Raw genomic sequence first — 113,725 nt, forward strand, 5'->3', positions numbered from 1 at the left:
CCACCGCACTACGACCACTACGGCCGAGCGCCGCCGCCAATACGCCCGCTCCGGTAGGGCCGGTCGACGGCACGACGGATGCCGGAGACACACCCACCGACGACAGCCCGGCCGCCACAGCAGAACCCACCTCCGCCGACTCCCCGACTACCACCGCACTACGACCACTACGGCCGAGCGCCGCCGCCAATACGCCCGCTCCGGTAGGGCCGGTCGACGGCACGACGGGTGCCGGAGACACACCCTCCGACGGCTGCGCGGCCATCGGCCGAGCCGTGGACGCGAGCGCGTTCCCGGCCATCGTCGGCGCCTCCAACCCGGTAGGGCCGGCGGGCGGCGCGGCCGGTGCCGGGGATTCGCCCACCGGCGGTCGCCCGGCCACCACAGCAGGACCCGCCTCCGCCGATGCGCCCAGCCCACTAAGAAAGGGGGCTGACGCCGATGCGCCCAACCCTGGCGGGTCTACCAGCAGCACGGGCGATGCCGGGCATGCGCCGGCCGGTGGTTGCGGCGTGGACGCGAGTGTATGGGCAGCCGTCGACGGCGGAATTCCGGCAGGCGCCGACGACTGACCCGCTTCCGCCGAATCCCCGGCCGCCACCAATGCCCCCAGCCCGACAAGGCCGGTCAGCGGCACGGCCGGTGCCGGTGACACACCCGCCGACGGCGCGTTCCCGGCCATCGTCGGCGCCTCCAACCCGGTAGGGCCGGCGGGCGGCGCGGCCGGTGCCGGGGATTCGCCCACCGGCGGTCGCCCGGTCGCCGCAGCGGGACCCGCCGTCGATGCGCCCAGCCCGGTGGGGCCGGCGGGCGGCGCGGCCGGTGCCGGATACGCAGCCGTCAGCGGCTGAGGCGTGGACGCGGGTGCGGTTCCGGCCGCCGGAGTATGACCCGTCCCCGTCGAAGTCCCAGCCCCCGGCGGGTGTACGGCGGTCGGGGGAGGAGGTAGTGGGAGGGGGACGCCGGCTGTGGGGGGCGTTGCGTGGGGGTGGTGTGGGGGTGGTGTCGTCCTGGAGAGCAGGTGCGCCGCCGATGTGCCCGGGCCTGTGGGGCCGGGGAGTGGACGGGGCGGCGGCGGTGTCGGCGGTGGCGGGCCCGTCGGCAGCAGGGTCCGGACCAGGCCCGCCATGTCGTGGGGCGCGGCGGGTGCCGTGACCCGGGAGGTCAACGACACCGCCGTCAGCTCCCGTTCGTGCGGGCGATCTCGACGTTCTCCAGGACACCGAGGGCGTCCGGCACCAGGACGGCCGCCGAGTAGTAGGTGCTGACCAGGTAGGAGATGATCGCCTGCTCGTTGATGCCCATGAAGCGGACGTTCAGGCCGGGCTCGACCTCGTCCGGGATGCCGGTCTGGTAGAGGCCGATGACACCCTGGTCGTCCTCGCCGGTACGCATGGCGATGATCGACGTCGTACCCTGCTCGCTGATCGGGATCTTGCTGCAGGGCAGCAGCGGCACCCCGCGCCACGCGGGCAGGTGGTTGCCGTTCAGTTCGATGCCGCCGAAGTAGATGCCCCGCTTGTTGCACTGGCGGCCGAACGCGGCGATCGCCTTGGGGTGGGCGAGGAAACAGCGGGTCTTGCGCCGCATGCTCAGCAGCTCGTCCATGTCGTCCGGCGCCGGCGGGCCCGAGAAGGTGGAGATCCGCTGGTCGAAGTCGGCGTTGTTGAGCAGGCCGAACTCCTCGTTGTTGATCAGCTCGTGCTCCTGCCGCTCGCGCAGCGCCTCGATGGTCAGCCGCAACTGCTGCTGCGTCTGGTTCATCGGCTCGTTGAAGAGGTCGGCGACCCGGCTGTGCACCCGCAGCACGGTCTGCGCCACACTCAACTCGTACTCACGCGGGGTGAGTTCGTAGTCGGCGAAGGTCTGCGGCAGGGTCTCCTCGCCCACGTGCCCGGAGGAGAGCGCGATCTCCGCCTCGCCCGACTTGCTCAGCTTGCGGTGCCCGTTGGAGCTGATCTGCTGCACATGCCTGCGCAGCGCCTCGTGCCGGTCGGCGACCGCCTTGTACGCGGTCATGGGCAGCGCGAGAACCGTGGTGGCGGTCAGCGCGCGGGCCGTGAAGTCCCACTTCTTGGCCTGCCCGGACATCACCCGGCCGCCGAAGGTGTCCCCGTCCGCCAGCAGTCCGATCACGGCTTCGTCGCCGTACGGCCCCTCGCCGATCTTCTCCACCTTGCCATGCGCGATCAGGTACACCTGGTCGGCCTTGCGGCCCTCCTGCACGATGATCTGGCCCGGAGCGAACTCCTTCTGCACGAACTTGTCGGCCAGCGCACCGAGCACGTCGGCGTCCGTGAAGCCGCGCAGCAGCGGCAGTTCGCCCAGTTCGGCGGGGATCACCTGGACCTTCGAGCCGGTCTTCACGAAGGTCACCCGGCCGTCGCCCACGGTGAACGACAGGCGGCGGTTGACCCGGTACGTCGCGCCGGGCACGTTCACCCAGGGCAGCATGCGGCTCGCCCAGCGGGAGGTGATGCCCTGCATCTGGGGTTCGGACTTGGTGGTGGTGGCGAGATTGCGCGCCGCCGCGGTGCTGAGGCTCTGCTGCTCGCGCTGCTGCTGCTCGGACTCCGGGCCCGCCGCCGGTGCGGTCACTGTGGTGTCGAGGGGCATGGCTCTACCTCGTCTTCCATGACACGTAAGGGGCGCGACGACCTGCTGTCATCACGCTGCGTACACAGAAGTAGCAGAGTCGCTAACGTTGAGTGATCAAGCCGGAGGGCGCGCGAGAGCAATCGACGCACTCGACGTGCGCCCCTCGCGCGCCCCTTGCGGACATAACCCCTGGTCGAACGTTTCCGCAGGTCAACGCTGGATGACTGTTCACCGGCGAGAATCGGTACGGGCCATCGCCTACTCACAGTGACCGGCGTGGCGCGCACCCGCCTACGTGTTCGGACACTCCTTCCACGCCAGGTGGTAGATCGTACTGATGTCCCCGTCCGTCGAGTCCATCGTCATGAAGCTGACCTTGCCGGGCGAGCTGGTGCCCGCGTTCACCCGCAGCTCGGTGTTGATGTTGAAGTTGCGCAGCACCCCGCAGGGCGCCCAGACCAGCTGGGCCCAGTCGGTGCTGTCGGTGGCCTGCCAGTCGTCGTTGTAGGCGCCGGTGAAGGGGTGGGTCTTGGGGACGGTCTGCGAGGAGCCTTGGAAGTAGTACGAGGCCTTCTGGGTCGCGCTCGCGCCGGGCTGCAGGGACAAGAAGCCCCGGTAGTCGGCGCTGGCTATCGCGTAGGTGAAGCCCTGGGGGACGTGCACCACCAGGTTGAGCTGGCAGTTCTTGCGGAAGGCCGTCGGGTCGGAGTTGCCGCCCACCTGGGCCAGGTAGCTGCTGTAGGTCACCGTGAAGGCGGTGTTGTCCGGCGAGACGGCCACCGCGGCCGTGCCCGCGGGACAGCCGGAGCCGTTCACCGTCGCCACGTCGATGACGATCTTGTCCGGGGGCGGGTTGTCGATCGGGCCGCCCGCGACTGCGTGGGCGGGTAGCGCGGTGGTGAGCAGCGCCGCCACGGCACCGCTCAGGAGGAATCCACCAGCCATGGTTTCTCCCGTGGTCGAGTGTGGGGGGTCTGTGTGGAGCCTGTGAAGCGCTCCGCATCGTAGGAAGCCCCGCTCACCGCCGGGAGGTTCAACTCCGGCCATTCACAACCGGCCGTTCACACCGGGCCGCTACGGGTTCTCCCAGGCGGCCGGCTCCGCCGCCAGGGCCCGTACCGGCTCGGGCAGCGCGTCCGCCGCGAGGTCGGCGAGGGTGACACCCTCCAGGATCCGGCGGACGTTCGCACGCAGCGCGATCCACAGGGGCAGCAGGGGCTGTGCGGTGCCGGTGTAGGCGAGGGCCGTCGGGCGTTCCCCGCGGACCGATACGATCGGGCCGTCCACCGCGCGGATCACGTCCGCGACCGTGACACCGGCCGCGTCCCGCGCCAGCCGGTAACCGCCGCCTCCGCCGCGCCGGCTGTCGACGATCCCGCCGCGCCTGAGGTCGCCCAGGATCCCTTCCAGGAACTTGTGCGGGATGCCCTGGGCGGCGGCGATTTCCTCCGCCTTCACCGGGCCGTTACCCTGCCGTACGGCCAGTTCCAGTACTGCCCGTACCGCGTAATCCGCCCGTGCCGAGATCCTCATGGGTCCATTGTGGGGCGTCGCCGCATGGAGAATGGCCTTCGCCCGCGCCCCGTAAGATCGCCCGGGAGGATCCACCTTGGCGCTCAGCAGACGTACTTTCAGTGCCCTGGCCGGCTCGACCGCGCTCGGGCTCGCCCTGGGCGGCAGCGGCGGCCCCGGGGCGCCCTCGGCCTACGCGGCGCGCAGTGTGCCGACCGGCCCGGCACCCGCCCCGCCGAGCGCCGACGGCGAGCGGCACACCATCGGCTACGACCGGTACTCGCTACTCGTCGACGGCAGACGGCTGGTCGTCTGGTCCGGCGAGATGCACCCCTTCCGGCTGCCGAGCCCGTCTCTGTGGCGGGACGTGCTGCAGAAGATGCGGGCCCACGGCTACAACGCCGTGAGCATCTACGTGGCCTGGAACTACCACTCCCCCGCGCCCGGCCACTACGACTTCACCGGCGTCCGCGACCTCGACCTGTTCCTGCGGATGGCCGCCGAGACGGGCCTGTACGTCATCCTGCGGCCCGGCCCGTACATCAACGCCGAGGTGGACGGCGGCGGCTTCCCCGGCTGGCTGACGGCGACGGAGGGCAGGGCCCGGACCGACGACCCGACCTACCTGGGGCACGTCGACGAGTGGCTGACCCAGGTGAACCGGATCGCCCGCCGGCACCTGTTCACCCAGGGCAACGGCACGATCCTGCTGTACCAGATCGAGAACGAGTACGACGCCCACGCCGGCGACGCCACCGGCCGTGCCTATATGTCCCACCTGTACCGGAAGGTCCGGGCCGACGGCATCGACGTCCCGCTGTTCCACAACGACAAGGGGCGCAACGGGTACTGGGTGCCGGGCTCGTTCGGCACCGGCGGCGAGACGGGCGGCTGGCTGTACGGGTTCGACGGCTATCCGTCGCCGTCCCAGACCCCGCCGGACTGGGGGACGTTCGGGCCCGGCGGGGCCAGGGGCGGGGCCAGCGCCTCGCCGTCCACGCCCGGGTTCGTGCCCGAGTTCGGCGGCGGCTGGTTCGACCCGTGGGGCGGGGCCTGGTTCGACGGCAAGGGGTACGCCGAGTCCCGGCGCACGAGGGACGCCGCGTACGAGCGCCGCTTCTACCTCACCAACCTCGCCAACGGCCTGACCCTGCACAACGTCTACATGACCTTCGGCGGGACCTCCTGGGGCTGGCTGCCCGCGCCGGTCGTCTACACGTCGTACGACTACGGCGCCGCCATCGACGAGGCCCGGAACGTCACCGACAAGATCGCCCCGATGCACCAGCTCGGGCATCTGCTCCAGCGCGTGCCCGACTTCGCCAAGCTGGACCGGGCGGCGGACGTGCACGCCGAGGGCCTGAAGGTCTACCACCTGACCAACCCGGACACCGGCGCGCATGTCTACGTCGCCCGCAACGACGGCACGGACACGGTCACCACCGATGTGCCGACCGACGCCGGCCGGGTGCGGATCTCCCTGCCCGGCAAGGACGCCAGGCTGCTCGCGACCGGGCTGAAGCTGGGCAAGCGGACGCTGAAGTACGCCACCGCCGAGCCGGTGCTGTGGCTGACGGCGGGCCGGCAGGACATCGCGCTGTTCTCCGGGCGCCGCGGGGAGATGGCCGAGCTGGTGCTGGAGTGCAAGGCCGAGCCGGACGTCATGCGTCTCGACCCGGAGGCCGCCTGGGTCGTCGACAACGACGAACTGCATGTGAACGTTCCCCTCGGCCAGGACGGGCTGACCCGTGTGCTGGTGCAGAAGGGCGAGACCGAGACCCCGCTGCTGCTGCTCTTCGCCGACGACGCCACCGTCGTACGCCTCTTCCCGTACGACACCCCGTCCGGGACCCTGCTGGTGTACGGCCCGGCGCTGCTGCGGCACGTCGAACTGCGCGGTTCCGAGGTCCACCTGACGGGTGACGTCACCGGGGCGACGAGCATCGAGGTGTGGGGGCCGCGCGGGATCGACACCCTGGTGTGGAACGGGCGCACGGTGCCCACCCGGGTCACGATGTCCGGCAGCCTGATGACCAACGGCCTGCTGCCGGCCGTCCCCGAGGTGAGGCTGCCCGAGCTGGGCGACTGGCGGATGCGCAGGGAGAACCCGGAGGCCGGTCCCGGCTTCGACGACTCGCGCTGGAGGGTCGCGGACAAGAAGACGTCGTTCAGCACCACACCGGTCCCCGACGGCGGGCCGGTGCTGTCCGCCGACGACTACGGCTTCCACTACGGGGACGTCTGGTACCGGGGCACCTTCTCCGACTCCACCGGCCTGGAGGAGATCTCGCTCGCCTACAGCACCGGCACCCAGGGCCTGCTGATGGCCTGGCTGGACGGGGAACCGCTGGGCACCCACCGGATGCCGGTACCGGACAAGAACACCGCCCGGCAAGGGAGTTGGACGGCGACGGCCGCCCTCCCGGTGCGCGAGGCGCTGCGCTCGCCGGGCCGGCATGTGCTGTCCGTACTCGTGCGGCGCATGCAGCACGACCAGGACGGCAAGGGGCTCGACACGCACAAGGCGGCCCGCGGGCTGACGGCGGCCACCTTCAAGGGCGCCTCGCCCAAGGTGCGCTGGCGGATCCAGGGCGCGGCGGCTCCCGACCCCGTGCGCGGTCCGATGAACAACGGCGGCCTGTACGGCGAGCGGGAGGGCTGGCACCTGCCGGACTTCCGGGACCGCGACTGGGACAGGGCGACGTTCCCGCGGGCGGCCCGGTACCAGGGCGTGACCTGGTACCGGACCACCTTCCGGCTGTCGGTCCCGGCCGACGTCGACGCGTCGATCGGCCTGACCCTTCGGGACGACCCGTACCGCGCCTACCGCGCCCAGATCTTCCTCAACGGCTGGAACCTGGGCCAGTACATCAACAACGTCGGCCCCCAGCACACCTTCGTCCTGCCGAACGGCATCCTGCGCACCCGGGGCACCAACACCCTCGCGCTGGCGGTCCTCTCGGAGTTCACCACGCTGTCGGGGCCGGGGCAGGTGGGCCTGACGCTGCTCGGCAGGACGAGCGGCGGACTGCCGGTCACGCCCGTCTGATCACGCGAGCCTGATCACGTTCCAGGACAGCGGTTCCAGTACGGCGCTGAGGGTGCCGTCCGCCAGGACGGTGCCCTCGACCGGGTGCGGGGTGACCCGCTCGGGATCGTCGAGGGTGTTGCGGGCACCGGGGTCGGCGTCGGCGAGCGCGCTGTGCTCGGTGACGGCCGTCAACTCCATGCCGCCGAGGGCGACTTCGAGGGGCAGGGCGTCCGTGCGGCTGCGGTTGACGGCGAACACCGTGACCGCGCCGTCGGCAGCGCGGACCGCCGTGGCGTGCAGCAGGTCCGTCTCGCCGTACTTCTTCGTCTCGTACGTCGGCGAGTCCACCCGCACGTCGAGCACCTCGCCCCGGCCGTACTTCGACGCCTGCGCGAACGGGAAGAACGTCGTCTGCCGCCAGGCCGGGCCGCCCGGCTCGGTCATGATCGGGGCGATCACATTGACCAGCTGGGCGAGGCAGGCGACGGTGACGCGGTCGGCGTGCCGGAGCAGGGCGATGAGGAGCGAACCGAGGACGACGGCGTCCGTGACGCTGTAGTTGTCCTCCAGCAGACGCGGGGCCTCCGGCCAGTCGCTCTGGTCCAGGGTCTTCGCGTGCTCCTCCCAGCGGGAGAGGTACCAGACGTTCCACTCGTCGAAGGAGAGGTTGATCCTCTTCCTGGACTTGAGCCGGGCGCCGACGTGGTCGGCCGTCGCGACCACGTTCTCGATGAAGGACTCCATGTCGACGGCCGAGGCGAGGAAGGAGTCCACGTCGCCGTCGGTGGGCTCGTAGTAGGCGTGCAGGGAGATGTAGTCGACCAGGTCGTACGCCTCCCGCAGGACGGTCGCCTCCCATGCGGCGAAGGTGGGCATGGCCTGGCTGGAGGAACCGCAGGCGACCAGTTCGACGGCGGGGTCGATCTGGCGCATGGCGCGGGCCGTCTCGGCTGCGACACGGCCGTACTCCTCGGCCGTCTTGTGCCCGGTCTGCCAGGGGCCGTCCATCTCGTTGCCCAGGCACCAGAGCCTGATGCCAAAGGGTTCCTTGTCGCCGTGTGCCGCGCGGAGGTCGGAGAGGGTGGTGCCGGAGGGGTGGTTGGCGTACTCCTGGAGTGCGAGGGCTTCGGCTACGCCGCGGGTGCCGAGGTTCACCGCCATCATCGGCTCGGCTTCGGGACCGAGCTTCTTCAGGAACGCGATGTACTCCGACAGTCCGAAACGATTGGTCTCGGTGGAGTGCCAGGCGAGGTCCAGGCGGCGGGGGCGGTCTGCCACGGGGCCGACCGAGTCTTCCCACCTGTAGCCGGAGACGAAGTTGCCGCCGGGGTAGCGGACGGCGGTGACGCCGAGTTCGCGTACGAGGTCGAGGACGTCCGCACGCAGACCCTGGGCATCTGCTGTGGGGTGGTCCGGCTCGTAGATGCCTGTGTAGACGCAGCGGCCCAGGTGTTCCACGAAGGAGCCGAAGAGGCGGGGGTTCACTTCACCGATGGTGAACGCGGGATCCAGGGTGAAGCGGGCGGTGCTCTTGCTCATGAGGTCCTTCCGAGTGTTCGGAATACCGAATGGCGCTCGTAGCTGCGAACGGGACCGTAGATTTGAAGCGCTTCCGCGTCAATGGGTAGGACACAAGCTCATAGGGTGGTTCTCTCTTTGACGACCGCCGCCGGATCTCATGACGGGCACACGTCCAACGCGTAGGCTCGGACCGGCAGAAGGGGGAGGCGATGGGCATCACGGGCGCGCGCGAGCGGGCGGCATGGCTGGCCGCACGGCTACGGCGCTCCCGTCCGGGCTCGGCGATGCGCTCGCTGGCCGGCGACCTCGGCGCGGCCGTCCGCGCCCGCCCCGAAGCCCCCGACGGCGTACGGGAGTTGTGCGGGGCGCTGTGCGAGGAGATGAGCGCACTGCGCGGCGGGCGGCCGGTTCGCCTGCGCTTCGAGCGCTTCCCGGACGAGATCGAGGTCACCGGGCTGTGGCTGGAGTTCGCCGACTTCGACCTGGTGATCGTGGAGGAGCGGGCCGAGGCCGTACAGCAACTGGTGATCCTGGGCCACGAGTTGTGGCATCTGCACGCCGGGCACCGGCACCCCCACCTGGCCGGAGACGCGGCGGCCCGCGCACTCGCCGACGCGCCCGGCTGGCGGGGCATGCCCCTCACCGTGGCCGCCCGCAACGGCTCCCGGGAGGCCGACGAGGCCGAAGCGGACGACTTCGGACACCGCCTGGCCGCCCTGTTCCGCCCCCACCTCACCGCCTCCGGTACGGGCGCCCCCCTCGGCCCGGTGCAGCGGACCCTGAGCCCGGTGCAAAGGACCCTCGGCTATCGAGGCCGCGAACAGTCGAGCGAGCCGAAGGATCGTGGCGGTGGCGGGAGGGCATGGGGTCCCGCCCGCGACGGGGGCAGCTCCCGCGCGAGCGAACCCGAGCGAGGGGAAGCGGCCCGGCGCGGGGAAACAGCCGAGCGCGGGAAAGCGGCCCGGCGCGAGGAGGAAGCCGAGCGCGGGGCTCCGCGGAGGCGCGAGGTGCCGAGCGCGATCGGGCCCTCGGGGTCCCCGGCCGGTACACCGGAGGCGAGCCGCGCGTCCGGAGGAAGAGGAGCCGCGCGGTGATCCTGGCGTTCGACTCCTCGGGATTCCTCGGTGAGCTGTCCGTCTCCTTCTGGATCCCCACCGCCGTCCTGGCCGCCGCCCTGGCGATCAAGCTGCCCAGCATCATCAAGATGTGGCGGGACCCGATGCTGCGTGCCGTCGGCGGTCTGCTGCTGTTCGCCTGCGCGGTGTTCGTCTTCGCGGCCCCGCGCACCATCGCCTGGACCAACCGGGTCACCGGCGTGCCGAACATCTCGGCGCCCTGGGTGTACTCCCTGATCACCGCGCTCTGCGCGTCCTGGCTGCTGCTCATCATCGCCTGGCGCAACGGCCGCTCCGACCGCTCGGCCCAGACCCGCCGGGTGACCCGCTGGGTCGTCTCGATCTACGCGGGTGTGGTGGTCGCCCTGTGGGTGCTGTTCGCGCTCGCGGACGTGCCGGTGGAGCGGCCGCGGGACCTGGACACGTACTACGCCAACACCCCCTTCATGCGCGAGGAGATCCTGCTCTACCTCGTCGCGCACACCGTGGCCTGCTCGATCACCGCCCGGCTGATCTGGAACTGGATCCGCACCGACGGCCTCGACGCCTGGCTGCGCTGGGGACTGCGGCTGCTGGCCGTCGGCTATGCCACCAACCTGTGCTTCGACGCGGCCAAGCTCACCGCCGTCGTGGCCCGGTGGACCGGCCACGACCTGGACTGGCTCAGCACCAACATGGCCCCGGCGGGCGCGTGCGTCTCCGCCACCCTGGTCGCGGTGGGCTTCATCCTCCCGCACGTCGGCCAGTACCTGCACGAGCGCTGGCACGTCCGGTTGCGGCACCGCGGCCTGGTCCCCCTCTACCAGCTGATGCGCACCGTCACCGGCGAGCGCGAGCCCTTCGCCCCGCACGCCCCCGCCGAACTGCGTCTGATCCGCCGCGAGACCTTCATCCGCGACGCCCTGCTGCAACTGTCCCGGCACCTGGACGAGGACCTGCGCGCGCGTTCGTACGAGGCCGCCCTCACCCTCGGCTACGCACCGGGCCGGGCCAGGGCCCTCGCCGCCGCCCTGACCCTGCTGGACGCGGCCGGCGGCGAGCGGCCGCTGCGCGCCGACGGCACCGGCTCCCCGTCCGGCCCCGACACGGCGTACCTGCTCCAGGAGATCCAGGCCGTGTCCCAAGCCCTCCGCCACCCCGACGACATCCTGGCGGTACGTGCCCACGCGGCCGCCCCGGCAGAGAGCGTGCCCGCGCATGACTGACCGCCCCTCCCCCGCCAGACCGATAGGGCCTGGAACCGCCGTCGTGCTGGGGGGATCCCACACCGGCATGCTCGCGGCGCGTGCGCTCGCCGGGTCCGCCGACCGCGTGGTGATCGTCGAACGCGACACCCTGCCCGAGGGCCCCGCACCCCGCAAGGGGCTGCCGCAGGCCCGGCACGCCCACATGCTGTGGTCGGGCGGGGTACGGGCCATGGAGGAGCTGCTGCCCGGGATCACCGACGCGCTCAGCGCCGCCGGGGGGCGCCGGCATCCGGTCACCACGGGCGTGGTCGCGCTCTCCCCGCAGGGCTGGTTCCGGCGCTGGCCCGAGTCCCACCACGTGATCCTGGCCGGCCGGGATCTGCTGGACGCCACGATCCGCGCACACGTCCTCGCCGACGAGCGGATCGACCTCGTCGACGGCGCCGAGGCCCTCGGCCTCACCGGCACCGACGCCGCCGTCACCGGCGTACGGATCCGGACCCGGGACGGCACCGAACGCACCCTGCCGGCCGACCTCGTGGTCGACGCCACCGGGCGCGGGTCCCGGGCCACGCAGTGGCTGGCGGACCTCGGGCTGCCCGCGCCGGAGTGCCGGGAGATCGACCCGGGCCTGGTCTATGCCAGCCGGCTCTTCCTCGCCCCCGAGACGGCCCGCGACGGCTTCCCGGTGGTCAACGTGCAGCTCGATCCGCGCGGTGCGGGCCCGGGCCGCTCGGGCTTCCTGCTGCCCATCGAGAACGGCCGCTGGATCGTCACGCTCGCCGGCACGCGCGGCGGCGAACCCTCCGCAGCGAACGGGGACTTCGTCCCCTTCGCCCGTGAGAAGCTGCGGCATCCGCTGCTGGGTGAACTGCTGGAGCGCGCCGAGCCGCTGTCCGACGTGTCGGTCACCCGCTCCACGCTCAACCGCCGGCACTTCTTCGAGCGGATGCCGGTGTGGCCCGAGAACTTCACGGTCCTCGGCGACGCGCTCGCCGTGTTCAACCCGGTCTACGGCCACGGTCTGGCGGCCGCGGCACAGAGCGCGGTGCGGCTCCGCGAGGTGATACGCCGGCACGGCTGGGGCACGCCCGGGCTGGCCCGCCGCGTGCAGCGGGCGGTCGCCCGCCCGGTGCGGGCGGCGTGGGACCTGGCGCTGGGCCAGGACGTGTTCTACCCCGGCGCGACGGAAGCCGGTCCCACTCTTCGGGACCGGCTCCTGTCCGCCTACGTCGACCGTCTGATGTACACCGCGACGGGGAACGGGCGTATCGCGCGCCGGGTGACCGACGTGACGTCACTGGAGCGGGGGGCGGAGGTCCTGCTGACGCCCGGTGTGCTGCTCGCGGCGGTGGTGGGGCCGCTCCAACCCCCTTTGCCGGGGCCTCCGTTGACCGCGGAGGAACGGAAGGCGGCGGGGGTTCTTTAGGCCGTCGCCCGCCGCACCCGCATGCGCGCCGTAGCTGCGGGCAGTCGTGCCGCTGGGGCGGCACGGGTGGGCGCAGCGGCACCCCGCAAGCGCGGGCAAGCGAGAGCCCTCCCCAGGTCAGCCCTGGAACGCCGGTTGAGGCAAACCCGTCCCCGCGCCCGGGATCACCAGCACCGAGCCCGAGAGGGGATGCGGGGAGGACAGACCCGTGCGGGCAGTCGTCACGTACAGGTCGCTCAAGCCGGCGCCGCCGAACGCGCAGGCCGTCGTCCGCGGCGTGGGCAAGCCGATCACACGGTCGAGCGAGCCGCCCGGCGTATAGCGGCGCACCGCTGCCCCGTCCCACAGCGCCACCCACACGCACCCGTCCGCGTCGATGGTCAGCCCGTCCGGAAAGCCCGCGCCCTCCTCGATCTCCACGAACGGCCGGCGCCCATGGACCCGCTCGCCGTCGTAGTCGAAGACGTCCACCCGACGGGTCGGTGAGTCGACGTAGTACATGAGGGCCCCGTCCGGGCTCCAGCCCGTCCCGTTGCTGACCGTGGCGTCGGACAGGACCGTCTCCACCCCGCCGTCACCGGTCAGCCGGGTCAGCGTGCCGCCGCCCGGTGCCTCGTCGTACCGCATGGTGCCCGCCCACAACGAGCCGTCGGGCGCGACCGCGGCGTCGTTCGCGCGGCGGCCCGTGACCGGCTCGTGGTGCAGCCAGCGGAACGTGTCGTCGGGGTCCAACAGGCCCACGCCGTCCCGGAGGTTGAGGACCAGGCCGCCGCCCGCGCGGGGCTTGACCGCGCCCACGTGCTGCTCGGTCGTGCGCACCGTACGCCGGCCCGTCGCCGGGTCGTAGGTGTGGACGCGCATGCCCAGGATGTCGAGCCAGATCAGCCGGCCCGCCGCCGGGTCCCAGGTCGGGCCCTCGCCCAGCTCCGCCTCCGCCCGTACGGCGACCTCGTACCCGCCGCTCACGCCGCGCCCCGGTGGCCGAGACGCTCGGACAGCTCCGCCGCGCCCTTCACCGCCAGCTGCTCCAGCTCGGCCCGGCGCTCGTCGCTCCAGCGGATCATGGGGACCGAGATGGACAGGGCCGCGACCACCTGGCCGGTGCGGTCGCGCACGGGGGCGGCCACACAGCTCACGTCCGGGTTGGACTCGCGGCTCTCCACCGCGATGCCCCGCTGCCGGATCTGAGCGAGGGCCTCGCGCAGCGCGGCGGGGTCGGTGATGCTGTTGGGGGTCATCGCGGTCAGCTCGGCGTCGTCCGGAATCCGCGCCGCCAGCTCCTGCTCGGGCAGCGAGGCCAGCAGCATCTTGCCGACCGAGGTGCAGTGGGCCGGCAGGCGGCGGCCGGCGGCCGACACCATGCGCACCGCGTGCGTGGAGTCGACCTTGGCGATGTAGATGACGTCGGTGCCCTCGAGGATCGCCACGTGGACGGTCTCGTCGCAGGTCTCGGCGACCGAGCGGGCCACCTGCTGGCCCTCGGCGGCGAGGTCGAGCTGCTCGGCGTAGCGGCTGCCGAGCTGGTACGGGCGTACGCCGAGCCGGTAGCGTCCGGGCTGTCCGGGCACCGGCACGATGTACGAGCGTGCGGCGAGCGTGGTGACCAGCTCGTGCACGGTGGTGCGCGGCAGCTGGAGCTTGCGCACGATGTCGGGGGCGGAGAGCGTCCCGTCCCCGTCGAGGAACAGCTCAAGAATGTCGAGAGCCCGGGTCACGGCAGGCACGAGGCGTCCCACGTCCGGCCCCCTCCCTTGGGTCTAAGCGCCTATGTTCGAGATTTCAACAGGCGATCGGCATGGCGAACACAGGCTAGTCATGGGAGACCTGCCCCGGCAATGGCCGGGAAGCAGACGGTGCACCATGGGGGCATGGATCTCGACTTCCAGCTGGTCCTGCTGCGCCGCATGGCCGACCACAACCCGGATCTGGTCGAGGACGCCCGCCGGCAGCTGGGCGTCTCGATCGCGGACATGCGGGAGACGAACAAGCGCTGGCAGGCCATGGTCCGCTCGCCGAGGTCCAGGTCGGCCGCCGCCCGCTACCGCTCCGTCCTCGGCGCCCCCGAGTCCGTCCTCCCGCGCCGCCTCGGCGACGTCGACTGCGAGGCCCGGCGCTGGGCCCTGCCCCTCTGGCCCGACCTGCGCTTCGAGGTGCTGGTCGGGCCGGACGGGGCGGTGTGGAACGAGTGGCTGGTACGGGCGCCGGGCGCCCCGGCACCGCGCCTGCAGACCCTGGACGACCTCGTCCCCTGGTCCTGCACGGTGGACGAGGCCGCCCGCGCCTTCCCCCCGGCCCGCCCCCTGGAGGGCACGGCACCGACCCGCTGGGGCCTGGCCTTCACCGCGCCCGGCCCGGACGGCGTACGGCACGAAGTGGTCGCCGAGTTCACCTGGGGGCTGCTGCAGCGGACGGCCGTACTCGCCTAGGCCCTGTCGTTTGGATCAGGCCGGCTGTAGGTCACGGCGCCTTCCAACCGACCCGAGCGGGGTCTGGTGCGTGCAGCTGCAAGGCGGAGGAGGGCGCCAACGCGATGGGGGTCCCCCCGCGCGAGCGAAGCCGAGCGTGGGGGAGAAGCCGAGCGTGGGGGAGTCGGCAACCGACGACAACGCCGCAGATGTGCGTGCCAGACCCCGCGACGCCGGGATGATCCAAACGACAGGGCCTAGGTCACGCGTCGAAGGCGGTTGCCCGGGTCCGCTTCTCCCAGGCCGTGACGTCCTCGCGGACCTGGTCGAGGTGGGCCAGGACGGCGCTCACCCCGTCGTTGCCGAGGGGCAGCCGCAGCGGGGTGTCCTCCGCGTCCAGCGCGGCCAGGATCAGGGCCGCCGCCTTGGCCGGGTCGCCGGGCTGGCTGCCGTGGCCGCCGGCGACGGCACCCCGGGTCTCGCCGACCTTGGCGTACACCCCGGTGTCGGAGCTGACCCCGGCGCGGTCGGCCTCGAACAGCGACGTCCGGAACGCACCCGGCTCGACGATCAGCACCTTGACGCCGTACTCCCGCACCTCGTCCGCGAGCGCCTCGGACAGCCCCTCCAGGGCGAACTTCGTCGCGCTGTACGCCCCGAAGCCCGCGAAGGACATCTGGCCGCCCATGCTGCTCAGCTGCACGATCGCGCCCGAGCGCCGCTCACGCAGCTGCGGCAGCACCGCCCTGACGAGCGCCGCCGGGCCGAAGAAGTGCAGGTCGAACAGGGCGCGCAGCTCGTCGTCGGTGGTCTCCTCGACGGCGCCGACATGCGTGCGGCCGGCGTTGTTGACCAGCACGTCGATCCGCCCGTGCCGGGCCACCACGTCCCGTACGGCGGGCTCGATCGCCGCCAGGTCGGTCACGTCCAGCCGCAGCGCCTCCACCTGGTCGGGATGGGCGGCCACCAGGTCGTCCAGCGCCTCGGGCCGCCGGACCGCGCCGACCACCACATCACCGGCGGCGACGGCCGCCTCGGTGATCGCCCGCCCGAACCCGCTGCTCGCCCCGGTCACCAGCCACACCTTGTTCATCACAACTCCCCGCGTGTCTCGATCGATCTGACACGAACCACCTTGCGACCGGATGCCGTTGCCCGTCCAAGACCCTCGGTGATAACCAACGGCTATGGCCATCGACGTCCACGCCCGCGATCTGCGCTACTTCGTCGCGGTCGCCGAGGAACTGCACTTCACCCGCGCCGCCGAGGGCCTGTACGTCTCACAGCCCGCACTGAGCAAGCAAATCAGGGCACTGGAGCGGCAGTTGGGGGCGGAACTGTTCCGGCGTGATCAGCACGGGGTGGCGCTGACGGCGGCGGGCGAGGCGCTGCTGCCGCGCGCACGCACCGTGCTGGCCGCCTGGGAGGCGGGCGCGGCGGCCGTGGAGGCGGCCAAGGCGGCCCAGCGCAGCACGCTGGTGGTGGGCATGAGCACCAGTCCGGGCCGGGGCGGCCTGCTGCCCGCGATCCGCTCCCGCTTCACCGCCGCACACCCCGAGACGACGGTCCGGCTGCGCCAGATGAGCTGGGACGACCCGACGGCGGGCCTGGCGGACGGCACCGTCGATGTCGCCTTCGTCTGGCTGCCGCTGCCCGACGAGGAGCGCTACGCCTGGACGGTGGTCGCCGAGGAGCCCCGGCTCCTGGCCCTCCCCGACTCGCATCCCCTCGCCGCCCGCGCCGAGATCGACTTCGCGGACCTGCTGGACGAGCCGTTCCTGGCCCTGCCCGAGAGCGCGGGCCCACTGCGCGACCACTGGCTCGCCCTGGACGCCCGCGCCGGCCGCCCGCCCCGTATCGGCGCGGAGATCTCCGGAGCCGAGGAGACATACGAGGCCCTGGTCGCGGGCCTCGGAATCTGCCTGGTCGCCGAGGGCAACGCCCCCCTGATCACCCTGGGCGGCGTCACCACCCGCCGGGTCCGGGGCATCGGCCCGAGCCGCTACGCACTGGCGTGGCGAAGGGGGGACGGGCAACGGCCGCTGGTGCGGGCGTATGCGGAGGCATGCCGCAGCCGCTGAACAGCAGAATGCGGCACCCCCCTTAGGCGTTACTCGACAGCCGCCAGAATCTCCTCGGTCACCCGCTCCAGCGACCCCGGATGCAGCCACAGAAACAGGTTCGGCTCCACCAGTTCCAGCTCCATCAGCCGAGGCTCGCCATCCTCACCGTCCACAAGGTCCACGCGGCCGTACAGCAACCCGGACGCACCGGGAACGGCACCCAACGCCTTCTCCGCAACCGCCAGTTCGGCAGAAGTCGGCTCCCACCGCTCCAGACCCGGATGCGCCACCTTGTCCGCGTCGTACGGCGTACCCGGCGCGAGGACGGCACCCTTGCGGCTCGCGTGCAGCAGCCGGCCGCCGAAGAACTGCAGCGCCCGCTCCCCGCTGACGTCGATGCCGGCCACGTACGGCTGCACCATCGCGGTGAGGCCCTCGGCGTGCATGCGGGCCAGCTGCCGTACGGCCTGCTCGTGCCCGTCCGGCATGTACCGGGCGGCGAACCGGGCGCCCGCACCCGAGGTCGGCTTGATGACGTACTCGTGGTCGTCGGGCAGGTCGGCCGGCTCGCCCGGCGCGATGTACCGCGTGGGTACGGTGGGCACCCCGGCCGCCGCGAGCTCCCCGAGGTAGCGCTTGTCGGTGTTCCAGCGCACCACGGGCGCCGGATTGGCGAGCCGGGTCAGTGCGCCGACCCGCTCCACCCAGGCGCCGAACTCCGCCGCGCGCCAGCTGTAGTCCCAGGTGGAGCGGATGACGACGAGGTCGTAGCCGCCCCAGTCCGCGTGCGGGTCGTCCCAGTACCGGGCCTCGGCCTCGGCCCCTGCGTCGCCGAGCGCCCGCACCAGCTCCGGCAGGTCGGTGTCGTGGCTGGGCTCGGTGCCGGGGTCGTAGGTGGCGAGGGCGATGCGGGGCACGACGGCCTCCCTGTCGTACGACGGTTCGATCACGGTGAGGCTAACAACCCTCGCCGTCCGGTATGAAGTGACCATGGCCATCGACGGCACCGACGCGTACACCGGCGTGCCCGGGCTGCCGCCCCTCGTACGGGCCGCGCTCACCGCCGCCCGCCGCCACCGCTTCCCGTACTCCTGCCGCCCCGAACAGGGCCGCCTGCTGCACGCGTTGGCGGGCGGCGCCCGGGCCCGTATCGGGGAGACCGGGACCGGCCTCGGAGTGGGCCTGGCCTGGCTGGCCTCGGGGGCGGCGCAGGGGGTGCGGCTGTACAGCGTGGAGCGGGATCCGGAGCGGGCGCGGGCCGCCGCGCGGCTGTTCTCGGGGCGGCCCGAGGTCACCGTGCTCGGCGGCGACTGGCGGCGGATCGAGGAGTACGGGCCCTTCGACCTGCTCGTGCTCGACGGGGGCGGGCAGGGCAAGGCGGCCGGGGATGCGCCCGCCGATGTGGAACGGCTGCTGGTGCCCGGCGGGACGGTCGTCGTGGACGACTTCACTCCGGCGACCGGCTGGCCACCGCTGCACGAGGGCGAGCCGGACCGGGCCCGGCTGCACTGGCTGGAGCATCCCGCGCTGCGCGCGACCGAGCTGCGGCTTGCGGCGGACTTGAGCGCGGTCGTCGGCTCAAGGCTCCTGGTGTAGGAAGGGTGCCGACGGTCAACCGACAGTCCCACAGTTAGGAGTGCGCCGCGTGTCCTCCCTCTTCCCCGCCCTGACGGATGGTCCGGCCGAGCGCAGCGAGACGGGGGTCCCCCCGGACGACGTCTGGGGGAGGGCCGCCCTGCGGTTCGGCGAGCGGTCGTTGACGTACGGCGAGCTGGCCGGGGCCGCCGGTGCGCTCGCCTCCCGGCTGCGGGGCACCGGCCGGGTGGCCGTGTGGGCCACGCCCGAGCTGGAGACCGCCGTCGCCGTGACCGGCGTACTGCTCGCCGGGGCCGCCGCCGTGCCGCTGAACCCCAAGTCGGGCGACAAGGAACTCGCGCACATCGTCTCCGACAGCGCACCGACGCTGCTGCTGGCCGCGCCGGGCGCCGAACTCCCCGATGCGCTGGGCGCGTTGGAGCGGATCGACGTCGACGCGTCCGCCGGACCCGGTGCCGTACCGCAGGAGACGGCCGCCGGCGAGGACCCGGCGCTGATCGTCTACACCTCCGGCACCACCGGCCCGCCCAAGGGTGCCGTCCTGCCCCGCCGGGCCCTCGCCACCACCCTGGACGCGCTCGCCGAGGCCTGGCAGTGGACGGCTCAGGACGTGCTGGTGCACGGGCTGCCGCTGTTCCATGTGCACGGCCTCGTGCTGGGCACCCTCGGCCCGCTGCGGCGCGGCGGCAGCGTCCGGCATCTGGGCCGGTTCAGCACCGAGGGCGTGGCACGGGAGCTGAACGCCGGCGCGACCATGCTGTTCGGGGTACCGACGATGTACCACCGCATCGCCGAGGCCCTGCCCGAGGAACCGGAGCTGGCCAAGGCACTGGCGCGGGCCCGGCTGCTGGTGTCCGGCTCGGCCGCGCTGCCCGTGCACGACCACGAGCGGATCGCGGCGGCGACCGGGCGCCGGGTGATCGAGCGGTACGGCATGACCGAGACGCTGATGAACACCAGCGTGCGGGCCGACGGCGAGCCGCGCGCGGGGACGGTCGGCGTGCCGCTGCCCGGTGTGGAGCTGCGGCTCGTGGAGGAGGACGGGACGCCGATCGCCGCGTACGACGGGGAGAGCGTCGGCGAGATCCAGGTGCGCGGGCCGAACCTGTTCACCGAGTACCTGAACCGGCCGGACGCCACGGCCGCCGCGTTCACCGCCGACGGGTTCTTCCGCACCGGTGACATGGCCGTCCGCGAGCCCGACGGCTATGTACGGATCGTCGGGCGCAAGGCCACGGACCTGATCAAGAGCGGTGGTTACAAGATCGGGGCCGGTGAGATCGAGAACGCGCTGCTGGAGCATCCGGGGGTGCGGGAGGCGGCGGTCACCGGGGAGCCGGACGCGGACCTCGGCGAGCGGATCGTCGCCTGGATCGTCCCGGCCGACCCGCAGGCGCCGCCCGCCGCCGAGGAGCTGGCCGACCACGTGGCCCGTCGCCTCGCCCCGCACAAGCGCCCGCGTGTCGTCCGCTACCTGGACGCGCTCCCCCGCAACGACATGGGGAAGATCATGAAGCGGGCGCTGGTCGCCGATGCGTGAGCGGCACTCGGCCCGGGAGATCCTGACCCTGGTCACGGACCCCGGCACCTTCACCGAACTCCCGCCCCCGCCAAGGGAGTCCAGCCCCGACGGCCCCCTCGGCTGGCAGGGTTACGACGCCTCGCGCGCCCGTGCCGCCGCACGCACCGGCGAGGAGGAGTCGGCCGTCTGCGGGACCGCGAGCATCGAGGGCACCCCGGCCGTACTGATCGCCTTCGAGTTCGGCTTCCTGGGCGGCTCCCTCGGCGAACGCACCGGGGACCGGCTGGAGGCGGCGTACACCTACGCCCGCGAACACCGCCTGCCGGTCGTGCCGTTGGTCGCCACCGGCGGCAGCCGGATGCAGGAGGGCATGCTCGCGCTGTCCCAGCTCCAGCGCGTGGCCCGCGCGTCGGCGCGCATCCGGGAGGCCGCCCTGCCGCAGATCGCGGTCCTGCGGGACCCCACGACCGGCGGCGGCTGGGCCACCCTCGGCGCCGGCGCGGACATCGTCCTGGCCCTCCCCGGCGCCCAGGTGGGCTTCGCCGGCTCCCGCGTCCGCCCGCCCGACGCCGACCCGTCCGCGTACACGGCCGAGGCCCAGGTGGCGGCGGGTTCGGCGGACGCGGTGGTGGATCCGGCGGAGCTGAAGGAGGCACTGGGGGCGTGGCTGCGGCTGCTCACCTCTCCGTTCACCGACGTTCCTCCCCCGCCACCCGCACCCGGCAGGGCCGGCCTCCCCGTCACCGGCTGGGACGCCGTCCAGCGTGCCCGCTCCCCCGAACGCCCTCGCGCGCAGGCCTACTTGGACACCTACTTCACCCACCGCCGCGACATCAGCGGCGACCGGTGCGGCGGTACGGATCCCGACGGCATGCTCTGCGGGTTCGGTGAGCGGGACGGCCGTACCGTGGCGTACGCGGCGCAGACCGGTACCGCGACCCGGCCCGCCGGATACCGCACCGCGGCCCGCCTGATCCGGCTCGCGGACCGGCTCGGGATCCCGGTGCTGACCCTGGTGGACACGCCGGGCGCGGCCAATGACGCGGAGGCGGAGCGGCAGGGGGCCGGGGCCGCGATCGCCGAGGTGTTCGGGGCGGTGGCGTCCGCCCGCGTCCCCCTCACCACGCTCGTCATCGGCGAGGGCGGCTCCGGCGGGGCCCTGGCGCTGGCCGCGCCGGGCAACACCTGGGCCACGCCGGACAGCTACTTCTCGGTGATCGCCCCGGAGCTGGCGGCGGCCATCCTGAAACGCCCGCCGGAGGAGGTCGAGGCGACCGCCGAGCAGCTACGGATCCGGCCGCAGGACCTGGTGGAGCTGGGGGTGGTCAGAGGGATCGTGGACCACCGCCGGCCGCCCGTCACTCCACCGTCACCGCCCGGAGGATGACATCGGCGCGTCCCTCAGCCGCGCGCCGGTCCGGTCGGGGTGCTGCTGACGAGCGGCGTCGCACCGGCCGCGTCGAGCAGGGAATCCAGCCTCGAGTCCACCACCGTGCGGCGAGCCGCGCCCGAAACCCCCCATTCAGCGGCACCCCACCCGGCCCCCTCCAGCAGGCGCCCGCCCTCGTGGCCCGCGCAGGATGCAGTGGGAGGCCCGCCAACCGGCCGGGCGCACCGTGGCCCGTGCACCGGGAGGATCGTTGTGACCGTCAGTCTGGAGCAGTTGCGCCGCTGCCACTTCGCCGTAGACCTGGGCGCGGCCCGCACCCGGGTGTACGTCAAGGGTGCCGGTCTGGTCGTCGACCAGCCCTCGGTCGCCGCCGTGAACACCCGCACCGGGGCGCTCATCGCCGTGGGCGAGTTCGCGGAGAAGATGACGGGACGGACGCCGGGCTACATCCGGGTCGTACGGCCCATAGCCGGCGGCACGGTGGTCGACATCGAGATGGCCCAGCGCATGCTGCGGCAGCTGCTCGGCGACAAGATGCGCCGTAGCCTGCGCCGCAATCTGCGGCTGCGCGCGGCGGCCTGCACCCCGCACGACGCCGATCCGCTGGCCCAGCGGGCGACCATCGAGACGCTGGTCGGGCTGGGGGCGCGAAGGGTCGAGCTGGTGGACACGCTGATAGCCGCCGCCGTCGGCTGCGGGCTGCCGGTCGAGCGTCCCGAGGCCACCATGATCATGGTGTGCGGGGCCGCGGCCACCCAGGTGGCGGTGCTCTCCCTCGGCTCGATCGTGACCGCCGAGCGGATCCCGGTGGGCGGGGAGGCCGTGGACCACGCGATCGTGCAGCACCTGCGGCACGAGCACGAGCTGATACTGCCCAGCCAGTCGGTACGTCCGCTGCAGCTGGCCCTGTCCGGCAACGGGCTGACCCCGCACGGCCCGGCCTCCACCGAGATCCACGGCCGGGACGTGGTCACCGGGCTCGCGCGCAGCGTGCGCGTCAACACGGCCGCCGTACGCGACGCGATCCAGACCCCGCTGACGGCCGTACTGGACGGGATCGGCAAGGTGCTGCGGGACTGCCCGCCCGACCTGGTCGCCGATCTCGCCGACCGGGGGATCACGATGGTCGGCGGCTCGGCACTGCTGCCCGGCTTCGACCACATGCTGCGGCAGGCCACCGGCATGCCGGTGTACATCGCCGAGCGACCCGACATCTGCGCGGCCCAGGGCATCGGCGCGATGCTGGAGGGCCAGATCGAACCACTGGTCCTGAACCCACTGGCCGCCTAGCCGCGCAGGCCCTGTGATGTGCGGCTCCGCCGCGTGGGCGCGACCAGCCACAACCGAGCCGTAGCCGAAGGACGACCCGTCACGGCGTTCCCGGCGGAGCGATCAGCAGCACCGCGATCGCACCGACCGCGAGGAGGACGTACCCGGAAGCGGTGAGCGAGCCGAGTGTGCCCAGCACCGCCACCCCCAGCGCCGACCCGGCCTGCCGTATCCCATTGAGCGCCCCCTGACTCGTCGCCGCGTACTCGGCCGGCGCCGAGACGGCCACCGCGGCCGCCGCCCCCGGGATGGACAGCGTGCCGGTAGCGGCGAGCGCCAGCTCGGCGGCGACCAGCAGGGGCAGCGGCGGATGGTGTCCCCCCGCCGCTGCCAGCAGGACACCGGCGACGACGGCGGCGGCCATGCCGCACAGCAGGACCGGACGCGGTCCGTAGCGGGCGACGAGCCGACCGGTGAAGAACGGCATCACGCACACCGGGAAGGCCATGGGCAACGCGGCGAGCCCGGCGGCGAACGGCGTCAGCCGGTAGGTGTGCTGGAACCACACGGCGAGCTGGTACATGCCGCCGAAGTAGGCGAAGCAGGACACCGCGGCGGCGACCATGGCGCCCCGCACCTTCGGCAGGGCGAGCAGCGCGGGCGGCAGGACGGGGGCGGCGGCCCGGCGCTCCACGGCGGCCACCGCGGCGAAGCAGCCGAGCGCGGCGGCGAGCGGGACCAGCGCCGCCGCCGCGCCCCAGCCCTCGATTCCGGCCTCGACGAGACCGAAGGTGAGCAGGCCGAGACCGGCGGTGGACAGGACCAGACCCGGGCGGTCCAGGGCACGGCCGGCCCGTGCTGGCGGCGCGGGCAGCCGCCGGGCGAGGAGCAGCGCGGCCAGCGCGAGCGGCGGGTTGACGAGGAACACCAGCCGCCAGCCGCCGAGTTCGACGAGTGCGCCGCCGAGCACGGGTCCGGCGGCGGCGCCCAGCCCGCTGAGCGCGGCCCAGGCGCCGATGGCTCGGGTGCGGCGGGCGGGGTCGGGATGCAGATGGATGAGGAGCGCCAGGGAAGCGGGCACGAGACCGGCGCCCGCGGCGCCGAGCAGCGCCCGCCCGGCGATCAGGGCACCGGCACCGGGCGCGAGGGCGCAGGCCACGGACAGCGCGGCGAACAGGCCGAGGGCGGCGGTGTAGACGCGGCGGGCGCCCCAGCGGTCGGCGATCACACCGCCGGCCAGGAGCAGCCCGGCGAAGACGACCGTGTAGGCGTCGACGGCCCAGGGCAGCGCGGCGGCGGCCGGGTGCAGCGAGGTCTGGATGTCGGGGACGGCGACGTTGAGGATGGAGGTGTCCAGCAGGACGAGCAGATTGCCGGTGGCGATACCGGCGAAGGTCAGCCGGGAGGCGGTGCGGGCCTTCTTCGGTGCGCGGGAGGCGGTGCCGGCCTTCTCCGCCGCGCGGGGGACGGGGTCGGTCGGGGCGGGCTCGATGTCGCTGGGTGCTGGGTCGGCTGTGGTCATGCGGGCAGCGTGTCCCGGAGGCCGCCGGCCCCGCGACGCCGTAACTCCGATACCCCCATCGGAAAGTCCGATGGCCCGGCGGAGCGCCTACGCTGGCCTCCGTGGACTCCCGCTATCTGCGCGCCTTCGTCGCGGTCGCCGAACACGGCGGCATCTCCGCCGCCGCCCAGGCCCTGGGCTACGCACAGTCCAGCGTGAGCGCCCAACTCAAGCGGCTGGAGGCCGACTTGGGCGTGAGCGTACTGGTACGGGCGGGCACGGGGGCGGTGCTCACCGAGGCCGGCGCCCGGCTGCTGCCGTACGCCCGCGAGTCGTTGGAGCTGGAGGAGCGGATGCGCCGGGCGGCCCACGGCGACCGGGCCCGGCTGCGGATCGGCGCACCGGAGTCGCTGGCCCACGAGTGGTTGCCCGAGGTGCTGGCCGCGCTGGAGTACGGCGCGGGCGGCACGGACAGCGGCGCGGACGTCGTACTGACGGTGGGTCCGCGCAGGACACTGGAACAGGCCTTCTCCACAGGCGGGTTGGACCTGATCTTCGAGTACGACAACGACGTCCGCCCGGCGCGCCCGCACGCGGTGGTGGGGCACTGCCGCACGGTGCTGGTGGCGGCGCCGAACCATCCGCTGGCCCGGCAGGAGACGGTGACACCCGAGCAACTGCTGCGCTACGACTTCCTGGTGGCAGAACGCCACTGCACCTCGGAGATGCTGGTGGACCGCTTCGGCCGCGATCTGCTGGCGGACGCCCAGCAGACCCTGCTCCAGGGCTCGATGGCGGCTCTGCTGCGGCTCATCGGCCACGGACACGGCGTCACCCTGCTGCCGGAGCTGACGATCGCGCGGGAACTCCGGGAGGGCGAACTGGTCGAACTCCCCCTCCCCGCGCCCATCCGCCCGGTCAGCATCCTCGCCCAGTGGCACCCCCGCCTGGGCCCCGCCGAGCCCGCCGTGCACGCCCTGCTGGAACTGGCCCGCAGGGCGGACCCGCTGCCGGACGCGGCACGGGCTTCGTGAGCGCGGCGGAGGCGATGCCCCGGGGCCGCTTGATACCGGCTGAGGCGGTGCTCAGTACGGCAGGATGCGCCCCGAAGGCGTCCTGCGGTCGATCTCGCGCTCGCGCGGTGCGGCGGGGCGCCGGCTGACGCGTACCCGGATGCGACGGTCCATGACGCCCTCCCTACTGCCGATACGGCCCGGCGGTGGATGCCGGTAGGGGGTGGGTGCCCAGGACGCGGACGGTTCAAGCATGTACGGGTCAAGTACGGGGTCATATACCGCTGTCGGCGAACAGGGTGGCCGCGACGCTACCGGGCCGTGTAGCGGCCGAGCACGTGGTCGAGCCGGGCCAGCCACTCGCCGATCCGGGCCGACCGGCGGGCGTTCAGCTCGCAGTCGTACACACCGCCGTCCCACAGCCGCACGGTCACCGTGAGGTGGTGGCCCCGCCGGGTGCGTCCGATGTGCGCGATCTCCGCCCACTCGAAGTCGGCCGCGGCGCCCGCCACTTGGAGGACGACCCCGGTGGCGTTCACGATGACCCGGGCCTCCCCGTCGTTGAGTTCGACCTCCGGGAGGGCGTACGGGACCGGCGGGCCGAACCCCTGGACGACCTGCGGCGGGGGCGTCGCCGGGTACGGCGGGAACGGGACCGGGGCCGGGGCCGAGGGGGTGTGCGGGGGCTGGAGCGGGGTGGCCGGCTGCGGGGGCGGCGCGGTCGGCGCCGGGGTGTACGGCGCCTCCGCCGGGACCGGTGCCGGTGCCGGTGCCGATGCCGATGCCGATGCCGATGCCGATGCCGATGCCGATGCCGGTGCCGATGCCGGTGCCGGTGCCGCGTCGGTCAGCAGGTCCAGCAGCTCGGTGGGGGTCGGCCGGGCCGCCGGGTCCTTCGCCAGACAGCGCGCGACCAGGCCGGCGAGCGGGGCGGGTACGGCGGCCAGGTTCGGCGGTTCGTGCACGGACCGGTACATCAGCCCCATCGGCGTGCCCTCGCCCCAGGCGCTGCCGCCCGCCGCCGCGACCAGCACCGCGCCCAGCGCGAATACGTCGGCGGCGCCGCTCACATCGTGGCCGAGGGCCTGTTCGGGCGCGAGGAAGCCGGGTGTGCCGAAGGCGGTGCCGGTGGCGGTGAGCCGGGTGGACTCGACGGCGCGGGCGATGCCGAAGTCCAGGACGCGCGGTCCGTCGGCGGCCATGATGATGTTGCCGGGCTTGAGGTCGCGGTGCACCAGACCGCAGGAGTGGATGGACTCCAGCGCCTCGGCGAGCGCGGCAGCCAGCGCCCGCAGCCGGGGCTCGTCCAGCGCGCCCTCGGTGGCGAGCCGCGCCGCGAGGGTCGGTCCGGGTATGTAGGCCGTGGCCAGCCAGAGCGGGTCGCCGTCGAGGTCCGCGTCCACGACCGGTGCCGTGTGGAAGCCGCCGACCGCCCGGGCGGCCTCGGCCTCGCTGCGGAACCGCTCACGGAAGACCGGGTCGGCGGCCAGCTCGGCCTTGGCGACCTTCACCGCGACGGCCCGCCCGCCCCGCGTCCGCGCGAGATACACGGTGCCCATGCCACCCTCGCCGAGCCGGCGCTCGACCAGGTATCCCCCGATGCGTTCCATGCGAACAGTATGGCCGCCACCTGGAGCGGCCCGGCATCGGAGTCGAACACCAGGACCACGGAACTATGGCTTCCACCACAGCATGATCGGTCTGGTCCTGGTGAGATCACCGGATGCTCGGTTTCCTCCTCCGATTCCTGCCGTTCTGGGTCCGCGAGCCCCTGCTCATCGTGATCGGGTCCGTCCTCGGCGTCCGCATCCTGTACCTCGCCGTCCGCGACCACGAACCGGTGCTGGCCGGTCTCGGCGTGGTGTTCCTCGTGTTCACCGCGATACGCGTCTACACGGTGGTCCGGGCGCTGCGCGCACGCCGGAACCCGGACACCCCGGCTCCCGCGCCCGCAGTCGGGCCGTTGACCGATGCGGCCGGGTCAGTGACCGATGCGGCCGGGCCGTTGACCGATGCGGCCGGACCGGCCCGGGCCCAGGCGGCGGCCGTGCCGGGTCCGGGCCCGGCCGCCCCGGAGAAGGAGCCCAACGCGTGGGGCCAGGCCCTCGCGGCCGTGGCCGTGTTCGGGGCTGTCGGGGCCGCGTTGTGGGTGGCCCCGCACGTGCTGCCGTCCAACGACAACACGCCGAAACCCGCCTCGTGTTCGGCCCAGGAACACGAGGAACTGCCCAAGCCATACAAGACAAGACCCCAGGCCGTGACCGGCGACGAGCTGTGCACGGCACTCAACCGCCCCGATCTCGCCCGGCTCCTCGGAACGCCGGAAGAGACCGCGATCACGGCTTCCGGCAGCAGCGGCACCGCCGCCCTGACCGATGGGAAGGTCGCCGAGCCGGAGGCCGAGGTCCTGTTCGACACGTACACCGTGAATCTGTCGGCCACCTACAACGAGCTGTCGATAGCCCAGTACGTGAAGCTGAAGAAGATCGGGAACGAGCAGAACATCGTGACGCGCACGGTTCTCGGCCGGCCCGCGGTCTTCTCCTCGGATCACACCATGAAGCTGAGGATCAGCGGCGGACCCGTCGAGGAAGGCCCCCTGGCCCGGACGCTGTCCGTGGCCCTCGGCAAGGAGGACCGGGGCGGCTACTACGACATCACCGTGTGGAGCACGTCCGGAGCCCTCCCCGACGACAGTGCCCTGATCGACATCGCCGAGAAGGTCCTCCCGACGATCCCCGAACGCAGCGCGCGCTGACCGGACTGTCGGTCACCGACCGCTGGTCCGCCGTCGCCGCCGACCGGGCCGCGTCGAAGGCGCCCTCCGCGCGCTCCAGTTAAGCGCGATCCGGCGCCGGCGGGGCACCGGATCTTGAACTGAACGGATGAACGGGGGGCACCGCCCTGGAGCGGCGCCCCCCGTTCTCGCGTCTGTGCAGGTTAGATCGATTCTGCACCTGCGGGTGCTGGTGGGGCGGGTGGGACTCGAACCCACGGCCGACGGATTATGAGTCCGCTGCTCTAACCGGCTGAGCTACCGCCCCATAGCGGCGTGTCGCGTACAAGTGTGCGCGCCGTCTGCCGCAGCATAGCCGCTCATACGATCTCCTGCCTCGGATGGTCGGCTTCTGCGCTGCTCATGACCTTGAGGACAGCGACGCGGGCGCGGCGGTTCCCGCGGGCATGAAAAAGGACCCCCAAGGGGTCCTCGTTCAGTGCGCTCCCCCGACTGGACTCGAACCAGTAACCTGCCGGTTAACAGCCGGCTGCTCTGCCAATTGAGCTACGGAGGACCGAAGCTCCCCCGACTGGACTCGAACCAGTAACCTGCCGGTTAACAGCCGGCTGCTCTGCCAATTGAGCTACGGAGGATCGCCTCGATTGCATCGAACGTACCTACCCGGGTATTCGCCAGGGGGCGCTCGCTCGCTGCGACACATACATTAGCGCAAGCAGGGGGGTGCTCCGCCAATCGGTTCCCCCGGCGCCCACGTCGCACCGCAGACCAAGGCAAGGGAAGGGTGGCAGCCATGCGCTACCGGCTCACGTTCGTCGCCGGACTGGCCCTCGGTTACGTACTCGGCACGAGGGCCGGTCGCGAGCGCTACGAGCAGCTGAAGAAGTCCGCCCAGCGGATCGCGCAGAACCCCGCCGTCCGCAACACGGCCGAGACCGCCGCCCAGCAGGGCCGCCAGTACGCCGGCAAGGCGTTCCACACGGTCAGCGACAGGGTCGGCGACCGTGTCCCCGCGACCGTCGCCCAACGAGTGCGCTCACTCCGGGAGAGGAACGTGAACGGCACGCCGGAGGACGACTGGGGCACCAGTAACACGTAAAGGGGCTGGACCCGCACCCGAACGGCGACGAGCACCCCCACCGATGCTGCAAAATTCGGTACATGGGGATAGTCGCCGGCTTGGACAGCTCACCGGACTTCACACGCATCGTGGTCTGTGACACGGACACCGGTGCCGTCATACGGCAGGGATACGCCCCGCACCCGGTGGAGGGCCGCCCCAGCGACATAGACCCGCAGGCCTGGCTGCTCTCCCTCGGCGAGGCGGCCGGCGGCGGTCTGCTGGAGGGCGTGCAGGCCATCGGCGTGTCGGCCCAGCAGAACGCGCTGATCGCGCTGGACGCCCAGGGGAACACCGTGCGCCCCGCGCTGGTCGGCGGCGACAAGCGGGCCCAGGTCGCGGCGGCCGACCTCATCGACGCGCTCGGCGGGCGGGAGGCCTGGGCACAGGCCGTGGGGTGCGTACCCCAGGCGGCCCAGCCCGTCACCAAGCTGCGCTGGCTCGCGAAGAACGAGACCGAGAACGCCCGCAGGACGGCCGTGCTGCTCCAGGCGCACGACTGGCTGGTCTGGCAGCTGCTCGGGCGGCCCGTGCGCAGGACCACCGATCGCGGCGGCGCCTCCGGCACCGGGTACTGGTCGGCCGCGACCGGCGGCTACCGGCCCGACCTGGTCGAGCTGGCGCTCGGCCACCAGGCGATGCTGCCGGAGGTGATCGGCCCGTCGGACGCGGCCGGTACGACGCCGGAGGGGCTGCTGATCTCCGCCGGCACCGGGGAGACCATGGCCGCCGCGTTCGGGCTCGGGATCGGGCTGGGGGACGCCGTCGTGTCCCTCGGTGCCTCCGGGTCGGTGATGGCCGTGCATCCGGAGGCCCTCGCCGACCAGTCCGGGATGATCACGTCCCTCGCCGACGCCACCGGCATGCACCTGCCGGTCGTCACCACCCTGAACGCCGTACGGACCCTGCGCGGCACCGCCGAACTCCTCGGGCTGCCGGACCTGGAGAGCCTGTCCGACCTGGCGATGAAATCCACGCCGGGCGCCCACGGGCTCGTCATGCTCCCCTACCTGGAGGGTGAGCGGACGCCGAATCTGCCGCACACCGCCGGGACGATCGCCGGGCTCAGGCGCGAGTCGATGAAGCCCGAGCACCTGGCGCGGGCCGCGTTCGAGGGCATGCTCTGCGGGCTCGCCGACGCGCTGGACGTGCTGCGCGGGCGGGGCGTGGACGTGCGGCGGATCTTCCTGCTCGGCCCGGCCGCCGAGCTGCCCGCCGTACAGGCCTCGGCGCCCGCGCTCTTCGGCGCGCAGGTCGTCGTACCGCAGCCCGCGGACTACGCGGCGATCGGTGCGGCGCGGCAGGCGGCCTGGGCGCTCGGTGTGTCGCAGGGCGCACTCGATCCGCGGACCCCGCCGGTCTGGCGGGGGGCCGCGGCGCAGGTGCTGGAGCCGGGTGACGAGCTGGCCGTGGGGCAGGCGGTGCGGCAGCAGTTCGTGGCGGTTCGGGAGCAGACCCATCCGGGGGCATTTCGCCCATAACGCCGCAAACCAGCAGGGTTATCGGCGCTTCACCGACGGGTTAATCGGTTGAGGTAACGCGGGTGGAGTGTCGGACGATAGGGGCCAAGGGCAACCGACCAGCCCCCACTCGCCGATTCCGAGAGACGTAGCGTGCTCATACGACTTCTGCGGACCTATCTCAGGCCCTACAAGAAACCCATAGCCCTGCTGGTGCTGCTGCAGTTCCTGCAGACCTGCGCCACCCTCTATCTGCCCACTCTGAACGCGCACATCATCGACAACGGTGTCGTGAAGGGTGACACGGATTACATCCTGTCCTTCGGCGCCCTGATGATCGGCATCTCGCTGGCGCAGGTCGTGTGCAACATCGGTGCCGTGTACTACGGCGCCCGGACCGCCTCCGCGCTCGGCCGGGACGTGCGCGGGGCCGTGTTCGACCGGGTGCAGTCCTTCTCCTCGCGTGAGGTGGGTCACTTCGGGGCGCCCTCCCTCATCACGCGTACGACGAACGACGTACAGCAGGTCCAGATGCTGGCCCTGATGACGTTCACCCTGATGGTGTCGGCGCCCATCATGTGCGTGGGCGGCATCGTGCTGGCGCTCGGCCTGGACGTGCCGCTGTCCGGGGTGCTGGTGGCGGTCGTACCCGTGCTCGGCATCTCCGTGACGCTGATCGTGCGCCGGCTGCGGCCGCTGTTCCGGTCCATGCAGGTCCGCCTCGACACGGTGAACCGGGTGCTGCGCGAGCAGATCACCGGCAACCGGGTGATCCGCGCCTTCGTCCGGGACGAGTACGAGGTGGGCCGGTTCGGAAAGGCGAACGGCGACCTGACCGAGATGCAGCTGGCCACCGGCCGGATGCTCGCGCTGATGTTCCCGATCGTCATGACCGTGGTCAACCTGTCGTCGATCGCGGTGGTGTGGTTCGGCGCCCACCGCATCAACAGCGGCGGGATGCAGATCGGCGACCTGACCGCGTTCCTCGCCTATCTGATGCAGATCGTCATGTCCGTGATGATGGCCACCTTCATGTTCATGATGGTGCCGCGCGCCGAGGTGTGCGCCGAGCGCATCGAGGAGGTCCTCGGCACCGAGTCGAGCGTGGTCCCGCCGCTCGCGCCGGTCACCGAGCTGCGCCGGCACGGGCATCTGGAGATCCGGGGCGCGGGCTTCCGCTATCCGGGGGCCGAGGAGCCGGTGCTGAAGTCCATCGACCTGGTGGCCCGGCCGGGTGAGACGACCGCCGTCATCGGCTCCACCGGCAGCGGCAAGTCGACCCTGCTCGGACTGGTCCCGCGGCTGTTCGACGCCACCGAGGGGGAGGTCCTCGTCGACGGCGTGGACGTGCAGGGGATCGACCCGAAGCTGCTGGCCGAGACGGTCGGGCTGGTGCCGCAGAAGCCGTACCTGTTCGCGGGCACCGTCGCCACGAACCTGCGCTACGGCAATCCGGACGCCACCGACGAGGAACTGTGGCACGCGCTGGAGGTGGCCCAGGCCAAGGACTTCGTGAGCAAGCTGGAGGGCGGCCTCAACGCGCCGATCGCCCAGGGCGGCACCAACGTCTCCGGCGGCCAGCGCCAGCGCCTCGCCATCGCCCGCACCCTCGTCCAGCGCCCGGAGATCTACCTCTTCGACGACTCCTTCTCCGCCCTCGACTACGCCACCGACGCGGCCCTGCGCACCGCGCTCTCCCGCGAGACCGCAGAGGCGACCGTCGTCATCGTCGCCCAGCGGGTGGCGACCATCCGGGAAGCCGACCGGATCATCGTGCTGGACGAGGGCCGGGTCGTCGGCTCCGGCCGGCACCGGGACCTGATGGCGACCAACGAGACCTACCGGGAGATCGTGCTCTCCCAGCTGACGGAAGCGGAGGCTGCCTGATGGCCGGGCCCCTGGGACGCATGATGGGTGGGGGCGGCCCCGACCAGCGCTCGATGGACTTCAAGGGGTCGGGCAAACGGCTCGTCGCCCAGTTCCGGCCGGAACGGCTCACGATCTACGGCCTGCTGCTGTGCGTGGTCGTCAGCGTGGGCCTGAGCGTCATCGGCCCGAAGATCCTCGGCAAGGCCACCGACCTGGTCTTCTCCGGCATCATCGGCCGGCAGATGCCCGCCGGGGCCACCAAGGAGCAGGTCCTCGACCAGATGCGGGCCCACGGCCGGGGCTCCATCGCGGACATGCTCAAGAGCACCGACTTCACGCCCGGCAAGGGCATCGACTTCGGTGCCGTCGGCGACGTACTGCTGCTGGCGCTCGCCACGTTCCTGGTCGCCGGTCTGCTGATGGCGGTGGCGACCAGGCTGGTCAACCGGGCCGTGAATCGCACGATGTTCCGCATGCGCGAGTCCGTGCAGGCGAAGCTGTCGCGGCTGCCGCTGTCGTACTTCGACAAGCGCCAGCGCGGCGAGGTGCTCTCCCGCGCGACCAACGACATCGACAACATCGGGCAGACGCTCCAGCAGTCGATGGGCCAGCTGATCAACTCGCTGCTGACCATCATCGGCGTGCTCGCGATGATGTTCTACGTCTCCTGGATCCTGGCGCTGGTCGCCCTGGTCACCGTGCCGCTGTCGTTCCTGGTGGCCACCCGGGTCGGCAAGCGGTCGCAGCCGCACTTCGTGCAGCAGTGGCGCTCGACCGGCAAACTGAACGCCCACGTCGAGGAGATGTACTCCGGGCACACCCTGGTGAAGGTGTTCGGCCGGCAGGAGGAGTCGGCGAAGCAGTTCGCCGAGCAGAACGAGGCGCTGTACGAGGCCGCGTTCAAGGCGCAGTTCAACAGCGGTGTCATGCAGCCGCTGATGATGTTCGTCTCGAACCTCAACTACGTCCTGGTGGCGGTCGTCGGCGGCCTGCGGGTGGCGTCCGGTTCCCTCTCCATCGGTGACGTCCAGGCCTTCATCCAGTACTCGCGGCAGTTCTCGATGCCGCTGACGCAGGTCGCGTCGATGGCGAACCTGGTGCAGTCCGGTGTCGCCTCGGCCGAGCGGATCTTCGAACTCCTGGACGCGGAGGAGCAGGAGGCGGATCCGGTGCCGGGCGAGCGGCCGGCGGAGCTGCGCGGCCGGGTCGGGCTGGAGCAGGTGTCCTTCCGGTACGACCCCGACAAGCCGCTGATCGAGGACCTGTCGCTGACCGTCGAGCCCGGTCACACGGTGGCGATCGTCGGCCCGACGGGTGCGGGCAAGACCACGCTGGTCAACCTGCTGATGCGGTTCTACGACGTGTCGGGGGGCCGGATCACCCTGGACGGGGTCGACGTCCGGAAGATGTCCCGCGACGAACTGCGGTCCGGGATCGGCATGGTGCTGCAGGACACCTGGCTGTTCGGCGGCACGATCGCGGAGAACATCGCGTACGGGGCGTCGCGGGAGGTCACCCGCGGGGAGATCGAGGAGGCCGCGCGGGCCGCGCACGCCGACCGGTTCATCCGTACGCTGCCCGACGGGTACGACACCGTGATCGACGACGAGGGCACGGGCGTCAGCGCCGGTGAGAAGCAGCTCATCACCATCGCGCGGGCTTTCCTGTCCGACCCGACGATCCTGGTCCTCGACGAGGCGACGAGTTCGGTCGACACCCGCACGGAGGTCCTGATCCAGAAGGCGATGGCCAAGCTGGCGCACGGCCGTACGTCCTTCGTCATCGCGCACCGGCTGTCGACCATCCGGGACGCCGACACGATCCTGGTGATGGAGAACGGATCGATCGTCGAACAGGGCGCGCACGCGGACCTGCTGGAGGCCGACGGGGCGTACGCCCGGTTGTACAAGGCCCAGTTCGCGCAGGCCGTGGCCGAGGTGGACTAGGCGGAGGGGGGTCGCCCGCGGGCGGCCCCCTTCGGTCTTTCAGTCCAGGTAGCCCCTCAGTTGATCCGCGAAGGCGTGATCCCGCAGCTTGTTCAGCGTCTTGGACTCGATCTGCCGTATCCGTTCCCGGGTCACCCCGAACAGCCGGCCTATCTCCTCCAGCGTGCGGGGCCGGCCGTCGATGAGGCCGTAGCGCAGCTGGACGACCTTGCGCTCGCGCTCGCCCAGCGTGGACAGGACGGCCTCCAGATGCTGCCTGAGCAGGAGGAACGCGGCGGACTCGACGGGACTCGCCGCGTCGCCGTCCTCGATCAGGTCACCGAGGGCCACGTCGTCCTCCTCGCCGACCGGGGCGTGCAGCGAGACCGGCTCCTGGGCGAGACGCAGCACTTCGCAGACCCGCTCGGGCGGCAGATCGAGGTGCGCGGCGACCTCCTCGGGCGTCGGCTCGTACCCCCGCTCCTGCAACATGCGCCGCTGCACCCGCACGACCCGGTTGATCAGCTCGACCACGTGCACCGGGACCCGGATGGTGCGGGCCTGGTCGGCCAGGGCGCGGGACATGGCCTGGCGGATCCACCAGGTGGCGTACGTCGAGAACTTGTAGCCGCGGGCGTAGTCGAACTTCTCCACCGCCCGGATCAGCCCGAGGTTGCCCTCCTGGACCAGGTCGAGCATGGTCAGGCCGCGGCCGACGTACCGCTTGGCGACCGACACGACGAGCCGCAGGTTGGCCTCGATCAGCCGGCGTTTGGCCATCCGGCCCATGACCACGAGGCGGTCCAGATCGAGCGCCAACCGCTCGTCCAGTCCGGGGGTGCGGCCCAGTTTCTCCTCGGCGAACAGTCCGGCCTCGACACGGCGGGCGAGTTCGACCTCCTCGGCGGCGGTGAGCAGCGGGATACGGCCGATCTCGCGCAGGTACTGGCGGAACAGGTCGGCGGAGGGACCGCTGGTCTCGGCCCGGGCCGCGACCGGTGGCTCCACGGGTTCGGCGGCCTCCAGCGGCTCGTCGGCCTCCTCGGGCTCGCCCGCGAGCGCTTCCGCCGGTGGTTCCGTCGGCTCGGCGGGCACCGCCTCCGGATGGCGGGCGGCAGGGCCCTGCGGGGGCACGGCCACGAGGACGTCCGACTCCTCGTCCGGCTCATCCGCGGTGGTGCGGGTGGCGCTGTCGGTCTGGGTGAGGGTCTGGGTCTGCACGGGGGCGACCTCCAGGATGATCGCTGCCGTCCGGCTGCGGCAGCGGTACTTCGGAAGCGCAGAGTCGACGGCCAGGGACTCGGGCACCGCCCCCAGTGTGGAGTACGACACATCCCCGCCACGAGGGGCTTGCGGTGACTTTTTGCGTCCGGTTCGTGACCGCACGGTGAGCAGCGCGGGCAAACCGGGCGCCGTGTCCGGCCTTGATCTGGGAGGATCCCCGGGTGTCCGGACTCCTGTACGAAACCCATGTCACCGTCCGCTGCGCCGACCCCGCCGAGACGGAGCGGCTGCGCGGCTGGGCGGAGGCGGCCGGGCTGAAGCTGACGCACATCGTGCTGGCCCGGGGCCGGATGCGGGAGCAGCCGATGCTGACCCTGGCAGGTTCGGCGTCGTACGCCGAGCAGTCGGCGCGGGCGGACGCGACGGTGGCGGCGCTGCGGTCGGCCGGTTTCGCGCCGGTCCGGGTGAAGACCGAGTCGGTGCCGTGGGCGCCGGAGGTGCCGGACGGGCCGTGCGGGGGCGGGCGGTCCGACGGGCGGTCCGGCGGACAGTATTTCGAGCACCACGTGAAGCTGCTGCTAGGCGCGGATACCGGCCTCGACGCGCTGGCCGCGCGGGTCGTCCCGCACGGCGCGCACCTGTCGTGGAACGCGCGCCGGGTGCGCCGGGGCGGACGGCACGAGCGGTTCGTGACGCAGCGCTGCCGGGGCGCCCGCGACGCGGAGGCCGCGGCGGCTCTGCGGCGGCTGCTCGCGGAGCTGGACGGGCTCGAAGTGCTGTCCGTGGAGCGGGAGTTCGTGCTGTACGACAGCGACGAGTCGGTGGACGACGGGTGGATCGAGGAGCCGATGGTCCAGGGGGTGCGGGGATGAGCGGGACGCGGCGGGAACGGCCGACCGAGGATGTGCCCCGGACCCTGACCTGGATACCCGGCGACGACGTGACCCAGCGGCCCGTGTTCGAACCGGCCCTCAAGCAGTACCAGAACGCCTACCGCGCCACCGACCCCGTCTTCACCGACCCGGCACGCGGCGGGGACTGGCGCACGGCGCGCCGGCGGGCACTGCACCTCGTCCTGGCCGCGATCGCCGGCTCGCAGTGGTCCGAGTCGCTGGTCCTGCGCGGCAGCCTGCTGATGTCGCTGTGGTTCGGGGAGGCGGCCCGCGAGCCCGGCGACCTGGACTTCGTCGTCGTACCGGCGGACCGGGGAATCGACGAGCCGCGCACGGACCGGATGATCCGGGGGATCGCGCAGGCCGCGCAGGCCCAGGGGGGCGACATCCGCTTCTCGGCGCGGGACGCGGTCGTGGAGGACATCTGGACCTACGAGCGGGCCCCCGGCCGCCGCATGGTCCTGACGGACGTCGTAGCGGCGGCCCGGCACGTCGAGTGGGAGCACTTCGTCACTGAGTACCCCCAATTCACCGACCGCGGCCGCGAGTTCGCGGACCGCCTGGTCCACGCGGTCACCCCGGCCTTCCCACCCGAGGCCCGCTAGAGCGCCTCCGCCCCCCGCTCCCGCAGTGCCTGGTCGTACTGCTGGAGGACCCACATCTCGTTCTGTACGGCGGCCAGCTGGGTGGGGTCGCCGCCGGTGGCCAGGCGGGTCAGCTGGGACTGGATGTCGTGGATGCGGCGCTCCACGGCGCGGCGGCGGATCTGGACCAGGACCGTGCCGGCGTAGGTCTCGTCCACCGTGCGGCGCAGGATCGGTTCGACCGCCAGCTCGGTGACCATCGCGCGGACGGTGTCGTCCGGTGCGGCCTCGCGGACCCGGACCAGATACTCCTGCGCGTCGGACACGCCGTACTCGGCGCCGCCCGCCTCCGCGATCGCCTGGCGTACGGCGGCGTACGGCGGCGCGGTGAACTCGTCCACGCCGTAGGCGTCGAAGGCCGGGGAGACCAGTTCGGGGCGCTGGAGGGCGAGTTTGAGCAGCTCGCGCTCGGCGGCGTAGACGGGGTTGCGCAGAGTGAGGGCCGGGCCGCCGGTCGCGGGGCGAGGGGCGGCATCGTAGTCCGGCATACGGCTTCGCGGCGGTGCGGCGGCCTGCCCGCCGTGTCCGTTCCTGCGCACCAGGTAGCCGACGCGATCCACGACGAATTCCTGATCCAGGATGCCTACCAGGCCCGCCAGCTGCACCGCGACCTCGCGCCGGACACTGCGGTCCTTGATCTTGGCCACGACCGGCGCGGCCTCGTCCAGTGCGGCCGCCCGTCCGCCCGGCGTGTCCAGGTCGTAGCGGCTCACGATCTGCCGGAGTGCGAACTCGAAGAGGGGGGTGCGGGGTTCGGTCAGGTCCGCCACCGACTCGTCGCCCTTCGCCAGGCGCAGCTCGCACGGGTCCATGCCGTCCGGTGCGATGGCGATGTAGGTCTCGGCGGCGAACTTCTGGTCGTCCTCGAAGGCGCGCAGGGCCGCCTTCTGACCGGCCGCGTCGCCGTCGAAGGTGAAGATCACGCGGGCCGAGCCGTTGTCCATCAACAGCCGGCGCAGGATCTTGATGTGGTCGCCGCCGAAGGCCGTGCCACAGGTCGCGATGGCGGTCGTGACGCCTGCGAGGTGGCAGGCCATGACGTCCGTGTACCCCTCGACGACGACCGCCCGGCTGGTCTTGGCGATGTTCTGCTTGGCCAGGTCGATGCCGTAGAGGACCTGGGACTTCTTGTAGATCGCCGTCTCGGGGGTGTTGAGGTACTTGGGGCCGTTGTCCGCCTCGTAGAGCTTCCTCGCGCCGAAGCCGACGACCTCGCCGCCGATGTCCCGGATGGGCCACATCAGCCGCCCGCGGAAGCGGTCGATGGGACCCCGGCGGCCCTCCTGGGCGAGGCCGGAGAGGATGAGTTCCTTGTCGCTGAAGCCCTTGCCGCGCAGATAGCGGGTGAGGTGGTCCCAGCCCTGGGGGCTGTAGCCGACGCCGAAGTGGACGGCGGCGGCCTGGTCGAAGCCGCGCTCGGCGAGGAAGATCCGGCCGGTGTCGGCCTCGGCGCTGGTGGCGAGCTGCTCCGCGTACCACTGCGCGGCGATCTTGTGTGCCTCGACCAGACGGATGCGCTCGCCGCGCTGGTGGGCCGGGTTGTACCCGCCCTCCTCGTACCGCAGCGTGATGCCGGCCTGTGCGGCCAGCCGCTCCACCGCCTCCGAGAAGGAGAGGTGGTCCACCTTCATCACGAAGGTGATGGTGTCGCCGCCCTCCTGGCAGCCGAAGCAGTGGAAGAGTCCCTTGCTCGGGCTGACCTGGAAGGACGGCGACTTCTCGTCGTGGAACGGGCACAGGCCCTTCAGATTGCCGCCGCCCGCGCCCCGCAGCTGGAGGTACTCGGAGACCACGGCGTCGATCGGGACCGCGTCCCGTACCGCCTTCACGTCCTCGTCGTTGATCCGTCCTGCCACGAGGTGATTCTACGGGGCAGGACCGACAGCCTCGGGGCTCAGGAAGCCAGGCTGTCCAGAGGCACGTGCGGGTCGGCCAGGGCCTCCGTGTCGACATGGGTCTTGGAACGGATCAGTTTCTGGATCTGCTCTGTGACATCCCACACGTTCACGTTCATCCCGGCCAGCACGCGCCCCTCCTTCAGCCAGAACGCGATGAACTCCCGCTTCCCGGCGTCCCCGCGGATCACCACCTCGTCGTACGACCCGGCCGGCGCCCACCCGCTGTACTCCATGCCCAGGTCGTACTGGTCGGTGAAGAAGTAGGGCAGCCGGTCGTAGGTCACGTCCTGGCCGAGCATCGAGCGCGCGGCGGCCGGTCCGCCGTTCAGCCCGTTGGCCCAGTGCTCCACCCGGACCCTGGTCCCGAAGAGATCGAGCGGGAAGTTCGCCACGTCACCGGCCGCGTAGATGTCGGGGTCGGACGTCCGCAGCCGCTCGTCGACCACGACGCCGCCGCCGTACGCCCGCTCGGCGATCTCCAGGCCCGCCGCCTCCGCGAGACCGACGCGGGGGGCGGCGCCGATCGCGGCGAGGACGTCGTGCGCCGGGTGCTCCTCCCCGTCGTCGGTGCGGGCCGCGAGGACCATGCCGTCCTGGCCGATGATCTCGGTGAGCTCCCGCCCGAAGTGGAAGCGGACGCCGTGCTCGCGGTGCAGCTCCGCGAAGATGCCGCCCAGCTCGGGGCCGAGGACACCGTGCAGCGGGGTCGGCCCGTGCTCGATCACGGTGACCTCCGCGCCGTACTCGCGGGCCGCCGCCGCGACCTCCAGGCCGATCCAGCCGGCGCCCGCGATCACGAGGTGCCCGTTGTCCCGGCCGAGGGCGGTGAGGACGCCCTTGAGACGCTCGGCGTGCGCGAGGCGGCGCAGGTGGTGCACGCCCGCCAGGTCCGTGCCCGGGATGTCCAGGCGGCGGGGCTCGGCACCGGTGACGAGCAGCAGCTTGTCGTAGCGGACGAGGGTGCCGTCGTCGCCGAAGCGGACCGTCTTCGCCGTACGGTCGATGCGGTCGACGGTCTGGCCGAGGTGCAGCTCGATGTCGTTCTGCGCGTACCAGGCGGGCTCGTGCACGAAGACGCTGTCGCGCTCCTCCTTGCCGAGCAGATAGCCCTTGGACAGCGGCGGGCGCTCGTAGGGGTGGTCACGCTCGTCGCTGATCAGTATCACCCGGCCGGTGAAGCCCTCCGCCCGGAGCGTCTCGGCCGCCTTGGCGCCGGCGAGACCGCCTCCGACGATGACGAATGTCTGATCCGCGTCGACCACTTGATGCCTCCTCGTAAGGGTGCCGCCATATGCGAGCGTCCCGCACCCGGCGTCCGGCGGGAAGAGGGAGTGACCCGTTCAGGCCACTGCGGGTCACGTTCCTCTCACATATGCCCCGTCAGTCTGGCGTGCAGGGAGAGCGCCGAGGCGTCCGTGAGGGAGGCGATCTGGTCGACGATCACTCGCTTGCGCGCGTGGTCGTCGCCTGCCCCGTCGAAGAGGGTCCGAAACTGCGGATCCAGCCCATCCGGTGCGCGCGCGGTCAGCGCCTCGGCCAGTTCGGCGACGATCACCCGCTGGTCCGCGCGCAGCCGCTCCTGCTCGGCACGCTGCATCACATACCGGTCCGCGACCGCCTTGAGCACCGCGCACTCCATCCGGGCCTCGCGGGGTACGACCAGCTCGGCGCCGTAGCGGGTGAGCCGGCCGGTGCCGTACGCGGTGCGCGTGGCGCCCTCGGCGGCCAGGCAGAACCGGCCGATGAGCTGGCTGGTGGCGTCCTTCAGGCGAGCCTGGGCGACCGCCGTGCCGTCGTAGCCGTGCGGCCACCACTCCTCGTCCTGGAGCCGGTCGAGGGCGGCCGAGAGTTCGGCCGGGTCGGTGCCGGCGGGGACGTACCGGCCGATGGCGACGTCGAACACCGCCTGCCGTTCGGGCTCGGCGTGCAGGCAGTTGGGGTCGATGTGACCGGCGTGCAGGCCGTCCTCGACGTCGTGCACCGAGTACGCCACGTCGTCCGACCAGTCCATGACCTGGGCCTCGAAGCAGGTGCGGGTGCCGGGGGCGTGCGCCCTGACCCAGTCGAAGACCGGGCGGTCGTCCTCGTAGACGCCGAACTTCCGTGACGCCGGGGCGGTGGGGTGGGCGCCGCGCGCCCAGGGGTACTTGGTGGCGGCGTCGAGGGTGGCGCGGGTGAGGTTGAGGCCGACGGATCCCTCCGGGGTGAACCGTTTGGGCTCGATGCGGGTGAGGAGCCTGAGGGACTGGGCGTTGCCCTCGAAGCCGCCGCAGTCGTCCGCGAAGGCGTTCAGCGCCTGTTCGCCGTTGTGCCCGAAGGGCGGGTGGCCGAGGTCGTGGGCGAGACAGGCGGCTTCGACCAGGTCGGGGTCACAGCCGAGGGCCGCGCCGAGCTCTCGGCCCACCTGGGCGCACTCCAGGGAGTGGGTGAGCCGAGTTCTGGGACTGGCGTCCCATGCGCTGGCGCTGCGCTCGCCCGGTGTGACGACCTGGGTCTTGCCCGCGAGTCTTCTGAGGGCGGCGGAGTGGAGGATGCGGGCGCGGTCGCGTTGGAAGGCGGTGCGGCCGGGGCGTTTGTCGGGTTCGGGGGCGTAGCGTTCCAGTGCGGCCGGGGTGTAGCTGAGTGCGGTGCCTTCCATGGATCGACATTAAGCCCCCGCGTCCGCCGAGTTCTGCATGCGGCCCCGCGTCCCTTCAGGCAGCTTCCGCCCGATGTGTTGTCACGCTCTCCTCGTAGCGCTGCAAGATCAAGCGGGCCATCGCCGGGTGGGCTCCCAGTGGGGCCGAGGCTATCCAGGGGGCCTGGTCGGCGCACTGCGTCGCGAAACGCCCCGGCGCCGTGAAGTACGACGCGATCGCCACCCGGTGCCGGCCCTTCGCCGCCAATGCGCGCAGCGCCGTCGGCACCGTGGGGCTCGCCGCCGAGGCGTATGCCGGGACGACGGGGACGCCCAGCCGGTCCGCGAGCAGGCGGGCCGTGCGGCGGGTGTCGGTGGCCGAGTCGGGGTCGCGGGAGCCGGCGGCGGCGAGGACGACCCCGCTCGCGCGGCGGGTCGGCCCGTCCATGGCCGTCGGCCAGCCGGCCTCCAGCAGGCGGTCGTAGAGGGTCTCCACGAGGAGCGGGTGCGGGCCGAGCGGGGCGGCCACGCCGGTACGGGCCGCCGCCGTGGCCGCCATGCCGGGGATGTCCTGTTTGACGTGGTAGCCACGGGAGAGGAGCAGCGGGACCAGGACGGCGGGGGTGTCACCGAGGGCGGCGAGGGTGTCCGGGAGCAGGGGCTCGTTCAGCTCGATGTGGCCCAGGTGGACGGGGAGGCCGGGGCGCAGTTCGCGTACCCGGTCCGCCAGGGCTCGCACGGTCTCGAGCGCGCGCGGGTCGCGGCTGCCGTGGGCGACCAGGACGAGGGCGGGCGCGGCCGGGCGGCGGCCGCCGAGCGGGGAGATCAGCCGGAGCTGTCCGGCCAGCTCGGTGCCGATGCTGTTCATGAGGTGCGCCGTGCTGTCGAGGGGGAGGCGGGACTCGGGGTGGGAAGGGTGCGACGCCGTCATGGAAGGATCCTGACGGGGTCACATTGCGTCGCCGTTGCCGGGCCGTCACGAGCGTTTTCCGCTGGTTCACGTCGCACTGGTGCGCGATGTGAGGCGAACCGGATCGGCGCCGGTGACGTCCTTCATGGTCGAAAGCGATTCAGGGGGCCGGATGCTCCGGGTTCTGGGGGGCCGTATGAAGATCCGTCGACCGCGGCTGCCGCGCACCCGTCAGGGGCAGCGGCGGCTGGTGCAGGCCGTGATGGCCGGGTGTGTGCTGGCGCTGCTGCCGGTGACCTGGCTGTACGTGTCCACGGCAGACCGGCTGCGGACGACGGCCGATGCCCCGCGGGCACAGGTCGCCGTGGTCTTCGGGGCCGGGCTGTGGAACGGGGAGCCGTCGCCGTATCTCGCGAACCGGCTGGACGCGGCGGCGAAGCTGTACCGGGCGGGCCGGGTCGAGGTCGTCCTGGTCACCGGGGACAACAGCCGCAAGGACTACGACGAGCCCGACGCCATGCGCGCCTACCTGAAGAAGCACGGGGTGCCGGAGCGGCGGATCGTCAGCGACTACGCCGGGTTCGACACCTGGGACTCCTGTGTGCGGGCCAAGAAGATCTTCGGGGTGGACCGGGCCGTGCTGATCAGCCAGGGTTTCCACATCCGGCGGGCGGTGGCGCTGTGCGAGGCGGCGGGGGTGGACTCGTACGGCGTCGGGGTCGACGCCAAGCACGACGTGACCTGGTACTACGGCGGGACGCGCGAGGTGTTCGCGGCGGGCAAGGCGGTGCTGGACGCGGTGTTCCATCCGGATCCGACGTTCCTCGGGCCGAAGGAGCCGGGAGTGGAGCGGGCGCTGGCCGCCGGACGGTGACGCCGGCGCCGGCCGCCCGGCGGTGACCGGCGCCGCACAGCGGGTGCCCTCACGGCGGGCGGGGCGGCGTGGGGAGGTCGCCGTGCCGGGCGTGTAACCGGAAGCGGTCGGGGCCGTAACACGCCCGACGCACGCTGGCGGCATGGAACCGATCGCCTCGACGCCCACCCACTGCCCGTACTGCGCCCTGCAGTGCGGGATGAACGTCACGCCCCTGCCGCAGGGGGGCGTCGAGGTGACCGAGCGGACGGACTTCCCGGTGAACCGGGGCGCGCTGTGCGGCAAGGGCCGTACGGCGGCCGAGGTGCTCTCGCCCGCGGTCCGGCTGACCTCGCCGCTGGTGCGGTCGGGCGGCCGGCTGGTCGAGGCGGGCTGGGCCGAGGCGCTGGACCGGATCGCCGAGCGGCTGGGGAGCACACGGGACGCGTACGGTGCCGATGCGCTGGGCGTGTTCGGCGGGGGCGGGCTCACCAACGAGAAGGCGTACACGCTAGGCAAGTTCGCGCGGGTGGTGCTGGGCACCTCGCAGATCGACTACAACGGCCGGTTCTGCATGTCGTCGGCCGCGGCGGCGGGCACGAAGGCGTTCGGTCTCGACCGGGGCCTCCCCTTCCCCCTGGAGGACATACCGAAGAGCGGGTGCGTGATCCTCGTCGGGTCGAATCTCGCCGAGACCATGCCGCCCTCCCTGCGCTTCTTCACCGAACTGCGGGAGAACGGCGGCACGTTGATCGTCGTCGACCCGCGCCGGACCAGGACGGCCGAGCAGGCGGACCTGCACCTGGCCCCCCGCCCCGGCACCGATCTCGCCCTCGCGCTGGGCCTGTTGCACCTGGTGGTGGCCGAGGGCCGGACGGACGAGGAGTACATCCGGGAGCGCACGACGGGCTGGGAGGAGGCGCGGGCGGCGGCGATGGCGTACTGGCCGGAGTACGTGGAGCGGATCACGGGGGTGTCCGTTCCCCAGCTCCGGGAGACCGTGCGGCTGTTCTGCGAGCCCGAGTCGGCGATGGTGCTCACCGCGCGCGGTCCTGAGCAGCAGTCCAAGGGGACGGACACGGTGGGCGCGTGGATCAACCTGTGCCTGGCGACCGGCCGGGCGGGCCGCCCGCTGTCCGGGTACGGCTGTCTGACGGGGCAGGGCAACGGGCAGGGCGGCCGCGAACACGGCCAGAAGGCCGACCAGTTGCCCGGCTACCGCAAGCTGGACGACCCGGCGGCGCGGGCGCACGTGGCCGGGGTGTGGGGCGTGGACCCGGATGCGCTCCCCGGGCCCGGACGCAGCGCGTACGAACTCCTCGACGCCCTCGGCACGGACATCCGGGCCCTGCTGCTGATGGGCTCCAACCCGGTGGTGTCGGCGCCCCGCGCGGCGCACATCGAGGAGCGCATCAAGTCCCTCGACTTCCTGGCCGTCTGCGATGTGGTGCTGTCGGAGACGGCCGAACTGGCGGACGTCGTCCTGCCGGTCACCCAGTGGGCGGAGGAGTCGGGCACGACGACCAGCCTGGAGGGCAGGGTGCTGCTGCGCCGCCAGGCGATCACCCCACCCCCCGGGGTCCGCAGCGACCTGCACGTCCTGCACGAGCTGTCCGCCCGCCTCGGCATCGAGAAGGGCTTCCCGACCGACCCGGAGGAGGTCTTCGACGAACTCCGCCGCGCGAGCGCGGGCGGCCCGGCGGACTACTCCGGGATCACCTACCGGCGCCTGGCAGAGGAGAACGGCGTGTTCTGGCCGTGCCCGGAGGGTGCCGGGGAACCGGAGGGCCTGGGCGGCGGCACGGCCACCCCGGCGATCGGGCCGGAGCGACCGGCCGGCCCGGACACCCCGGCGGACCACCCGGCGGACGCGGCGCACCCAGCCGCGCCGGCACACGCCGCACGCCCGGCAGACCCGGCACGCCCCGCATCGCCCCCTGCCGGCCCGTCACGCCCCGCCGCCGCCCCCGTCGTACACCCCGGCACCCCCCGACTCTTCCTGGACCGCTTCGCCACGGAGGACGGCCGCGCCCGGTTCGCCGCCGTGACGTATCGGGGGACGGCGGAGGAACCGGACGCCGAATACCCGCTGCTGCTGACCACCGGCCGGGTGGTCGCGCAGTACCAGTCGGGCGCCCAGACCCGGCGGGTGGCCGAGCTGAACGCCGCCGCGCCCGGCCCCTTCGTGGAACTGCACCCCCGGCTCGCGGCCCGGATCGGCGCCGCCGAGGGGGATCCGGTGACCGTGACCTCCCGCCGGGGCCGGGCGACCGCCCCCGCCCGGATCACCTCTGCCATCCGCCCGGACACCGTCTTCATGCCGTTCCACTGGCCGGGAGAGGGCCGCGCCAACACCCTCACCAACCCGGCGCTCGACCCGACGTCCCGGATGCCGGAGTTCAAGTCGTGTGCGGTGCGGGTGGAGGCGGGAATTTGACGACAGGGCCTAGGACGACCGGAGTAGTGCGGTTCGGTCCATGGGGGTGCGGCGGGGTGGGCCGGGGTCGCGTAGGTTCGAGTCATGTCCGACACCGAACAGTTCGACCTCGACGTCTATCTGGACCGCATCGGATGGCAGGGCGGCCGGCAGCCAGGCCTGGAGACGCTGCGGGGCGTACACCTCGCGCACGCGCTGTCGCTGCCCTTCGAGAACCTGGACCCGGTCTCCGGCCGGGCCCCGTCGCTCGCCCCGGCCGATCTGCTGGCCAAGATGATCCACGGCCGGCGCGGCGGCTACTGCTACGAGCACAACACGCTGCTCAGGCTGGCGCTGGAGGCGCTGGGGTTCCGGGTGACGCCGCTGGCCGCGCGGGTGGTGCTGGGCGCCGAGACGCCCGAGAGCCGGCCGCGGACCCACGCGATGCTGCGGGTCGCCGTGCCGGGCGAACCGCGGCCGTATCTCGCGGACGTCGGCTTCGGCGCGGGTGGTGCGCTGCTGCTGCCGGTGCCGCTGGTCACCGGCGAGGAGTTCGAGGGCGCGGGACGCCGGCACCGGCTGGGGTTCCTGCCGCACGAGGGCCCGCTGGAGCTGTGGGAACTGCAGGCGTACGACCCGGGGGCCGGGGAGTGGGCCGGTCAGTACGCCTTCACGCTGGAGCCGTTCGCCGCGCCGGACTTCGAGGTCTTCAACTGGTACGTCGGCACCAGCCCGCGCTCCCCGTTCACCCGGCGCCCCTATCTCCAGCGGACCACCGCCGAACGTCATCTGTCGCTGGATGGCGACCGGTTGACCGAGACCCGCACCGACGGCACGGTGACCGAGCGCAAGCTGACGGACGAGGCGGAGGCGCGGCGCGTGGTGGAGGAGGAGTTCGGGATCACCGTGCCCGAGGGCCTCACCCTGCTCCGCTGACTCAGCGCCGGGACAGCCAGTCGCCGTCCTCGATCAGGTTCCCCTCGGCCCGCAGGGCGGCGGCGATACGGGGAGCGGCCAGATAGACCCAGGCGCGGACGGGGGTGCCGTCGGTGGTGCGGACGGCGTCGCGGGCGACGCGTTCGTAGAGGTTGCGCGGGTCGCCCGGGACGTACTCCTCCAAGTGGTCCAGGGCGGCGAGCAGTTCGCCGTACGACTCCGGCCGGGCGGTGACCAGTTCGCCCCGGATCTCGCCGCCCGGCCGCTCCACGGCGTAGGGGTAGCCGGGGCCGTCGTACAGCGCGGCGTCCCGCAGGCGGGCCGGTTCCTCCGACGCGGTGCGGCCCCGCAGGAACAGATCGTGGTTGGCCTCGCCGGGGCGCAAGGTGCCGTAGACGAAGAAGGGCAGCGGGTTCTCGGGCTGCTCGGGCTCCGAAGCGATCACGGAAACGATTCTGTACCCCCTTCGGCTTCTCACACATCTCCATGAAGGGTCTATGGACATGACATGTCATGGCCCCTTAAATCTCTGTGGACATCAGCGCCGCCCCCACGCCTGTCCGGGCGCTTCCCCGAGGAGACAGATGAGCCGGATACGCCAGCACGTGCGAGGATCCCGTCGTCTCACCACCACCGCCGGCGTCGCCGTCACCACCGCGACCCTGCTGACCATGGCCCTCTCCCCCGCCGCCCACGCCGACCCGAGACCGACCCGGGCCACCGCGATCGAGAACGCGGCCTCGGCGCTCCTGGCCCACGCCACGAGCCTGGGCCTGACCTCCGCCGAGAACACCAGCGTCCGCGACGTGATCGTGGACAAGGACGGCACCCAGCACGTCCGCTACGACCGCACCTACCACGGGCTGCCCGTGCTCGGCGGCGACTTCGTGGTCCACCTGGCCCCCGACGGTGCATACCGCAGCGCCAACCGGGCCACCCGCAGCACGATATCCCTGGCCTCGGTCCTCCCGAAGATCTCGGCCCCCAAGGCCGCCGACCTCGCCGTGAACGCCCTGCGCGCGGTCAACCTCGGCAACACGCTGAGGCAGGTCAAGGCCAAGCCCGAGCTGATCGTCGACGCCCTGCACGGCGCCCCGAGGCTCGCCTGGCGCACCAACGCGGCCGGACTGGACTCGCTCGGCAACCCGGTCGCCCGGACCGTGCTGACCGACGCCCGCACCGGCCGCCAGATCGACGCCTGGGACAGCATCGAGACCGCCGCCGGCGACGGCAAGTCGCTCTACAGCGGGACGGTGCCGCTGGAGACGACCCAGTCGGGATCGTCGTACCAGCTCAAGGACCCCACGCGCGGCAACACCTTCACCGGTGACGCCGAGGGCAAGACCGACCTGTGCTTCTTCGGCATCTGCTTCAGCCGGGCCCCCGCGGACCTGTTCACGGACGCCGACAACCACTGGGGCAGCGGCACCACCTCCGACCGTGCCTCGGCCGCCGTGGACGCCCAGTACGGCACCAACGAGACCTGGGACTACTACAAGAACGTCCAGGGACGCAGCGGCATCGCCGGCGACGGCAAGGGCTCGTACAACCGCGTCCACTACGGCAGCAACTACAACAACGCCTTCTGGGACGACAGTTGCTTCTGCATGACGTACGGCGACGGTGACGGGACCACCTTCGGCCCGCTGGTCGCCCTCGACGTGGCCGGGCACGAGATGACCCACGGGGTGACGTCGAAGACGGCCGCGCTGACCTACTCCGGCGAGTCCGGCGGGCTCAACGAGGCCACCTCGGACATCCTCGGCACGATGGTGGAGTGGTACGCGAACAACTCCTCCGACCCCGGTGACTACCTCATCGGCGAGAAGATCGTGAAGCCCGGCTTCGGCAAGGCCGCCCTGCGCTTCATGGACAAGCCGTCGAAGGACGGCAGCTCGGCCGACTACTGGAGCAGTTCGGTCGGCAACCTCGACGTCCACTACTCCTCCGGCGTCGCCAACCACTTCGCCTATCTGCTGGCGGAAGGCAGCGGCCCGAAGACCATCAACGGCGTCAGCTACGACTCGCCGACGTACAACGGCTCCACGGTCACCGGCATCGGCCGGGACAAGGTCGGCAAGATCTGGTACCGGGCGCTGACGGTCTACATGACCTCCTCGACGAACTACGCCGGGGCCCGTACGGCGACCCTGAACGCCGCCAAGGACCTGTACGGCGCGGGCAGCACGGAGTACAACGCGGTGGCGGCGGCCTGGAGCGCCGTCAACGTGAACTGAGCCCCTCCGCAGCATGACGAAGGCCCCGGGTTTCCCGGGGCCTTTGCCATGAACATTCCGACCGGCACTCCGTCACCCGTTCAACGGCGGGCGTCGCTCCATTCGTGTTCTCTTCCCACGGTCGTCTCGTCGACCTTTCCGCACCCCTGTGACCTGCCGTTACCCGGCGGCGGCTAGGCCGCGCGGGGGCCGGCCGCGACACCCGTTCACCGCAGTTCTGACGGTCCCTCAGCAAGCGGACCCGGGCGAAAGCCAGTTACCTCGGTAGGGCAGGGCACACACCAGTCGGACAAGCTCTGGGGAGCACCATGCGACGCACCGCCCGTCTGCTGACCGGTACCGCGCTCGCCGTGGCAGCCGCGGCACCCGCCCACGCCGGCACCGGCAGCCTGGACGTGTACCCCTCCACCGTGGCGCCCGGCGGCCAGGTCACGGTGAACACCGCCGCGTGCGGGGACAAGGGCTCGGCGACCGGGGACGCGAGCGCGGTCGGCGCCGGCACCTTCACGCTGGCCCCCACCTCGCACGAGGGCGAGGCGATCGGCCAGTTCCAGGTGCCGTCGAGCGCACAGCAGGGGACGTACGAGATCATCGCCAAGTGTGCCGAGGGGGACCGGCAGGTGACCGGCGACCTGGTGGTGGCGGTGAGCGCGGCGCACGAACAGGTGCAGCCGCGGGGCAGCATGAAGACGGGGGTCGGCGGCCCATTCGGCTCCGACCCCGTGCAGACCGCGGCAGGCGTGGCGGCACTGGCCGTCGCCGCCGCGGGCGGTACCTGGCTCCTGCATCGCCGGGCGAGAGGCGACGGGATCTGACGGACACCCTCCGCTGTCCGTCCACCGGTACCGCACGTCCCACCCCCTCCGGGTCCGATGCCCCTCGCGGCCCGGAGGGGGAGGGGGTCACCAGGGGGCCCGCCTCCGGAAGTCCCGGGGTCCGCCTCCAGAGAGAGGTTCGTATGCGCAAGGCCGCCAGGAGCGCCGCGAGGTCGCGGCGCGACCGGCTCGGCGACACCACGATAGCCGCGGTCACCGTCGTGGCCCTCGGTGCCGGGGTGTGGCTGCTCGGCGACGGCACCGGGACGCCCACGCCCCCGCAGCCGGCCGCCGCCGAGGGCCACCCCGACCCGGGCGGCGAGCGGCTCACGGCCCACGCCCTCGTCCCGTCCGTGCCCACCCGCATCCGCATCCCCGCGATCGGGGTGAACGCCCCGCTGATGGGCCTGGCCCTCACCCGCTCCGGCAGCCTGGACGTGCCGCCCGCGCAGAACAAGAACCTGGCCGGCTGGTACGAGGCCGGCACCATACCCGGCGAGACGGGCACCGCGATCGTCGCCGGCCATGTCGACAACGCCGAGGGACCCGCCGTCTTCTACGACCTCGGCGCGCTGAAGCGGGGCGCCCGCATCGAGGTGGACCGCCGGGACGGCTCCGTGGCGGTGTTCACCGTGGACGCGGTGGAGGCGTACGCGGCGAACAACTTCCCCGACGCGAAGGTGTACGGGGCGGCTTCCCGCCCCGAGTTGCGCGTCATCACCTGCGGTGGGGGCTATTCGAGGGGCAGCGGGTACCAGGGGAACGTGGTGGTGTTCGCGCACCTCACGGGGGGCCGCTAGGGAGCCGCCCCGCCCCGAGCACATGCTCCCTCCCCCACTCCCCCAGCGGTGCCAGCGCCTCGTTCAGCAGGGCGCCCCGCTCGGTCAACGAGTACTCGACGCGCGGCGGCACCTCGTCGTACTCCTCCCGGTGCACGATCCCGTCGGCCTCCAGCTCGCGCAGCTGCGCGGCGAGGACCTTCTCCGACACGCCGGGCAGGGCTCTGCGCAACTCGCCGAAGCGGTGGGGGCGTTCGTGCAGGGCCCACAGGACGAGCCCCTTCCACTTGCCGCCGATGACGTCCATCGCCGCGTCGACCCCGCAGACGTACGCCCCGGGCCGTCGTCCGACCGCCATGCCCTCCCCCTTCGCGACCTGCACCCTTTCTTCCGGGTAACCACCCACTTCCAAGTAGGTACTTACGCCGGGCGGTCCCCACCGGAAACCCTAGCCGTCATGACCGACAACACATCCCTGACCCTGCTCGGCACCGGCGCGATGGGGACCGCACTGGGCCGGGCCTGGCTGGCCGCCGGGCACCCCCTGACCGTCTGGAACCGCACCCCCGAACGCACCGCCGCCCTGACCACCGGGGGCGCGGTGGCCGTGGGGAGCGCGGCGGAGGCGGTGGCCGCGAACCGGCTCGTCGTCGTCTGCCTGCTGGACGACGCCTCCGTGGGCAGCGCCCTGGCGGAGGCCGACCTGACCGGCCGGGACCTCGTGAACCTCACCACCGGCACCCCCGCCGACGCCCGCACCCGGGCCGCCTGGGCAAAGGAGCGCGGCGCGCGCCTGCTGGACGGCGGGATCATGGCCGTACCGCCGATGATCGGCACATCCGGCGCCTATGTCTTCTACAGCGGCCACCGGGAGCTGTTCGAGGAGCACCGGGACACGCTCGCCGTCCCGGCCGGCACCCGGTACGTCGGCGCCGATCCCGGCCTCGCGGCGCTGCACGACGTGGCCCTGCTGAGCGCCATGTACGGCATGTTCGCCGGCATCACCCATGCCTTCGCGCTGGTGCGCGGGGCGGACGTGGCGCCCGGGGAGTTCGCGGACGTGCTCGTGTCCTGGCTGGACGCGATGGCCGGCATGGCTCACGGCACGGCCGAGCGGCTGGCGAGCGGCGACTACGAGAAGGGGGTCGTTTCCAACCTGGCCATGCAGGTCTCGGGCGCCGGAACCCTGCTGCGCACGGCCGAGGAGCAGGGCGTGAGCACGGAGCTGCTCACCCCGTTCCTGGACCTGATGGCCCGCCGCCTCGCGGACGGCCATGGCGGGGAGGACACAGCGGGCCTGGTGGACCTGCTGCACCACCGGGCCCTGTCCGCCTAGGATCCCGCTCGTACGCGGGATCGCCGCGCTCCTCACAGCCCTCCTCCGTCCGCGCACGGACCCCTCACACCCCCCGCCCGGCCCCGCTGAGGGCAGCGTTCCTCACGGGAAACAGATGTGATGCGGCCGGGTAACGTCGTGACCGCACGCTCAAGGGCATGACCTCGAATACGCGTGTGGTGGTGATCGGCGCCGGCCTCGCGGGCGTACGGCTCGCCCGGCGGCTCGGCGAGCTGGGCGTGGCCGCGCTGCTCGTCGGCGAGGAGCAGCACCCGCCCTACAACCGGGTGCTGCTCGCCGAGGTGCTGGCCGGCCGGTACGCCCCCGAGGTGATCGGCCTGCCGGCACCCCAGGGTCTGCTGCGCGCCCGGGTCGCCGGTATCGACCGGGCCGCCCGGACCGTCGAGTGCGCCGACGGCTCGTCGATCGCATACGACACGCTGGTCCTCGCCACCGGCTCCAACCCCGTACTGCCGCCGCTGCGCGGTCTGTTCACCCCCGACCACCAACTCCCCGAGGGCGTCCACGCGTTCCGCACGATGGACGACTGCCTGGGGCTGGCCAAGGCGGTCCGGCCGGGTGTGCGCGCGGTCGTCATCGGGGGCGGGCTGCTCGGCGTCTCCGCCGCCCGCGCGCTCGCCGTGCGCGGCGCGCAGGTGGTCCTCGCCCAGCAGGCCGAGCGGCTCATGGAGCGCCAGCTCGACCCGGACGCCTCCCGGCTGGTGCTGCGGCACCTCACCGAGCTGGGCGTCGAGGTGCACACCGAGTGCCGGGTGCGGGACGTGCGCTGCGTCGCGGGCGCGGTCCGCTCGGTGGAGATGGCCGACGGATACGCCCTGGACGCCGACCTCGTCGTCCTCGCCTGCGGGGTGCGCCCGCGCACCGGGCTCGCCGAGCAGGCCGGTCTCGCCGTGCACAAGGGCATCCTCGTCGACGACGAGCTGCGCACCTCCGACCCGCACATCCGTGCCGTCGGCGACTGCGTCCAGCACGACGGCACGGTCTACGGCCTGGCCGCGCCCGCCCTGGAACAGGCCGACGCGCTGGCCGAGCTGCTCGCGGGCAACCCCGGCGCCCGGTACGCGGGCACCCGTTCCCTGACCCGGCTGACCCTGACGGGCCCGGGCTCCCCCTTCGACCTGGCCGCGTTCGGCGAGACCGAGGCGCGCCCCGGCGACGACGTCGTACGGCTCGCCGACGCCACCCGCGGCACCTACCGCAAGGTCGTCGTCCGCGAGGACCGCCTGGTCGGCGGGGTCCTCGTCGGCGAACTCGGCACCGTCGGCGCGCTCGCCCGCGCCTGGGAGGGAGCAGAGCCGCTCCCCGACGACGGCCCCCTGCTCCACCTGCTCACCAACGATGGAGGCTCCTGATGACCACCGCCCCCGGGGCCACCCCCACGATCGTGCTCGTCGGCCACGGCATGGTCGGCCAGCGCTTCCTCGAAGCGCTCGCCGAGCGCGGCCTGACCGCCACGCACCGCGTGGTCGTGCTGTGCGAGGAGCCGCGTCCGGCGTACGACCGCGTCGCCCTCACCTCGTACTTCTCGGGCAAGACCGCCGAGGACCTCTCCATGACGGACATGGAGTTCATCGACGCGCACGGCATCGAGCTGTACGTCGGCGACGCCGCGGAGACCGTCGACCGCGAGGCCAGGAAGGTGACGGCCAGGTCCGGCCAGGTCTTCGAGTACGACACCCTCGTCCTCGCCACCGGCTCCTACCCCTTCGTACCGCCGGTCCCGAACAAGGACGCCGAGGGCTGTTTCGTCTACCGCACGATCGAAGACCTGCTGGCGATCGAGGAGTACGCGAAGAAGAAGGCGACGACGGGTGCCGTGGTCGGTGGCGGCCTGCTCGGCCTGGAGGCGGCCGGTGCGCTCAAGGGCCTCGGACTCGACGCCCACATCGTGGAGTTCGCGCCGCGCCTGATGCCGGTGCAGGTCGACGAGGGCGGTGGCGCGGCGCTGCTGCGGACCATCGAGGGCATGGGCCTGAGCGTGCACACGGGCGTGGGCACGCAGGAGATCGTCGTCGACGAGAACGGCGCCGTCATCGGCATGAAGCTCTCGGACGGCTCCGAACTGGCCACCGACATGGTGGTGTTCAGCGCCGGTGTCCGTCCCCGCGACCAGCTCGCCCGCGCCTCGGGCCTCACGGTCGGCGAGCGTGGCGGCATCACGGTCGACGAGCAGTGCCGGACCGTCTGCGACCCGCACGTCTTCGCGATCGGCGAGTGCGCGCTGGCGGCGGACGGCCGGGTGTACGGCCTGGTGGCGCCCGGCTACGAGCAGGCGGAGACGGCCGCCGCGGCGATCGCCGACGACGAGACCGAGCAGCTGGCGTTCACCGGCGCCGACCTGTCCACCAAGCTGAAGCTGCTCGGCGTGGACGTGGCCTCCTTCGGCGACGCGCACGGCACCACCGAGGACTGCCTGGACGTCGTCTACTCCGACTCCCGCGCCGGCCTGTACAAGAAGCTGGTCATCGGCCCCGACGGCACGCTGCTCGGCGGCATCCTCGTCGGTGACGCGGATGCCTACGGCACCCTGCGCGCCCTGACCGGTTCGGTGCCGCCCATCTCCCCCGAGTCGCTCGTCCTGCCCGCCGGAGCCGACTCGGGGGCCCAGCTCGGCCCGTCCGCGCTGCCGGACGAGGCGATCATCTGCTCGTGCCACAACGTCAGCAAGGGCACGATCCGCGGCGCGGTGACGGAGCACAAGTGCACCACCGTGCCCGAGGTGAAGAAGTGCACCAAGGCCGGTACCGGCTGCGGCTCCTGCGTCAAGGTGCTCGGCCAGCTCGTCAACGCCGAGCTGGAGGCGTCCGGCGTCCAGGTCGACAAGGGCCTGTGCGGCTGCTTCTCCCAGACCCGCGAGGAGCTGTACGAGATCGTCCTCGCCCTGCGCATCACGTCGTACCAGGACCTGCTGGACCGCTACGGCCGCGAGGGCGCCCGGGGTGGCGACGGCTGCGAGACCTGCAAGCCGGCCGTCGGCTCCATCATCGCCTCCCTCGCCCCGACGATCGGCGCGAGCGGCTATGTCCTGGACGGTGAGCAGTCGGCCCTGCAGGACACCAACGACCACTTCCTCGCCAACCTGCAGAAGAACGGCTCGTACTCGGTCGTGCCGCGCATTCCCGGCGGTGAGATCGCGCCCGAGAAGCTGATCGTGATCGGCGAGATCGCCCGGGACTTCGGCCTCTACACGAAGATCACCGGTGGTCAGCGCATCGACATGTTCGGCGCCCGGGTCGAGCAACTCCCGCTGATCTGGGCCCGGTTGGTCGACGCCGGCTTCGAGTCGGGCCACGCCTACGGCAAGGCGCTGCGCACGGTGAAGTCCTGCGTGGGCTCGACCTGGTGCCGGTACGGCGTCCAGGACTCGGTGAAGATGGCGATCGACCTGGAGCTGCGCTACCGGGGCCTGCGCTCCCCGCACAAGCTGAAGTCGGCGGTCTCCGGCTGCCAGCGCGAGTGCGCCGAGGCCCAGTCGAAGGACTTCGGGGTGATCGCCACGGCCAACGGCTGGAACCTGTACGTCGGCGGCAACGGCGGCGCGACCCCGCGCCACGCGGACCTGCTGGCCCAGGATCTGTCGGACGCCGAACTGGTCCGCCTGATCGACCGCTTCCTGATGTTCTACATCCGCACCGCCGACCGCCTGGAGCGCACGAGCGTGTGGCTGGAGCGGATTCCGGGCGGACTGGACCACGTACGGGACGTGGTGGTGCACGACTCGCTCGGCATCTGCGACGAGCTGGAGCGGCTGATGCGCTCGCATGTGGCCCACTACCGCGACGAGTGGGCGCAGACCATCAACGACCCCGAGAAGCTCGCCCGGTTCGTGTCCTTCGTGAACGCCCCGGACACCCCGGACCCGGTCGTCGCCTTCGTCCCCGAGCGCGACCAGATCAAGCCCGACCTGCCGCTGCTGTCCATCGGCCTGCGGCCCGCCGACGACGTCCTGGAAGGAAGCGCCCAGCGATGACCCTGGCTCCCGAGACCACCGATCTGAAGGTCCAGCTCCGGCTTGCGGAGGGCTGGTTCACGGCCTGCGACCTGAGCGCGCTCACCCCGGGCCGCGGGGTGGCCGCCCTGCTGCCGGACGGCAGCCAGGTGGCCCTCTTCCGGGACCGCGCCGACCGCCTGTACGCCGTCGACAACCGCGACCCCTTCACCGGCGCGGCGGTCCTGTCCCGCGGCCTGACCGGCACCCACCAGGACCGCCCCTTCGTGGCCTCGCCCCTGCTGAAGCAGCGGTTCGACCTGATCAGCGGGGAGTGCCTGGACGACGGGGAGGTACGGCTGACGGCGTACGAGGTGCGGGCGGCCTAGCCGGCACCTGCCGACCAGATTTGCTTGACCGATCGTTCCAGAAAAGCCTAGGCTGCGGCACGTGGCCAGGACCAAGGAGTTCGATCCGGACGCCGCGCTGCAGTCGGCCCTGGAGCTGTTCTGGCGGCGCGGCTACGAAGCGACGTCGCTGGCCGATCTCGTCGAGCACCTCGGGATCGGCCGGGCGAGCCTGTACGCGACCTTCGGCAGCAAGCACGAGCTGTACCTGAAGGCCCTGGAGCGCTACGAGCAGTCCGGACTCACCCGGATCGTGCGGGAGCTGTCCCAGCCGGGCGCCGCCCTGCCTGCCGTGCGGGCGGTGGTCCGGCGGTTCGCGGCGGAGGCCGCCGACGAACGGCTGCGGCAGAACGGCTGCCTGATCACCAACACCGCCGCCGAACTGGCCCCGCACGACCCGGCCGCCACCCGGCGCGTCGAGCGCAACTGGGACCACCTGGAGACACTGCTGCACTCCGCGCTGGCCCGCGCCCAGAGCCAGGGCGAGCTGCCCGCCGGCCGCGATCCACTCGCCCTGGCCCGCACACTGCTGGTGCTGATGCAGGGCCTGCGGGTCGTCGGCAAGGCGTCGACGGACCCGGCGCGCGTCCGGGACGCGGCGGAGCAGGCTCTGGCACTGCTCGACTGAACGCCCCTTCACGGGGGCGTTTTTCCGGACCTCATAATGAACCGATCGGTCAAGAAAAAGGGGAGATCATGACCACCGTCACGCGCAACCGCTTCACCGGCCGGACCGCCCTCGTCACCGGTGCCGGATCCGGCATCGGCCGGGCCGTCGCCCTCGCACTCGCCGCCGAGGGAGCGCAGGTGGTCGTCGCCGGTCGGCGGCCCGAGCCCCTGGCGCAGACCGTCCGGCTGATCGAGGAACAGGGCGGCACGGCCCTCGCGGTGACGGCCGACGTCTCGCGCGCCGACGACGCGGGGGCGCTGGTGCGGGCCGCCGTCGACCGCTTCGGCTCGCTCGACGTGGCGGTCAACAACGCGGGCGTCTTCCGGGGCGGGCAGCCCCTCGCGGACCTCCCGGAGGACGACTGGCACGCCCAGCTCGCGACCAACGTCACCGGCGTACACCTGGCCCTGCAGGCCCAGATCCGTCGGATGCGCACCCAGCCGACAGGGGGTGCGATCGTGAACATCTCCTCCACCTTCGGCCTGCACGCCACCTCCCCCGGCGCCGCCGCCTACTGCGCGACCAAGGCCGCCGTGACCGCCCTCAGCCGGGGTGCCGCCCTGGACCACATCCGGGACGGCGTCCGGATCAACGTGGTCAGTCCCGGCGCCACCGAGACCTCCATGTCCCTGCGTCCGGGCGAGACGGAGGCGGACCGGACCGACCGCGCCAAGGCCACGCTCCCCCTCGGCCGGATCTCCACCACCGAGGAGGTCGCCGCCGCCGTCCTGTACCTGGCCTCCGACGACGCTGCCTCCGTCGTCGGCACGGACCTGGTGGTGGACAGCGGCGGTTCGCTCTAGAGGTCCGCGGCGGCTACCTGCTCAGCGGGAGCCGCACCGCCGCCGTCCCCAGCCCGACCGGACCGCGCAGCAACCTGGCGGCCGCAGTGGTCCGGGTGCGGATGTCGGTGTAGCGGCCCGTGCTGAGGCTCCAGTGGAGGAAGCCGGCCAGGCCCGCCCGCTCCTGCTCTGCCAGCTCCAACTCGTCGCATAGTTCCGGAAGTTCGGCGTCGCGGAGGTGCGCACGGACCGTTTTCTCCCGGCGCGGCGGTTCGGAGCTCAGTCGATCCCCGAGCGCTCCACCCCTGCCACGATCCACCGCTGGAAGCACAGGAACACCAGCAGCAGCGGCAGGATCGACACGACGGCGGCGACGAACAGCTCGTGCAGCCGGATCACCTGGGACGTCGTGAACGACGACAGGGCCACCTGCACCGTCCAGGCGCTCTGGTCCTGCCCGATCACCAGCGGCCACAGGAAGGAGTTCCACGCGCCGAGGAAGACGATCGTGCCGACCGCCGCGAACACCGGCCGCGCGTTCGGCACGACCACCAGCCAGTACGTCCGCCAGTACCCGAGCCCGTCGACCTGTGCCGCGTCCTCCAGCTCCCGTGGGAAACCGAGGAAGTACTGGCGGAAGACGAAGCAGGCGAACGCGGAGAACAGCGTCGGGATGATCAGCCCGCGGAGCGTGGAGATCCAGCCCAGCGACGACACCAGGACGAAGCTCGGTACGAAGGTGACGGCGGCCGGGACCAGCAGGGTGCCGAGGATGCCGTAGAAGACCTTGTTCGCGTGCCGGTACGGGATGCGGGCGAGGCCGTAGCCGGCGAGGGAGGCCAGGAGCAGTGTGCCCAGCGTCGTGGCGACGGCGATCAGCGCGGAGTTGAGGAGGGAGCGGGCGAAGGGGACGGAGGGATCGTCGAAGAGCTCCCGGACGTTCCCCCACTTCAACTCACCTGGAAAGAAGGTCCATTCGGGCGAGGTGATGTCCCGCTCGCTCGACAGGCCGTTGCGGAGCAGCAGATAGAAGGGGATCAGGAAGAGCAGGGCGAGCGCGATCAGCAGCACCAGCCTGAGCGCCCGCCCGACCCGGACCAGGGCGTCATCCATCGGTGTCCGTCCTTCCCAGCCGCAGCCACCGCGCCTGCCCCACCGTGACGATCGCGATGATCAGCGCGAGGATCACCGCGCCCGCGCTGCCGAGCCCGAGGTTCTGCCCCTGTCCGAGGGCGGTGTAGTAGAGGTAGACCAGCGGCGGGCGGGCGTACGGCGGATAACCCCGGGCGTCCGACAGGAGGTTGTAGAACTCGTCGAAGGCCTGGAAGGCGTTGATGACGAGCAGCAGCACCACGGCGACCGAGGTCGCCCGCAGCTGGGGGAGGGTGATGTGCCGCAGCACCGTCCAGCCGGGCCGGGCCCCGTCCACGGCGGCCGCCTCGTACAGCACCGGGTCGATCCGTTGCAGCCCGGCCAGGAAGAGGATCATGTAGAACCCGGCCTGCAGCCACAGCCGTACGGTGACGATGACCAGCCAGTACCAGGGCGGATCGGTGCTGGACAGCCAGGCGACGGGATCGCCGCCGAACCACCCGAGAACGGTGTTGGCGAGCCCGAACCGCACCCCGTTGAAGATCGACATCTTCCACACCAGCGCGGCGACGACGTAACTGCACGCGGCCGGAAGGAAGAAGACGGAGCGGAAGAAGGCGCGCGCCCGCCGGACCCGGTTGACCATCAGGGCGAGGGAGAGCGAGAAGACGTAGGTGGCCGGCACGATGAAGGCGGTGAACACGAGGAAGGTCTTCAGGCTGCCGACGAACGCGTCGTCCTTCAGCATCGCCGTGTAGTTGTCCAGGCCGACGAAGTGCGTGGGCGTGACGGTGTTGTGCGCGTCGAAGAAGCCGAGGCCCACGCTCCACAGCAGCGGAACGTAGGTGAACAGCGCGAGCCCGGCCGCGAACGGCCCCACGAACACCCAGAACCAGAGGGTCCTGCGGCCCCTCACGACGTCTTCTTCACGTTCTTCACGCGGTCGAGCTCACCTGACACCTTCCGCACGACTGCCCGCAGTTCGCTCCCCGGATCGGCCCCGCTCCTGATGATCCGGCTGAGCGCGTCCTGGTAGGCGGTCTGGGCGGCCGGCGTCCACAGCAGAGGCTGCGCGTAGCCGTGCTCCGTGGTGAAGCGCACGGCGTCGGCGGCGGGACCTTTCTGGAGTTTGGTGGCTTTTTCGGCGAGGGAGATGCGGGCCGGGATGTGAAAGCCGTAGGACAGGGCGAAGTCCTCCTGGTAGTCGGTCCGTTCGACCCACAGCCACCGCACGAACTCCTTGGCGGCCTCCTTGTGCCTGCTGCGCGCGCTGACGGCGGCGCCGTAGGCCCCGACGGGTACGGCGGGCTTGCCCTGGTCGCCGTCCCCGGGGAACGGCAGGACACCGAAGTCGTCCCCCAGCTCCTTCTGGATCTGCGGCAGCGCCCACAGCCCGGACCACTGCATCGCGGTCAGCCCCTGGGTGAAGGCGGACGGGTCGGACCAGTCGGTGGGCGCGCCGAGGAGGAGGGACTTGTCGGTGTAGAGCCGGCGCAGCTTGCCGAGGGTGCGGGCGGCGGCGGGGTCGTCGAAGCCGACCTTGCCGTCCTCGGTGACGAGCTGGAGCCCGGCGGCGTACAGGGGCGTACCGCCGAGCACACCGGCTCCCCCGTCATTGCCGAGGAACAGCCCCTTGGCCTTGCTGCCGGTGAGCTTCTTCGCGGCGTCGACGAGGGCGTCGAGCGTGGTGGGCGGCTCGACCCCGGCGTCCCTCAGCAGGCTCTTGCGGTAGTAGAGCATCTGCATGTCGATGACCTGCGGGATGCCCCAGATCCGCCCGTCGTGGGTCTTGGGCGTGAGAACGGCCGGATTGAAATCGTCCCTGACGCCCTTGAGGAGATCGGTGAGGTCGACGACCTGACCGCCCTGGATCTGGTCCAGGGTCGGCCCGTTGACCTCGAAGACGTCCGGCCCGGAGTCGGTGAGCAGGGCGGCCGCGGTCTGCTGGTCGTAATTCCCCGGCCGCCACTGCACCTTGACGTCCGCCTTCTCGTAGGCGGCGGCGTACCGCTGGACGGCCTGCTCGGTGCCGGCCTCGCCGTACTGGTGGTACCACTGCGACAGCTGTGGCCCCGAACCCCCTCCGTCGCCCCGCCCGGTGTTCGATCCGCACGCGGTGAGCAGTCCCGCGCCCGCTGCCAGCAGCGTCCTACGGCTGATGCTCGTCATCGTGTGCCCCCTTCGGTCATCGATGCACGGCCCAACGATCAACCCTGCACCGGGATTACGAAAGGGGGGTTGCGGCCGTGTGTCACACCTTGAGGTCGACGCCGGCGAGGGCGGGCAACGGCAGCGGGGCGGGATCTCGTCAGTGCGCGCTGCGTTCGGCGGCGTTCGCCTGCCACTGGCGGCCGATGGCGCGCAGCAGCGCCGGGTACACCCCGAGGTACCGGAAGGGCTTGATGGCGGCCATGTAGAGCGTGCCGAACGGCCCGTTCGGCTTCACCAGGACGGCCATCTGGCCGTGGTAGCCGCCGGATCCGTCCGGGACCCAGCCGATGTGCATCACCGCGTGCACGGTCTTGTTGCCCATCTCGGCGGCCCACTCGTCGTGCCTCTCATAGAGGGAGGTGAACGGGGACGAGCCGAGATCGGGACCCCGGGGCCCCTCCCGGAGGTCCGCCGGCATGCGGTCGCGCAGGGACGGCAGCCGGGTGCCGATGCCGGTACCGGCCTTGTCCAGGCCGAGCAGTGCCCCGAGCTTCCAGCGGATGGTGAAGAGCACGCGGGAGACGGCACCTTCTCCCTTCACCCCACCCTGGAGCCCTTCGGCCATCTGACGCACCAGCCACACGAGGTCGTCCGGTCCGCCGGGGGTGGGCAGTGCCCACACGTCCTCGACCGTGAAGTCGCCGGTGATCTCGTGGATCCGCCAGGGGCGGTCGGTGTGGGCGGTCCGGGGAAGTCGCATGAGCAAGCCCCTATCTATACGGTGGCGTATAGATCCAGCGTAGAGCCATCTATACGCCCCCGTATACTCGGCGCGGACGTGAGGAGGCACACACCATGGGCGCGACCCGCACGCCACGGGGCAAGTGGATCGAGGAAGGCCTGCGGGCACTCGTCGCAGGCGGACCCGAGGCGGTCCGCATCGAGGTGCTGGCGCAGGCACTCGGCGTCAGCAAGGGTGGCTTCTACGGGTACTTCCGCAACCGGGAGGCGCTGCTCACCGAAATGCTGGACACCTGGGAGCGTGAGGTCACCGAGAGCGTGATCGAGCAGGTGGAGAGCGGCGGGGGGGACGCCAGGGCCAGACTGGAGCGACTGTTCGCCATCGTCGCCGCCGCCGAGGGGCCGGTGCGGGGCACCACCGCCGACCTGGCGATCCGCGAGTGGGCCCGCCGCGACGCGGCCGTCGCCGAGCGCCTGCGCCGCGTGGACAACCGGCAGATGGACTACCTGCGTTCCCTGTTCTCCTCCTTCTGCCCCGACGAGGACGAGGTCGAGGTCCGCTGCCTGATCGCCGTCTCGGTGCGCATCGGCAACGACCTCTACGCGGCCGACACCGGCAAGCGCAGCCGCACGGAAGTGATGGCGCTGATCAGACGACGCTTGCTGGAATAGCGTCCTCCCGACGCCGGGAGACAGCGGAAGCGGTACGGATCAGTCGCCGAGGTCGGTGCGCTTCTCCAGGCGTGAGCCGCGACGCGGGCTGATCGACATCAGGTCGCTCGGCGCATCCAGTTCGAGGCGGTGCCAGCGGCCGCGCGGCACGAACACGGCGGTACCCGGCCCCAGCCGCACCATCTCCTCGGCGCCGCCCTCGACCACGGGACGGAAGTACAGGCGCACGCCCCCGGTCAGACAGCACAGGGCCTCCTCACCCGCGGGATGCACCTCCCAGTGGTCGGCGTGGACGTCGGCGTCGGTCTCCACGTGGAAGGCCGCGACCTGCCAGGATCCGGGATCACCTTCGGCCATCCGCCGGGCGCCGGACAGGACACCGCCGTCGGGCCGGAAGTCCAGCATCGAGGAGAACAGGTCGACGGTCGTGACGGTCGTGACGGTCATGACGATGTTCCTTCCATTCGCTTCTTCACGGGGGCGGCGGGGGCTGGGGGGTGTGGCGCCGGGGGGTGCGAGGCCGCCGGGCGCGGCGCCGCGGAGTGCGGGGTCGTCGGGCACGGGGCCGCAGGGTGCGAGGCCGTCGGGTGCGGCGCCGCGGAGTGCGGGGCCGCGGGGCGCGAGGCCGTCGGGCACGGGGCCGTAGGGTGCGGCGCCGCGGGGCGCGAGGCCGCCGGGCGCGGCGCCGTCGGGTGTGGGGCCGGGGATCTGGTGAGGCTCGGGCGTCGGGGCAGCACGCAGGCCGCCACGACCGCCGCGAGCAGACAGAGCGCGGCCGTGACGGCCAGGCCGAGGGCGTAACCGGCGTTGAGCGCGCCGGGACCGGTGGCCGTACCGGTGCGGTCGGCGGCGACCGTGGCCAGGGTGGCCACACCGATGCAACCACCCAGCTGGCGTGCGGTGTTGAAGAGGCCGGAGGCCATGCCGGCCTCGCCGGGCCGGACGCCGGTCGTCGCCGCGGCGGCCGCCGGCGCGAACACCAGCCCGATGCCGACGCTGGTGACCAGTGACGGCCCGAGCACATCGGTGAGAAAGCTGCCGTGCGGGCTGATCCGGGCGAACCAGCCCATGCCCGCGGCAGCGAGCAGCGCGCCGGGCACGAGCGAGGCGCGGGGCGAACGGGTGGCGGTGATACGGGTGGCGGCGATGGTCCCGGCCACCGAGCCCGCGCAGAACGGCAGGAACGCGACGCCGGTCGCGGCGGCGCCGAGGCCCAGGACCTGCTGGAGATAGAGGGAGATGAAGTAGAAACCGGTGAACTGCCCGGCCGCGGCGAGGAACACCAGCAGATTGGCGCCCGCGACCCAGCGACTGCGCAGCAGCCCGAGCCGCAACAGCGGTGCGGGCGCCCGGGATTCGACGAGGACGAACGCGCCGAGCAGGAGGGCAGCACCGCCGAGAGTGGACCATGTCCCCTTGGACGCCCACCCTTGGACATCGGTCCGTACGACACCGAACACGAGCAGCCCGGTTCCGCCGGTCGCCAGCAGGGCTCCGAGCGCATCAGGCCGCTCCCGCCGGGCCGGCCTGGACTCGGCCGGTACGGCCACGTGGACCAGAGCGAGCGCCGTGGCCACGATGGGCAGGTTGATCAGCATCACCCAGCGCCAGCCGGCGTACTGGGTGAGCACCCCGCCCGCCAGCACGCCCAGCGCGCCGCCCACGGCGTTCATCCCGCTCCACACACCGAGGGCGCGGACGCGGCGGGGGCCGTCGGTGAAGGTGGTGGTCAGCAGCGCCAGCGCGGCCGGCGCGGTGGCGGCCGCCCCGACACCCTGTCCCGCGCGGGCGGACACCAACTGCCATGGCTCCTGGGCCAGTCCACCGGCGAGCGAACAGACCCCGAAGACGACCAGTCCCGCGACGAAGAGCCGACGCCGGCCGTACAGATCGCAGGCCCGGCCGCCGAGCAGCAGGAACCCGCCGAAGGTGAGCGCGTACACGTGCACGACCCAGGACAGGCCGAGCGGATCGAAGCCGAGGGAGGTGCGGACCGCCGGGAGCGCGACGTTGACCACGGCCATGTCGAGAGCGACGACGAACTGGGCGACGGCGGAGGCCGCGAGCACGGTCGTAGGGTTGCCCCGTAAGTTTCTGTACATGTACGAAAACTAGCGCGACCGGGTAGCCGTTGTCGAGACCGGGTTTTCGACGCCCGGGAATCCCCGAAGGGCTGACGGGGCGTGACCGGAAGTGGACCGGCGTCAGGACGACGAGGGCATGATGGGTGCCATGCCGCAACCGCCCGCACCCCGCAAGACCACCGGCCGACCTGCCCGTATCTCCCGTGCGGAGATCATCCGGACGGCGCTCCGGATCGTGACGGACGAGGGCGTGAACCGGCTGACGATGCGCCGGCTCGCCTCCGAGATCGGCAGCACGCCCATGGCGCTCTACCACCACGTCCGCGACAAGGAGGAACTGCTCCTCCTCCTGCTGGACGACTACGCCGCGCAGAACCTGCGCCGGCCGTCCCCTCCCCCCACCGACCCGCGCGAACGCGTCATCGCCGCCGCGACCGCGATCCACGAGGTGCTGGCCGCCTGTCCGTGGGTGGTGGAGGTACTGACGGCGGACGACCTGATGTCGACGTCCGCGCTGTGGTTCGTGGAGCAGATCGTGGACGGCCTGACGGCCTGCGGCCTGTCCCTGGAGTCCGCCGTGCACGGCTACCGTGCCATCTGGTACTACACAGCCGGCGAAATCGTGATCCGCACGGCAGCGGCCCGCCGCCGTGCCGCCGACGACCGCCCGACCTACCGCGAGCGCGTCTTCGCCGCCCTGGACCCACAAGAACTCCCCCGCCTGACGGAGGTCGCACACCGCTGGGCACCGCTCACCACGCAGGACACATACGCGCAGGGCCTGACGGCACTGGTGGACGGCCTGGTGAGCACGGTCGGCTAGGTAGCCGCCTCGACGGTGTCGGCACCGCTCAGACGCTGGCACCACGTGCCGTCACCGGCCAGCGGTCGATCACCTCGCCGTGCCGGACGGCCAACAGCTCGTCGGCGAGATCGACCGGCGTGCAGATGCGACTTGCCGACCGTACCGCCCACCTCACGTTGGGCCAGCAGCCGTGAGCTGTCACGGCGACTGCCGCACCTGGACGTGCCGTTGAAGCTGATCGCGCGGGTCGGTGACGACGAGCGTAGTGGCCATTTTGTCCCAAAGCTCTTGCCGATTTCGATCCCACAGGAGCCAGAAGTATGGAATCAGGAGAGTGAAAGCGGCAAGGAAGCCGATTAGCGTCTTCGCGATAAATTCCCGGAAGAACATCCGCCACCATCGGGCAGTTCCGGCTTGCGGAATATGAACGACTCTCATGTGGAGCAGTTGTTTGGCGGGCGTTTGGCCGTATTGGAAGACTATGAGCGCCCAAATAAGCCAGCCAATCAGCAATGTGCAGACCATTATCACCCCCTCCAGCAGATAACCGCCGAAACGCAGCCCAGCCGTGGAGAGGGTTACCCCTTGCGGCATAAACTGCACTTGGTTGCAAAATCGGCAAGACGGCTCACCCATAGTCACTTGCCCGCAATTTGTGCATTTTCCCGTCGGCGTGAACGTCGCCGGGCCTACTGCTGGGGGTGCTGCTTCTGGCGGTTGCGGAGGGAAGGCGGGCAGTGGGGGTGTGGGTTGACTTGGCCCAGAACGTGACGACCATTGCTGCCATGACCTAGGCTCGGGGGGCGGTGTTTCATGCTTCTGCCCCCCTCCTCGGTTCTCGCCTGGATTCGCGACCATGACCGACTCCCTAATCTCTGGAGCAGCCCGCGATCAGTGCGGTGAAATGGGATCCGATGGCCAGTCGGGTATGCCCACAAGGTGTACATGGATGTATGAGGCATGCCGTACCTACTCACAGGACTAGCACAGGGCCGAGGTTGCCGCACATCGATCAAGGAGTACAGGTGCAGTTCGAGAGCCATATGCACTGTCACAGTCCGGCATTGACGGATAGCCACTCCAGCAACCGACCATGACCGACAGTCGCTCTCAGGGGTCGAACGGCGGCTGCTGTGACCGCCGTTGACGGATTTCCATATCATTCAGCTACGTTCACCGCCGTACAGACGGGCGCATCGACAGCGAATCTCGTATCCTCCGCCGTCGCCTGAAACAGCAACGCGGGGCTCAGCCGCACCCGGAGGGCAGAACGAGGACACAACGGCTTCACGCGGGTTCAAAGGCAGCCAACGCCAACGAACGGCATTTTGCCTGGTCAGAGACTTTTCTTGACAGCCTCCGCAGACGATGCACGGAGAGGCGGCACCCCCGCACAAGGTGCCGCCCCTCCTCTTTCGTGCGCCGGGGCCGCCGCCGATCGGTGAGGGTCGGGGACCAGCGGCGGCTCCGGGGTTCAACGGGCCCGGTAGGGCCTAGCGGTGGTCGCTGCCCTCCGAGTTCGTCGCCGCGCGCCCCGCCTCCAGGCGGGCCACCGGGATGCGGAAGGGGGAGCAGGAGACGTAGTCCAGGCCGACCTCGTGGAAGAAGTGGACGGACTCGGGGTCGCCGCCGTGCTCGCCGCAGACGCCGAGCTTCAGGTCGGGGCGGGTGCGCCGGCCCGCCTCCGCCGCCAGCTTCACCAGGGAGCCGACGCCGTCCTTGTCGATCGTCTCGAAGGGGGACACGCCGAAGATGCCCTTCTCCAGGTACGCCGTGAAGAAGGAGGCTTCGACGTCGTCGCGGCTGAAGCCCCACACCGTCTGCGTCAGGTCGTTCGTGCCGAAGGAGAAGAACTCCGCCGCCTCCGCGATCTGGCCCGCCGTGAGGGCCGCTCGCGGCAGCTCGATCATCGTGCCGATCGCCAGCTTGAGCGACGTACCGGTCGCCGCCTCGACCTCCGCGATGACCTTGTCGGCCTCCTCGCGGACGATCTCCAGCTCCTGGACCGTACCGACCAGCGGGATCATGATCTCCGCGCGCGGGTCGCCCTTCGCCGACCTGCGCTCCGCCGCCGCCTCGGCGATCGCGCGGACCTGCATCGTGAACAGGCCGGGGATCACCAGGCCGAGGCGCACGCCGCGCAGACCCAGCATCGGGTTCTGCTCGTGCAGGCGGTGCACCGCCTGGAGCAGGCGGAGCTCGTTCTCGTGCGGCTCCTGGCGGGACTCGGCCAGGGCCACGCGGACCGAGAGTTCCGTGATGTCGGGGAGGAACTCGTGCAGCGGCGGGTCCAGGAGACGGATCGTCACCGGGAGGCCGTCCATCGCCTCGAAGAGTTCGACGAAGTCCGTCTTCTGGAGCGGGAGCAGCGCCTTCAGGGACTCCTCGCGCTCCTCCTCCGTGTCCGCCAGGATCAGGCGCTCGACCAGCTCGCGGCGGTCGCCGAGGAACATGTGCTCCGTGCGGCACAGGCCGATGCCCTGGGCGCCGAAGCGGCGGGCGCGCAGCGCGTCCTCCGCGTTGTCCGCGTTGGCGCGCACGCGCAGGCGGCGCTTGCGGTCGGCGAAGGCCATCATGCGGTGGACCGCCTCGACCAGTTCGTCCGCGTCGTCGGCGCCCGGGTGCATCCGGCCCTCGAAGTACTCGACCACGGGGGACGGGACCACCGGGACCTCGCCCAGGTACACCTTGCCCGACGAGCCGTCGATGGAGATCAGGTCGCCCTCTTCCACGACGTGTCCGCCCGGGACCGTCATCCGGCGGCGCTTGGTGTCGACCTCCAGCTCCTCCGCGCCGCAGACACAGGTCTTGCCCATGCCTCGGGCGACCACGGCCGCGTGGGAGGTCTTGCCGCCGCGGGAGGTCAGGATGCCCTCCGCCGCGATCATGCCGTCCAGGTCGTCCGGGTTGGTCTCACGGCGGACCAGGATGACCTTCTCGCCCGAGCGGGACCACTTCACGGCCGTGTAGGAGTCGAAGACCGCCTTGCCGACGGCTGCACCCGGAGATGCGGCGATGCCGCGCCCCACCTGCTCGACCTTCGCGTCCTCGTCGAAGCGCGGGAACATCAGCTGGGCGAGCTGGGCGCCGGTGACGCGCTGCAGGGCTTCCGTCTCGTCGATCAGGCCCTGGTCCACCAGCTGGGTGGCGATACGGAAGGCCGCGCCCGCCGTGCGCTTGCCCACGCGCGTCTGGAGCATCCACAGCTGACCGCGCTCGATCGTGAACTCGATGTCGCAGAGGTCCTTGTAGTGGTTCTCCAGCGTCTCCATGATCTGCATGAGCTGGTCGTACGACTTCTTGTCGATCGACTCCAGCTCCGCCAGCGGGACGGTGTTGCGGATGCCCGCCACCACGTCCTCGCCCTGGGCGTTCTGGAGGTAGTCGCCGTAGACGCCCTGGTGGCCGGAGGCCGGGTCGCGGGTGAAGGCGACGCCCGTGCCGGAGTCGGGGCCCAGGTTGCCGAAGACCATGGAGCAGATGTTCACGGCCGTGCCGAGGTCGCCGGGGATGCGCTCCTGGCGGCGGTAGAGCTTCGCGCGGTCGCCGTTCCACGAGTCGAAGACCGCCTTGATGGCGAGGTCCATCTGCTCGCGCGGGTCCTGCGGGAAGTCCCGGCCGGCCTCCTTCTTGACGATCTTCTTGAAGGTGGTGACCAGCTTCTTCAGGTCGGCGGCCTCCAGATCGGTGTCGACCGTGACCTTCTTGGCCTCCTTGGCCTTGTCGAGGGCCTCCTCGAAGAAGTCGCCGTCGACGCCGAGGACGGTCTTGCCGAACATCTGGATCAGGCGGCGGTAGGAGTCCCAGGCGAAGCGGTCGTCGCCGGCCTGCTTGGCCAGGCCCTGCACCGACTTGTCGGAGAGGCCGATGTTCAGGACCGTGTCCATCATGCCGGGCATGGAGAACTTGGCGCCGGAGCGGACGGAGACCAGGAGGGGGTTGTCGGCCTGGCCGAGCTTCTTGCCCATGCGGGACTCGAGGGCGTCGAGGTGCGCACTCACCTCGTCACGCAGTGCCGCGGGCTCCTCGCCGCTCTCCAGGTAGACCTTGCAGGCCTCGGTGGTGATGGTGAAGCCCGGAGGGACCGGCAGGCCGAGGTTGGTCATCTCGGCGAGGTTGGCACCCTTGCCGCCGAGGAGGTCCTTGAGGTCCTTGTTGCCCTCGGTGAAGTCGTAAACGAACTTCACTACGTGGGGTTCTTTGTTTTCCGACACGGGTCTCGACTCCTTGAGGCCACGGTGGCTGCCCTGACGGCGAGGAACATACCCAGATCGAAGGCACATGGGTACGTCCACTTGCGCGTCATGCGCCCGTAACCAGTCGTCCGCCAGCGGATCGAAAGTCAAGGCTTGGCAAGCCAGCGCAGTCAGATGTCTTCACTTCTTGAACTCAAGCACCCCCAGATGCCGGGTTTTCCGCTCAGATGAGCGGAGATCCTGCACGTCTGATTTCGATCGGTGAACGATCAGGGCGTGGCACCCAGTGCCACCCCTTGGAGAAGTGCAGTCGCCCATGATCCGCTCATCTGAGCGCAACCCTTATCAAGGGTGGCGAGAATCACGCTGCCACAGCGGGCGGGGTTTCACCATGCGGACCGCTCCCCGGTACCCGGAAACGCCCACGTCACACACCCGGAGTCAGACACCCAGCGCCCGCAGCCGCTCCTCCACCCGCTCCGGCGCGAAGAGGTGTTCCACGACCAGGGCTCCCGCTCCGATGAGCGCGGCCCGCTCCCCCAGCCGGGAGGTGACGACGTCCAGGTGGGCCGTGGAGCGCGGCAGGGCCCGCTGGTAGAGCAGCTCGCGCACACCGGTGAGGAAGGGCGTCCCGGCCAGGTCGCCGGCGATCATCAGCACGCCGGGGTTGAGGAGGGTGACGACGGTCGCCAGTACGTCCCCGACCCTGCGGCCGGCCTCCCTCGCCAGCGCCGCCGCCTCGGGATGCCCGGCGGCCAGCAGGTCCCGTACGTCCGCGCCGGACGCGGCCGGCACCCCGCTCTCCGCCAGCCGCCGGGCCACGGCGCCCCCGCTGGCGACGGCGGCGAGACAGCCGTACGAACCGCAGCGGCACTGCGCGTCCGCGCCGACCCGGATGTGCCCGATGTCGCCCGCGCCGCCGTCGATGCCCCGGTAGATCGCGCCGTCCACGACCACCCCGGCGCCGATGCCCGTGGACACCTTGACCAGTACGAAGGCCGCGCAGTCGGGATGGCCGGCGCGCTGTTCGCCGTAGGCCATGAGGTTCGCGTCGTTGTCGACCAGGACGGGGACGGCCGGGGCGCCGGTGTGTTCGGTGAAGGCGCGGGAGAGCCGGCCCCTGATGTCGTAGCCGTCCCAGCCGGGCATCATCGGCGGCTGCACCACCCGGCCGGTCCCGGTGTCCACCGGGCCGGGCACGGCGAGCCCGATGCCGGCGACGTCCGCCGCCGGGCGCCCGGCCTTCTCCAGCAACTCGCCGAACCAGCGGCCCAGTTCGGGCAGTACGACCTCCGGTCCGTCGCCGACCACCAGCGTTCCGGAGTGCTCGGCCAGGATCTCGCCGGTCAGGGTGAGGACGGCCGCGCGGGCGTGCCGGGTGTCCAGGTCGGCGGCGAGCACGACGGCGTGGGAGTCGTCGAACTCCAGGGTGATGGAGGGGCGGCCGCCGAGCGGTGAGCCGACCGGGCCGCCGGCGCCCTCGCGCAGCCAGCCCGCCCGGAACAGGCGGTCCAGGCGCTGGCCGACGGTCGCGCGGGACAGTCCGGTCGCCTGCTGGAGGGCACCGCGCGTCACGGCCCGCCCGCTGCGGACCAGTTCGAGCAGGTCTCCGGCGCCGGCCTGGCCGCCGGCTCTGCGGGCTCTCCCGGGACGTCCGTTCATGCTCACCCCCTTGTGTTTCCCAACCCTGCATTACATATTGAGTTTTGCGTGTTAAATAGACGTAACTCTACGACGGTTACCACCAAACCCGGCCGGACAGCCGGGCGTCTTCGGCTTTCGGGGAGCCCCGAGTGGATCGCAGCAGCACGCAGCTCACCGCCCGTCCCGCGACCCGTGAGATCGCATACGATCCACCGGTCTCCAGCACATCCCTGCACGTCAGGGCGGCCCGGGTGCTCGATGCGAACTGGACCGGCGGCTCAACGGTTCCCTCCCGGAGCCTGTATCCGCACCAGTGGTCGTGGGACTCGGCGTTCATCGCGATCGGTCTGCGGCACATCTCGCCGCTGCGGGCCCAGACCGAGCTGGAGACGCTGCTGGCCGCCCAGTGGGCCGACGGACGCGTCCCGCACATCGTGTTCAACCCCTCCGTACCGCTCGACGCGTACTTCCCCAGCCCCGACTTCTGGCGCTCCTCCACCGCCGGTCGCGCGGCGGGCGCCCCGCGCACCGTACAGACGTCGGGGATCGTGCAGCCACCGGTACACGCGCTGGCCGCCTGGCTGGTGCACCGCGCCGACCCCGGGCTGTCGCGCGCCCGTGGCTTCCTGGACCGGATGTACCCGCGGCTGGCCGCCTGGCACCGCTATCTGCTGCACCGCCGGGACCTGGGCGGTGCGGGGCTGGTGTCCGTCGTCCACCCCTGGGAGCAGGGCATGGACAACAGCCCCTGCTGGGACGCCCCGCTCGCCCGGATCACCCCGGCCCCGACCCGCTCCTTCCGCCGCGCCGACCTCGACCACGGCGCGCCCGAGGACCGGCCGACGGATGTGGACTACGGACGGTATGTGCGGCTGGCCGCCGACTACCGGGACGCCGAATACCGCGACGGGACGGGCGGGGCGTTCGCCGTCGAGGACCCCTCCTTCAACGCCCTGCTCATCGCCTCCGAACACGCGCTGGCCCGCATCGCCGAGGAACTGGGCGCCCCCGGCACCGCCCGGCACACCCGCGCCGACCGCCTGACAGCGGCCCTGGTGGACCGACTGTGGGACCCGACGACCGGCATGTTCCTGTGCCGGGACCTGCGCGGGGGCGGGCCGGAGCGCGAGCGGGTCCCCTCCGGGCCGGCCCACCCGCAGCGCGCCTCCGGGCCGCGCCGCAGGCAGGGCGCCTCGGGATCGGACCGTGAGGCGGGCGGGACCGGAGCAACCGCCGTGCAGGGCGGCTCCGGGCTGATCCGGGAGCGGGGTGTGTCCGGGCTGGTGCCGCTCGTTCTTCCCGGGCTGCCGCGTGAGGTGGTCGTCGCGCTCGTGCGTACCCTGTGCGGGCCGCACTTCGGGCTCGGCGACCGCACCCGGCTCGTGCCGAGCTACGACCTCCTCGGCGAAGCCTTCGACCCGCACCGGTACTGGCGCGGACCGGCCTGGTTCAACACCGGCTGGCTACTGGAGCGGGGCCTGCGCACGCACGGGGAGCTGCACCTGGCCGATGCCCTGCGCGCGGCCCTGCTGCAGCTCGCCGAAGCCACGGACTTCGCCGAGTACGTCGACCCGTACACCGGCGAGGCCTGCGGAGCCACCGGCTTCGGCTGGACCGCCGCGCTCGCCCTCGACCTGCACCACGAGCTGCACAAAGACCTTCCCAAGCGCCCCGACGAGGGCGTGTCCAAGGCGGCCACCGGCACGTTCGACAGAAGTGACGAAGGAGGCGACCGGGGATGACGGACCGGCATCATCTGCTCGTGCACGGGGCGACATTCGCCGCCGTGGGCGACCGGGGCGACATCAGCGGGGTCCGGGGCGGCGGCTCCCCGGACGGGTTATTCGTACGGGACGCCCGGCACCTCAGCCGCTGGCAGCTCACCGTCGACGGCGCCGTGCCCGAGGTACTCACCCCCGTCGCCGACGGTGACGCGGCCCGCTGCGTACTGGTCCCGCGCGGCGGCCGGCAGGAGCCCCCGGCACACACCCTCTTCCGCCAACAGGCCGTCGGCGACAGCTCGTTCGCGGAATCGCTCCGGGTCACCAGCAACCGCCCCGTGCCCACCACCATCCGGCTCGCCATCACCGCCGACGCCGACTTCACCGACCAGTTCGAGCTCCGCTCCGACCACCGCACCTACGCCAAGGCCGGCGCCGTACGCTCCCGCGAAGTCCTCGACGACGGCATCGAGTTCACCTACCGGCGCGCCGAATGGCGGTCCTGTACGACCATCACGGCCGACCCCGCTCCCGACGCCGTGGAGGAGACCGGCACGGGCGCCCGCCGCCTGGTGTGGGTCCTCGAGCTGCCCGCGCACGGCACGACCGAGCTGGTGCTGCGGGTGATCGCCCGCCCGCACGGCGAGAAACGGGCCGTACGGGTGCCGCGCGACCCCGCCGCCGTACTCGAGCAACGCCTCGCCCTGGAAGGGGAGTTCGTGGAGGGCGTGGCCTTCCCGACCGGCTGGCCGGAGCTGGCGGCGGCCTGCGCCCGGGGCCTCGCCGACCTGGCCGCGCTCCAGGTACCGGCCACCGGACCGGACGGCGAGGAGCTGCGCGTCCCGGCCGGCGGCGCCCCCTGGTTCCTCACCCTCCTCGGCCGGGACGCCCTGCTCACCTCCCTGTTCGCGCTGCCGTACCGCCCGGAGCTGGCCGCCGCCACGCTCCCCGCGCTCGCCGCGACCCAGGCGAACGGCATCGGCCCGTCCCAGGTCGCCCAGCCCGGCAAGATCGTGCACGAGGTGCGGCACGGCGAGCTGGCGCACTTCGGGCAGGTGCCGTTCGGGCGGTACTACGGCTCGGTCGACGCCACCCCGCTGTTCCTGATCCTGCTCGGCGCGTACGCCGAACGGACCGGGGACGCGGAGCTGGCCCGCCGCCTGGAACGGCACGCGCGTGCCGCCGTCGCCTGGATGCTCGACCACGGCGGCCTGACCTCCCGCGGCTACCTCGTCTACCGCGCCGACGAGGGCGGCCTCGCCAACCAGAACTGGAAGGACTCCCCCGGCGCGATCTGCTGTGCCGACGGCACCCGGCCTACCGGCGCGGTGATGGCGGCGGGCGCGCAGGGCTATGCGTACGACGCGCTGCGCCGCACGGCGTGGCTGGCGCGCACGGTGTGGCACGACGAGACGTACGGCGCCCTGCTGGAGCAGGCCGCCGCCGACCTCCGGGACCGGTTCCAGCGGGACTTCTGGATGCGGGAGCACTCCTTCCCGGCGCTCGCGCTGGACGGGGAGGGCCGCCAGATCGACGCGCTGGCGTCCGACGCCGGGCATCTGCTGTGGTCCGGGCTGCTGGACAAGGAGTACGGCGAGATGGTGGGCCGGCGGCTGCTGGAGCCGGACTTCTTCTCCGGGTGGGGTGTGCGGACGCTGGCCTCCGGCCAGTCGGCGTACCACCCGCTGTCCTATCACCGTGGCTCCGTCTGGCCCCATGACAACGCGCTGATCACGCTGGGGCTGGCGCGGTACGGGCTGCATGACGAGGCCCGTGCGGTGGCGCATGCGCTGGTGGATGCCGCGGCGGTGGCGGGGTACCGGCTGCCGGAGGTGCTCGCGGGGTACGGGCGGGACACGCATCCGGAGCCCGTGCCTTATCCGCATGCGTGTGTGCGGGAGTCCCGGTCGGCTGCGGCGCCGCTCGCGCTCTTGACGGCGGTGGGTGGGGTCTAGCGCGGGAACCTATTTGCCCGGTGTTTGCTTAGCGCCCTGAACAGGGGCCGGCGGGGGGCCGTACGGGACTGCAGATCGGGTCTCGCAGGGAAGGACGCCGGGTTGTCCCAGGACATGAGCACGCGCGAATCAGCGGTGGCAGGAGCCGAAGAGGCCGAGCCGGAACAGCCCGCCGCCCCCATACCCGGCCCGCGCCGCAGCTTCCCGCGCCCCTGGACCGCGTGCTCGGCGTGGGTGCGGCGCCGGCGGGAGGAGCATCCGAGGGCCGTCCAGGCACTGTCCGTCACCCTCACCGTGCTCGCCGCCGCCCTCGTCGTCGCCGCGCTGGTGATGCCGAACTCCATGGCGCTGCTGGAGCCTTCGCAGTTCCTGCGGATACCGGCGGAGGCCGTGATCGGGGCGGCCGTGATGATCGCGCTGCCGCGGCGACCGCGGGTGGTGCTGGCGGCCGTGTCCGGGGTCGCGCTGGCGGCGATGACCGTGCTGAACGCGCTCGACATGGGCTTCAAGCAGTACCTCGGCCGCGGCTTCAACGTCGTTCTCGACTGGAGCCTGTTCGCCGACGCGGAGTCGTACCTGGAGGACTCGCTCGGCCGTACGGAGACCCTGGCCGCCGTGGCCGGTGTGATCGCCGCCGTCCTGCTGCTCTTCGTGCTGCTGGCGCTGTCCATGGTCCGGCTGAGCAATCTGCTCGCCCGGCACAGCGGCCTCGCGACCCGCGGCACGCTGATCGCCGGGGTCGTCTGGATCACCTGCTCCTCCCTCGGCCTCCAGATCGCGGGCGTACCGCTCGCCTCCGACAGCACCGCCACCGCGCTGAAGGCCCAGGCCCACCTGGTCTCGGCCACGCTCAAGGACGAGGCGGAGTTCCGGAAGGTCGCCAAGGTGGACGCGTTCGGGAACACCCCGGGCAGCCAGCTGGTCCCGGATCTGCGCGGCAAGGACATGATCTTCACGTTCATCGAGAGCTACGGCCGCAGCGCGGTCGAGGACCCGATCATGGCGCCCGGCGTCGACTCGACACTTGACGCTCGCACCAAGGCGCTGGCCAAGGCCGGTTTCCACGCCAAGAGCGGCTGGCTGACCTCGGCGACCTACGGCGGCAGCAGCTGGCTCGGCCACTCCACCACCATGTCGGGCCTGTGGATCAGCAACCAGCAGCGCTACCGCACGGTCATGGCCAGCGACCACATGAGCCTGACCGACGCGTTCAAGAAGACCGGTGCCTTCGACACGGTCGGTGTCATGCCGGGCGTGCAGAAGGGGTGGCCGGAGCAGAAGTGGTACGGCCTGGACAAGGTCTACAACGCCTTCCAACTCGGCTACAAGGGACCGAAGTTCAGCTGGTCGACCATGCCGGACCAGTACGCGCTCCAGCAGTACCAGGACCGGGTGCACAGCAAGAAGCCGGCCGACGGCAAGGCGCGGATGTCGCTGCTCATCCTCACCTCCAGCCATCAGCCCTGGGCGCCGATCCCGAAGATGGTCGGCTGGGACCAGCTGGGCGACGGCTCGATCTTCAAGGGTATCCAGGCGGCGGGCAACAAGCCGGAGGACGTCATCGCCGACACCACCAAGTCCCGTCAGGAGTACGGCAAGACGATCCAGTACTCGGTGACCGCGCTCACCGAGTGGCTGACGCGCTACGGCAGCAAGGACACCGTCCTGGTGTTCCTCGGCGACCACCAGCCGATCGCCCGGGTCAGCGGCAACCACGCCAGCCGTGACGTGCCGATCTCGATCGTCGCCAAGGACCCGAAGGTCCTCGACAAGATCGCGGGTTGGGGGTGGACGGACGGTCTGCGTCCCGCCCACAACGCGCCCGTGTGGAAGATGAGCGCGTTCCGGGACCGCTTCCTGACGGCGTACGGCTCGACACCGCACCCGAAGTCCGGGTGATCAGCCGCCGGACGTGTCCAGCTCCGCGTCCTCGCTCACGCCCGCGCAGTCGTAGGGATCCTTCAGCCATCCGTCTGGCAGCACCACCCGGTTGTTGCCGGACGTACGGCCGCGCGGGCCGTCCGCGCCCACCGGCCAGGGCTGGTCGAGGTCCAGCTCGTCGAGACCGGCCCGGAGTTCGGCCAGCGAGGACGTGATCGCGAGCCGCTTACGCATCTCGGAGCCGACCGCGAAGCCCTTCAGGTACCAGGCAACATGCTTGCGGAAGTCGACCACGCCCTTGGACTCGTCGCCGATCCACTCGCCGAGCAGGGTCGCGTGCCGGACCATGACATCGGCCACTTCGCGCAGCACGGGCCGCTGGAAGTCCTCGGCCCGCCCCTCGAACGCCGCCACCAGATCCGCGAACAGCCACGGCCGCCCCAGACATCCGCGCCCCACGACCACCCCGTCGCAGCCGGTCTCCCGCACCATCCGCAGGGCGCCCTCGGCCGACCAGATGTCGCCGTTGCCGAGCACGGGGATCTCCGGGACGTGCTCCTTCAGGCGGGCGATGGCGTCCCAGTCGGCGGTGCCGCCGTAGTGCTGGGCGGCCGTACGGCCGTGCAGGGCGATCGCGGTGACGCCCTCCTCGACGGCGATGCGGCCGGCGTCGAGGTAGGTGATGTGGTCGTCGTCGATGCCCTTGCGCATCTTCATGGTGACCGGGAGGTCTCCGGCGCCGCTCACGGCCTCCCGGAGGATCGCCCGCAGCAGGTTCCGCTTGTACGGGAGGGCCGAGCCGCCGCCCTTCCTGGTCACCTTGGGGACCGGGCAGCCGAAGTTCAGGTCGATGTGGTCGGCCAGGTCCTCCTCCGCGATCATGCGGACGGCCTTGCCGACGGTGGCCGGGTCGACGCCGTACAGCTGGATCGAACGCGGCCGCTCGCTCGCGTCGAACCTGATCAGCTGCATGGTCTTCTCGTTGCGCTCGACCAGCGCCCGGGTGGTGATCATCTCGCTGACGAACAGGCCCTTCCCGCCGGAGAACTCCCTGCACAGGGTGCGGAAGGGCGCGTTGGTGATCCCCGCCATGGGTGCGAGCACGACGGGCGGTACGACGGCGTGCGGGCCGATGGAGAGCGGGTGGGTCATCGTCAGGGCTCCGGGACGGATCTACGGCACAGGGGCGAGCCCCCATTCTCCCTCACCCGTCCGCAAGCTCCGCCAGCCGCTCCAGCCGCTCCTCGGTCTCCTCGTCGGCGGGGATGTACGCGACCACCCGGTGGGCCGGTGACTGCGGGGCCAGCCACATGGTGCGGTGCTCCAGGCGGACCAGGCCGACCACCGGGTGCCGGTACCGCTTGACGTGCGGGGACAACGGCGCGACCTCGTGCCGTTCCCACAGTGCGCGGAACTCCTCGGACGCCGCCAGCAGCCGGTCCCGGTGCTCCTTCCACACGGGCTCGGCCACATGCTCGGCCATGGCCACCCGGTACTTGGCGATCAGGTCGCGCAGCATCTCGTCCCGGTCGAGGAAGTCCCGCTTCCAGCGCTCGCTGGTGGCCAGCAGCCACAGACAGTTCCGCTCGGCCCGGGGCAGCTCGGTGAGGTCGCCGAAGAGCTGGGCGAAGGGGCGGTTGGCGGCGAGGACGTCGTAACGGGCGTTCTGCAGGGAGGCGGGGTAGGGCGCGAGCCGTTCGACGACCTTGATCGCCGACTTGGCTGCGACCGTGCACTCGGCCTCGGTGCGCGGGTCGGCGGTCCCGGCGAGGGCGAAGAGGTGGGTGCGCTCGGTGGGGTCCATGAGCAGGGCGCGGGCGACGGCGTCCAGCACCTGGGCGGAGACATGGGTGGCGCGGGCCTGTTCGATCCAGGTGTACCAGGTGACGCCGACCGCGGAGAGCTGGGCGACCTCCTCCCGGCGCAGGCCGGGGGTGCGGCGGCGGGGGCCGCGCGGCAGGCCGACCTGCTCGGGGGTGATCCGCTCCCGCCGACTGCGCAGAAAGGCGGCGAGTTCCCGGCGCCGGATGTGCTGGCTCGGTTCCCGGTGCTGTTCCGGCGCTGCGACGGTCATGTGATCAAGGGTGCCGCGTCCTCGCACCCCGGTTCCAGTTGGTGCCGGTACCTGGATGAGCACCGCCTGGTACCCGGCTGGGCGGGGGCGCAGGGTCGAGGGCATGACCACGACGACCACACCCCCGGTGACGGCGGCCCCGCCGCGTGCCCTCACCCCGCTCGGGCTGCTCACCCTCCTGCTGGGCACGGCGCTGCCGATGATCGACTTCTTCATCGTCAATGTCGCCCTGCCCACGATCGAGCACGATCTGCACGCCCCGCCGGCCACGCTGGAGATGGTGGTGGCCGGGTACGCGGTGGCGTACGCCGTGCTGCTGGTCCTCGGTGGCCGGCTCGGTGACGGTTTCGGCCGGCGGCGGCTGTTCCTGTGGGGGGTGGCCGCCTTCGGGCTGACCTCGCTGGCCTGCGGTCTTGCGCCGGACGCCTGGTGGCTGGTGGCGGCGCGGGTCGCGCAGGGTGCCGCGTCGGCGCTGCTGCTGCCGCAGGTGCTGGCCACCATCCACGCCACGACGTCCGGCGAGCGGCGGGCCCGCGCGGTCGCCCTATACGGCTCGGTCGGCGGGGTGTCCGTCGTCCTCGGGCAGGTGCTGGGCGGGGTGCTCCTCGCCGCGGATCTCGCGGGCACCGGCTGGCGCGCGGTGTTCCTGGTGAACGTGCCGGTGGCCGTCGCCGCCCTGCTGTGTGCGCTGCGGGCGGTGCCGGACAGCCGGGCGGAGCGGCCCGCGCGCGGCGATCTCGCCGGTACGGCGCTGCTGGCGGCGGCCCTGACCGCGCTGCTGCTGCCGCTGACCGAGGGCCGGGCGGCGGGCCGGCCGCTGTGGTCGGTGCTGCTGCTGTGCGCGGCGCCGCTGCTCGCGGCGGGGTTCTACGGCGTGGAGCGGCGCGGCGAGCGGGCCGGTGGCAGCCCGCTGCTGCCGCCGTCCCTGCTCACCGCGCCGGAGGTCCGCCGGGGCCTGCTGCTGGGTCTGCCGGTGTTCGTGGGTTTCGCCGGGTGGATGTTCGTGAGCGCGGTGACCTTGCAGCAGGGCCTCGGCTACGGGGCGTTGCGGGCGGGGCTGACGCTGGTGCCGATGGGGGTGGCGCAGTTCGCGGCGTCGATGCTGGCGCCGCGTGCCGTACGGCGGTTCGGCGGGCGGGCGGTGGCGCTGGCGGCGGTGGTGCACATCGCGGGGCTTGCGACGGTGACGGCGACCGCGCTGCTGGGCCCCTGGCCGCACCTGAGCCCGCTCGCCCTCTCCCCCGGCCTGGTGCTGTGCGGGCTCGGCCAGGGCCTTGAGCTGCCGCTGTACTACCGGATCCTGCTGGCGGCGATCCCGGCGCGGCTGGCGGGCGCGGGCAGCGGGCTCGCGGCCACGCTCCAGCAGTCGTGCCTGGCCGTCGGGGTCGCGGCGCTCGGCTCGCTGTTCCTGTCCCTGGTCCCGGGTCTCGGCATGCGGGAGGCGCTGGCCGTGGTGCTGGCGGTGCAGGCGGCGGGACTGACGGGGCTGGGGTGGCTTGGCCTGCGGCTGCCCCGGGTACTGGGGTGAGCCGGGGGGGCTCCCGGTCGCCCGGTCGGCAAGATCGTGTATTGGTAATTAGTTAGACGCACTATTGAAATCCGCTACGATGGAACCATGCCCGAGTTGAGCCCTCGCCGCCGTCTGCTCGTGCTCGCGATCTGCTGCATCAGCCTGCTGATCGTGAGCTTGGACAACACCGTGCTGAACGTGGCGCTGCCGTCCATGCAGCGCGATCTGCACGCCACCACCTCAGGCCTGCAGTGGACGATCGACGCCTACACGCTGGTGCTGGCCTCGCTACTGATGCTCGCGGGCTCGACGGCCGACCGGATCGGCCGCAAGCGGGTCTTCATGACCGGCCTGGTGGTCTTCTCCGTCGGCTCGCTGCTGTGCTCGCTCGCGCCGAACCTGTCCCTGCTGGTGGTGTTCCGGATGGTGCAGGCGATCGGCGGCTCGATGCTCAACCCGGTCGCCATGTCGATCATCACCAACACCTTCACCGACGCCCGGGAGCGGGCCCGTGCGATCGGTGTGTGGGGTGCGGTGGTCGGCATATCCATGGCGGCGGGCCCGCTGGTCGGAGGGCTGCTGGTGCAGTCGGTGAGCTGGCGCGCCATCTTCTGGATCAACCTCCCGGTCGGCCTCGCCGCCCTCCTGCTCACCCTCCGCTTCGTCCCCGAGTCCCGCGCGCCCAAGGCCCGCCGCCCCGACCCGGTCGGCCAGCTCCTGGTCATCGCCCTGTTCGGCTCGCTGACGTACGCGATCATCGAGGCACCCGACTCGGGCCCGGGCGCGGTGGCCCCCTTCGCGGCGGTCGCCCTCGCCGCCCTCCTCGGCCTGCTCTGGTACGAACCCCGGCGCACCGAACCCCTCATCGACCTGCGCTTCTTCCACTCGGCGCCGTTCAGCGGCGCCACGGTGATCGCGATCAGCGCGTTCGCGGCGCTGGGCGGCTTCCTCTTCCTGTCCACGCTCTACCTGCAGAACGTCCGCGGCCTGGACGCCCTGCACGCGGGCCTGTGGATGCTGCCGATGGCCGCGCCGACCTTCGTGTGCGCGCCGCTGTCCGGCCGCCTGGTGGGCAGCCGCGGCCCCCGCCTCCCCCTGCTGATCGCCGGTACGGCGATGACGGCGAGCGGTGTCCTCTTCGCGGCCTTCGAGGCGGAGACGTCGAACACCACCCTCCTCCTCGGCTACGTCCTCTTCGGCATCGGCTTCGGCTTCGTCAACGCGCCGATCACCAACACGGCCGTCTCCGGCATGCCGCGCGCCCAGGCCGGGGTCGCCGCCGCGGTCGCGTCCACGAGCAGGCAGCTGGGCCAGACGCTCGGCGTCGCGGTGGTCGGCGCGGTCCTGGCCGCCGGCATCCACGCGTCCGCCTTCCGCGACACCTTCGTCGCGGCCGCCCGCCCCGGCTGGTGGATCCTCACCGCCTGCGGCCTGGCCGTCCTCGCCCTGGGCCTCCTCACCAGCGGCCGCTGGGGCCGCCGCACGGCCGAGCGGACGGCCGAGAAGCTGGAGTCGGCGGAGATCCGCCAGCCGGTGGGGGCCTCCGGGCGCGGCTAGGGTCTGTCCGGCGGGTGTCGGACTCCGCCGAGTGCGAGGTCGTACAGCTTCTCCAGCCGCTGCCGGGTCTCCTCGTCGGCCGGGGTGTACGTCACCATGCGGGCGCCGTGTTCGGGGCCCAGCCACAGGTCCGTGTGCTCCAGCTTGAGGTGGCCGACGTGGGCGTTGCGGAACTCCTTGGTCTTGGTGCGGCTGCCGACCACCTCGTAACGCTCCCAGTTCTCACGGAACTTGGGGGAATCCGCCGCAAGGCGCTTGAGGAGCATCTTCCAGGCCGGCTCGCCGAGGTGGCCGGCGAGCGAGGCGCGCAGCCGGGCGGCCATCAGGCGCTGGGTCTCCTCCAGGTGGACGACCGACTCCTGCCACTCCCTGTTCGTGTACACGAGGAGCATGCAGTTGCGGTCCTCCGGCGCAATCGCGTCCAGGTCGCACAGGAGGCGGCCGTAGGTGCGGTTGTAGGCGAGGATGTCGTACCGGCTGTTCTGGACGCAGGCCGGGATCGGCTCCAGCTGGCGCAGCATCGCGCGCAGGGCGGGGGTGACGCTCGGGCAGCTCGCGGCGGGCGTCGGATCGGCGGCGCCGGCCAGCTGGAAGAGGTGGGCGCGCTCGCTGGTGTCCAGCATCAGGGTGCGGGCCAGGGCGTCCAGGACCTGGATGGAGACCTGGATGTCCCGGGCCTGTTCGAGCCAGGTGTACCAGGTGACGCCGACCGCGGAGAGCTGCGCGACCTCCTCCCGGCGCAGCCCGGGCGTACGGCGCCGGGCGCCACGCGGCAACCCCACCTGCTCGGGACTGATCCGCTCACGGCGGCTGCGCAGGAAGGCGGCCAGTTCGTGCCGCCGGATCTCCGCGCGCCGGGTCGGCTGCGGGGCGGTCTCTCGGTCCGAGGCCATGGTGGTCATCATCCCAGGGTGCCCCGGCCGTCATCCTGTTGCCAGGTACTTCTTCCACCAGGATCCGGGCACCGCGGTACCGGTCTGAGCAGTGCCCCGGATCCGGACGGTGGCCCCGCGAGGATCGGATCCCCGGGAGCCACCGCGCCCGTCCAGGGGCGTGATCAGGCCGGGGGTACGAGCATGTACTCATGGCCGAGGCCGCTCGCCGAGCTGTCCCCGTACACGGTCACCTCACCGTCCGACCAGCGCACGACCAGGTCGTCGGGCCACTCGTTGCCCCCGAAGCTCCCGGCCGCGACGACGCTCGCGTGGTCGCGCCACAGGCCGTTGGGTCCGAGCACCTGGTTCTCGCTCCGGAGCAGGTTGATGCCCAGGTCCTTGTACACGGTCAGTTCGCCGTCGGCCCAGCGGACCATCAGGTCGTTGTTGTTCGCCCCGCCGAAGTCGCCGGTGGTGATGCCACGCGCGTACTTCCACACCGAGCCGCGGTCGGCGAGCTTCAGCTCCTTCTTCAGCCCGCCTCGGTCGACGTCCCAGTACAGGCTGGTCTCGCCGTCCACCCAGGTGACCACCACGTCGTCCCGGTCGCCGCCCTTCCTGATCCTGTTGCCGGGTACTTCTTCTACCAGGATCAGGAGACTCTGGTACCAGTCTGGGCGGTGGCGCAGGCTCGGGGGCATGAGTGAAACCGTCACCACCCGGGCCGTCCGTACGACGGCCGCGCCGCCCGCACTCGGCGGGCTCGGGCTGTTCACCGTACTGCTGGCCGCGGCGCTGCCGCTGATCGACTTCTTCATCGTCAACGTCGCCCTGCCGACCATCGGCGCCGATCTCGCCGCGGGCGAGGCCGTGCTGGAGCTGGTGGTGGCCGGGTACGGGGTCGCCTACGCCGTGCTGCTGGTGCTCGGCGGGCGGCTCGGGGACCTGTTCGGGCGGCGCCGGCTGTTCCTCGGCGGGATGGCCGCGTTCGGGCTGACCTCGCTGGCCTGCGGGCTGGCGCCCGACGCCTGGAGCCTCGTCGCGGCGCGGGTCGCACAGGGCGCCTCGGCCGCCGCGATGCTGCCGCAGGTGCTCGCCACCATCCAGGCCACCACGCACGGCGCGCGCCGTGCGAAGGCCATGAGCCTGTACGGCGCCACCGCCGGGCTGTCCATGGTCGCCGGGCAGATACTCGGCGGGGTGCTCGTCGCCGCCGATGTCGCGGGCACCGGCTGGCGGTCCGTGTTCCTCGTCAACGTGCCCGTGGTCGCCCTCGGCCTGGTCCTCGCCGTCCGGGTCGTGCCCGAGACCCGGTCGCAGCGCCCCGAACCCGTCGATGGGCCCGGCACCGTCCTGCTCGCGGTGTCCCTGCTGACGCTGCTCGCCCCGCTCACCGAGGGCCGGGCCGCGGGCTGGCCGCTGTGGACGTGGCTGTCGCTGGCCGCGTTCCCGTTCGCCGCCGGCGCGTTCTGGGCCGTGGAGCGGCGGGCCGACCGGCAGGGGCGGACCCCGCTGGTGCCGCCGAGTCTGCTGGCGCTCGCCTCGCTGCGCCGCGGTCTGGCGCTGATCCTGCCGTTCTCCATCGGCTTCAGCGGGTTCATGTTCGTCATCGCGCTGGCGTTGCAGAAGGGCGCGGGACTCGGTCCGGTGCCGGCCGGGCTCGCGCTCGCGCCGATGGCCGTGGTGTTCCTGGTCTTCTCCCTCGCCGGGCCCCGGCTGACCGCTCGTCACGGCACCCGGGTCGTCACCGCCGGCTCGGTGATCCAGGGCGTGGGCGTGCTGCTGATCGTGCTGGCGGCGTGGTGGGACTGGCCGCACCTGGACTTCGTCTCGCTGCTGCCGGGCGCCGCGGTGGCCGGTGCCGGGCAGGCGCTCCAACTGCCCAATGTCTTCCGGATCGTGATGTCGGAGGTGCCGCCCGCCCGGGCCGGGGTCGGCAGCGGTGTGATGGTCACCACCCAGCAGTCCGCGCTCGCCCTGGGCGTGGCCACCCTCGGCACCCTGTTCCTCACCCTCGTACCGCATCTGGGCATGCGGGACGCGCTGGTCACCACGCTGCTGGTGCAGTTGGCCGGGGTCGCGCTGACCGGCCTGCTCAGCCTGCGGCTGCCCCGCGAGGTCGGCTGAGCCGGCCGGGCCGGGACGGCTGCGGCCACAGCTTGGACAACTCCGGGTGAAGCTCCCCCTGTTGATGTTCGTCTTGCTGCACACTCCTGTCCCGGTCGGGGCGTTTTGGACTCGAGGAGGCGTGAGGCGTCATGCCGCAGGGCAACAGCACGAGCAAGGTCAGCCGCTGGGACCAGCACGGCCGGGAGCACATCGTCCGCGTACTGCGCACGGGAGTGCAGCGCACGATCAGATGCGACACATGCGGCTGGCGCCGGGGCGCACAGTTCCTGCCGTGGCTGAAGGCGGAGGAGCATCTGGCCGAGGCCCATCAGGCGACGGTCGACCCGGCGGCGGACCGGCAGCCGTCGAGGTAGCGACCACGGACGGTCACACCACGCCTGACCTGCGCTCTTACCTCCTCAAGTGGCCGCTTCCACAAAGCCGGTCCAGCCTGGGAAAGGTTCATCGAGCGACAGGAGACGAACCATGATCTCGGTACTCGGCTACCGCTACGGCCGCGCACTCGGCGCCGGCCTCCTCTCCGTGGCCCTGCTCTCCGGCTCCGCGGCCGGAGCCTACGCCGCCGCCCCCACCCCGAGCCCCAGCAACACCATGCCCAGCCCGACCACCACCATGGCCTCGATCACCATCACGGTGAACAAGACCTCGGTGAAGTCCGGCCAGATGGTGAGGGTCACCGGGCGGACCAAGGGCCTGACGATCGGCAGCCCGCTGGTGCTCCAGCACCAGATGAACGGCACGTGGACGAGCCTGCCGGCGACCGCGAAGATCAAGACCGGCAACGCGTACGCGATTCTCGCCAAGCTCAGCCAGGGCACCCACGTGCTGCGGGTCGCCGCCACGAACGGGTCGGCCAAGGTCTTCTCGTCCACCGTCACGGTGAAGGTGAGCTGAGTCCCCTCACCAGCAGGTCCACGACGGCCGTGAACTCCTCGTCCACACCGGGGCGGGTCCACTCCCGGGCGTAACCGGGGTCGTGGAAGCGGCCGGTGGCCTGGAAGACGGCCCGGGCCGCGATGGCCGGGTCGGGTACCGCAAAGGCGCCCGACCCGGCCCCTTGCGCGATGATCCGGGTCAGCTGCCCGGTCAGGTCGGCGATGTGCTCGCCGACCACCGTGCCGTTCTCGTCGGTCAACACGGTGTAGGTGGCGAAGAGTTCGGGGTCGTCGCCCGCCTTGTGCCGCTTGGCCTCGAACAGCGCCACGAGCCACGCCCGCAGCCGCTCCTCCGCAGTGCCGTCGGCCACGACGATCCCGGCGAGCTTGTGCGACGTCCGGTCCAGCCAGCGCTTGGTGACCGCCTCTCGCAGCGCCGCCTTGGTGCGGAAGTGCCGGTACACACTGCCGTGGCTGACGCCGAGCGCGCGAGCCACGTCCACCACGGTGGCCTTGGCCGGGCCATGGCGGCGCAGCACCTCCTCGGTCGCTTCGAGGATGCGCTCGGCGGTCAGGGTCTCGGTCGGCGGTGCCATGTCATAGACCGTACGTCATGGGCCGTACCCGGCAGCACGCTCAGCGCTCGCTGTCGAGCGTCGTCATCTGCGCGGCCGGGTAGCGGTCGCCGGCCGCCGCGTCCGCCGGTACGGCCTCCTCGATCGCCGCCAGGTCGGCCGCGTCCAGGGTCACGTCCAGCGCGCCCAGCGACTCGCCGAGCCGCTCACGGGTGCGGGCGCCGATCAGCGGCACGATGTCGTCGCCGCGGGAGAGCACCCAGGCGATGGCGGTCTGCGCGACGGTGACGCCCTTCTGCTCGGCGATCTTGCGCAGGGCCTCGACCAGGTTCAGGTTGTGCTGGAGGTTCTCGCCCTGGAAGCGGGGCGAGTGGGCTCGGAAGTCGTTCGCGGCCAGCTGCCGGTCGCGGGAGAAGTGGCCGGAGATCAGGCCGCGCGAGAGCACGCCGTACGCGGTGATGCCGATGCCCAGCTCGCGGATGGTCGGCAGGATGTCCCGCTCGATGCCCCGGCTGATCAGCGAGTACTCGATCTGCAGGTCGGCGACCGGGGCGGTGGCGGCGGCCCGGCGGATGGTCTCGGCGCCGACCTCGCTCAGGCCGACGTGCCGGACGTACCCCTTCTCGATCAGTTCGGCGATCGCTCCGACGGTCTCCTCGATCGGTACGTCCGGGTCGAGGCGGGCGATCCGGTAGACGTCGATGTGGTCGACGCCGAGGCGCTGCAGGGAGTAGGCGGCGAAGTTCTTCACGGCGGCCGGGCGGCCGTCGTAGCCGGCCCAGTTGCCCTCCGGGTCGCGCAGGGCGCCGAACTTCACGCTGGTCAGGGCCTGCTCGCGGAGGGCGGCCGGGGCGGTGCGCAGGGCCTCGCCGATCAGCATCTCGTTGTGCCCCATGGCGTAGAAGTCGCCGGTGTCCAGCAGGGTGACGCCCGCCTCCAGGGCCGCGTGAACGGTCGCGATGGACTCCGTGCGGTCGGCGTCGCCGTACAGCGCGGACATGCCCATGCAGCCGAGGCCGAGGGCGGAGGTCTGGGGGCCGGTGGTTCCGAGGTTTCGGGTTCGCATCGTCATGCCTTCACCTTGCCATGACGAATGACAGATTTCAATATCTGTCATTCCATAGATGTCAGTCGTCCAGCCGCGGTCTCCAGGGCCCGCTGGTCACCGGGCGGTGAGGGCGAGCTTGGCGCCCAGCGCCACGAACGACCCGGCGAAGCTCCGGCGCAGCCAGACCATGACCGCGGGGCGGGAGGTGATCCGGTCGCGTACGGACGCCGCGAGGATCCCGTACAGGGTGAAGACGACGAAGGTCAGCCCCATGAAGACACCGCTCAGCCCCAGCATGCGCACCAGGGCATGCGGCTCGTGCGGGTTCACGAACTGGGGCAGGAAGGCGAAGAAGAACAGGGTCAGCTTGGGATTGAGGAGGTTGATCAGGACACCCCGGAGGATCACGCCGCCCGCCGACCGGGGTGCACCGCCCTCGTCCACGGTGATCGCGCTCTTGTCCCGCAGCGTCGCCCAGGCCATGTAGAGGAGGTAGGCCACCCCGGCGTACTTCAGCGCCTGGAACGCCGCGGCGCTCGCGTTCAGCAGCGCGGCGAGGCCGGTGACGGTGGCGAGCACATGCGGGACGATCCCGAGGGTGCAGGCGAACGCGGCGAGGACGCTCGCGCGCCGGCCGTGGGAGAGGGCGGCGGAGAGGGTGTAGACGACTCCGGTGCCCGGCGTGACCACGAGAACGAGGGTGGTCAGCAGGAAGGCGAGGCTCATGGGGTCAGGCTGACGGGCGCGCGGGCTGAAGATACAGGGCCAAAGAAGCACCGGCGGGCGGTACCAAAACGCCCACCCACCCAGCCGAGCGAGTCGGATGGGTGGGTGGGCGAGGACGGCTGAGGCGCCGCCGGCGTCAGCAGCCGAGCAGGCGGCCGGCCAGGTACCCCTCGATCTGGTCCAGCGACACGCGCTCCTGCTTCATCGAGTCACGCTCACGCACCGTGACGGCGTTGTCCTCGAGCGTGTCGAAGTCCACGGTCACGCAGTACGGCGTACCGATCTCGTCCTGGCGCCGGTAACGGCGACCGATCGCACCCGCGTCGTCGAACTCGATGTTCCAGTTCTGCCGCAGCGCCTGGGCGAGACCCTTGGCCTTCGGGGACAGCTCGGGGTTACGGGACAGCGGCAGGACCGCCACCTTCACCGGAGCCAGCCGGTGGTCGAGGCGCAGCACCGTGCGCTTCTCCATCTTGCCCTTGGCGTTGGGCGCCTCGTCCTCGACGTACGCGTCGAGCAGGAAGGCCAGCATGGTCCGGCCGACACCCGCCGCCGGCTCGATGACGTACGGCGTCCAGCGCTCGCCGGCCTCCTGGTCGAAGTACGACAGGTCCTGGCCCGAAGCCTTCGCGTGCGCGCCCAGGTCGTAGTCGGTCCGGTTCGCGACACCCTCCAGCTCGCCCCACTCCGAGCCGCCGAACTGGAAGCGGTACTCGATGTCGGCGGTGCGCTTGGAGTAGTGGGAGAGCTTCTCCTTCGGGTGCTCGTACCAGCGCATGTTCTCCTCACGGAGACCCAGGCCGGTGTACCAGCCCCAGCGCTGCTCCATCCAGTACTCCTGCCACTTCTCGTCCTCGCCCGGCTTGACGAAGAACTCCATCTCCATCTGCTCGAACTCACGGGTGCGGAAGATGAAGTTGCCCGGCGTGATCTCGTTGCGGAACGACTTGCCCATCTGGGCGATGCCGAACGGCGGCTTGCGGCGCGAGGTGGTCTGCACCTGGGCGAAGTTGGTGAAGATGCCCTGGGCGGTCTCCGGGCGCAGGTAGGCGACGGAGCCGCTGTCCTGCGTCGGGCCGAGGTGCGTCGACAGCAGACCCGAGAACTGCTTGGGCTCGGTGAACTGGCCCTTGTTGCCGCAGTTCGGGCAGTTGATGTCGGCGAGGCCGTTCGCCGGGGCGTGGCCCTTCTTCTCCTCGTACGCCTCTTCCAGGTGGTCGGCGCGGAACCGCTTGTGGCACGCGGTGCACTCGGTCAGCGGGTCCGTGAAGGTGGCGACGTGGCCGGATGCGACCCAGACCTCGGAGGCCAGGATGACGGACGAGTCGATACCGACCACGTCCTCGCGCGACGTCACCATGTAGCGCCACCACTGGCGCTTGATGTTCTCCTTGAGCTCGACACCCAGCGGTCCGTAGTCCCAGGCGGCACGCTGTCCGCCGTAGATCTCACTGCACGGGAAAACGAAGCCACGGCGCTTGCTCAGGCTGACGATGGTGTCGATCTTGTCGGCGGCCACGGTGCTCTCTTCATTACGACGACGGGCGTTGAAGCGAGATGCTTCCAGCGAATGATTCAGGGTACCGGCGGGGGCTCCCCCTCAACCAAATCGGTATCGCCCAGCAGCTTTGTTGACAACGGTTTCCATTTCTGTTGAAAATGACTGTCATGAACGTACGACGACGCCTCATACCCGCCGCCGCGATCACCGCCGTGACCGCCCTCGGTCTCGGCACCCTCACCGCCTGCTCCGGCGACCGGGCGGAAGCGGCGAACACCGGCAAGTTCGACGTCGTCGCGTCCTTCTACCCCATGGCCTTCCTCGCCGAGCGGATCGGCGGGCCCCACGTCCACGTCACCAGTCTCACCACCCCCGGCCAGGAGCCGCACGACCTGGAGATCAGCACCCAGCAGATCGCGCTGCTCCAGGACTCCGACGCGGTCCTGTACCTGAAGAACCTCCAGCCCGCCGTCGACGACGCGGTGGCCCAGTCCCCGGTCAAGACGAAGATCGACGCGACCTCCCTGACCACGCTGGAGCAGCACGGCAACGAGGTCGGCGGGCACGCGGCCGCGCACGACACCCACAAGAACGAGGAGTCGGCGGGCAAGGACCCGCACATCTGGCTCGACCCGGTGCGCTACGCCCAGGTCGCCGAGGGTGTCGGCAAGGCCTTCGAGAAGGCCGACCCGAAGCACGCGGCCGACTACGAGAAGAACACCGCGGCGCTGGTCAAGCAGCTGAACGACCTGGACAAGCAGTTCAAGGCCGGCCTCGCGCACACGAGGACCAGGGTCTTCGTCACCACCCACGCCGCCTTCGGCTACCTCGCCGAGCGCTACGGCCTGACCGAGGAGGCCATCAACGGCCTCGACCCCGAGTCCGAGCCCAGCGCCGCACGCGTGAAGGACCTGGAGACGATGGCCAGGGCCGACGGCGTCTCCACCGTCTTCTACGAGACCCTCGTCAGCGACAAGACCGCGAAGACCATCGCGAACGACGCGGGCCTGAAGACGGACGTGCTGGACCCGATCGAGGGCATCACCACCAAGTCCCGCGGCAAGGACTACTTCTCCGTCCAGGAAGCCAACCTCAAGGCCCTGCAGCAGGCGCTGGGCGCCAAGTGACCGACAGGGAAGGCAAGATCATGGGAGAGCCCGTCATAGCCCTGCGCGGGGTCACCGCCGAACTCGGCGCACGCCCCGTGCTACGCGGCATCGATCTCACCGTCGGCCGCGGCGAGGTCGTCGCACTGCTCGGCGCCAACGGCTCCGGCAAGTCCACCGCGATCCGCACGATCATCGGCCAGGTCCCGGTCAGCGGCGGCACGATCGAGCTGTTCGGCACCCCGCGCCGCGCCTTCCGCGACTGGGCGCGCGTGGGTTACGTACCCCAGCGCACGACGGCCGCGGGCGGGGTACCCGCGACGGTGACCGAGATCGTGTCGTCCGGCCGGCTCTCCCGCACCCGCTTCGGCGTCTTCCGCAAGGCCGACCGCGAGGCCGTGCACCGGGCCCTGGAGCTGGTCGGGATGGCCGACCGCGCCAAGGACTCGGTGAACGCCCTCTCCGGCGGCCAGCACCAGCGCGTCCTGATCGCCCGCGCGCTCGTCGGCGAGCCCGAACTGCTGATCATGGACGAGCCGATGGCGGGCGTCGACCTGGCCAGCCAGGAGGTGCTCGCGCGCACGCTGGAGCAGCAGGTCGGGACGGGTACGACGGTCCTCCTCGTGCTGCACGAACTGGGCCCGCTGGAGCCCCTGATCGACCGGGCGGTCGTACTCAGGGACGGCTGCGTCCTCCACGACGGCCCGCCCCCGCAGGCCGTGGGCCAACATGCGCTGCCGGGCCACGACCACGTACACCCGCACGCACCGGCGGGTTCCGAATCCCTGCGGACGGGGCTGCTGAGCTGATGTACCTCCTGAACTACGACTTCATGCAGCGGGCGCTGCTCGCCGCCGTCCTGGTCGGCATCACCGCGCCCGCGATCGGCATCTACCTGGTCCAGCGCCGCCAGGCCCTGCTGGGCGACGGCATCGGCCACGTGGCCATGACCGGCGTCGGCCTCGGCTTCCTCCTCTCCACGTCCCCCGTGTGGATGGCGACGGCCGTCTCGGTCCTCGGCGCGGTCCTGATGGAACTGATCCGCTGGTACGGCCGCACACGCGGCGACATCGCCCTCGCGATGCTCTTCTACGGCGGTATGTCCGGCGGTGTGATGCTGATCAACCTCACACCGGGGGGCTCCACCGCGAACCTGACGTCGTACCTGTTCGGCTCCCTCGCCACGGTGTCGCAGTCCGACGTGACCGCGATCTGTGAACTCGCCGCCCTCGTGCTGCTGGTCACCCTCGGCCTGCGCCGCCAGCTGTTCGCGGTCAGCCAGGACGAGGAGTTCGCGCGGGTCACAGGCCTGCCGGTGCGCGCGCTCAACCTCCTGACGGCGGTGACGGCGGCGGTCACGGTCACGGTGGCCATGCGCGTGGTCGGCCTGCTGCTGGTGTCCGCGCTGATGGTGGTGCCGGTGGCGGCGGCGCAGCAGCTCAGCCGCAGCTTCACGGCGACGCTCGTGATCGCCGTCGCGATCGGGGTGGCCGTGACCGTCAGCGGCACGATCACCTCCTACTACCAGGATGTTCCGCCCGGCGCGACGATCGTCCTGCTGACCATCGCCGCGTTCCTCGCGCTGACGGCCCTGGCCACGCCGTTGGCCCGCCGACGCGCCCGTGCTGGGGCCATGGCCGGGCCCGCCGGGGACCCGGCGGAGTGCTCGATTCCGGCCACACGGGCGGTCGGGGACGAGATCAGCGTCTGACCGCTGACGGCCCGGGCTGGCACAATGGCGGCCCGGGCAGAAGCGAGACGTGAGGAGATAACGGTGACGACCGCTGGACCGCCCGTGAAGGGCCGCGCGACCCGCCAGCGTGCAGCCGTGGCGGCGGCCCTTGACGAGGTCGAGGAGTTCCGCAGCGCGCAGGAGCTCCACGACATGCTCAAGCACAAGGGCGATTCGGTCGGCCTGACCACGGTCTACCGCACCCTGCAGTCCCTCGCCGACGCCGGCGAGGTCGACGTCCTGCGCACGTCCGACGGCGAGTCCGTGTACCGCCGCTGCAGCACCGGTGAACACCATCACCACCTGGTGTGCCGTGCCTGCGGCAAGGCGGTGGAGGTGGAGGGGCCGGCGGTGGAGAAGTGGGCGGAAGCGATCGCTTCGGAGCACGGGTATGTGAACGTGGCGCACACGGTGGAGATCTTCGGAACGTGCGCGGAGTGCGCCACGGGTTGAGCGGTTCCTCGCGCCCCTTCGGGGGGCTTTACACCCGCCGGATGTGGCGGTCCAGGATCGCCCGCAGCCGGTCCGCGTCCGCAGGGTCGGCCAAGCCTCTCTTGGGCAGCGTGGTGAACGTGGTGGCGTTCTTGTCCGCGCTGAACAGGACGAACACGCGCGCTGTCTCCCGGTAGCGGGGCTGTGCGGCCCAGGCGACCGACGCCGTGGTGTGGTCGGTCGCCACGGACACACCGCTCTCGGTGACCATCACCCGGAACACGCCCCGCTGTTCGGCCAGCCGCTGGAAGGCGCGGGCCTGCAACCACGGAGACAGCGCCAGCACAACGGTGGCCACGACCATCGACACCAGCACGCCGGGCGAGAAGTGCTTGTCCCCGCGCGCGGCCGACACGATCTCCACCAGGGCGAAGCACCCCATCACGTAGGGCATCCACCGGTAGACCCAACCCACCCGGCTCACCCGCAGCCGCGCCCGCAGCGCCGAGGTGAGGTCCGCCACCTCCGACCGGTAGCTCAGTTCCACGACGTCCTGCACCGCATCCCGCCCCATGTCCATGACCATGAGGCGGGATCGTACAGCCGTACCCCGGGCGGTGATCAGTCGCGTCCGAAGCAGCGCTCCAGCTCGTCGAGGTCGTAGAACGCGCTGCCTTCGGCGATCGGTCGGCAGCCCGCTCTGAAGGCCGTCTCCTTCTCGTTGTAGAGCATGCGGACGAGGTAACGGCCGCCCTTCTCGTACACGTCCCACTGGATGTTGGCGCCGAGCGGAGCCACCGACGCGCCGCGCCAGGGATTGCCCGCGTATGTGTAGGCCTCACCCGGCGTCGCCGGCCGCGTGCTGCCCGGCAGCCCCATCAGCGCGGCCAGCGGGATGATCTCCTCGGCGTGGGTGAAGCGCAGTTCGGCGCCGAGGTCGCTGGTGCCGGCGCGCTTGGCCTCGACCTGTTGGAAGAAGTCGTCGAGCAGGACGCCGGCCATCTTGTAGGTGATGTCGCTGTCGGAGAAGCCGGGGCCCTTCTCGTAGAAGTCCTCGGCGTCGGAGAGGTAGCCGAACCAGGACGCGTCCGAGCGGGAGATGTAGCGGTCCATGTCCCAGCCCCTGCCGTCCGGGGCGGGGCTCTCCTCGATCATCGCCGGTGCGATGGCGTACAGGTCGTAGACGGCCTGTGCGGCGCCCACCTGGTCGGCGATCCCGTCGACGAAGGGTTCCTTGAAGATCCTGCGCAGGACACCGCGCGCGGCCTCGTGCGTCCGGGGCTGGTCGGTGATCGCGTTCAGCGTGTCCTTGAGGCGCTGGTCGTTCGCGATGTAGTCCCGGTACGCGGCACCGCCCGCCGCCTTGTGGAAGTACAGCAGGTCCTTGTCGGTCCGGGTCGCCCCGATCAGCGGCTTGAGCGCGGGGTCGGCGGCGGCGAGGGCGCCTGTGTACTCGTCCGCGCTGTCCACGGCCCGCCCCTGCCCGGAGCTGACCACGTCGATCTTCTCGCCCTCGTCGGCGATCCGGGCGAACAGCGTGGGCAGCCGCCGCTCCATACGCGTCGCGGTGTCCCGCATCTCCTGCCGGCCGCGCCCGCTGAGGTTGCCGTACCCGACCTTCTGCATGACGGCCATGAGCGCCCGGACCGTCGGCCCGAACTCCTCACCCCTGCCGGTGAGTTGACCCTCGTCCTGTGCCTTGTCCCACAGCGCGAGGATCAGGTCGCCGGCCTCGCCGCCGGTCGCCGCACGGGAGCCGTGCCGGGAGACGTTCTCGGTGAAGACGGCGGTGTATCCGGCCGGGGGCTGCTGGTAGGTGCGCGGGTTCTGCTCGGGCGTATACGGCGCCTTGGTGCCGTAACTCTCGCGGTGCGCGGGGCCGTCGGCGGCGTGCGCGGGCAGCGCGGTGAGCAGCAGGGCGCCGAGGGCGAGGAGGGGGGTGAGACGTCTCATGAGTCCCGCATCCTCGGCGGCCCGCGTGAACCGCCGGTGGCTACGAGGTGGACTCGCCCTTCATGGCGGCCTCCATGGCGAGAAGTTCCTCGTTCGGGACGGCGCCACCGAACCGCCGGTCGCGGGAGGCGAATTCGACGCAGGCCCGCCACAGGTCACGGCGGTCGAAGTCGGGCCACAGCACGTCCTGGAAGACCATCTCGGCGTACGCGCTCTGCCAGAGCAGGTAGTTGGAGGTGCGCTGCTCCCCGCTGGGGCGGAGGAAGAGGTCCACGTCCGGCATGTCGGGGTAGTAGAGGTACTTCTGGATGGTCTTCTCGCTGACCTTCGACGGGTCGAGGCGCCCCGCCGCCACGTCCTCGGCCAGCGCCTTCGCCGCGTCGGCGAGCTCGGCCCGGCCGCCGTAGTTCATGCAGAAGTACAGCGTGAGCAGGTCGTTGCCCTTGGTCTGCTCCTGGGCGACCTGCAGCTCCTTGGCGACCGACTTCCACAGCCTGGGCATACGGCCCACCCAGCGCACCCGGATGCCGAGCTCGTCGAGCTGGTCGCGGGTCTTCCGGATGAAGTCGCGGTTGAAGTTCATCAGGAAGCGGACCTCGTCGGGCGAACGCTTCCAGTTCTCGGTGGAAAAGGCGTAGAGGGAGATATTGCGGACGCCGATCTCGATCGACCCCTGGAGCACGTCGAGCACCCGCTCGGCCCCGACCTTGTGCCCCTCGGTCCGCGGCAGCCCCCGCTCCTTCGCCCACCTCCCGTTGCCGTCCATGACGATGGCCACGTGGTTCGGGACCAGCTCGCCGGGGAGCTTCGGCGCACGCGCACCGGACGGATGCGGCTCCGGCGCCTTGTACCCGCGCCGCTGGCGCCCCAGGATCCCGCGTACGACCATGTGCTTCTCGTCTCCCTCTTACTTCTCGCTCTTACTTCTCGACGTACCTGAGCGAACGCAGCCCGCGCTCCAGATGCCAGTGCAGGTAGGCGGACACCAGCCCGCTGCCCTCGCGGACGTACCGCGCCTCGCAGGCGTCCGCCGTCTCCCAGTCTCCCGTAAGCAGCGCGCCGAGGAGTACCAGGGTCTGCGGCGACGGTACGACACTGCCCGGCACCCGGCAGTCGACGCAGACGGAACCACCGGAGGCGACGGAGAAGAACCGGTTCGGCCCGGGCATCCCGCACTTCGCGCAGTCACCGAAACTCGGGGCATACCCGTTGACCGCGAGGGAGCGCAGGAGGAAGGCGTCGAGGACGAGGTGGGGCGCGTGCTCGCCCCGGGCGAGGGTCCGCAGGGCCCCGACGAGCAGCAGGTATTGCTGTACGGCCGGCTCGCCCTCGTGATCGGTGAACCGCTCGGCGGTCTCCAGCATGGCCGTCCCGGCGGTGTACCGCGCGTAGTCGGTCACGATCCCGCCCCCGTACGGCGCGATGGTCTCACTCTGCGTGCACAGCGGTAGCCCGCGACCGATCAGCTCGCTCCCCCGCGCGAAGAACTGCACGTCGACATGGGAGAAGGGCTCCAGCCGCGCCCCGAACTTCGATTTCGTCCGCCGTACACCCCGGGCCACGGCCCGCACCCGCCCATGTCCGCGCGTGAGCAGCGTGATGATCCGGTCCGCCTCACCCAGCTTCTGGGTGCGCAGCACGATGCCGTCGTCGCGGAACAGACTCATGGGCACCATTCTCGCCCACGCGCTCCCCCGCCGATGCCGTTAAACAATATGTTGAAGGCGAGCTACCGCCGCGCCGGCTAGTGGCGGGGCCGTACCCTGCCCGACCTGCTGCATGACTGGACGGCCGAGCACGGCCCGCGCACCGCGCTCGATGGCGGCAGGCCTGCGGCTGCGCGGTATCGAACCCGGCAAACGGGTCGTGGTGCAGCTGCCGAACACCCCGGAGTTCGTCGTCACGCTGTTCGCGCTGATGCGGGGTGCCGCCGGGCATCGCAACCCGCCGGCTGGACGCCCTGGCCGACACCGAGGCGGACCTGGTCTCACTCCGGGTGCTGCAGACAGCCGGCGCCCGCCTCGACCCCGCCCTGGCCGCGCGGGTCGAGCCCGGCTTCGGCTGCCGGCTCCAGCGGGTCGCGGAGGGCCGCGTCGAGGACAGGTCATCGTGATCTAGGGCACCTCCCCACGACTGCGGGCGTTGGCGTAGGCGGTCGCCGCGCTGAGGCGCTCGGCGGGGGTGGCGAGCCGCACGGCTCCGGGGTCGGCGTCCCACTCCCGGCCGCCGCCGTAGGGTCTCAGCTGGACATACGGCCCCTCGTGTCCCATGACGATCCCGACCCGCCCGGTACGGGTGTCCACGGCACAGCTGCCGATGGGAGGCTTCACCGCAGCACCACTCCTTCCGTTCCGGTCAACTCGCTCCCCTTTCCTAGCGGGTTTCACTCTTCGTACATCGAGAGTGACTCTCCGCCTCTACACTCGACCGCTAGCCCTTTCGTGTGCGCCGTCTTGACCACCCCCACGCCCCCTCCTATGGTCGCGCTACCGATCGGACGTAGGACGTCGTATCTCCCACCTCCCTCCCCCACCGACTTGCTGGAGGACCCGTGCGCGACGACGTGACCCCCGACGTACCGGCACCGCGCCGCCGGTCGTTCCTGAAGTACACGGGTGCGCTGGGCGCGGCCGCCGTACTGCCGCCCGTGCTGGCCGGCTGTTCCGCCGGGCCGCAGTCCACGAACGACACCGGCGGCAGCGGCAGGGACCGGACGCTGACCGCCGTGATCGGTTACGGCAACGACGGCAGCTGGGACCCGACGCAGACCGCGTCGGCGTTCTCGATGGCCGCCAACAACCATGTCTACGAGGGTCTGCTGGACACCGATCCGATCACCCGGGTGCCGTATCCGGCGCTGGCCACCGAGGTGCCCAAGGACCCCGGCGCCACCACCTGGCGGTTCACGCTCCGCCCGGGCGCGACCTTCCACGACGGCAAGCCCGTCACCGCCGACGACGTCGTGTTCGTCTTCGACCGGATCCTCGATCCGAAGACCCAGACGCTCGCCAAGGGGTTCTTCGTGAGCTGGCTGGACAGCGTCCGCGAGGTCGACTCCCGCACCGTCGACCTCGTCCTCAAGTTCCCCTTCCCCGACGGGCTTTCCCGGCTCACCCTCGCCAAGATCATGCCGAAGCACGTCTTCGCCGCGCCCGGCGCCTGGGACGACGCCATCAAGGGGCTGGCCGTGGGCTCGGGGCCGTACCGGCAGACCGCGCACCACCCGAAGTCCAACACCACCTTCGAGGCGTTCGCCGCCTACAACGGGCCCCGCCCACCCGCCTTCAAGCGCATGAACTGGCTGACCATCGTGGATGCCGCGCCGCGCGTCGCGAAGATCTCCGGGTCCGACGCCGGGGCGCAGATCGCCGACAACATCCCCTACGCCAACATCGCCAGGCTGGAGCAGGGCGGGCTCAAGGTCGCCGGTGGCGCCGGGATGAACAACCTCTTCCTGATGTTCAACACCCGGCACAAGCCCTTCGACGACGTACGGGTGCGGCAGGCACTGCACTACGCCATCGACACCGAGAAGATGGTGCAGGTCGCCCTCAAGGGGCACGGGAGGCCCGCCTCCTCGTTCCTGAACGAGGGCAACCCGGCCTACCGGCGGGCCAGGACCGTCTACGACTACGACCCGCACAAGGCCAAGGCGCTCCTCGAAGCCGCAGGCGTCTCCCACCTCAAGGTCGACCTCCTCGCCGTCAACGTCAGTTGGATCGTGGACTGTCTGCCGACCATCAAGGCGTCGTGGGACGCGGTCGGGGTGGAGACGTCCCTCGCGCCGCAGGAGACCACGGCCGTGTTCACCAAGATGGACCAGAAGCAGGACTACCAAGTCGTCGCCGCCGCATCCAATCCCAATCAGTTCGGGCTCGACGCCGATCTGATCATGCATTACAACTACGGGCCGCAGAACCTGTGGATGGGGTACACCCGGTGGGCGGGCGACCCGGTGGCCAAGCGGCTCTTCGCGGACATGGACCGGGCGACCCGGGAGCCCGACCCGGCGAAGAAGAGGGCCATCATCCAGGACTACATCGACGTCGTCGCCGAGCAGGCCGTGCTGTACCCGGTGGTGCACAACGAGCTGATGACGGCCTGGGACCCGCGCAAGCTCACCGGGATAAGGGCCCAGCCGTACCCGGGGATCAACCTGCTCCAGGCCAAGTGGGTCTGACGGCATGACGGCCGTCGTACGGATCCTGCTCCGCCGTATCGCCCTGCTCGTGCCGCTGATACTCGGGATCGTGCTGTTCGTGTTCCTGGTGATGCGGTTCTCCGACGTGGATCCGGCGTCCGCGTTCTTCCAGGGGGCCAATCCGACCCCACGGCAGCTGCACGACTTCCGGGAGCGCAGCGGTCTGCTCGATCCGCTGCCCGTGCGGTACGTCCACTTCGTCGGCGACCTGCTCCACGGCGACCTCGGCACCAGCGCCCTGACCCGGGCCCCGGTGGTCGACCAGGTCACCACCGCGCTGCCGCTCACCCTTCAGCTGACCTTCCTCGGTCTCGCCGTCGCGGTGGTGCTGGCGCTGGCGGGGGGCGTGACGGCGGCCGTGTACCGGGACCGGATCCCGGACCAGGTCATCCGGGTGGTCTCGCTCGTCGGGGTGGCCGCCCCCGGCTTCTGGCTGGCGCTGCTGATGATCCAGTACCTGGCGGTGGACCGGGGGTGGTTCCCGACCGGCGGGTACATCAACCCGGCCGACTCCGTCACCGGCTGGCTGAAGACCATGGCGCTGCCCGCCTTCGCCCTCTCCCTGCCGGTGGCCGCGCAGCTGACGCGGATCGTCCGTACCTCGGTGGTGGAGGAGCTGGACAAGGACTATGTGCGGACGGCCATCGGGAGCGGGCTGCCGCCCCGTGTCGTCGTCGGGCGGAACGTGCTCCGCAACGCCCTGGTCAATCCGCTGACCGTGCTCGGGCTGCGGGTCGGCTACCTCCTCGGCGGTGCCGTTGTCATCGAGACGATCTTCTCCCTGCCCGGCATGGGCAAGCTGATGATCGACGCCGTGCAGAACGGGGATCCGGCGGTGGTGCAGGGGGTGGTGCTCACCACCGCCACCGGGTTCGTCGTCGTCAATCTCGTCATCGACATCCTGTATCTGCTGGTCAACCCACGTCTGAGGACGGGCTGATGGTCACGCGCGTGAGGCTCACCGAGCGGCTCCCCCGGCCCGGCGGGGTGCGGCTGCGGGGCTGGCGCCGGCTGCCGCCGCTGTCGAAGGTCGCCGTCTGCTTCCTGGCCCTCGTCCTCCTCGTCGCCGTACTCGCCCCTCTCCTCGCCCCGGACGATCCGCTCGACCAGCAGGACCCGGTCGGCGGCTCGGGGCATCCGTCCGCCGCGCACTGGCTCGGGCAGGACAGCCTCGGCCGGGACATCCTGAGCCGGCTGATGTACGGCGCCCGGTGGTCGCTGGCGATCGGGCTGGGGGCGACCGCGCTCGCGCTGGCCGTGGGCGCCGTCCTCGGGGCGGTGGCCGCCACCTCCCGCAAGGCGGTCGACGAGACGCTGATGCGCTGTCTGGACGTGGTGATGGCGTTCCCGGGGATCGCGCTCGCGGCCGTGCTGGTCGCCGTGTTCGGCGGGGGTATCGGCGTGCTGATCTGTGCCATCGCCTTCCTGTTCACGCCGCCCGTGGCCAGGGTCGTACGGGCGAACGTCCTCGACCAGTACGGGGAGGACTACGTCACGGCCGAGCGCGTGATCGGCGCCCGTACCCCGCACATCGTGCTGCGGCACGTGGCCGTCAACTGTGCCGCTCCGGTGCTGGTGTTCTGCACGGTCCAGGTGGCCGAGGCCATCGTGTTCGAGGCGTCGCTGTCCTTCATCGGCGCCGGTGTGCGGCCGCCGGACCCGTCGTGGGGCAGTGTCATCGCCGACGGCAAGAACATGGTGCTGACCGGGGGCTGGTGGGCGACCGTCTTCCCCGGGCTGCTGATCCTGCTGACCGTGCTGTCGCTGAACATCCTGTCCGAGGGCGTGTCCGACGCGTGGGCGGCGCCGGCCGCGCGCGAAGTGGCGGCCCCCGATGACCGGTTGGAGAAGGCGGAACCCGGGGACGTACTCCCGCTGCCCGGTCTGACCGAGGCCGCGCGGCGGCTGCGGGCCCGGGCCCGGCCGCGCCCCGCCCCCGGCGGGCAGCCGGTGCTCGCCGTGGAGAACCTCACCATCGGCTTCCCGGACCGGCACCGGGGCGTGGACATCGTCGCCGGGGTCAGCTTCGAGGTGCACCCGGGTGAAGTGCTCGGTCTGGTGGGCGAGTCGGGGTGCGGGAAGTCGCTGACCGCGCTCACGGTCATGGGACTCCAGCCGAGGGGCGCGCGCATCGGCGGCCAGGTGCGGTTCCGGCAGCGGGACCTGCTCGCCGAGCCGATGCGGGTACGGCGGCGGCTGCTCGGGCACGAGATGGCGATGGTCTACCAGGACGCCCTGTCCTCGCTGAACCCGGCGATGACCATCCGTGCCCAGCTGAAGCAGCTCGTCCGGCGCGGTGGGCGGCGCAGTCCGCACGAGCTCCTGGAGCTGGTCGGTCTGGACCCCGAGCGCACCCTGCGCAGCTATCCGCACGAGCTGTCCGGCGGGCAGCGGCAGCGGGTGCTGATCGCCATGGCGCTGTCCCGCGATCCCCGGCTGATCGTCGCCGACGAGCCGACGACCGCCCTGGACGTCACCGTGCAGGCCCAGGTGATGGAGCTGCTGCTGCGGCTGCGCGAGGAGCTGGGCTTCGCGCTGATCCTGGTCTCGCACGATCTGGCGCTGGTCGCCGACGTCACCGACCGGGTGGTGGTGATGTACGGCGGGCAGATCGTGGAGAGCGGGGTGACCGCCGACCTGGTGGCGGCGCCGGCCCACCACTACACGCGCGGTCTGCTCGGCAGCGTGCTGTCGCTGGAGTCGGCCGAGGAACGGATGACGCAGATCAAGGGGGTCGTACCCGCCCCGGCCGACTTCCCGGCGGGCTGCCGCTTCGCCGGCCGCTGCCCACGGGCGACCGAGGTGTGCCACGACAGCACGCCCGTCCTCACCGGTACGGCCACCCACACGGCCGCCTGCCACCACCCGGCCGTACCCGTCGAGGAGGCTCTCCAGTGAACGCCGTCATCGAGGTCCGGGACGCCCATGTCGTGCACAAGGCTCGCAGCGGCGGACTGCTGAGGCGCGACCGGGTGTACGCCCTGACCGGCGCCGACCTCACCGTCGCCGCCGGGGAGACGGTGGGCGTGGTCGGCGAGTCGGGGTGCGGGAAGTCGACGCTGGCGCGGGTGCTGGTGGGCATCCAGCGGCCGACCTCCGGGACCGTGGCGTTCCAGGCCCGTGACCTGTGGGCGATGCCGCCGGCCGAGCGCCGGGCCACCGTCGGCGCCGGTGTCGGGATGGTCTTCCAGGACCCGTCGACCGCGCTGAACCGGCGGCTGACGGTACGGCGGATCCTGCGCGACCCGCTCGATGTCCACGACCGTGGGAGCAGGGCCGAACGGGAGGACCGGGTCCGGGAGTTGATGGGCCTGGTGGCCCTCCCCCGGGCCCTCGCCGACGCGCTGCCCGGACAGCTCTCCGGCGGGCAGCGCCAGCGCGTCGCCATCGCCCGTGCGCTCGCCCTGGACCCGGCCCTGGTCGTCGCCGACGAGCCGACCAGCGCCCTGGACGTGTCGGTCCGCGCGCAGATCCTCAATCTGCTGCTGGACCTGCGCGAACGGCTCGGGCTCGCCCTGGTGTTCGTCTCGCACGACATCCAGACGGTACGGCGGATGAGCGACCGGGTGATCACCATGTACCTGGGCCGGATCGTGGAGGAGACCCCGGCCGGCCGGGTCACCGACGCCGCCCGGCACCCGTACACCCGGGCCCTGTTCTCCGCCACGCCCGGCCTGCTCGACCCCATCGACCCGATCCCGCTGACCGGCCCGGTGCCCTCGGCGACCCGGCCGCCGAGCGGCTGCCCGTTCCGCACCCGGTGCTGGAGGGCGGACGGGTTGTGCGCGGAGGTCATGCCGGACTTCTCGGCCGCGTCACGCCCCGGACACCGCTACCGGTGCCACCATCCTGTGGAGGAGGACCAGCCGACTCGCGCCCCAGCACGCCAGGAGCCCTGACATGCCCTTCCCCACCCCGCTCACCGGTGTCGTCCCGCCCGTCTGCACGCCCCTGACACCTGAGCGCGAGGTGGACGTCCGCTCGCTGCTCAGGCTGGTCGACCATCTGGTGGAGGGCGGGGTGCACGGGCTGTTCCTGCTCGGGTCCACGTCCGAGGCGGCGTTCCTGACGGACCGGCAGCGCCGGCAGGTCGTCGAGGCGGTGGTCGCCCACGTCGGCGGGCAGCTGCCGGTCCTCGCCGGCGCCATCGACATGACCACCCCGCGCGTCCTGGACCATGTCACGTCCGTGACGGCGGCCGGCGCGCAGGCGGTGGTCGTCACGGCTCCCTTCTACGCCCGCACCCACCGCTCCGAGATCGTCCACCACTACCGCCGGATCTCCGCCGCGTCCGAGGTGCCCGTCATCGCCTACGACATCCCGGTCGCCGTGCACACCAAGCTCCCCGCCGACCTGGTGCTGGGGCTCGCCGCGGACCGGGTGCTGGCCGGGATCAAGGACTCCAGCGGGGACCTGGCCGCCTTCCGCGAGATCGTCACCGGCGGCCGCGCGCACCCCGGGTTCAGCGTGCTGACCGGCTCGGAGCTGATCGTGGACTCCGCGCTGGCGCTGGGCGCCGACGGGGCGGTGCCGGGGCTGGCCAACGTCGACCCGCACGGGTATGTCCGGCTGTACCGGATGTGCCGGGCGGGCGACTGGGAGGGGGCGCGGGCCGAGCAGGAGCGGCTGTGCGCGCTGTTCGGGATCGTCGCGGTCGGGGATCCGGCGCGGATGGGCGGCAGCTCGTCGGCACTGGGCGCGTTCAAAGCCGCGCTGCATCTGCGGGGGGTCATCGACTGCCCGGTGACGGCCGAGCCGCAGGTGCCACTGTCCGGCGAGGAGACGGAGAAGGTCGGCAAGTTCCTGGCGGCGGCCGGGCTGCTCTAGGTCGCCCTAGGTTCCGCGCAGCGTCAGTCTGCGGAACTCCAGCATGTCGTAGTTGCGGGTGGCGCCCGTCTCGTACAGGACGCCGATCGTGTCGTGGCCGAGCTGGACCAGGTCGGAGTAGGCGGCCGGGCGGTCCGGGAGGGTGAGCAGTCTGGTGAAGGTGTGGCCGGAGTCGGTGCTGGACCAGAGGGCGAGGGTGCGGCGGGCGGTGGGCACGGAGGGGCCGGAGAAGAGCAGCGGGGCTCCGGGGCCGCGCAGTTGGAGGACGCTGCCCTGGACCACGGGGACGTCGTTCAGGGTGGGCTGGACGGCGTAGGGGCGGTCGAGGGTGGTGCCGCCGTCGGAGGAGTAGGTGTCGAGACGGTTGCCGGGCGCTGTGCCGTACTGGTCACGGGCGTTGAAGTAGAGCCGTCCGTCCGGGAGTTGGGCGGCGGTCGTCTCGTTGGTGTTGAGCACGCCGTCATGGGTGGTCTGCGCGAAGCCGAGGTGCCAGGTGCGGCCGCCGTCGTCGCTGTAGAGGGCGTGACCGCCGTAGTACTTCGAGGAGCCGGTGGGCGTGGCGGCGGAGTGGTTGGCCGGGACGAGCAGACGGCCGGCGTGCGGGCCCCGGGTGAGGGCCACGGCGTGGCCGGGACCGGTGGCGTACCAGTTCCAGCCGGGCCGCTTCACCTGCGCCGTGATGTCGACCGGGGGCGTGAACCGGCGGCCGTCGTCCCGGCTGCGCTGCACGAACACCCGGCGGCCCAGCTCGGCCGGCACCTCGCCGCGCATGATCTGCGTCTCCGTCACCTTGCCGCTGTTGCCGCAGGTCACGAGGACGACGGCACCGGTGCGCGGGTCCACGACCGGCGCCGGGTTGCCCCGGGTGTCCCCGTCTCCGGCGGACACCACCGCCATGGGGCCCCAGGTGCAGCCGCCGTCGGTGGAGCGGCGCAGGACGACATCGATGTCACCGGTGTCCGCCGCGCTGTCGCGCCGGCCCTCGGCGAAGGCCAGGACGGTGCCGTGCGGGGTCCGCACGACGGCGGGGATGCGGTAGGTGGCGTAGCCGCCCTCGCCCGAGATGTACGGGAGGGAGGCGGCACAGCGGGCGTGTGCGTGGCCGGTCGTGGCGCTCGCCTGGGCCGGGGTCGCCGCGGGCAGGCGGGCGGTGAGCGAGGTGAGGAGCGCGAGGGCGGTGAGCAGGGTGCGGCTCTTCGGTGTCACCCACCCATGCTCCCAGGAATCACCAGCCCCGACTCGTAGCCGACGATCACCAGCTGGGCGCGGTCGCGGGCGCCGAGCTTACCCATGATCCGGCTGACGTGGGTCTTGGCGGTGAGCGGGCTCAGGCCCAACACCTCGGCGATTTCGGCGTTGTTGAGGCCGCGCGCGACCAGTGTCAGCACCTCCCGCTCCCGGTCCGACAGGCACTCGGGGCCGCCCGTCGCGGGCGCCGAGGGGCTGCGCAGGAACCGCTCGATCAGGCGTGCCGTGGGCCCCGGTGAGAGCAACGCCTCGCCCCCGGCGACCGTACGGATCGCGTCGAGGAGGTCGGCCGGGCGGGTGTCCTTCACCAGGAAGCCGGAGGCACCGGCGCGCAGCGCCTCCACCACGTGCTCGTCGGTGTCGTAGGTGGTGAGCACCAGGACCCTGACCCCGGCGAGGTCCTCGTCGGCGGCGATGAGCCGGGTCGCCTCGATGCCGTCCAGGCCGGGCATGCGGATGTCCATCAGGACGACGTCGGCGCGCGCGGTCCGGGCGAGCTCGACGGCCTCCCGCCCGGTGCCGGCCTGCCCGACCACCTCCATGTCCGGCGCCGACTCCACGAGCATCGCGAACGCGGCCCGCACCAGGGTCTGGTCGTCGGCGAGCAGTACCCGGATCATCTGTGGGCCCCCAGTCTCTCGCCCAGCGGCAGTACGGCACTCACCTCGAAGCCCCGGCCGTCGGCGCGCGGTCCGGCGTCGACCGTGCCGCCGACGCTGCGGGCCCGTTCCCGCATGCCGACGAGTCCGAAGCCGGGCGGGCCGTCACCGGTGCCGCCGACTCCGTCGTCGCTCACCAGCACCCGCAGGCCGCCCTCCTCCTCGTGCACACCCACGCGCACGGTCAGGTCGGCCCGGCCGCCGTGCCGTACCGCGTTGGTGAGCGCCTCCTGCACGATCCGGTAGGCGGCGGCGCCGACGGCCGGCGGCACCGCGTCGGCCCGCACGGACAGTTCCACCCGGGCGCCCGCCGACCTGGCCAGCTCGGCGAGGCCCGCGAGACCGGGCAGCGGGCCGCGGGCGTCCGGGGTGCCGGGGTCGCGCAGCACCTCCAGGGTCGTACGGAGTTCGCCGCGGGCCGTGCGGCAGGTCCCGGCGATGTCGTCGAGGGCCTTCGCCACGGCCGTACGGTCCAGCCGCTCGGGGTCGGCCTGGAGGACGTGTGCGGCGACCGAGGTCTGCACGCCGATGAGGGTGATGCTGTGGGCGAGCAGGTCGTGCAGGTCACGGGCGATGCGCAGGCGCTCCTCGGCGACCCGGCGGCGGGCCTCCTCCTCCCGGGTGCGCTCGGCGCGTTCGGCGCGCTCCACGGCCGCGGCGGCGTTCTCGCGGTGGACGCGGAGGTAGCCGCCGAGGACGAGCATGGAGACGATCCAGCCGGTGATCTGGAAACTCACCTGGAGCCCGGCCATGCCGTGGCGGATCTTCAGGAGCAGCATCAGCGTGACGACGGCGGCGCCGATGAAGGCCGTGCGCCGGGGGCCGTGGGTCACCGCCACCGTGTAGAGGACGACCATCGAGGCGGCGGTGGGTGCCGAGTGGTTGTAGTCCAGCTGGTGGTAGATCGCGATCAGGGTGATCATGACCGCGAGCACGGTGAGCGGGGCCCGCCGGCGCCACACCAGCGGCACGTGCAGGCCGAGCAGCAGGGCCCAGCCGAGCGCGTCCGGGTGCCGGCCGCTGCCGACGGTGACGGCGATGACCGAGGCGAGCGCGGCGAGCGCGGCGGCCAGGCACGCGTCCTGCCGCGGGGGATCCAGGGACGCGAGGGCACGGCCGGGCCGGGACGCGGTGATGGTTGCCTGCACGGGGTTCATCTTCCGCTATACGCCCACGGGCGTCGGCGTGCGGTCGGCGTCCGGCACCGGACGGGACAGCCGGCCCGGCCACCACACCCGGTGCCCGAGCGCCACGCTCGCGCTGGTCACCAGGTAGGTGCGGACGAGGAAGGTGTCCAGCAGGACGCCGACGGCGATGACGAAGCCCAGCTCGACCAGCGGCACCAGGCCCATGTTGGTCAGCACCGCGAAGGTGGCGGCGAGGACCAGCCCGGCGGAGGCGATGACCCCGCCGGTGGTGCGCAGGGCGATGAGCGCGGCCGCCGCCGGTTCGGCGCCCTTGAGCGACTCCTCGCGCATCCGGTGCATCAGGAAGATGCCGTAGTCCACGCCGAGGGCGACGAGGAAGACGAAGGACAGCAGGCCGAGGCCGGGGTCGGTGCCGGGGAAGCCGAACAGCGGCCCGAAGACGAGCCCGCCGAGTCCGAGGGCCGCGCCCCACACGGCGATCACGGCGGCGACGAGCAGGAGCGGGGCGACCAGGGAGCGCAGCAGGACGATCAGGATCAGCAGCACGGACAGGAGCACGATCGGGATGACCACCAGGCGGTCGCGGGCGCTGGTGTCCAACAGGTCGAGCTGCTGGGCGCTGGGCCCGCCGACGTGGGAGCCGGGCAGCCGGTGCCGGAGCGACTCGATGGTGGCGGTCTCGGCGGCGGACTGGGGCGGCGCGGACGCGGTCACGGTGATCTCGGTCCAGCCGCCGCCGGTACGGCCCTGGCGCGCGTCGGCCACTCCCCGGGTGCCCTTGACCACGGCGAGGGTCGCGTCGGCCCGGCCGGCCGGGGTGAGGACCTCGATGGGCTGTGCGGACCGCTCCGGGTAGGCCCTGGCCACGGTCTCCATGGCGGTCACGGACTCGGGCCGGTCCACGAAGGTGTCCAGCTGCTTGAGGGAGCCGGGCAGGTTCAGGACGCCGAGCGCGAGCGCGCCGAGCAGGGCGGCGCCGGAGGCGAGGACGGTCAGCGGGCGGCGCCCGGCCGAGGAGCCCATCGCCGCGAACAGGGAGCGGCGGGCCTTGGGTGTGCTGCCGTGGGCGGGCACGAGCGGCCAGAAGACGCGGCGGCCGAGCAGGACGAGGACGGCGGGGAGCAGGGTGAGCATCGCGGCGAGCGCGCACAGCACGCCGACCGTGCCGAGCGGGCCCATGCCGCGGCTGGAGTTGAGGTCGGCGGCGAGCAGGCACAGCAGTCCGGCGGCGACCGTGCCGGAGGAGGCGAGGACGGCGGGACCGCAGCCGCGCAGGGCGGCCCGCATGGCGTCGTACGGGCGCTCGTGGTGCCGTAGTTCCTCGCGGTAGCGGGAGACGAGGAGGAGGGCGTAGTCGGTGCCGGCGCCGAAGACGAGGATGGTCATGATGCCGGCGCTCTGGCCGGAGACGGTGGTGCCGAAGGCCTGGTTGAGGCCGTAGGCGGCGGACCGGGCGAGGAAGTCGCCGACGCCGGCGACGACGAGCGGGACCAGCCAGAGCAGGGGGCTGCGGTAGATGAGGATGAGCAGGATCGCGACGACGGCGACCGTGGTGTAGAGCAGGGGCCCGCCGAGCGAGGCGTACACACCGGAGGCGTCGGTGGCGAGCGCGGCCGGACCACCGACCCGCACGCTCAACCCGCCTTGGTCATGGGCTACTTGACGGACGTCGTCGACGAAGGTGTTCCGCTTCTCCTCGTCCGTGCCCGGCTCGTTGCTGGTGACCGGGTACATGAGGGTGGCGCCGTCGGCGGACGGGACGCCGTGCGGGGTGCCGGCGGTCAGCCGGTGCCGTCGGCCGATCTCGGCGATCTGTCCGTCCGCCGTGGCCCGGTCGGCGGCGGTGAGACCGGCCGTCCGGTGGTAGACGAGGACCAGTTCGGTGGTCTCGCCGCCGGGCAGCCGGTCCTGCAGTTTCGCGACCTGGGTGGAGTCGGCGGACGCCGGCAGATAGTCGGTGGCCCGGTTGTGCTGGACGTCGCCGAGTTTCGCGGCGAACGGCCCGGCCACGGCCAGCAGCACCGCCCACAGCCCGACCACCAGCCAGGGCAGCCCCCTGGTCCTGCGTGCCTTCACGGGCCCCATGGAATCGGGCCTCCCCTCCACCGCGGATGTCTGGATACGGCTTCCAGACTTCCGGTGAAGGGGGCGGCAATCGTCGGGCGTGGGGGCGAGTTCGGGGGTACTGCCGGGGGTGGCCGCGGGGCAGGATTACTCCCTGGGGAGTAACAGTCGGACCCTACGACGGTGTCCGTGCCGCCGCCAGCAGGCGGGTCACGTCGTCGGCGCAGATGGTGAGGGCCGCGCCGACCGTGGTGAGGGCGTCGCGTTCGGCGGGGGTGTACGGGCCGTCGGCGAGGGCGATGCGGGCGGCCTGGAGGAGGAGGGATTCGCGGCCGGCCGGGGCGAGGTGCGGGGCGAGCGGGTCCAGGGCCTCGTGCAGCTCTATGGTCAGGCTCGTGCCGCACTCCGCGCCGAGGACCCGGCCGGTGTCGGCGGCGAGGGCGTCGACGAGTGCGGCCAGCTGTTCCTCGGTACAGCCGTCGAAGCCGGCCGCGCGGACGGCGCCGGCGGCCGTCTCCAGGGCCGTACGGGAGGAGGTGCCGCCCGCGGCGAGCACGGCGAGGGCGACGGTGTGCACGGCGTCGCGGAGCATCGCGGAGAAGCGGCGGGTGGTGGGGTGGTCGAGGACGTCGGTGCCGTAGTGGTGGCTGCAGGCGGCGCACTCCACGACCGGTCCGGCCGTCCCGCGCGGCAGCAGCGGCACCCCGAGCAGGGTGAGCCGGCGACGGCCGGTGAGCCGCTGGTAGTTGCGGTCGCCGCCGCAGCCGGGGCAGTAGAACTCGCCGTCCCCGACGGGTGTCCACGCGGTGCGCGTGCCCAGGAAGCGCAGGGCCTGGCCGTCTCGTCCCCGTACTGGCAGCACGTCGCACCTCCGTAACCGCACGGCAACATCGCCGCGCTGGCGTGATGTTAGCCACATCCCCAAGGCTGAGTCAGTACCCCGTAAGAGACCTTTCCGTGACCTCGGGGGCCGGGTGGCCGAGAAACGACGGTGCCCCGGCCGCCGTATCCAGCGGCCGGGGCACCGAAAGGCCCGGTCAGAGGCGTCAGCGGGCGGCGCGGTTGACCGCGGAGACGACCGCCTTCAGCGACGCACGCGTCGTGTTCGCGTCGATGCCGATCCCCCACAGGACCTTGCCGTCGATCGCGCATTCGATGTAGGAGGCGGCCTGCGCGGAGGCGCCCTCGCTCATCGTGTGCTCCTGGTAGTCCAGCAGGCGTACGTCGATGCCGATGGACTCCAGGGCGTCGAAGAAGGCCGAGATCGGACCGTTGCCGGAGCCGGTCAGGACGGTGTCCTGGCCGTCCACCGTGGCCTCGACCGTCAGGGTGTCGACGCCGTCCGTGTCCGTCGTCGACTGGCCGGTCCTGACCTGGATGCGGCCCCACGGGTTGTCCGGGTTCGGCAGGTACTCGTCCTGGAAGACCGCCCAGATCTCCTTCGGCGTGATCTCGCCGCCCTCGGCGTCGGTCTTGGCCTGGATGAGCTTCGAGAACTCGATCTGCATGCGGCGCGGCAGGTCCAGCTTGTGGTCGTTCTTCAGGACGTAGGAGATACCGCCCTTGCCGGACTGCGAGTTGACGCGGATGACGGCCTCGTAGGAGCGGCCGACGTCCTTCGGGTCGATCGGCAGGTACGGCACCGCCCACTCGATGTCGTCGACGGTGACCCCGCGAGCCGCCGCGTCGGCCTCCATGGCGTCGAAGCCCTTCTTGATGGCGTCCTGGTGGGAGCCGGAGAAGGACGTGTAGACCAGGTCGCCCACGTACGGGTGGCGCGGGTGGACCTCCATCTGGTTGCAGTACTCCCACGTACGGCGGATCTCGTCGATGTCGGAGAAGTCGATCTGCGGGTCGACGCCCTGGGAGAACAGGTTCATACCCAGGGTGACCAGGTCGACGTTGCCGGTGCGCTCGCCCTGCCCGAACAGGCAGCCCTCGACGCGGTCGGCGCCGGCCATCAGGGCCAGCTCGGCGGCGGCGACGGCCGTACCGCGGTCGTTGTGCGGGTGGACGGAGATGCAGACGTGCTCGCGGCGGGAGAGGTTGCGGCTCATCCACTCGAAGCGGTCCGCGTGCGTGGACGGCGTCGAACGCTCCACGGTGGCGGGCAGGTTGAGGATGATCTCGCGGCCGGGGCCGGGCTGCCAGACGTCCATGACCGCCTCGCAGACCTCCAGCGCGAAGTCCAGCTCGGTGTCGGTGAAGATCTCGGGGCTGTACTGGTAGCCGAATTCCGTCTCCGGGCCCAGCAGCTTCTCCGCGTACTCCATCACCAGGCGGGTGCCGTCGACGGCGATCTGCTTGATGTCGTCCTTGGAGCCGCGGAAGACCACGCGCCGGAAGACCGGGGCGGTGGCGTTGTACAGGTGGACGGTGGCCCGCTTGGCGCCCTTCAGGGACTCCACGGTCCGCTCGATCAGGTCCTCACGGGCCTGGGTCAGCACGGAGATCGTGACGTCGTCCGGGATCGCGCCCTCTTCCTCGATGATCGAGCGCACGAAGTCGAAGTCGGTCTGGCCGGAGGCGGGGAAGCCGACCTCGATCTCCTTGTAGCCCATCTTGACCAGCTGGTCGAACATCCGGCGCTTGCGCTCGGGCGACATGGGGTCGATCAGGGCCTGGTTGCCGTCGCGCAGGTCGGTGGAGAGCCAGCGGGGGGCGACGGTGATGCGCTGCTCCGGCCAGGTGCGGTCCGGGATGTCGACCTGCTCGTAGCGGCCGTACTTGTGGATCGGCATGGAACTGGGCTGCTGGCGGTTGGCCATGATGGCGTGGGCTCCTCTGGGTGTCCGGATCCTCGGAATCCGGATGTCCGGGTGGACGGCCGACGACGCAACGCCAGAGCTCCGCGGGGAGGGAGTCGGCCTTTCCTACAGGCCCTCGCCGCGGCAGCTAAGAAGAAGCAGCCCGAAACGCATGATGCGTCGCAGCCTAGCCGAGCCACCCCGGGCGCGGGGGTGCGTCCCAGTATGCGGGACCGGTGTCGCAAAAGGGACAAAAAGTGCGCCGTACCACATTGTCACGGAGCGTGGCATTCCCTGTCCCGGTATTTCACCAATCATGGTGGCCCCTAGTGACACCGGCGTCACAGAGTGCGATGGTGCGAGACATGACGACCAACGGGGGCTTCGAGCCCGTCTTCTGCACGATCGTGCCGCCGCACGTCCTCGACAAGCTCGCCCAAGCCGAGGACCCCGAGCTCTCCGGTCCGGCCCGCCGGTCCCTGGAGCACGACGCCTTCCAGCGCACCAAGCGCCGCCTGACCACGGTCATCGGTGCGCCCTCCGTCGCCGCCCCCGCGGGCGCCGCCGCCGACCAGCCGCACCGCACGATCTACGACGCCCACCACACCCAGGACCTCCCCGGCACGAAGGTCCGTGCGGAGGGCTCCGACCCGGGCTCGGACGCCACCGTCAACCGCGCCTACGCCGGCCTCGGCGCCACCTTCGAGCTGTACCTGAAGGCCTACGGCCGGCACTCCATCGACGACAACGGGCTCCCGCTGGACGCCACCGTGCACTTCGGGGAGTCGTACGACAACGCCTTCTGGAACGGCGAGCAGATGGTGTTCGGCGACGGCGACGGCCAGATCTTCCTCGACTTCACCATCCCGGTCGACGTCATCGGCCACGAGCTGACCCACGGCGTCACCCAGCACACCGCGAACCTGGAGTACTTCGGCCAGTCCGGCGCGCTCAACGAGTCGGTCTCGGATGTCTTCGGCTCGCTGATCAAGCAGTACACCCTCGGCCAGACCGCCGCCGAGGCCGACTGGCTGATCGGCGCCGGGCTGCTCGCCCCGAGCGTCCACGGCACCGCGCTGCGCTCGATGAAGGCCCCGGGCACGGCGTACGACGACCCGAGGCTCGGCAAGGACCCGCAGCCGGCGACCATGGACCACTACGTCCGCACCGGCCGCGACAACGGCGGTGTGCACATCAACTCCGGTATCCCGAACCACGCCTTCTACCTGGTCGCCACGGCGATCGGCGGGCACTCCTGGGAGAAGGCCGGGCAGATCTGGTACGACGTGCTCACCGGTGGCGACCTCAAGACGGACGCGCTGTTCGCCGACTTCGCCACGCTGACGGTGCAGGCGGCGCGCGAGCGGTACGGCGCCGGTGACGAACTCACGGCCGTGCAGAAGGCGTGGGAGCAGGTCGGGGTGCGGACGCTGTAGTTCCGTACTACACAGGGACCCATGCGTATCCAAGTACGGCGCACGGGCGGTTTCGCGGGCATCGAGCGCCGGGCCGAGGTGGACACCTCGGGCCGGCCCGACGCCCCTGCGTGGCAGGCCCTGGCCGAACGCGTCCTCGCGTCCGGCCGGGGCACCCCGCCGGCCGGCGTCCCGGACGGCTTCCGCTACGAGATCACCGTGGACGGCCGCACGGTGTACGCGGCCGACCCCCGGCTCACCGAGGAACAGCGTGAGCTGATCACGAGGGTGCTGAAGGAAGGGGCGTAGAGAAGTCCTGGAGCCCGACCACACGCAGGAGTTGCAGCCGCTCGTACGACTCCGTGCCCGGGCGGGCCGTGTGCAGGATGAGGTGGTGGCGGTGGTCGTCGCTGAGCAGGACCTCGCAGTCCAGTTCCAGCAGGCCCACCACCGGATGCCGGAAGCGCTTGACGGAACCGCGCCGGACCGCCACCTCGTGCTCGTCCCAGAGCCGGGCGAACTCCTCGCTCCCGGCGCGGAGTTCGGCCACCAGGGCGGCCGGCCGGGGGTCGTCGGGCCGGGCGGCAGCGACGGCACGCAGGTTCGCCACGTGCACGCGCGCGTGTTCCGGCACGTCCTGTGGCGGGAAGGGCTCGCGTCCCGCCGGGTCCAGGAAGAAGCGGCGGACCAGGTTGCGCTCCCGGGGCGGGCGGCCCAGCACGTCTCCTGACAGCGCCCGCGACATCGCGTT

At 71.7% G+C, this 113,725-nt stretch carries 98 protein-coding genes, 3 tRNA genes and 3 pseudogenes (1 of these 104 cut by a window edge); 54 read left to right on the top strand and 50 right to left on the bottom strand.

Annotated elements, in window-relative coordinates:
* A pseudogene (locus ACWC0C_RS13555) lies at positions 1-572 on the top strand (hypothetical protein); the annotation flags it as partial.
* A gap of 607 nt (positions 573-1,179) precedes the next feature.
* Here the strand turns inward: ACWC0C_RS13555 and ACWC0C_RS13560 are convergent.
* The 3 genes from ACWC0C_RS13560 to ACWC0C_RS13570 form a co-directional block, all read right to left on the bottom strand.
* Positions 1,180-2,616: a family 2B encapsulin nanocompartment shell protein gene (locus ACWC0C_RS13560; RefSeq protein WP_450863895.1), complete on the bottom strand. Its 1,437-nt coding sequence runs from the start codon at positions 2,614-2,616 to the stop codon at positions 1,180-1,182.
* A gap of 273 nt (positions 2,617-2,889) precedes the next feature.
* Entirely contained in the window at positions 2,890-3,543 is a 654-nt protein-coding gene (locus ACWC0C_RS13565) for a DUF4360 domain-containing protein (protein WP_450863897.1), read from the bottom strand.
* A 129-nt stretch (positions 3,544-3,672) separates the two neighbouring features.
* Positions 3,673-4,131 carry an RrF2 family transcriptional regulator gene (locus ACWC0C_RS13570; RefSeq protein WP_449197951.1) on the bottom strand — a complete coding sequence of 153 codons (459 nt, stop codon included), beginning with the start codon at positions 4,129-4,131 and terminating at the stop codon, positions 3,673-3,675.
* A gap of 76 nt (positions 4,132-4,207) precedes the next feature.
* Between ACWC0C_RS13570 and ACWC0C_RS13575 the strand changes: the two genes are divergently transcribed.
* On the top strand, positions 4,208-7,159 hold the full coding sequence (locus ACWC0C_RS13575; RefSeq protein WP_450863900.1) for a glycoside hydrolase family 35 protein: 2,952 nt from the start codon (positions 4,208-4,210) through the stop codon (positions 7,157-7,159).
* On the opposite strand, the gene arfA is transcribed toward ACWC0C_RS13575, so the two are convergent.
* Positions 7,160-8,680, bottom strand: a complete 1,521-nt coding sequence (gene arfA / locus ACWC0C_RS13580) for an arabinosylfuranosidase ArfA (protein WP_450863902.1) — start codon at positions 8,678-8,680, stop codon at positions 7,160-7,162. It abuts the gene before it with no gap.
* 191 nt (positions 8,681-8,871) lie between these two features.
* Between arfA and ACWC0C_RS13585 the strand changes: the two are divergent.
* From ACWC0C_RS13585 to ACWC0C_RS13595, 3 genes and pseudogenes are all read left to right on the top strand, one after another.
* Positions 8,872-9,480: pseudogene (locus tag ACWC0C_RS13585) on the top strand (toxin-antitoxin system, toxin component family protein); the annotation flags it as partial.
* A gap of 272 nt (positions 9,481-9,752) precedes the next feature.
* Positions 9,753-10,982 (top strand): MAB_1171c family putative transporter, encoded by a 1,230-nt coding sequence (locus ACWC0C_RS13590; protein ID WP_450863904.1) that lies wholly within the window; start codon positions 9,753-9,755, stop codon positions 10,980-10,982.
* Positions 10,975-12,393: an FAD-dependent oxidoreductase gene (locus tag ACWC0C_RS13595; RefSeq protein WP_450863906.1), complete on the top strand. Its 1,419-nt coding sequence runs from the start codon at positions 10,975-10,977 to the stop codon at positions 12,391-12,393. The genes ACWC0C_RS13590 and ACWC0C_RS13595 overlap by 8 nt, the downstream gene beginning before the upstream one ends.
* A 117-nt stretch (positions 12,394-12,510) precedes the next feature.
* Here ACWC0C_RS13595 and ACWC0C_RS13600 read toward each other — a convergent pair whose 3' ends face one another.
* Together ACWC0C_RS13600 and ACWC0C_RS13605 are read right to left on the bottom strand one after the other, a co-directional pair.
* Positions 12,511-13,359 carry an SMP-30/gluconolactonase/LRE family protein gene (locus ACWC0C_RS13600; protein WP_450863908.1) on the bottom strand — a complete coding sequence of 283 codons (849 nt, stop codon included), beginning with the start codon at positions 13,357-13,359 and terminating at the stop codon, positions 12,511-12,513.
* Positions 13,356-14,129, bottom strand: a complete 774-nt coding sequence (locus ACWC0C_RS13605; RefSeq protein ID WP_449197957.1) for an IclR family transcriptional regulator — start codon at positions 14,127-14,129, stop codon at positions 13,356-13,358. The genes ACWC0C_RS13600 and ACWC0C_RS13605 overlap by 4 nt, the downstream gene beginning before the upstream one ends.
* 132 nt (positions 14,130-14,261) lie before the next feature.
* On the opposite strand from ACWC0C_RS13605, the gene ACWC0C_RS13610 reads away from it, so the two are divergent.
* Entirely contained in the window at positions 14,262-14,819 is a 558-nt protein-coding gene (locus ACWC0C_RS13610; RefSeq protein ID WP_450863910.1) for a hypothetical protein, read from the top strand.
* 241 nt (positions 14,820-15,060) lie between these two features.
* On the opposite strand, the gene ACWC0C_RS13615 is transcribed toward ACWC0C_RS13610, so the two are convergent.
* Complete coding sequence (locus ACWC0C_RS13615; RefSeq protein WP_450863912.1) at positions 15,061-15,891, bottom strand: oxidoreductase; 831 nt, start codon at positions 15,889-15,891, stop codon at positions 15,061-15,063.
* 94 nt (positions 15,892-15,985) lie between these two features.
* On the opposite strand from ACWC0C_RS13615, the gene ACWC0C_RS13620 reads away from it, so the two are divergent.
* A complete protein-coding gene (locus ACWC0C_RS13620; RefSeq protein ID WP_450863914.1) occupies positions 15,986-16,879 on the top strand; it encodes a LysR family transcriptional regulator in 894 nt (297 codons plus the stop codon).
* A gap of 29 nt (positions 16,880-16,908) precedes the next feature.
* Here the strand turns inward: ACWC0C_RS13620 and ACWC0C_RS13625 are convergent, their stop codons facing one another.
* Positions 16,909-17,778: an ATP-grasp domain-containing protein gene (locus ACWC0C_RS13625; protein ID WP_450863916.1), complete on the bottom strand. Its 870-nt coding sequence runs from the start codon at positions 17,776-17,778 to the stop codon at positions 16,909-16,911.
* Between the two features lie 73 nt (positions 17,779-17,851).
* Here ACWC0C_RS13625 and ACWC0C_RS13630 point away from each other — a divergent pair, with 73 nt between their 5' ends.
* The 4 genes from ACWC0C_RS13630 to ACWC0C_RS13645 all read left to right on the top strand — a co-directional run bounded on the left by ACWC0C_RS13630 (position 17,852) and on the right by ACWC0C_RS13645 (position 22,659).
* A complete protein-coding gene (locus tag ACWC0C_RS13630; RefSeq protein WP_450864073.1) occupies positions 17,852-18,457 on the top strand; it encodes an O-methyltransferase in 606 nt (201 codons plus the stop codon).
* Between the two features lie 49 nt (positions 18,458-18,506).
* Positions 18,507-19,997 carry an acyl-CoA synthetase gene (locus ACWC0C_RS13635; protein ID WP_450863918.1) on the top strand — a complete coding sequence of 497 codons (1,491 nt, stop codon included), beginning with the start codon at positions 18,507-18,509 and terminating at the stop codon, positions 19,995-19,997.
* Entirely contained in the window at positions 19,990-21,366 is a 1,377-nt protein-coding gene (locus tag ACWC0C_RS13640; RefSeq protein WP_450863920.1) for a carboxyl transferase domain-containing protein, read from the top strand. The genes ACWC0C_RS13635 and ACWC0C_RS13640 overlap by 8 nt, the downstream gene beginning before the upstream one ends.
* Positions 21,367-21,621: 255 nt before the next feature.
* A complete protein-coding gene (locus ACWC0C_RS13645; RefSeq protein ID WP_449197965.1) occupies positions 21,622-22,659 on the top strand; it encodes a rod shape-determining protein in 1,038 nt (345 codons plus the stop codon).
* A 79-nt stretch (positions 22,660-22,738) separates the two neighbouring features.
* Here the strand turns inward: ACWC0C_RS13645 and ACWC0C_RS13650 are convergent, their stop codons facing one another.
* Entirely contained in the window at positions 22,739-24,160 is a 1,422-nt protein-coding gene (locus tag ACWC0C_RS13650; protein WP_450863923.1) for an MFS transporter, read from the bottom strand.
* Between the two features lie 101 nt (positions 24,161-24,261).
* Between ACWC0C_RS13650 and ACWC0C_RS13655 the strand changes: the two genes are divergently transcribed.
* Positions 24,262-25,173, top strand: coding sequence for a LysR family transcriptional regulator (locus ACWC0C_RS13655; RefSeq protein ID WP_450863925.1), 912 nt, complete (start codon positions 24,262-24,264; stop codon positions 25,171-25,173).
* A gap of 290 nt (positions 25,174-25,463) precedes the next feature.
* Here ACWC0C_RS13655 and ACWC0C_RS13660 read toward each other — a convergent pair whose 3' ends face one another.
* Positions 25,464-26,762 (bottom strand): serine/threonine-protein kinase, encoded by a 1,299-nt coding sequence (locus ACWC0C_RS13660; RefSeq protein WP_450863926.1) that lies wholly within the window; start codon positions 26,760-26,762, stop codon positions 25,464-25,466.
* Positions 26,763-26,875: 113 nt separating this feature from the next.
* On the opposite strand from ACWC0C_RS13660, the gene ACWC0C_RS13665 reads away from it, so the two are divergent.
* The gene (locus ACWC0C_RS13665; RefSeq protein WP_450863927.1) at positions 26,876-27,910 is read left to right on the top strand and encodes a DUF6215 domain-containing protein; all 1,035 of its coding nucleotides are present in this window, start codon (positions 26,876-26,878) and stop codon (positions 27,908-27,910) included.
* Positions 27,911-28,119: 209 nt separating this feature from the next.
* Here the strand turns inward: ACWC0C_RS13665 and ACWC0C_RS13670 are convergent.
* The 3 genes from ACWC0C_RS13670 to ACWC0C_RS13680 form a co-directional block, all read right to left on the bottom strand.
* A tRNA-Ile gene (locus ACWC0C_RS13670) sits at positions 28,120-28,196 on the bottom strand.
* 176 nt (positions 28,197-28,372) lie between these two features.
* Positions 28,373-28,445 (bottom strand) — tRNA-Asn (locus tag ACWC0C_RS13675).
* 6 nt (positions 28,446-28,451) lie between these two features.
* Positions 28,452-28,524, bottom strand: a tRNA-Asn gene (locus tag ACWC0C_RS13680).
* A 158-nt stretch (positions 28,525-28,682) separates the two neighbouring features.
* Between ACWC0C_RS13680 and ACWC0C_RS13685 the strand changes: the two genes are divergently transcribed.
* The 4 genes from ACWC0C_RS13685 (at position 28,683) to ACWC0C_RS13700 (ending at position 34,284) form a co-directional block, all read left to right on the top strand.
* Positions 28,683-28,988, top strand: a complete 306-nt coding sequence (locus tag ACWC0C_RS13685) for a YtxH domain-containing protein (protein ID WP_449197970.1) — start codon at positions 28,683-28,685, stop codon at positions 28,986-28,988.
* 62 nt (positions 28,989-29,050) lie between these two features.
* Positions 29,051-30,490 (top strand): FGGY family carbohydrate kinase, encoded by a 1,440-nt coding sequence (locus ACWC0C_RS13690; protein WP_450863928.1) that lies wholly within the window; start codon positions 29,051-29,053, stop codon positions 30,488-30,490.
* Between the two features lie 132 nt (positions 30,491-30,622).
* Positions 30,623-32,356 carry an ABC transporter ATP-binding protein gene (locus ACWC0C_RS13695; RefSeq protein ID WP_450863930.1) on the top strand — a complete coding sequence of 578 codons (1,734 nt, stop codon included), beginning with the start codon at positions 30,623-30,625 and terminating at the stop codon, positions 32,354-32,356.
* On the top strand, positions 32,356-34,284 hold the full coding sequence (locus tag ACWC0C_RS13700) for an ABC transporter ATP-binding protein (protein WP_450863932.1): 1,929 nt from the start codon (positions 32,356-32,358) through the stop codon (positions 34,282-34,284). The genes ACWC0C_RS13695 and ACWC0C_RS13700 overlap by 1 nt, the downstream gene beginning before the upstream one ends.
* 39 nt (positions 34,285-34,323) lie before the next feature.
* On the opposite strand, the gene ACWC0C_RS13705 is transcribed toward ACWC0C_RS13700, so the two are convergent.
* Complete coding sequence (locus tag ACWC0C_RS13705; protein WP_450863934.1) at positions 34,324-35,571, bottom strand: RNA polymerase sigma factor; 1,248 nt, start codon at positions 35,569-35,571, stop codon at positions 34,324-34,326.
* 137 nt (positions 35,572-35,708) lie between these two features.
* Here ACWC0C_RS13705 and ACWC0C_RS13710 point away from each other — a divergent pair, with 137 nt between their 5' ends.
* Positions 35,709-36,359 carry a hypothetical protein gene (locus ACWC0C_RS13710; RefSeq protein ID WP_450863936.1) on the top strand — a complete coding sequence of 217 codons (651 nt, stop codon included), beginning with the start codon at positions 35,709-35,711 and terminating at the stop codon, positions 36,357-36,359.
* Complete coding sequence (locus ACWC0C_RS13715) at positions 36,356-36,985, top strand: nucleotidyl transferase AbiEii/AbiGii toxin family protein (protein WP_450863938.1); 630 nt, start codon at positions 36,356-36,358, stop codon at positions 36,983-36,985. Before ACWC0C_RS13710 ends, ACWC0C_RS13715 begins: the two co-directional genes overlap by 4 nt.
* Here the strand turns inward: ACWC0C_RS13715 and dnaG are convergent.
* From dnaG to ACWC0C_RS13735, 4 genes are all read right to left on the bottom strand, one after another.
* Entirely contained in the window at positions 36,982-38,880 is a 1,899-nt protein-coding gene (gene dnaG, locus ACWC0C_RS13720; protein WP_450863939.1) for a DNA primase, read from the bottom strand. The genes ACWC0C_RS13715 and dnaG overlap by 4 nt on opposite strands.
* Before the next feature lie 38 nt (positions 38,881-38,918).
* The gene (locus ACWC0C_RS13725) at positions 38,919-40,184 is read right to left on the bottom strand and encodes an NAD(P)/FAD-dependent oxidoreductase (RefSeq protein ID WP_450863941.1); all 1,266 of its coding nucleotides are present in this window, start codon (positions 40,182-40,184) and stop codon (positions 38,919-38,921) included.
* A 104-nt stretch (positions 40,185-40,288) separates the two neighbouring features.
* A complete protein-coding gene (locus ACWC0C_RS13730; RefSeq protein ID WP_450863943.1) occupies positions 40,289-41,560 on the bottom strand; it encodes a deoxyguanosinetriphosphate triphosphohydrolase in 1,272 nt (423 codons plus the stop codon).
* A 55-nt stretch (positions 41,561-41,615) separates the two neighbouring features.
* On the bottom strand, positions 41,616-42,470 hold the full coding sequence (locus ACWC0C_RS13735) for a sirohydrochlorin chelatase (protein WP_450863944.1): 855 nt from the start codon (positions 42,468-42,470) through the stop codon (positions 41,616-41,618).
* A gap of 175 nt (positions 42,471-42,645) precedes the next feature.
* Here ACWC0C_RS13735 and ACWC0C_RS13740 point away from each other — a divergent pair, with 175 nt between their 5' ends.
* The 3 genes from ACWC0C_RS13740 (at position 42,646) to ACWC0C_RS13750 (ending at position 46,654) form a co-directional block, all read left to right on the top strand.
* Positions 42,646-43,323, top strand: a complete 678-nt coding sequence (locus ACWC0C_RS13740) for a SanA/YdcF family protein (protein ID WP_450863946.1) — start codon at positions 42,646-42,648, stop codon at positions 43,321-43,323.
* Positions 43,324-43,465: 142 nt separating this feature from the next.
* Positions 43,466-45,739, top strand: a complete 2,274-nt coding sequence (locus ACWC0C_RS13745) for a molybdopterin oxidoreductase family protein (RefSeq protein WP_450863948.1) — start codon at positions 43,466-43,468, stop codon at positions 45,737-45,739.
* Positions 45,740-45,823: 84 nt separating this feature from the next.
* Entirely contained in the window at positions 45,824-46,654 is an 831-nt protein-coding gene (locus ACWC0C_RS13750; protein ID WP_450863950.1) for an arylamine N-acetyltransferase family protein, read from the top strand.
* Position 46,655: 1 nt separating this feature from the next.
* Here ACWC0C_RS13750 and ACWC0C_RS13755 read toward each other — a convergent pair whose 3' ends face one another.
* Entirely contained in the window at positions 46,656-47,099 is a 444-nt protein-coding gene (locus ACWC0C_RS13755; protein ID WP_449197985.1) for a gamma-glutamylcyclotransferase family protein, read from the bottom strand.
* Between the two features lie 139 nt (positions 47,100-47,238).
* Here ACWC0C_RS13755 and ACWC0C_RS13760 point away from each other — a divergent pair, with 139 nt between their 5' ends.
* The 3 genes from ACWC0C_RS13760 (at position 47,239) to ACWC0C_RS13770 (ending at position 50,506) form a co-directional block, all read left to right on the top strand.
* On the top strand, positions 47,239-48,891 hold the full coding sequence (locus ACWC0C_RS13760; protein WP_450863952.1) for a M4 family metallopeptidase: 1,653 nt from the start codon (positions 47,239-47,241) through the stop codon (positions 48,889-48,891).
* A gap of 308 nt (positions 48,892-49,199) precedes the next feature.
* Entirely contained in the window at positions 49,200-49,706 is a 507-nt protein-coding gene (locus ACWC0C_RS13765; RefSeq protein ID WP_449197987.1) for a hypothetical protein, read from the top strand.
* Positions 49,707-49,849: 143 nt separating this feature from the next.
* Positions 49,850-50,506, top strand: coding sequence for a class F sortase (locus ACWC0C_RS13770; RefSeq protein WP_450863954.1), 657 nt, complete (start codon positions 49,850-49,852; stop codon positions 50,504-50,506).
* Here the strand turns inward: ACWC0C_RS13770 and ACWC0C_RS13775 are convergent.
* Positions 50,490-50,843, bottom strand: coding sequence for a winged helix-turn-helix transcriptional regulator (locus ACWC0C_RS13775; protein WP_449197989.1), 354 nt, complete (start codon positions 50,841-50,843; stop codon positions 50,490-50,492). The two genes, ACWC0C_RS13770 and ACWC0C_RS13775, sit on opposite strands and share 17 nt — an antisense overlap.
* Before the next feature lie 99 nt (positions 50,844-50,942).
* Between ACWC0C_RS13775 and ACWC0C_RS13780 the strand changes: the two genes are divergently transcribed.
* The 6 genes from ACWC0C_RS13780 to ACWC0C_RS13805 all read left to right on the top strand — a co-directional run bounded on the left by ACWC0C_RS13780 (position 50,943) and on the right by ACWC0C_RS13805 (position 57,650).
* Positions 50,943-51,821, top strand: a complete 879-nt coding sequence (locus ACWC0C_RS13780) for an NAD(P)-dependent oxidoreductase (RefSeq protein ID WP_450863956.1) — start codon at positions 50,943-50,945, stop codon at positions 51,819-51,821.
* 158 nt (positions 51,822-51,979) lie between these two features.
* Positions 51,980-53,194 (top strand): NAD(P)/FAD-dependent oxidoreductase, encoded by a 1,215-nt coding sequence (locus tag ACWC0C_RS13785; RefSeq protein ID WP_450863957.1) that lies wholly within the window; start codon positions 51,980-51,982, stop codon positions 53,192-53,194.
* Positions 53,194-55,812 (top strand): nitrite reductase large subunit NirB, encoded by a 2,619-nt coding sequence (nirB, locus tag ACWC0C_RS13790; protein ID WP_450863959.1) that lies wholly within the window; start codon positions 53,194-53,196, stop codon positions 55,810-55,812. Before ACWC0C_RS13785 ends, nirB begins: the two co-directional genes overlap by 1 nt.
* Positions 55,809-56,159 carry a nitrite reductase small subunit NirD gene (gene nirD / locus ACWC0C_RS13795; RefSeq protein ID WP_449197993.1) on the top strand — a complete coding sequence of 117 codons (351 nt, stop codon included), beginning with the start codon at positions 55,809-55,811 and terminating at the stop codon, positions 56,157-56,159. Before nirB ends, nirD begins: the two co-directional genes overlap by 4 nt.
* Before the next feature lie 61 nt (positions 56,160-56,220).
* Positions 56,221-56,805 carry a TetR/AcrR family transcriptional regulator gene (locus ACWC0C_RS13800; protein WP_450863961.1) on the top strand — a complete coding sequence of 195 codons (585 nt, stop codon included), beginning with the start codon at positions 56,221-56,223 and terminating at the stop codon, positions 56,803-56,805.
* 68 nt (positions 56,806-56,873) lie between these two features.
* Entirely contained in the window at positions 56,874-57,650 is a 777-nt protein-coding gene (locus ACWC0C_RS13805) for an SDR family NAD(P)-dependent oxidoreductase (protein WP_450863963.1), read from the top strand.
* Between the two features lie 13 nt (positions 57,651-57,663).
* Here ACWC0C_RS13805 and ACWC0C_RS13810 read toward each other — a convergent pair whose 3' ends face one another.
* The 5 genes from ACWC0C_RS13810 to ACWC0C_RS13830 all read right to left on the bottom strand — a co-directional run bounded on the left by ACWC0C_RS13810 (position 57,664) and on the right by ACWC0C_RS13830 (position 61,632).
* Entirely contained in the window at positions 57,664-57,831 is a 168-nt protein-coding gene (locus ACWC0C_RS13810) for a hypothetical protein (protein WP_450863965.1), read from the bottom strand.
* 77 nt (positions 57,832-57,908) lie between these two features.
* Positions 57,909-58,742 (bottom strand): carbohydrate ABC transporter permease, encoded by an 834-nt coding sequence (locus ACWC0C_RS13815; protein WP_450863967.1) that lies wholly within the window; start codon positions 58,740-58,742, stop codon positions 57,909-57,911.
* Positions 58,735-59,637: a carbohydrate ABC transporter permease gene (locus ACWC0C_RS13820; protein ID WP_449197998.1), complete on the bottom strand. Its 903-nt coding sequence runs from the start codon at positions 59,635-59,637 to the stop codon at positions 58,735-58,737. The genes ACWC0C_RS13815 and ACWC0C_RS13820 overlap by 8 nt, the downstream gene beginning before the upstream one ends.
* Complete coding sequence (locus ACWC0C_RS13825; RefSeq protein ID WP_450863969.1) at positions 59,634-60,890, bottom strand: ABC transporter substrate-binding protein; 1,257 nt, start codon at positions 60,888-60,890, stop codon at positions 59,634-59,636. Before ACWC0C_RS13825 ends, ACWC0C_RS13820 begins: the two co-directional genes overlap by 4 nt.
* 139 nt (positions 60,891-61,029) lie before the next feature.
* A complete protein-coding gene (locus ACWC0C_RS13830; RefSeq protein WP_450863971.1) occupies positions 61,030-61,632 on the bottom strand; it encodes a DUF2867 domain-containing protein in 603 nt (200 codons plus the stop codon).
* A gap of 95 nt (positions 61,633-61,727) precedes the next feature.
* Here ACWC0C_RS13830 and ACWC0C_RS13835 point away from each other — a divergent pair, with 95 nt between their 5' ends.
* Positions 61,728-62,285 (top strand): TetR/AcrR family transcriptional regulator, encoded by a 558-nt coding sequence (locus ACWC0C_RS13835; protein ID WP_449198001.1) that lies wholly within the window; start codon positions 61,728-61,730, stop codon positions 62,283-62,285.
* A 39-nt stretch (positions 62,286-62,324) separates the two neighbouring features.
* On the opposite strand, the gene ACWC0C_RS13840 is transcribed toward ACWC0C_RS13835, so the two are convergent.
* A complete protein-coding gene (locus ACWC0C_RS13840; RefSeq protein ID WP_450863973.1) occupies positions 62,325-62,732 on the bottom strand; it encodes a cupin domain-containing protein in 408 nt (135 codons plus the stop codon).
* Positions 62,729-64,387: an MFS transporter gene (locus ACWC0C_RS13845; RefSeq protein WP_450863975.1), complete on the bottom strand. Its 1,659-nt coding sequence runs from the start codon at positions 64,385-64,387 to the stop codon at positions 62,729-62,731. The genes ACWC0C_RS13840 and ACWC0C_RS13845 overlap by 4 nt, the downstream gene beginning before the upstream one ends.
* A 130-nt stretch (positions 64,388-64,517) precedes the next feature.
* Here ACWC0C_RS13845 and ACWC0C_RS13850 point away from each other — a divergent pair, with 130 nt between their 5' ends.
* On the top strand, positions 64,518-65,192 hold the full coding sequence (locus ACWC0C_RS13850; protein ID WP_450863977.1) for a TetR/AcrR family transcriptional regulator: 675 nt from the start codon (positions 64,518-64,520) through the stop codon (positions 65,190-65,192).
* A gap of 180 nt (positions 65,193-65,372) precedes the next feature.
* Here the strand turns inward: ACWC0C_RS13850 and ACWC0C_RS13855 are convergent, their stop codons facing one another.
* From ACWC0C_RS13855 to ACWC0C_RS13865, 3 genes are all read right to left on the bottom strand, one after another.
* A complete protein-coding gene (locus ACWC0C_RS13855) occupies positions 65,373-65,810 on the bottom strand; it encodes an RDD family protein (protein WP_450864074.1) in 438 nt (145 codons plus the stop codon).
* An 857-nt stretch (positions 65,811-66,667) separates the two neighbouring features.
* Positions 66,668-69,388, bottom strand: coding sequence for a pyruvate, phosphate dikinase (gene ppdK, locus ACWC0C_RS13860; RefSeq protein ID WP_449198007.1), 2,721 nt, complete (start codon positions 69,386-69,388; stop codon positions 66,668-66,670).
* Positions 69,389-69,811: 423 nt separating this feature from the next.
* Positions 69,812-71,032, bottom strand: a complete 1,221-nt coding sequence (locus ACWC0C_RS13865; protein ID WP_450863979.1) for an ROK family protein — start codon at positions 71,030-71,032, stop codon at positions 69,812-69,814.
* A gap of 131 nt (positions 71,033-71,163) precedes the next feature.
* On the opposite strand from ACWC0C_RS13865, the gene ACWC0C_RS13870 reads away from it, so the two are divergent.
* From ACWC0C_RS13870 to ACWC0C_RS13880, 3 genes are all read left to right on the top strand, one after another.
* The gene (locus tag ACWC0C_RS13870) at positions 71,164-72,756 is read left to right on the top strand and encodes an MGH1-like glycoside hydrolase domain-containing protein (RefSeq protein WP_450863981.1); all 1,593 of its coding nucleotides are present in this window, start codon (positions 71,164-71,166) and stop codon (positions 72,754-72,756) included.
* On the top strand, positions 72,753-74,690 hold the full coding sequence (locus ACWC0C_RS13875; protein ID WP_450863982.1) for an amylo-alpha-1,6-glucosidase: 1,938 nt from the start codon (positions 72,753-72,755) through the stop codon (positions 74,688-74,690). Before ACWC0C_RS13870 ends, ACWC0C_RS13875 begins: the two co-directional genes overlap by 4 nt.
* Positions 74,691-74,804: 114 nt before the next feature.
* A complete protein-coding gene (locus ACWC0C_RS13880) occupies positions 74,805-76,589 on the top strand; it encodes a CDP-alcohol phosphatidyltransferase (protein WP_450863984.1) in 1,785 nt (594 codons plus the stop codon).
* Here the strand turns inward: ACWC0C_RS13880 and dusB are convergent, their stop codons facing one another.
* Complete coding sequence (dusB, locus tag ACWC0C_RS13885; RefSeq protein WP_450863986.1) at positions 76,590-77,723, bottom strand: tRNA dihydrouridine synthase DusB; 1,134 nt, start codon at positions 77,721-77,723, stop codon at positions 76,590-76,592. It lies immediately after the preceding gene.
* A 52-nt stretch (positions 77,724-77,775) separates the two neighbouring features.
* Positions 77,776-78,645 (bottom strand): helix-turn-helix transcriptional regulator, encoded by an 870-nt coding sequence (locus ACWC0C_RS13890; RefSeq protein ID WP_450863988.1) that lies wholly within the window; start codon positions 78,643-78,645, stop codon positions 77,776-77,778.
* Between the two features lie 103 nt (positions 78,646-78,748).
* On the opposite strand from ACWC0C_RS13890, the gene ACWC0C_RS13895 reads away from it, so the two are divergent.
* Together ACWC0C_RS13895 and ACWC0C_RS13900 are read left to right on the top strand one after the other, a co-directional pair.
* Complete coding sequence (locus tag ACWC0C_RS13895) at positions 78,749-80,173, top strand: MFS transporter (protein ID WP_450863989.1); 1,425 nt, start codon at positions 78,749-78,751, stop codon at positions 80,171-80,173.
* 87 nt (positions 80,174-80,260) lie between these two features.
* A complete protein-coding gene (locus ACWC0C_RS13900) occupies positions 80,261-81,712 on the top strand; it encodes an MFS transporter (RefSeq protein WP_450863990.1) in 1,452 nt (483 codons plus the stop codon).
* On the opposite strand, the gene ACWC0C_RS13905 is transcribed toward ACWC0C_RS13900, so the two are convergent.
* Both ACWC0C_RS13905 and ACWC0C_RS13910 read right to left on the bottom strand, forming a co-directional pair.
* The gene (locus ACWC0C_RS13905; protein WP_450863991.1) at positions 81,709-82,614 is read right to left on the bottom strand and encodes a helix-turn-helix transcriptional regulator; all 906 of its coding nucleotides are present in this window, start codon (positions 82,612-82,614) and stop codon (positions 81,709-81,711) included. The two genes, ACWC0C_RS13900 and ACWC0C_RS13905, sit on opposite strands and share 4 nt — an antisense overlap.
* A 155-nt stretch (positions 82,615-82,769) precedes the next feature.
* Entirely contained in the window at positions 82,770-83,288 is a 519-nt protein-coding gene (locus ACWC0C_RS13910) for a hypothetical protein (RefSeq protein ID WP_450863992.1), read from the bottom strand.
* On the opposite strand from ACWC0C_RS13910, the gene ACWC0C_RS13915 reads away from it, so the two are divergent.
* From ACWC0C_RS13915 to ACWC0C_RS13925, 3 genes are all read left to right on the top strand, one after another.
* Positions 83,287-84,714 carry an MFS transporter gene (locus tag ACWC0C_RS13915; RefSeq protein WP_449198019.1) on the top strand — a complete coding sequence of 476 codons (1,428 nt, stop codon included), beginning with the start codon at positions 83,287-83,289 and terminating at the stop codon, positions 84,712-84,714. The genes ACWC0C_RS13910 and ACWC0C_RS13915 overlap by 2 nt on opposite strands.
* A gap of 131 nt (positions 84,715-84,845) precedes the next feature.
* Positions 84,846-85,070, top strand: coding sequence for a hypothetical protein (locus ACWC0C_RS13920; protein WP_449198020.1), 225 nt, complete (start codon positions 84,846-84,848; stop codon positions 85,068-85,070).
* Between the two features lie 112 nt (positions 85,071-85,182).
* Positions 85,183-85,611 carry a hypothetical protein gene (locus ACWC0C_RS13925; protein WP_449198021.1) on the top strand — a complete coding sequence of 143 codons (429 nt, stop codon included), beginning with the start codon at positions 85,183-85,185 and terminating at the stop codon, positions 85,609-85,611.
* On the opposite strand, the gene ACWC0C_RS13930 is transcribed toward ACWC0C_RS13925, so the two are convergent.
* The 4 genes from ACWC0C_RS13930 to ACWC0C_RS13945 form a co-directional block, all read right to left on the bottom strand.
* Complete coding sequence (locus ACWC0C_RS13930) at positions 85,592-86,188, bottom strand: TetR family transcriptional regulator (protein WP_449198022.1); 597 nt, start codon at positions 86,186-86,188, stop codon at positions 85,592-85,594. The genes ACWC0C_RS13925 and ACWC0C_RS13930 overlap by 20 nt on opposite strands.
* A 40-nt stretch (positions 86,189-86,228) precedes the next feature.
* Entirely contained in the window at positions 86,229-87,239 is a 1,011-nt protein-coding gene (locus ACWC0C_RS13935) for an aldo/keto reductase (protein WP_450863994.1), read from the bottom strand.
* 90 nt (positions 87,240-87,329) lie between these two features.
* Complete coding sequence (locus tag ACWC0C_RS13940; RefSeq protein WP_449198024.1) at positions 87,330-87,941, bottom strand: LysE family translocator; 612 nt, start codon at positions 87,939-87,941, stop codon at positions 87,330-87,332.
* Between the two features lie 136 nt (positions 87,942-88,077).
* Positions 88,078-89,460, bottom strand: a complete 1,383-nt coding sequence (locus tag ACWC0C_RS13945; RefSeq protein WP_449198025.1) for a glycine--tRNA ligase — start codon at positions 89,458-89,460, stop codon at positions 88,078-88,080.
* A gap of 149 nt (positions 89,461-89,609) precedes the next feature.
* Here ACWC0C_RS13945 and ACWC0C_RS13950 point away from each other — a divergent pair, with 149 nt between their 5' ends.
* The 4 genes from ACWC0C_RS13950 (at position 89,610) to ACWC0C_RS13965 (ending at position 92,733) form a co-directional block, all read left to right on the top strand.
* Positions 89,610-90,569, top strand: a complete 960-nt coding sequence (locus tag ACWC0C_RS13950; protein ID WP_450863996.1) for a metal ABC transporter substrate-binding protein — start codon at positions 89,610-89,612, stop codon at positions 90,567-90,569.
* Positions 90,570-90,589: 20 nt separating this feature from the next.
* Positions 90,590-91,357: a metal ABC transporter ATP-binding protein gene (locus ACWC0C_RS13955; RefSeq protein ID WP_450863998.1), complete on the top strand. Its 768-nt coding sequence runs from the start codon at positions 90,590-90,592 to the stop codon at positions 91,355-91,357.
* The gene (locus ACWC0C_RS13960) at positions 91,357-92,259 is read left to right on the top strand and encodes a metal ABC transporter permease (RefSeq protein WP_449198028.1); all 903 of its coding nucleotides are present in this window, start codon (positions 91,357-91,359) and stop codon (positions 92,257-92,259) included. The genes ACWC0C_RS13955 and ACWC0C_RS13960 overlap by 1 nt, the downstream gene beginning before the upstream one ends.
* Positions 92,260-92,322: 63 nt before the next feature.
* Positions 92,323-92,733 carry a Fur family transcriptional regulator gene (locus tag ACWC0C_RS13965; RefSeq protein WP_450863999.1) on the top strand — a complete coding sequence of 137 codons (411 nt, stop codon included), beginning with the start codon at positions 92,323-92,325 and terminating at the stop codon, positions 92,731-92,733.
* A gap of 28 nt (positions 92,734-92,761) precedes the next feature.
* On the opposite strand, the gene ACWC0C_RS13970 is transcribed toward ACWC0C_RS13965, so the two are convergent.
* Genes ACWC0C_RS13970 through recO form a run of 4 tightly spaced genes read right to left on the bottom strand, consistent with a single transcriptional unit; the run spans position 92,762 to position 96,332 of the window.
* On the bottom strand, positions 92,762-93,298 hold the full coding sequence (locus ACWC0C_RS13970) for a YcxB family protein (protein WP_450864000.1): 537 nt from the start codon (positions 93,296-93,298) through the stop codon (positions 92,762-92,764).
* Between the two features lie 35 nt (positions 93,299-93,333).
* A complete protein-coding gene (locus ACWC0C_RS13975; protein ID WP_450864002.1) occupies positions 93,334-94,665 on the bottom strand; it encodes a histidine-type phosphatase in 1,332 nt (443 codons plus the stop codon).
* 40 nt (positions 94,666-94,705) lie between these two features.
* The gene (locus ACWC0C_RS13980; protein ID WP_449198032.1) at positions 94,706-95,554 is read right to left on the bottom strand and encodes an isoprenyl transferase; all 849 of its coding nucleotides are present in this window, start codon (positions 95,552-95,554) and stop codon (positions 94,706-94,708) included.
* A gap of 31 nt (positions 95,555-95,585) precedes the next feature.
* Positions 95,586-96,332 carry a DNA repair protein RecO gene (gene recO / locus ACWC0C_RS13985; RefSeq protein WP_365247287.1) on the bottom strand — a complete coding sequence of 249 codons (747 nt, stop codon included), beginning with the start codon at positions 96,330-96,332 and terminating at the stop codon, positions 95,586-95,588.
* Between the two features lie 151 nt (positions 96,333-96,483).
* Between recO and ACWC0C_RS13990 the strand changes: the two are divergent.
* Both ACWC0C_RS13990 and ACWC0C_RS13995 read left to right on the top strand, forming a co-directional pair.
* Positions 96,484-96,537, top strand: a pseudogene (locus tag ACWC0C_RS13990) (hypothetical protein); the annotation flags it as partial.
* Positions 96,538-96,589: 52 nt separating this feature from the next.
* Complete coding sequence (locus ACWC0C_RS13995; RefSeq protein WP_450864080.1) at positions 96,590-96,778, top strand: hypothetical protein; 189 nt, start codon at positions 96,590-96,592, stop codon at positions 96,776-96,778.
* A 1-nt stretch (position 96,779) separates the two neighbouring features.
* Here ACWC0C_RS13995 and ACWC0C_RS14000 read toward each other — a convergent pair whose 3' ends face one another.
* Positions 96,780-96,995 (bottom strand): hypothetical protein, encoded by a 216-nt coding sequence (locus tag ACWC0C_RS14000; protein WP_449198035.1) that lies wholly within the window; start codon positions 96,993-96,995, stop codon positions 96,780-96,782.
* A gap of 221 nt (positions 96,996-97,216) precedes the next feature.
* On the opposite strand from ACWC0C_RS14000, the gene ACWC0C_RS14005 reads away from it, so the two are divergent.
* The 5 genes from ACWC0C_RS14005 to ACWC0C_RS14025 are packed head-to-tail and all read left to right on the top strand — an operon-like array spanning position 97,217 to position 103,693.
* Entirely contained in the window at positions 97,217-98,845 is a 1,629-nt protein-coding gene (locus ACWC0C_RS14005) for an ABC transporter substrate-binding protein (RefSeq protein WP_450864004.1), read from the top strand.
* 4 nt (positions 98,846-98,849) lie between these two features.
* Positions 98,850-99,806, top strand: a complete 957-nt coding sequence (locus tag ACWC0C_RS14010; protein WP_450864005.1) for an ABC transporter permease — start codon at positions 98,850-98,852, stop codon at positions 99,804-99,806.
* Positions 99,806-101,764: a dipeptide/oligopeptide/nickel ABC transporter permease/ATP-binding protein gene (locus ACWC0C_RS14015; RefSeq protein ID WP_450864007.1), complete on the top strand. Its 1,959-nt coding sequence runs from the start codon at positions 99,806-99,808 to the stop codon at positions 101,762-101,764. Before ACWC0C_RS14010 ends, ACWC0C_RS14015 begins: the two co-directional genes overlap by 1 nt.
* Positions 101,761-102,765 (top strand): oligopeptide/dipeptide ABC transporter ATP-binding protein, encoded by a 1,005-nt coding sequence (locus tag ACWC0C_RS14020; protein ID WP_450864008.1) that lies wholly within the window; start codon positions 101,761-101,763, stop codon positions 102,763-102,765. Before ACWC0C_RS14015 ends, ACWC0C_RS14020 begins: the two co-directional genes overlap by 4 nt.
* A gap of 1 nt (position 102,766) precedes the next feature.
* The gene (locus ACWC0C_RS14025) at positions 102,767-103,693 is read left to right on the top strand and encodes a dihydrodipicolinate synthase family protein (protein WP_450864010.1); all 927 of its coding nucleotides are present in this window, start codon (positions 102,767-102,769) and stop codon (positions 103,691-103,693) included.
* A gap of 6 nt (positions 103,694-103,699) precedes the next feature.
* Here ACWC0C_RS14025 and ACWC0C_RS14030 read toward each other — a convergent pair whose 3' ends face one another.
* The 6 genes from ACWC0C_RS14030 to leuA all read right to left on the bottom strand — a co-directional run bounded on the left by ACWC0C_RS14030 (position 103,700) and on the right by leuA (position 111,580).
* A complete protein-coding gene (locus ACWC0C_RS14030) occupies positions 103,700-104,899 on the bottom strand; it encodes a sialidase family protein (RefSeq protein WP_450864011.1) in 1,200 nt (399 codons plus the stop codon).
* Positions 104,896-105,561: a response regulator gene (locus ACWC0C_RS14035; protein WP_450864013.1), complete on the bottom strand. Its 666-nt coding sequence runs from the start codon at positions 105,559-105,561 to the stop codon at positions 104,896-104,898. The genes ACWC0C_RS14030 and ACWC0C_RS14035 overlap by 4 nt, the downstream gene beginning before the upstream one ends.
* Positions 105,558-106,757, bottom strand: coding sequence for a sensor histidine kinase (locus tag ACWC0C_RS14040; RefSeq protein ID WP_450864015.1), 1,200 nt, complete (start codon positions 106,755-106,757; stop codon positions 105,558-105,560). Before ACWC0C_RS14040 ends, ACWC0C_RS14035 begins: the two co-directional genes overlap by 4 nt.
* A gap of 6 nt (positions 106,758-106,763) precedes the next feature.
* A complete protein-coding gene (locus tag ACWC0C_RS14045; RefSeq protein ID WP_450864017.1) occupies positions 106,764-108,833 on the bottom strand; it encodes an MMPL family transporter in 2,070 nt (689 codons plus the stop codon).
* A 154-nt stretch (positions 108,834-108,987) separates the two neighbouring features.
* The gene (locus ACWC0C_RS14050; RefSeq protein WP_450864019.1) at positions 108,988-109,674 is read right to left on the bottom strand and encodes a TerB family tellurite resistance protein; all 687 of its coding nucleotides are present in this window, start codon (positions 109,672-109,674) and stop codon (positions 108,988-108,990) included.
* A gap of 184 nt (positions 109,675-109,858) precedes the next feature.
* Positions 109,859-111,580 carry a 2-isopropylmalate synthase gene (gene leuA / locus ACWC0C_RS14055; protein ID WP_449200825.1) on the bottom strand — a complete coding sequence of 574 codons (1,722 nt, stop codon included), beginning with the start codon at positions 111,578-111,580 and terminating at the stop codon, positions 109,859-109,861.
* Between the two features lie 344 nt (positions 111,581-111,924).
* On the opposite strand from leuA, the gene ACWC0C_RS14060 reads away from it, so the two are divergent.
* Positions 111,925-112,995: a M4 family metallopeptidase gene (locus ACWC0C_RS14060; protein ID WP_449200824.1), complete on the top strand. Its 1,071-nt coding sequence runs from the start codon at positions 111,925-111,927 to the stop codon at positions 112,993-112,995.
* Between the two features lie 21 nt (positions 112,996-113,016).
* Positions 113,017-113,283 (top strand): protealysin inhibitor emfourin, encoded by a 267-nt coding sequence (locus ACWC0C_RS14065; protein ID WP_449200823.1) that lies wholly within the window; start codon positions 113,017-113,019, stop codon positions 113,281-113,283.
* Here the strand turns inward: ACWC0C_RS14065 and ACWC0C_RS14070 are convergent.
* On the bottom strand, positions 113,255-113,725 hold the 3' portion of the coding sequence (locus ACWC0C_RS14070) for a helix-turn-helix transcriptional regulator (RefSeq protein ID WP_450864020.1). Its footprint extends 390 nt past the window's final position; 471 of the gene's 861 nt are visible here — the last part of the coding sequence; its start codon lies beyond the right edge, outside the window; it ends in the stop codon at positions 113,255-113,257. The genes ACWC0C_RS14065 and ACWC0C_RS14070 overlap by 29 nt on opposite strands.

It is taken from the genome of Streptomyces sp. NPDC001709 (assembly GCF_053596375.1).

Coding starts and splice junctions, on each gene's coding strand:
- ACWC0C_RS13785 (WP_450863957.1), top strand. CDS start 51,980: ATGACCTCGAATACGCGTGTGGTGGTGATCGGCGCCGGCCTCGCGGGC.
- ACWC0C_RS14065 (WP_449200823.1), top strand. CDS start 113,017: ATGCGTATCCAAGTACGGCGCACGGGCGGTTTCGCGGGCATCGAGCGC.
- ACWC0C_RS13975 (WP_450864002.1), bottom strand. CDS start 94,665: ATGAGACGTCTCACCCCCCTCCTCGCCCTCGGCGCCCTGCTGCTCACC.
- ACWC0C_RS13970 (WP_450864000.1), bottom strand. CDS start 93,298: ATGGTCATGGACATGGGGCGGGATGCGGTGCAGGACGTCGTGGAACTG.
- ACWC0C_RS13855 (WP_450864074.1), bottom strand. CDS start 65,810: ATGGGTGAGCCGTCTTGCCGATTTTGCAACCAAGTGCAGTTTATGCCG.
- ACWC0C_RS14060 (WP_449200824.1), top strand. CDS start 111,925: ATGACGACCAACGGGGGCTTCGAGCCCGTCTTCTGCACGATCGTGCCG.
- leuA (WP_449200825.1), bottom strand. CDS start 111,580: ATGGCCAACCGCCAGCAGCCCAGTTCCATGCCGATCCACAAGTACGGC.
- ACWC0C_RS13565 (WP_450863897.1), bottom strand. CDS start 3,543: ATGGCTGGTGGATTCCTCCTGAGCGGTGCCGTGGCGGCGCTGCTCACC.
- ACWC0C_RS13780 (WP_450863956.1), top strand. CDS start 50,943: ATGACCGACAACACATCCCTGACCCTGCTCGGCACCGGCGCGATGGGG.
- ACWC0C_RS13640 (WP_450863920.1), top strand. CDS start 19,990: ATGCGTGAGCGGCACTCGGCCCGGGAGATCCTGACCCTGGTCACGGAC.
- ACWC0C_RS13570 (WP_449197951.1), bottom strand. CDS start 4,131: ATGAGGATCTCGGCACGGGCGGATTACGCGGTACGGGCAGTACTGGAA.
- ACWC0C_RS13700 (WP_450863932.1), top strand. CDS start 32,356: ATGGCCGGGCCCCTGGGACGCATGATGGGTGGGGGCGGCCCCGACCAG.
- ACWC0C_RS13560 (WP_450863895.1), bottom strand. CDS start 2,616: ATGCCCCTCGACACCACAGTGACCGCACCGGCGGCGGGCCCGGAGTCC.
- ACWC0C_RS13935 (WP_450863994.1), bottom strand. CDS start 87,239: ATGACGATGCGAACCCGAAACCTCGGAACCACCGGCCCCCAGACCTCC.
- ACWC0C_RS13915 (WP_449198019.1), top strand. CDS start 83,287: ATGAGTGAAACCGTCACCACCCGGGCCGTCCGTACGACGGCCGCGCCG.
- ACWC0C_RS14025 (WP_450864010.1), top strand. CDS start 102,767: ATGCCCTTCCCCACCCCGCTCACCGGTGTCGTCCCGCCCGTCTGCACG.
- ACWC0C_RS13895 (WP_450863989.1), top strand. CDS start 78,749: ATGACCACGACGACCACACCCCCGGTGACGGCGGCCCCGCCGCGTGCC.
- ACWC0C_RS13880 (WP_450863984.1), top strand. CDS start 74,805: ATGAGCACGCGCGAATCAGCGGTGGCAGGAGCCGAAGAGGCCGAGCCG.
- ACWC0C_RS13960 (WP_449198028.1), top strand. CDS start 91,357: ATGTACCTCCTGAACTACGACTTCATGCAGCGGGCGCTGCTCGCCGCC.
- ACWC0C_RS14040 (WP_450864015.1), bottom strand. CDS start 106,757: ATGAACCCCGTGCAGGCAACCATCACCGCGTCCCGGCCCGGCCGTGCC.
- ACWC0C_RS13825 (WP_450863969.1), bottom strand. CDS start 60,890: ATGACGAGCATCAGCCGTAGGACGCTGCTGGCAGCGGGCGCGGGACTG.
- ACWC0C_RS13850 (WP_450863977.1), top strand. CDS start 64,518: ATGCCGCAACCGCCCGCACCCCGCAAGACCACCGGCCGACCTGCCCGT.
- arfA (WP_450863902.1), bottom strand. CDS start 8,680: ATGAGCAAGAGCACCGCCCGCTTCACCCTGGATCCCGCGTTCACCATC.
- ACWC0C_RS13775 (WP_449197989.1), bottom strand. CDS start 50,843: ATGGCGGTCGGACGACGGCCCGGGGCGTACGTCTGCGGGGTCGACGCG.
- ACWC0C_RS13765 (WP_449197987.1), top strand. CDS start 49,200: ATGCGACGCACCGCCCGTCTGCTGACCGGTACCGCGCTCGCCGTGGCA.
- ACWC0C_RS13665 (WP_450863927.1), top strand. CDS start 26,876: ATGCTCGGTTTCCTCCTCCGATTCCTGCCGTTCTGGGTCCGCGAGCCC.
- ACWC0C_RS13955 (WP_450863998.1), top strand. CDS start 90,590: ATGGGAGAGCCCGTCATAGCCCTGCGCGGGGTCACCGCCGAACTCGGC.
- ACWC0C_RS13770 (WP_450863954.1), top strand. CDS start 49,850: ATGCGCAAGGCCGCCAGGAGCGCCGCGAGGTCGCGGCGCGACCGGCTC.
- ACWC0C_RS13845 (WP_450863975.1), bottom strand. CDS start 64,387: ATGTACAGAAACTTACGGGGCAACCCTACGACCGTGCTCGCGGCCTCC.
- ACWC0C_RS13615 (WP_450863912.1), bottom strand. CDS start 15,891: ATGAACAAGGTGTGGCTGGTGACCGGGGCGAGCAGCGGGTTCGGGCGG.
- ACWC0C_RS13940 (WP_449198024.1), bottom strand. CDS start 87,941: ATGAGCCTCGCCTTCCTGCTGACCACCCTCGTTCTCGTGGTCACGCCG.
- ACWC0C_RS13815 (WP_450863967.1), bottom strand. CDS start 58,742: ATGGATGACGCCCTGGTCCGGGTCGGGCGGGCGCTCAGGCTGGTGCTG.
- ACWC0C_RS13865 (WP_450863979.1), bottom strand. CDS start 71,032: ATGAACGGACGTCCCGGGAGAGCCCGCAGAGCCGGCGGCCAGGCCGGC.
- ACWC0C_RS13620 (WP_450863914.1), top strand. CDS start 15,986: ATGGCCATCGACGTCCACGCCCGCGATCTGCGCTACTTCGTCGCGGTC.
- ACWC0C_RS13840 (WP_450863973.1), bottom strand. CDS start 62,732: ATGACCGTCACGACCGTCACGACCGTCGACCTGTTCTCCTCGATGCTG.
- ACWC0C_RS13760 (WP_450863952.1), top strand. CDS start 47,239: ATGAGCCGGATACGCCAGCACGTGCGAGGATCCCGTCGTCTCACCACC.
- ACWC0C_RS13890 (WP_450863988.1), bottom strand. CDS start 78,645: ATGACCGTCGCAGCGCCGGAACAGCACCGGGAACCGAGCCAGCACATC.
- ACWC0C_RS13925 (WP_449198021.1), top strand. CDS start 85,183: ATGATCTCGGTACTCGGCTACCGCTACGGCCGCGCACTCGGCGCCGGC.
- ACWC0C_RS14015 (WP_450864007.1), top strand. CDS start 99,806: ATGGTCACGCGCGTGAGGCTCACCGAGCGGCTCCCCCGGCCCGGCGGG.
- ACWC0C_RS13735 (WP_450863944.1), bottom strand. CDS start 42,470: ATGACGGCGTCGCACCCTTCCCACCCCGAGTCCCGCCTCCCCCTCGAC.
- ACWC0C_RS13730 (WP_450863943.1), bottom strand. CDS start 41,560: ATGGAAGGCACCGCACTCAGCTACACCCCGGCCGCACTGGAACGCTAC.
- ACWC0C_RS13930 (WP_449198022.1), bottom strand. CDS start 86,188: ATGGCACCGCCGACCGAGACCCTGACCGCCGAGCGCATCCTCGAAGCG.
- ACWC0C_RS13905 (WP_450863991.1), bottom strand. CDS start 82,614: ATGACCACCATGGCCTCGGACCGAGAGACCGCCCCGCAGCCGACCCGG.
- recO (WP_365247287.1), bottom strand. CDS start 96,332: ATGAGTCTGTTCCGCGACGACGGCATCGTGCTGCGCACCCAGAAGCTG.
- ACWC0C_RS13745 (WP_450863948.1), top strand. CDS start 43,466: ATGGAACCGATCGCCTCGACGCCCACCCACTGCCCGTACTGCGCCCTG.
- ACWC0C_RS13835 (WP_449198001.1), top strand. CDS start 61,728: ATGGGCGCGACCCGCACGCCACGGGGCAAGTGGATCGAGGAAGGCCTG.
- ACWC0C_RS13595 (WP_450863906.1), top strand. CDS start 10,975: ATGACTGACCGCCCCTCCCCCGCCAGACCGATAGGGCCTGGAACCGCC.
- dusB (WP_450863986.1), bottom strand. CDS start 77,723: ATGACCCACCCGCTCTCCATCGGCCCGCACGCCGTCGTACCGCCCGTC.
- ACWC0C_RS13910 (WP_450863992.1), bottom strand. CDS start 83,288: ATGCCCCCGAGCCTGCGCCACCGCCCAGACTGGTACCAGAGTCTCCTG.
- ACWC0C_RS13920 (WP_449198020.1), top strand. CDS start 84,846: ATGCCGCAGGGCAACAGCACGAGCAAGGTCAGCCGCTGGGACCAGCAC.
- ACWC0C_RS13660 (WP_450863926.1), bottom strand. CDS start 26,762: ATGGAACGCATCGGGGGATACCTGGTCGAGCGCCGGCTCGGCGAGGGT.
- ACWC0C_RS14010 (WP_450864005.1), top strand. CDS start 98,850: ATGACGGCCGTCGTACGGATCCTGCTCCGCCGTATCGCCCTGCTCGTG.
- nirD (WP_449197993.1), top strand. CDS start 55,809: ATGACCCTGGCTCCCGAGACCACCGATCTGAAGGTCCAGCTCCGGCTT.
- ACWC0C_RS13830 (WP_450863971.1), bottom strand. CDS start 61,632: ATGCGACTTCCCCGGACCGCCCACACCGACCGCCCCTGGCGGATCCAC.
- ACWC0C_RS13650 (WP_450863923.1), bottom strand. CDS start 24,160: ATGACCACAGCCGACCCAGCACCCAGCGACATCGAGCCCGCCCCGACC.
- ACWC0C_RS13690 (WP_450863928.1), top strand. CDS start 29,051: ATGGGGATAGTCGCCGGCTTGGACAGCTCACCGGACTTCACACGCATC.
- ACWC0C_RS13980 (WP_449198032.1), bottom strand. CDS start 95,554: ATGGTCGTACGCGGGATCCTGGGGCGCCAGCGGCGCGGGTACAAGGCG.
- ACWC0C_RS13715 (WP_450863938.1), top strand. CDS start 36,356: ATGAGCGGGACGCGGCGGGAACGGCCGACCGAGGATGTGCCCCGGACC.
- ACWC0C_RS14035 (WP_450864013.1), bottom strand. CDS start 105,561: ATGATCCGGGTACTGCTCGCCGACGACCAGACCCTGGTGCGGGCCGCG.
- ACWC0C_RS13610 (WP_450863910.1), top strand. CDS start 14,262: ATGGATCTCGACTTCCAGCTGGTCCTGCTGCGCCGCATGGCCGACCAC.
- ACWC0C_RS13805 (WP_450863963.1), top strand. CDS start 56,874: ATGACCACCGTCACGCGCAACCGCTTCACCGGCCGGACCGCCCTCGTC.
- ACWC0C_RS13950 (WP_450863996.1), top strand. CDS start 89,610: ATGAACGTACGACGACGCCTCATACCCGCCGCCGCGATCACCGCCGTG.
- ACWC0C_RS13900 (WP_450863990.1), top strand. CDS start 80,261: ATGCCCGAGTTGAGCCCTCGCCGCCGTCTGCTCGTGCTCGCGATCTGC.
- ACWC0C_RS13875 (WP_450863982.1), top strand. CDS start 72,753: ATGACGGACCGGCATCATCTGCTCGTGCACGGGGCGACATTCGCCGCC.
- ACWC0C_RS13685 (WP_449197970.1), top strand. CDS start 28,683: ATGCGCTACCGGCTCACGTTCGTCGCCGGACTGGCCCTCGGTTACGTA.
- ACWC0C_RS13740 (WP_450863946.1), top strand. CDS start 42,646: ATGAAGATCCGTCGACCGCGGCTGCCGCGCACCCGTCAGGGGCAGCGG.
- ACWC0C_RS14045 (WP_450864017.1), bottom strand. CDS start 108,833: ATGGGGCCCGTGAAGGCACGCAGGACCAGGGGGCTGCCCTGGCTGGTG.
- ACWC0C_RS13750 (WP_450863950.1), top strand. CDS start 45,824: ATGTCCGACACCGAACAGTTCGACCTCGACGTCTATCTGGACCGCATC.
- ACWC0C_RS13630 (WP_450864073.1), top strand. CDS start 17,852: ATGGCCATCGACGGCACCGACGCGTACACCGGCGTGCCCGGGCTGCCG.
- nirB (WP_450863959.1), top strand. CDS start 53,194: ATGACCACCGCCCCCGGGGCCACCCCCACGATCGTGCTCGTCGGCCAC.